The organism is Xenorhabdus ehlersii (genome assembly GCF_003610465.1).
In the GTDB taxonomy this organism is placed as follows: domain Bacteria; phylum Pseudomonadota; class Gammaproteobacteria; order Enterobacterales; family Enterobacteriaceae; genus Xenorhabdus; species Xenorhabdus ehlersii.
Genome location: NZ_RAQI01000004.1, coordinates 173015 through 288357, shown reverse-complemented (window position 1 = coordinate 288357; position 115343 = coordinate 173015). Strand labels below are relative to the sequence as shown.

General features: G+C 44.3%; 94 protein-coding genes, 1 tRNA gene, 11 pseudogenes, 1 CRISPR repeat array and 1 riboswitch (2 of these 108 running past the window's edge). Of the genes and pseudogenes, 41 read left to right on the top strand and 65 right to left on the bottom strand.

Annotation, left to right across the window (positions count from 1 at the left end):
• From parE to nudF, 4 genes are all read right to left on the bottom strand, one after another.
• A protein-coding gene (parE, locus tag BDE27_RS14260; RefSeq protein ID WP_099133015.1) for a DNA topoisomerase IV subunit B crosses the window boundary here: on the bottom strand, positions 1-58 show its start. Its footprint begins 1838 nt before the window's first position; only the first 58 of its 1896 coding nucleotides appear in the window; its start codon is at positions 56-58; its stop codon lies off the left edge, out of view.
• A gap of 73 nt (positions 59-131) precedes the next feature.
• Positions 132-740 (bottom strand): esterase YqiA, encoded by a 609-nt coding sequence (yqiA, locus tag BDE27_RS14255; protein WP_099133014.1) that lies wholly within the window; start codon positions 738-740, stop codon positions 132-134.
• Positions 740-1582: a 3',5'-cyclic-AMP phosphodiesterase gene (gene cpdA, locus BDE27_RS14250; RefSeq protein ID WP_099133013.1), complete on the bottom strand. Its 843-nt coding sequence runs from the start codon at positions 1580-1582 to the stop codon at positions 740-742. Before cpdA ends, yqiA begins: the two co-directional genes overlap by 1 nt.
• Before the next feature lie 97 nt (positions 1583-1679).
• A complete protein-coding gene (gene nudF / locus BDE27_RS14245) occupies positions 1680-2321 on the bottom strand; it encodes an ADP-ribose diphosphatase (protein WP_099133012.1) in 642 nt (213 codons plus the stop codon).
• A gap of 218 nt (positions 2322-2539) precedes the next feature.
• On the opposite strand from nudF, the gene tolC reads away from it, so the two are divergent.
• From tolC to BDE27_RS14230, 3 genes are all read left to right on the top strand, one after another.
• On the top strand, positions 2540-3904 hold the full coding sequence (tolC, locus tag BDE27_RS14240; RefSeq protein WP_099133011.1) for an outer membrane channel protein TolC: 1365 nt from the start codon (positions 2540-2542) through the stop codon (positions 3902-3904).
• A gap of 187 nt (positions 3905-4091) precedes the next feature.
• On the top strand, positions 4092-4763 hold the full coding sequence (locus BDE27_RS14235) for a DUF1190 family protein (RefSeq protein ID WP_187651199.1): 672 nt from the start codon (positions 4092-4094) through the stop codon (positions 4761-4763).
• Between the two features lie 6 nt (positions 4764-4769).
• Complete coding sequence (locus BDE27_RS14230) at positions 4770-5930, top strand: glutathionylspermidine synthase family protein (protein WP_099133009.1); 1161 nt, start codon at positions 4770-4772, stop codon at positions 5928-5930.
• A 5-nt stretch (positions 5931-5935) separates the two neighbouring features.
• Here the strand turns inward: BDE27_RS14230 and ygiD are convergent, their stop codons facing one another.
• Together ygiD and ribB are read right to left on the bottom strand one after the other, a co-directional pair.
• Entirely contained in the window at positions 5936-6712 is a 777-nt protein-coding gene (gene ygiD / locus BDE27_RS14225; protein ID WP_099133008.1) for a 4,5-DOPA-extradiol-dioxygenase, read from the bottom strand.
• A gap of 315 nt (positions 6713-7027) precedes the next feature.
• Positions 7028-7681, bottom strand: a complete 654-nt coding sequence (ribB, locus tag BDE27_RS14220) for a 3,4-dihydroxy-2-butanone-4-phosphate synthase (protein WP_099133007.1) — start codon at positions 7679-7681, stop codon at positions 7028-7030.
• 118 nt (positions 7682-7799) lie between these two features.
• Positions 7800-7986, bottom strand: a riboswitch (FMN riboswitch).
• Between the two features lie 169 nt (positions 7987-8155).
• On the opposite strand from ribB, the gene ubiK reads away from it, so the two are divergent.
• Positions 8156-8422, top strand: a complete 267-nt coding sequence (ubiK, locus tag BDE27_RS14215; protein ID WP_099133006.1) for a ubiquinone biosynthesis accessory factor UbiK — start codon at positions 8156-8158, stop codon at positions 8420-8422.
• Positions 8423-8518: 96 nt separating this feature from the next.
• Here ubiK and hldE read toward each other — a convergent pair whose 3' ends face one another.
• The 3 genes from hldE to BDE27_RS14200 all read right to left on the bottom strand — a co-directional run bounded on the left by hldE (position 8519) and on the right by BDE27_RS14200 (position 13895).
• On the bottom strand, positions 8519-9943 hold the full coding sequence (hldE, locus tag BDE27_RS14210; protein ID WP_099133005.1) for a bifunctional D-glycero-beta-D-manno-heptose-7-phosphate kinase/D-glycero-beta-D-manno-heptose 1-phosphate adenylyltransferase HldE: 1425 nt from the start codon (positions 9941-9943) through the stop codon (positions 8519-8521).
• A gap of 89 nt (positions 9944-10032) precedes the next feature.
• The gene (gene glnE, locus BDE27_RS14205) at positions 10033-12879 is read right to left on the bottom strand and encodes a bifunctional [glutamate--ammonia ligase]-adenylyl-L-tyrosine phosphorylase/[glutamate--ammonia-ligase] adenylyltransferase (RefSeq protein ID WP_099133004.1); all 2847 of its coding nucleotides are present in this window, start codon (positions 12877-12879) and stop codon (positions 10033-10035) included.
• A gap of 44 nt (positions 12880-12923) precedes the next feature.
• Positions 12924-13895 carry a CYTH domain-containing protein gene (locus tag BDE27_RS14200; RefSeq protein WP_099133003.1) on the bottom strand — a complete coding sequence of 324 codons (972 nt, stop codon included), beginning with the start codon at positions 13893-13895 and terminating at the stop codon, positions 12924-12926.
• A gap of 304 nt (positions 13896-14199) precedes the next feature.
• On the opposite strand from BDE27_RS14200, the gene BDE27_RS14195 reads away from it, so the two are divergent.
• Positions 14200-14820, top strand: coding sequence for a TIGR04211 family SH3 domain-containing protein (locus tag BDE27_RS14195; protein ID WP_099133002.1), 621 nt, complete (start codon positions 14200-14202; stop codon positions 14818-14820).
• Between the two features lie 15 nt (positions 14821-14835).
• The gene (locus BDE27_RS14190; protein ID WP_099133001.1) at positions 14836-15993 is read left to right on the top strand and encodes a multifunctional CCA addition/repair protein; all 1158 of its coding nucleotides are present in this window, start codon (positions 14836-14838) and stop codon (positions 15991-15993) included.
• Positions 15994-16049: 56 nt separating this feature from the next.
• Here BDE27_RS14190 and folB read toward each other — a convergent pair whose 3' ends face one another.
• On the bottom strand, positions 16050-16403 hold the full coding sequence (folB, locus tag BDE27_RS14185) for a bifunctional dihydroneopterin aldolase/7,8-dihydroneopterin epimerase (protein WP_099133054.1): 354 nt from the start codon (positions 16401-16403) through the stop codon (positions 16050-16052).
• A gap of 109 nt (positions 16404-16512) precedes the next feature.
• On the opposite strand from folB, the gene plsY reads away from it, so the two are divergent.
• The 3 genes from plsY (at position 16513) to BDE27_RS14170 (ending at position 17773) form a co-directional block, all read left to right on the top strand.
• A complete protein-coding gene (gene plsY / locus BDE27_RS14180; RefSeq protein WP_099133000.1) occupies positions 16513-17172 on the top strand; it encodes a glycerol-3-phosphate 1-O-acyltransferase PlsY in 660 nt (219 codons plus the stop codon).
• 14 nt (positions 17173-17186) lie between these two features.
• Positions 17187-17438 (top strand): hypothetical protein, encoded by a 252-nt coding sequence (locus tag BDE27_RS14175; RefSeq protein WP_099132999.1) that lies wholly within the window; start codon positions 17187-17189, stop codon positions 17436-17438.
• A gap of 98 nt (positions 17439-17536) precedes the next feature.
• Positions 17537-17773: a hypothetical protein gene (locus BDE27_RS14170; RefSeq protein WP_370588202.1), complete on the top strand. Its 237-nt coding sequence runs from the start codon at positions 17537-17539 to the stop codon at positions 17771-17773.
• Positions 17774-17867: 94 nt separating this feature from the next.
• Here the strand turns inward: BDE27_RS14170 and BDE27_RS14165 are convergent, their stop codons facing one another.
• The 14 genes from BDE27_RS14165 to BDE27_RS14100 form a co-directional block, all read right to left on the bottom strand.
• Positions 17868-19595, bottom strand: coding sequence for an ABC-F family ATP-binding cassette domain-containing protein (locus tag BDE27_RS14165; protein WP_099132998.1), 1728 nt, complete (start codon positions 19593-19595; stop codon positions 17868-17870).
• A 257-nt stretch (positions 19596-19852) separates the two neighbouring features.
• The gene (locus BDE27_RS14160) at positions 19853-20758 is read right to left on the bottom strand and encodes a SphA family protein (RefSeq protein ID WP_187651162.1); all 906 of its coding nucleotides are present in this window, start codon (positions 20756-20758) and stop codon (positions 19853-19855) included.
• Between the two features lie 59 nt (positions 20759-20817).
• Positions 20818-22419 (bottom strand): phytoene desaturase family protein, encoded by a 1602-nt coding sequence (locus BDE27_RS14155; protein ID WP_099132997.1) that lies wholly within the window; start codon positions 22417-22419, stop codon positions 20818-20820.
• Complete coding sequence (locus BDE27_RS14150) at positions 22416-23216, bottom strand: cyclase family protein (RefSeq protein ID WP_099132996.1); 801 nt, start codon at positions 23214-23216, stop codon at positions 22416-22418. The genes BDE27_RS14155 and BDE27_RS14150 overlap by 4 nt, the downstream gene beginning before the upstream one ends.
• Before the next feature lie 40 nt (positions 23217-23256).
• Positions 23257-23805: a flavin reductase family protein gene (locus BDE27_RS14145; protein ID WP_244208799.1), complete on the bottom strand. Its 549-nt coding sequence runs from the start codon at positions 23803-23805 to the stop codon at positions 23257-23259.
• A 13-nt stretch (positions 23806-23818) separates the two neighbouring features.
• A complete protein-coding gene (locus BDE27_RS14140; protein WP_099132995.1) occupies positions 23819-25063 on the bottom strand; it encodes a styrene monooxygenase/indole monooxygenase family protein in 1245 nt (414 codons plus the stop codon).
• 38 nt (positions 25064-25101) lie between these two features.
• Positions 25102-25890, bottom strand: coding sequence for an SDR family oxidoreductase (locus tag BDE27_RS14135; protein ID WP_099132994.1), 789 nt, complete (start codon positions 25888-25890; stop codon positions 25102-25104).
• Positions 25891-26166: 276 nt separating this feature from the next.
• Positions 26167-26790 carry a bifunctional 4-hydroxy-2-oxoglutarate aldolase/2-dehydro-3-deoxy-phosphogluconate aldolase gene (locus tag BDE27_RS14130; RefSeq protein ID WP_099132993.1) on the bottom strand — a complete coding sequence of 208 codons (624 nt, stop codon included), beginning with the start codon at positions 26788-26790 and terminating at the stop codon, positions 26167-26169.
• A complete protein-coding gene (locus BDE27_RS14125) occupies positions 26756-27760 on the bottom strand; it encodes a sugar kinase (protein ID WP_167450611.1) in 1005 nt (334 codons plus the stop codon). The genes BDE27_RS14130 and BDE27_RS14125 overlap by 35 nt, the downstream gene beginning before the upstream one ends.
• A gap of 9 nt (positions 27761-27769) precedes the next feature.
• Complete coding sequence (gene uxaC / locus BDE27_RS14120; RefSeq protein WP_099132991.1) at positions 27770-29209, bottom strand: glucuronate isomerase; 1440 nt, start codon at positions 29207-29209, stop codon at positions 27770-27772.
• A 16-nt stretch (positions 29210-29225) separates the two neighbouring features.
• Positions 29226-30689, bottom strand: coding sequence for a fructuronate reductase (locus BDE27_RS14115; RefSeq protein ID WP_099132990.1), 1464 nt, complete (start codon positions 30687-30689; stop codon positions 29226-29228).
• Between the two features lie 68 nt (positions 30690-30757).
• Positions 30758-31942, bottom strand: a complete 1185-nt coding sequence (gene uxuA / locus BDE27_RS14110; protein ID WP_099132989.1) for a mannonate dehydratase — start codon at positions 31940-31942, stop codon at positions 30758-30760.
• Between the two features lie 15 nt (positions 31943-31957).
• Positions 31958-33256, bottom strand: a complete 1299-nt coding sequence (locus tag BDE27_RS14105) for a TRAP transporter large permease (RefSeq protein ID WP_099132988.1) — start codon at positions 33254-33256, stop codon at positions 31958-31960.
• A 17-nt stretch (positions 33257-33273) separates the two neighbouring features.
• Positions 33274-33780, bottom strand: coding sequence for a TRAP transporter small permease (locus BDE27_RS14100; RefSeq protein ID WP_099132987.1), 507 nt, complete (start codon positions 33778-33780; stop codon positions 33274-33276).
• A 261-nt stretch (positions 33781-34041) separates the two neighbouring features.
• On the opposite strand from BDE27_RS14100, the gene BDE27_RS14095 reads away from it, so the two are divergent.
• The 3 genes and pseudogenes from BDE27_RS14095 to BDE27_RS14085 all read left to right on the top strand — a co-directional run bounded on the left by BDE27_RS14095 (position 34042) and on the right by BDE27_RS14085 (position 36747).
• The gene (locus BDE27_RS14095; RefSeq protein ID WP_099132986.1) at positions 34042-35034 is read left to right on the top strand and encodes a TRAP transporter substrate-binding protein; all 993 of its coding nucleotides are present in this window, start codon (positions 34042-34044) and stop codon (positions 35032-35034) included.
• A 120-nt stretch (positions 35035-35154) separates the two neighbouring features.
• Positions 35155-35904 (top strand): FCD domain-containing protein, encoded by a 750-nt coding sequence (locus BDE27_RS14090; protein WP_099132985.1) that lies wholly within the window; start codon positions 35155-35157, stop codon positions 35902-35904.
• A 341-nt stretch (positions 35905-36245) separates the two neighbouring features.
• Positions 36246-36747, top strand: a pseudogene (locus tag BDE27_RS14085) (IS1 family transposase).
• A gap of 388 nt (positions 36748-37135) precedes the next feature.
• Here BDE27_RS14085 and BDE27_RS14080 read toward each other — a convergent pair.
• Positions 37136-37699, bottom strand: coding sequence for a YopT-type cysteine protease domain-containing protein (locus BDE27_RS14080; protein WP_099132984.1), 564 nt, complete (start codon positions 37697-37699; stop codon positions 37136-37138).
• A 532-nt stretch (positions 37700-38231) separates the two neighbouring features.
• On the bottom strand, positions 38232-38585 hold the full coding sequence (locus tag BDE27_RS14075; RefSeq protein WP_244208798.1) for an antiterminator Q family protein: 354 nt from the start codon (positions 38583-38585) through the stop codon (positions 38232-38234).
• Positions 38586-38588: 3 nt separating this feature from the next.
• Between BDE27_RS14075 and BDE27_RS14070 the strand changes: the two genes are divergently transcribed.
• Genes BDE27_RS14070 through BDE27_RS20520 form a run of 3 tightly spaced genes read left to right on the top strand, consistent with a single transcriptional unit; the run spans position 38589 to position 39383 of the window.
• Positions 38589-39008: a transposase gene (locus BDE27_RS14070; protein WP_244208797.1), complete on the top strand. Its 420-nt coding sequence runs from the start codon at positions 38589-38591 to the stop codon at positions 39006-39008.
• On the top strand, positions 39002-39148 hold the full coding sequence (locus BDE27_RS20525; protein WP_370588270.1) for a hypothetical protein: 147 nt from the start codon (positions 39002-39004) through the stop codon (positions 39146-39148). The genes BDE27_RS14070 and BDE27_RS20525 overlap by 7 nt, the downstream gene beginning before the upstream one ends.
• 28 nt (positions 39149-39176) lie before the next feature.
• A complete protein-coding gene (locus BDE27_RS20520) occupies positions 39177-39383 on the top strand; it encodes a hypothetical protein (protein ID WP_370588269.1) in 207 nt (68 codons plus the stop codon).
• Positions 39384-39477: 94 nt separating this feature from the next.
• Here BDE27_RS20520 and BDE27_RS14060 read toward each other — a convergent pair whose 3' ends face one another.
• The 4 genes and pseudogenes from BDE27_RS14060 to BDE27_RS14045 form a co-directional block, all read right to left on the bottom strand.
• The gene (locus BDE27_RS14060) at positions 39478-40005 is read right to left on the bottom strand and encodes a GTPase (RefSeq protein WP_099132982.1); all 528 of its coding nucleotides are present in this window, start codon (positions 40003-40005) and stop codon (positions 39478-39480) included.
• A 264-nt stretch (positions 40006-40269) separates the two neighbouring features.
• On the bottom strand, positions 40270-41220 hold the full coding sequence (locus tag BDE27_RS14055; protein ID WP_099132981.1) for a nucleotidyl transferase AbiEii/AbiGii toxin family protein: 951 nt from the start codon (positions 41218-41220) through the stop codon (positions 40270-40272).
• Entirely contained in the window at positions 41213-41608 is a 396-nt protein-coding gene (locus BDE27_RS14050; RefSeq protein WP_042527235.1) for a DUF6088 family protein, read from the bottom strand. Before BDE27_RS14050 ends, BDE27_RS14055 begins: the two co-directional genes overlap by 8 nt.
• Positions 41609-41682: 74 nt before the next feature.
• Positions 41683-41862, bottom strand: a pseudogene (locus BDE27_RS14045) (DUF4942 domain-containing protein); the annotation flags it as partial.
• Positions 41863-41927: 65 nt separating this feature from the next.
• Here BDE27_RS14045 and BDE27_RS14040 point away from each other — a divergent pair.
• Positions 41928-43081: pseudogene (locus BDE27_RS14040) on the top strand (IS3 family transposase).
• A gap of 12 nt (positions 43082-43093) precedes the next feature.
• Here BDE27_RS14040 and BDE27_RS20515 read toward each other — a convergent pair.
• Together BDE27_RS20515 and BDE27_RS14030 are read right to left on the bottom strand one after the other, a co-directional pair.
• Positions 43094-43222: pseudogene (locus BDE27_RS20515) on the bottom strand (IS3 family transposase); the annotation flags it as partial.
• 563 nt (positions 43223-43785) lie between these two features.
• A complete protein-coding gene (locus tag BDE27_RS14030; RefSeq protein WP_038215449.1) occupies positions 43786-44055 on the bottom strand; it encodes a helix-turn-helix domain-containing protein in 270 nt (89 codons plus the stop codon).
• Between the two features lie 1151 nt (positions 44056-45206).
• On the opposite strand from BDE27_RS14030, the gene BDE27_RS14020 reads away from it, so the two are divergent.
• The 3 genes from BDE27_RS14020 to BDE27_RS14010 all read left to right on the top strand — a co-directional run bounded on the left by BDE27_RS14020 (position 45207) and on the right by BDE27_RS14010 (position 50190).
• Positions 45207-46211 carry an IS110 family RNA-guided transposase gene (locus BDE27_RS14020; RefSeq protein ID WP_099134140.1) on the top strand — a complete coding sequence of 335 codons (1005 nt, stop codon included), beginning with the start codon at positions 45207-45209 and terminating at the stop codon, positions 46209-46211.
• Between the two features lie 708 nt (positions 46212-46919).
• A complete protein-coding gene (locus BDE27_RS14015) occupies positions 46920-48002 on the top strand; it encodes an AAA family ATPase (protein WP_092516991.1) in 1083 nt (360 codons plus the stop codon).
• Positions 47995-50190: a S8 family peptidase gene (locus tag BDE27_RS14010; RefSeq protein WP_099133872.1), complete on the top strand. Its 2196-nt coding sequence runs from the start codon at positions 47995-47997 to the stop codon at positions 50188-50190. Before BDE27_RS14015 ends, BDE27_RS14010 begins: the two co-directional genes overlap by 8 nt.
• Before the next feature lie 574 nt (positions 50191-50764).
• On the opposite strand, the gene BDE27_RS14005 is transcribed toward BDE27_RS14010, so the two are convergent.
• The 3 genes from BDE27_RS14005 to BDE27_RS13995 form a co-directional block, all read right to left on the bottom strand.
• Entirely contained in the window at positions 50765-53206 is a 2442-nt protein-coding gene (locus BDE27_RS14005) for a toprim domain-containing protein (RefSeq protein ID WP_099133873.1), read from the bottom strand.
• A gap of 138 nt (positions 53207-53344) precedes the next feature.
• On the bottom strand, positions 53345-54616 hold the full coding sequence (locus BDE27_RS14000; protein WP_099133874.1) for a tyrosine-type recombinase/integrase: 1272 nt from the start codon (positions 54614-54616) through the stop codon (positions 53345-53347).
• Positions 54617-54780: 164 nt separating this feature from the next.
• Positions 54781-54865 (bottom strand) — tRNA-Leu (locus tag BDE27_RS13995).
• Between the two features lie 397 nt (positions 54866-55262).
• On the opposite strand from BDE27_RS13995, the gene ampH reads away from it, so the two are divergent.
• Positions 55263-56468, top strand: coding sequence for a D-alanyl-D-alanine-carboxypeptidase/endopeptidase AmpH (gene ampH / locus BDE27_RS13990; RefSeq protein ID WP_099133875.1), 1206 nt, complete (start codon positions 55263-55265; stop codon positions 56466-56468).
• A 71-nt stretch (positions 56469-56539) separates the two neighbouring features.
• On the opposite strand, the gene lptG is transcribed toward ampH, so the two are convergent.
• Together lptG and lptF are read right to left on the bottom strand one after the other, a co-directional pair.
• Positions 56540-57616, bottom strand: a complete 1077-nt coding sequence (gene lptG / locus BDE27_RS13985) for an LPS export ABC transporter permease LptG (protein WP_099133876.1) — start codon at positions 57614-57616, stop codon at positions 56540-56542.
• On the bottom strand, positions 57616-58713 hold the full coding sequence (gene lptF / locus BDE27_RS13980) for an LPS export ABC transporter permease LptF (protein ID WP_099133877.1): 1098 nt from the start codon (positions 58711-58713) through the stop codon (positions 57616-57618). The genes lptG and lptF overlap by 1 nt, the downstream gene beginning before the upstream one ends.
• A 280-nt stretch (positions 58714-58993) precedes the next feature.
• On the opposite strand from lptF, the gene pepA reads away from it, so the two are divergent.
• The 5 genes and pseudogenes from pepA (at position 58994) to BDE27_RS13955 (ending at position 64875) form a co-directional block, all read left to right on the top strand.
• Complete coding sequence (pepA, locus tag BDE27_RS13975; RefSeq protein ID WP_099133878.1) at positions 58994-60502, top strand: leucyl aminopeptidase; 1509 nt, start codon at positions 58994-58996, stop codon at positions 60500-60502.
• Between the two features lie 81 nt (positions 60503-60583).
• Entirely contained in the window at positions 60584-61060 is a 477-nt protein-coding gene (locus BDE27_RS13970; RefSeq protein WP_099133879.1) for a DNA polymerase III subunit chi, read from the top strand.
• Positions 61061-61073: 13 nt separating this feature from the next.
• A complete protein-coding gene (locus tag BDE27_RS13965) occupies positions 61074-63971 on the top strand; it encodes a valine--tRNA ligase (RefSeq protein WP_099133880.1) in 2898 nt (965 codons plus the stop codon).
• Between the two features lie 273 nt (positions 63972-64244).
• A pseudogene (locus BDE27_RS13960) lies at positions 64245-64404 on the top strand (type II toxin-antitoxin system HicA family toxin).
• Between the two features lie 63 nt (positions 64405-64467).
• Positions 64468-64875, top strand: coding sequence for a type II toxin-antitoxin system HicB family antitoxin (locus BDE27_RS13955; RefSeq protein ID WP_099133881.1), 408 nt, complete (start codon positions 64468-64470; stop codon positions 64873-64875).
• A 93-nt stretch (positions 64876-64968) separates the two neighbouring features.
• On the opposite strand, the gene BDE27_RS13950 is transcribed toward BDE27_RS13955, so the two are convergent.
• Together BDE27_RS13950 and BDE27_RS13945 are read right to left on the bottom strand one after the other, a co-directional pair.
• Positions 64969-65295 carry an AzlD domain-containing protein gene (locus BDE27_RS13950; RefSeq protein ID WP_255430593.1) on the bottom strand — a complete coding sequence of 109 codons (327 nt, stop codon included), beginning with the start codon at positions 65293-65295 and terminating at the stop codon, positions 64969-64971.
• A complete protein-coding gene (locus BDE27_RS13945) occupies positions 65295-65975 on the bottom strand; it encodes an AzlC family ABC transporter permease (protein ID WP_167450610.1) in 681 nt (226 codons plus the stop codon). Before BDE27_RS13945 ends, BDE27_RS13950 begins: the two co-directional genes overlap by 1 nt.
• A 238-nt stretch (positions 65976-66213) precedes the next feature.
• Between BDE27_RS13945 and BDE27_RS13940 the strand changes: the two genes are divergently transcribed.
• The 5 genes from BDE27_RS13940 (at position 66214) to BDE27_RS13920 (ending at position 70983) form a co-directional block, all read left to right on the top strand.
• Positions 66214-66987 carry an amino acid ABC transporter substrate-binding protein gene (locus tag BDE27_RS13940; protein ID WP_099133884.1) on the top strand — a complete coding sequence of 258 codons (774 nt, stop codon included), beginning with the start codon at positions 66214-66216 and terminating at the stop codon, positions 66985-66987.
• 156 nt (positions 66988-67143) lie between these two features.
• Positions 67144-67851, top strand: a complete 708-nt coding sequence (locus BDE27_RS13935) for an amino acid ABC transporter permease (RefSeq protein ID WP_099133885.1) — start codon at positions 67144-67146, stop codon at positions 67849-67851.
• Positions 67829-68593 carry an amino acid ABC transporter ATP-binding protein gene (locus BDE27_RS13930; protein ID WP_099133886.1) on the top strand — a complete coding sequence of 255 codons (765 nt, stop codon included), beginning with the start codon at positions 67829-67831 and terminating at the stop codon, positions 68591-68593. The genes BDE27_RS13935 and BDE27_RS13930 overlap by 23 nt, the downstream gene beginning before the upstream one ends.
• Positions 68594-68649: 56 nt before the next feature.
• The gene (locus tag BDE27_RS13925) at positions 68650-69423 is read left to right on the top strand and encodes an amino acid ABC transporter substrate-binding protein (protein WP_099133887.1); all 774 of its coding nucleotides are present in this window, start codon (positions 68650-68652) and stop codon (positions 69421-69423) included.
• 573 nt (positions 69424-69996) lie between these two features.
• A complete protein-coding gene (locus BDE27_RS13920; RefSeq protein ID WP_099133888.1) occupies positions 69997-70983 on the top strand; it encodes a methyltransferase in 987 nt (328 codons plus the stop codon).
• Positions 70984-71150: 167 nt separating this feature from the next.
• Here the strand turns inward: BDE27_RS13920 and BDE27_RS13915 are convergent.
• Positions 71151-71541, bottom strand: a pseudogene (locus BDE27_RS13915) (DUF4440 domain-containing protein).
• Positions 71541-72923: an MFS transporter gene (locus BDE27_RS13910; protein WP_099133890.1), complete on the bottom strand. Its 1383-nt coding sequence runs from the start codon at positions 72921-72923 to the stop codon at positions 71541-71543. The pseudogene BDE27_RS13915 and the gene BDE27_RS13910 overlap by 1 nt, the downstream one beginning before the upstream one ends.
• A 108-nt stretch (positions 72924-73031) precedes the next feature.
• Between BDE27_RS13910 and BDE27_RS13905 the strand changes: the two genes are divergently transcribed.
• Positions 73032-73937: a LysR family transcriptional regulator gene (locus tag BDE27_RS13905; RefSeq protein WP_099133891.1), complete on the top strand. Its 906-nt coding sequence runs from the start codon at positions 73032-73034 to the stop codon at positions 73935-73937.
• Here BDE27_RS13905 and BDE27_RS20030 read toward each other — a convergent pair.
• Both BDE27_RS20030 and BDE27_RS13895 read right to left on the bottom strand, forming a co-directional pair.
• Positions 73930-74049 (bottom strand): annotated as a pseudogene (locus BDE27_RS20030) (ISAs1 family transposase); the annotation flags it as partial. The gene BDE27_RS13905 and the pseudogene BDE27_RS20030 overlap by 8 nt on opposite strands.
• A 34-nt stretch (positions 74050-74083) precedes the next feature.
• Positions 74084-74578 carry a PrpF domain-containing protein gene (locus tag BDE27_RS13895; protein WP_099133892.1) on the bottom strand — a complete coding sequence of 165 codons (495 nt, stop codon included), beginning with the start codon at positions 74576-74578 and terminating at the stop codon, positions 74084-74086.
• On the opposite strand from BDE27_RS13895, the gene BDE27_RS13890 reads away from it, so the two are divergent.
• Positions 74567-75604, top strand: a complete 1038-nt coding sequence (locus BDE27_RS13890; RefSeq protein WP_120211325.1) for an IS630 family transposase — start codon at positions 74567-74569, stop codon at positions 75602-75604. The two genes, BDE27_RS13895 and BDE27_RS13890, sit on opposite strands and share 12 nt — an antisense overlap.
• On the opposite strand, the gene BDE27_RS13885 is transcribed toward BDE27_RS13890, so the two are convergent.
• The 3 genes from BDE27_RS13885 to BDE27_RS20510 all read right to left on the bottom strand — a co-directional run bounded on the left by BDE27_RS13885 (position 75549) and on the right by BDE27_RS20510 (position 77378).
• Entirely contained in the window at positions 75549-76265 is a 717-nt protein-coding gene (locus BDE27_RS13885) for a PrpF domain-containing protein (protein WP_422645825.1), read from the bottom strand. The genes BDE27_RS13890 and BDE27_RS13885 overlap by 56 nt on opposite strands.
• Complete coding sequence (locus tag BDE27_RS20025) at positions 76234-76395, bottom strand: 2-methylaconitate cis-trans isomerase PrpF family protein (RefSeq protein ID WP_244208794.1); 162 nt, start codon at positions 76393-76395, stop codon at positions 76234-76236. The genes BDE27_RS13885 and BDE27_RS20025 overlap by 32 nt, the downstream gene beginning before the upstream one ends.
• Positions 76396-77297: 902 nt before the next feature.
• Complete coding sequence (locus BDE27_RS20510; RefSeq protein WP_222941555.1) at positions 77298-77378, bottom strand: inverse autotransporter beta domain-containing protein; 81 nt, start codon at positions 77376-77378, stop codon at positions 77298-77300.
• A gap of 479 nt (positions 77379-77857) precedes the next feature.
• On the opposite strand from BDE27_RS20510, the gene BDE27_RS13870 reads away from it, so the two are divergent.
• Complete coding sequence (locus tag BDE27_RS13870) at positions 77858-78808, top strand: Rpn family recombination-promoting nuclease/putative transposase (RefSeq protein WP_099132570.1); 951 nt, start codon at positions 77858-77860, stop codon at positions 78806-78808.
• A gap of 47 nt (positions 78809-78855) precedes the next feature.
• The gene (locus BDE27_RS13865; protein WP_099132571.1) at positions 78856-79359 is read left to right on the top strand and encodes a GNAT family N-acetyltransferase; all 504 of its coding nucleotides are present in this window, start codon (positions 78856-78858) and stop codon (positions 79357-79359) included.
• A gap of 82 nt (positions 79360-79441) precedes the next feature.
• On the opposite strand, the gene rraB is transcribed toward BDE27_RS13865, so the two are convergent.
• Positions 79442-79864: a ribonuclease E inhibitor RraB gene (gene rraB / locus BDE27_RS13860; protein WP_099132572.1), complete on the bottom strand. Its 423-nt coding sequence runs from the start codon at positions 79862-79864 to the stop codon at positions 79442-79444.
• 232 nt (positions 79865-80096) lie between these two features.
• Between rraB and argF the strand changes: the two genes are divergently transcribed.
• From argF to BDE27_RS13840, 3 genes and pseudogenes are all read left to right on the top strand, one after another.
• Complete coding sequence (gene argF, locus BDE27_RS13855) at positions 80097-81110, top strand: ornithine carbamoyltransferase (protein WP_099132573.1); 1014 nt, start codon at positions 80097-80099, stop codon at positions 81108-81110.
• 475 nt (positions 81111-81585) lie between these two features.
• Positions 81586-82358 (top strand): annotated as a pseudogene (locus BDE27_RS20620) (Thoeris anti-defense Tad2 family protein).
• A 471-nt stretch (positions 82359-82829) separates the two neighbouring features.
• Positions 82830-84110 (top strand): bifunctional O-acetylhomoserine aminocarboxypropyltransferase/cysteine synthase, encoded by a 1281-nt coding sequence (locus BDE27_RS13840; RefSeq protein ID WP_099132576.1) that lies wholly within the window; start codon positions 82830-82832, stop codon positions 84108-84110.
• 85 nt (positions 84111-84195) lie between these two features.
• Here BDE27_RS13840 and BDE27_RS13835 read toward each other — a convergent pair.
• Positions 84196-84424 (bottom strand): annotated as a pseudogene (locus BDE27_RS13835) (helix-turn-helix domain-containing protein); the annotation flags it as partial.
• Positions 84425-84643: 219 nt separating this feature from the next.
• On the opposite strand from BDE27_RS13835, the gene BDE27_RS13830 reads away from it, so the two are divergent.
• Positions 84644-84916 (top strand): AbrB/MazE/SpoVT family DNA-binding domain-containing protein, encoded by a 273-nt coding sequence (locus BDE27_RS13830; protein ID WP_099132577.1) that lies wholly within the window; start codon positions 84644-84646, stop codon positions 84914-84916.
• On the top strand, positions 84916-85290 hold the full coding sequence (locus BDE27_RS13825; RefSeq protein WP_099132578.1) for a type II toxin-antitoxin system PemK/MazF family toxin: 375 nt from the start codon (positions 84916-84918) through the stop codon (positions 85288-85290). The genes BDE27_RS13830 and BDE27_RS13825 overlap by 1 nt, the downstream gene beginning before the upstream one ends.
• Positions 85291-85437: 147 nt before the next feature.
• Here the strand turns inward: BDE27_RS13825 and BDE27_RS13820 are convergent, their stop codons facing one another.
• From BDE27_RS13820 to BDE27_RS13790, 7 genes are all read right to left on the bottom strand, one after another.
• The gene (locus BDE27_RS13820) at positions 85438-88410 is read right to left on the bottom strand and encodes an inverse autotransporter beta domain-containing protein (protein WP_169922793.1); all 2973 of its coding nucleotides are present in this window, start codon (positions 88408-88410) and stop codon (positions 85438-85440) included.
• Between the two features lie 484 nt (positions 88411-88894).
• A complete protein-coding gene (locus BDE27_RS20020; protein WP_099132580.1) occupies positions 88895-89371 on the bottom strand; it encodes an RtcB family protein in 477 nt (158 codons plus the stop codon).
• A complete protein-coding gene (gene vapB, locus BDE27_RS13810; RefSeq protein WP_099132581.1) occupies positions 89371-89553 on the bottom strand; it encodes a type II toxin-antitoxin system VapB family antitoxin in 183 nt (60 codons plus the stop codon). Before vapB ends, BDE27_RS20020 begins: the two co-directional genes overlap by 1 nt.
• An 84-nt stretch (positions 89554-89637) precedes the next feature.
• Positions 89638-90909 (bottom strand): F390 synthetase-related protein, encoded by a 1272-nt coding sequence (locus BDE27_RS13805; RefSeq protein WP_099132582.1) that lies wholly within the window; start codon positions 90907-90909, stop codon positions 89638-89640.
• Entirely contained in the window at positions 90906-91712 is an 807-nt protein-coding gene (locus BDE27_RS13800; protein ID WP_099132583.1) for an MBL fold metallo-hydrolase, read from the bottom strand. The genes BDE27_RS13805 and BDE27_RS13800 overlap by 4 nt, the downstream gene beginning before the upstream one ends.
• Positions 91705-92724, bottom strand: a complete 1020-nt coding sequence (locus BDE27_RS13795) for an NAD-dependent epimerase/dehydratase family protein (protein WP_099132584.1) — start codon at positions 92722-92724, stop codon at positions 91705-91707. The genes BDE27_RS13800 and BDE27_RS13795 overlap by 8 nt, the downstream gene beginning before the upstream one ends.
• Positions 92721-93719 (bottom strand): 3-oxoacyl-[acyl-carrier-protein] synthase III C-terminal domain-containing protein, encoded by a 999-nt coding sequence (locus BDE27_RS13790; protein ID WP_099132585.1) that lies wholly within the window; start codon positions 93717-93719, stop codon positions 92721-92723. Before BDE27_RS13790 ends, BDE27_RS13795 begins: the two co-directional genes overlap by 4 nt.
• Before the next feature lie 831 nt (positions 93720-94550).
• Here BDE27_RS13790 and BDE27_RS13785 point away from each other — a divergent pair.
• Positions 94551-95423 (top strand): phosphorothioated DNA-binding restriction endonuclease, encoded by an 873-nt coding sequence (locus BDE27_RS13785; RefSeq protein WP_099132586.1) that lies wholly within the window; start codon positions 94551-94553, stop codon positions 95421-95423.
• Positions 95424-95482: 59 nt separating this feature from the next.
• Here the strand turns inward: BDE27_RS13785 and potD are convergent, their stop codons facing one another.
• The 10 genes and pseudogenes from potD to cas3 form a co-directional block, all read right to left on the bottom strand.
• Positions 95483-96535 (bottom strand): spermidine/putrescine ABC transporter substrate-binding protein PotD, encoded by a 1053-nt coding sequence (potD, locus tag BDE27_RS13780; protein WP_099132587.1) that lies wholly within the window; start codon positions 96533-96535, stop codon positions 95483-95485.
• A gap of 203 nt (positions 96536-96738) precedes the next feature.
• Positions 96739-97518, bottom strand: coding sequence for a spermidine/putrescine ABC transporter permease PotC (gene potC / locus BDE27_RS13770; protein ID WP_099132589.1), 780 nt, complete (start codon positions 97516-97518; stop codon positions 96739-96741).
• The gene (gene potB / locus BDE27_RS13765) at positions 97515-98375 is read right to left on the bottom strand and encodes a spermidine/putrescine ABC transporter permease PotB (RefSeq protein WP_099132590.1); all 861 of its coding nucleotides are present in this window, start codon (positions 98373-98375) and stop codon (positions 97515-97517) included. The genes potC and potB overlap by 4 nt, the downstream gene beginning before the upstream one ends.
• On the bottom strand, positions 98359-99474 hold the full coding sequence (potA, locus tag BDE27_RS13760; RefSeq protein WP_099132591.1) for a spermidine/putrescine ABC transporter ATP-binding protein PotA: 1116 nt from the start codon (positions 99472-99474) through the stop codon (positions 98359-98361). The genes potB and potA overlap by 17 nt, the downstream gene beginning before the upstream one ends.
• A gap of 598 nt (positions 99475-100072) precedes the next feature.
• A CRISPR array of direct repeats spans positions 100073-106885; the repeat unit is 29 nt; unit sequence CGGTTTATCCCCGTACTCACGGGGAACAG.
• A gap of 190 nt (positions 106886-107075) precedes the next feature.
• Positions 107076-107675, bottom strand: coding sequence for a type I-E CRISPR-associated protein Cas6/Cse3/CasE (gene cas6e, locus BDE27_RS13750; protein ID WP_099132593.1), 600 nt, complete (start codon positions 107673-107675; stop codon positions 107076-107078).
• Positions 107666-108334, bottom strand: coding sequence for a type I-E CRISPR-associated protein Cas5/CasD (gene cas5e / locus BDE27_RS13745; RefSeq protein WP_099132594.1), 669 nt, complete (start codon positions 108332-108334; stop codon positions 107666-107668). The genes cas6e and cas5e overlap by 10 nt, the downstream gene beginning before the upstream one ends.
• 2 nt (positions 108335-108336) lie before the next feature.
• Positions 108337-109428 carry a type I-E CRISPR-associated protein Cas7/Cse4/CasC gene (gene cas7e, locus BDE27_RS13740; RefSeq protein ID WP_099132595.1) on the bottom strand — a complete coding sequence of 364 codons (1092 nt, stop codon included), beginning with the start codon at positions 109426-109428 and terminating at the stop codon, positions 108337-108339.
• A 12-nt stretch (positions 109429-109440) separates the two neighbouring features.
• On the bottom strand, positions 109441-109938 hold the full coding sequence (casB, locus tag BDE27_RS13735) for a type I-E CRISPR-associated protein Cse2/CasB (protein WP_099132596.1): 498 nt from the start codon (positions 109936-109938) through the stop codon (positions 109441-109443).
• A gap of 2 nt (positions 109939-109940) precedes the next feature.
• A complete protein-coding gene (gene casA / locus BDE27_RS13730; protein WP_099132597.1) occupies positions 109941-111455 on the bottom strand; it encodes a type I-E CRISPR-associated protein Cse1/CasA in 1515 nt (504 codons plus the stop codon).
• 391 nt (positions 111456-111846) lie between these two features.
• Positions 111847-114526: pseudogene (gene cas3, locus BDE27_RS20505) on the bottom strand (CRISPR-associated helicase/endonuclease Cas3).
• Positions 114527-114786: 260 nt separating this feature from the next.
• Here cas3 and BDE27_RS13720 point away from each other — a divergent pair.
• Positions 114787-115343: pseudogene (locus tag BDE27_RS13720) on the top strand (IS1 family transposase) (it continues 138 nt past the right edge of the window).

Below are 115343 nucleotides of genomic sequence, written 5' to 3'. Positions count from 1 at the left end.
CTGGCTCCAGGCCACTGAGGACTTCAATGGCCTCTGCGTTGTAACTAGATTGAGTCATGTTGTAATTCTGTCGGTTGCTTCGTTATTAGAGGGCCAATCAGTATTGATATACTGTTGATAATACCAGTCGCTTACCTATTTTTGGCAATTTTTTTACTATTGCCACTGGTCAGCCCCAAGAAGTCAATGATTTGAGGGAAATAATATTCGAAGCCAATAAAAGCATGATTCCCACCGGATTCAACTGTCTGTCGGCACTGCATCAGGTAAGCAACGGCTTGACGGTAATCGAGCACCTCATCCCCTGTTTGCTGCAATAACCAAATAAGATCAGGTGATTCCAGCGGGTCAATATGCATCACTTTGAGATCATGTATATGGCTTGGTTCGAGAGTATAGCGCTCTTCGGTATAGGGATTCACGTTTTCCCCAAGATAATTCTGAAGCAAGTCGAAAGGACGTACCGCAGGATTGACAACCACGGCGGGCAAACCAAAGCACTGGGAAAGCCAGATAGCCAGATAACCGCCCAGGGAAGAACCTACCAGCCCGATATTTTCACCGGCGTGTTCCATTACCAGTTCTTCCAGTAAGATGGCCGCATCTTCAGGATAAGGGGGTAATTGCGGCACCAGCATGTCAATTTCAGGGTGCTGCTGGTGTAACCACGTTTTCAGCACATTCGCTTTTGCGGATTGAGGGGAACTATTGAAACCATGTAAGTAGAGTAACGTCGACATTAATACCCATCCGAATCTAAATCCGGGCAAAACTCGTTATTCTTAAGCCTGTGAACCTGTGTCTGCAATTTCGCTTCTTTATTATTGCCAGCCACAGACAGTTCGAGATAACGCCATCCCGGAGCCACTGTATCAAGCATAAAATTAGTACAATGTGGCTTAAATTGCACACAGGTTGATGGGGTTGCCATAACACGAATACCGTTCCACATTTCATCCACTTCTTGATGGATGTGCCCACACAGTATGGCTTTCACCTGGGTTTTGCCTTTCAAACATTCTGATAATTCGGGGGCATTACGCAAACTGTGCTGATCCAGCCATGTGCATCCAGATGGAATCGGGTGATGGTGAAGCATAATAATCGCATGGCGATCACTGTGTCCATCCAGGCATTTTTTCATCCACTCAAGCTGATAATCCGTCAATTCACCATGAGGAACACCTTGCACCTGACTGTCCAGCATAATCAACTGCCAATGCTGTCCAATAACGATCTGCTTGGAAGGTGAAATGCCTGCTGCTGCCAACGTGTCAACCATCGCGGGTTGATAATCATGATTACCGGGTAACCAAACACAAGGTACAGGTAAACGAGCAATACCCTCAGCAAAATGCTGGTAAGCATTGATGGTCTGATCCTGTACCAAATCACCTGTCGCAACGATCAAATCAATATCGAGATTTTGCTGCAAAATCATATTCAATACCGCATGATAACTGCGATAGGTATTAACTCCCAGCAATGAATCTCCCTTATTAGCAAAAAGGTGCGTGTCGGTAATTTGCAGTATTCTGGCTGTGGCGCCTTCTGCCACAGGTACTTCAAGCAGGCTTTCCAAAAGGTTTCCTTTTCCTGTCGATCATAAGGATTATTTTAACGTGTCTTTATGCAAAAGATCTGCTGGCTGGGGCACACTTCCCATTTCCCAACGTAAATTAGGAATGATTACCCAACCACTTTTTCCTAAGTTTTTCATGGTGCAATGCCAGCCACTGTATTGCAATAACTGAAGCCGCATTATCGATAATGCCTTCTTCTACCCATTGATAAGCCTGTTCACGACTCACAACCAGAACACGGATATCTTCATGCTCACCTTCCAGACCATGAACCCCTGATGCAGTGGCGGCATCAACTTCACCGACAAAGATATACATACGTTCTGTCGTACCGCCAGGGCTGGAAAGATAACTTAACGCAGGCTGACAGCGCTTAACCTCAATCCCTGCCTCTTCCACGGCTTCGCGACGGACGACCTGTTCTGCGTCTTCTCCCTCTTCGATCATGCCGGCAACCACTTCCAACAGCCACGGCGTATGACTGGTTTCAATCGCCGGAATACGGATTTGTTCAATCAAAACAACTTGATCGCACACCGGATCATAAGGCAACAAAATGCCGGCATGACCTCGCTCAAAAACTTCACGTTTAATGGTTTCACTCCAACCACCGCGAAATAAGCGATGCTTGAATTGATATTCAGTCATTTTAAAAAAACCACGATAAAGCGTTTTTTGAGAAATAACTTCGACGTCTTGTTTAGTAAAAGTATATGGCGATGCAAGGTTTTTACTCATAAAATCTCCTGATTAGTTTTTAAAATTTCCTATTATTAAAAGGTATTTTTTCATATTGATCTAAATAAATTCATTTTGATGATACAAACAAGCAGAAAAATGAGGCAATATGGCACAAACAGCCACCCTACCCTGCTGGCATTCTCTGCTAGAATCTGTGGTATTCGTTTTTATGCAGAGGCAACTTAAGCAAAATAGCTGCACAACAAGGAACGCAAATGAAAAAATTGCTCTCTCTTTTTATTGCTATGAATCTGGTAGGTTTTAGTACTTCAAGCCATGCTGCGGATTTACTCCAGATTTATCAGCAGGCAAAAGAAACAAACCCGGAATTGCTTAAGGCACAAGCTGACCGCAATTCAGTGGTTGAAAAGATTAATCAAGCTCGTAGTACTTTATTGCCTCAATTGGGGCTGAGTGCAGAAGTTAATTATGGTAAGGGCTTTCGCGACTCCAGAAATTCAGAATCTCATGGCACAGATGCGGGTCTGCAACTGACGCAAACCATCTTTGATATGGCGAAATGGAATCGTCTGAGTCAAGCAGAGAAAGATGCAGGTATTGAAGACATCAAATTTCAAGCCGCTCAACAGCAATTAATTCTCAATACTGCGCAAGCCTATTTTGATGTTCTGAATAAAATTGATACATTAACCTTTACCGAAGCTCAAAAAGCCTCACTGTACCGTCAACTGGATCAAACCACTCAGCGTTTTAATGTCGGTTTAGTTGCCATTACCGACGTGCAGAATGCGCGCGCCCAATATGACTCAATTCTGGCAACCGAAGTTTCTGATCGCAACAATCTGGAAAACGCGCTGGAAAAACTACGTATGATTACAGGCGCTTACTACCCACAGTTGGCTGCACTGAATATTGATCAGTTCAAAACCAAACAACCAGAATTGGCTGATAAAGTGCTGAAAGAAGCAGAAACCCGTAACCTGAACCTGCTGTCAGCCCGCTTAATGCAAGATTTAAGACGCGAGCAAATCAAAGAAATGCAGACAGGTTATATGCCAACGGTTAATTTAAGCGCAGGTACAAGTATTTCTAACAACCATATACGCGGAAATAAACGAGCAGATGAGTATAGAGGCGGTAATAGCGTTAAGCTGTCTTTGAACTTACCGCTATTCAGTGGCGGAGCTACCTATTCTCAAGTAGAACAAGCAAAATATAATTTTGTCAGCGCCAGCCAAGATTTGGAAAACACTTATCGTAAAGTGACACAAGAAGTGCATTCCTCCACCAATAACATTGCTGCCGCAATCAGTAGTGTTGAAGCCAATAAACAGGCAGTACTCTCTGCGCAAAGTTCATTGGATTCAATGGAGGCCGGTTATCAGGTAGGAACCCGTACTATTGTTGATGTTCTGGATTCGACAACTAAACTTTACCGAGCCAAACAGGATCTGTCTAAAGCACGTTACGACTACTTGCTTTCCCTGTTACAGAATAAACAGGCGCGCGGCGTTTTGAATGAAAATGATTTGCTAGAGTTGAATAAGATGTTAGGCGCGCAAATCTCAACCTCTGCCAGCAGTATCATTAAAGAGATGAAAACGCCGTCAGTTCGCTGAATTAATGCACTATCGTTCTCAATTGAAAAACGTTATATTAAAAACGCTATACTAATAAAGAAAGCGGCCCGCGATTGCGTGAGCTGCTTTTTAACACATCCCTGAGAGCCACACCCATTGAACACAATAAAATGGGTTATAGCTCTTAATCTTATCAGATACCCTCAAGATGGATGCCCCTATGACAATGAAACGGACAAAAGAGATAAACCGCGATTCTTTCCGTAAAACGTGGCGAAGCTATCGCCTGACACCTGTAGCGCTTGCTGTCAGTGCTGTTTTTATGCTTGCTGCCTGTGAACAAAACGATGAAACGGTATCACTCTATACCAATGCCGATGAGTGCTCCCAGGCGAATCCTTCTCAAAGCGAACAATGCAAAACCGCCTATAACAACGCCCTGAAAGAAGCGGAAAAAACCGCACCGAAATATGCGACTCGCGAAGAGTGTGTGGCTGAATTTGGAGAACAACAATGCACGCAAGCCCCTGCTCAGGCGGGAGTCGGTCAGGCTCAGGCACAAAGCAGTAGCAGCAGTTTCTGGATGCCTTTGATGGCAGGTTATATGATGGGACGCTTAATGGGCGGTAGCTCTGCACCATCACAACCGCTGTTCACATCACAATCGGCTTCCAGCCCAGCCAATGGCAAATTTGTTGATGCAACAGGTAAAAGCTATGGCCCTGCTACCGCAGGTGGTCGCAGCATGACCGTGCCAAAGACGGCGATGGCACCAAAACCAGCAACCACAACTACGATTACCCGTGGTGGGTTCGGTGAATCTGTGGCGAAACAATCTGCCATGCAGCGTTCGTCTGCCAGCTCAAGTTCCAGTTCTTCCCGTTCTATGGGTGGTTAATCAAAGATGAAACGCATTGGTATTACCGAGCGCCCCGATTGGCGCGAAAAAGCAGCAGAGTTTGGTTTTAATTTTCACACGATGTATGGTCAGCCTTACTGGAGTGAAGACGCTTATTACCAGTTCACGTTGAACCAAATTGAAGAAATTGAAGATGCAACGGCAGAACTGCACCAAATGTGTTTGCAGGTCGTGGAAAAAGTGGTCGATAGTGAAGAACTGCTGACCAAATTCCAGATCCCAAAACACTGTTGGGAATTTATCCGTTCTTCATGGGTAACCAGTCAACCTTCGCTCTATTCCCGTCTGGATTTAGCCTATGATGGCAAAAATCCCCCTAAGTTGCTGGAAAACAATGCCGATACCCCAACGTCACTGTATGAATCGGCTTTCTTTCAGTGGATCTGGCTGGAAGACCAGATTAATGCCGGCAACCTGCCGTCAAATGCTGATCAGTTTAACAGCCTACAAGAAAAGCTGATTGAGCGTTTTGCACAGTTACGTGAAAAACATGGGTTTAGCCTGCTGCACATGGCCTGCTGTCAGGATACTGAAGAAGATCGTGGCACCATCCAATATTTGCAGGATTGTGCTGCGGAAGCCGATATTCCCACAGAGTTCCTGTTTATTGAGGATATCGGGCTGGGTGAGAAAGGGCAGTTTACTGACTTGCAGGATCAAGTGATCAGCAACCTGTTTAAGCTGTATCCGTGGGAATTTATGTTGCGTGAGATGTTTTCCACCAAGCTGGCTGATGCTGGTGTCCGTTGGCTGGAGCCAGCATGGAAAAGCATTATCTCCAACAAAGCACTGCTGCCAATGCTGTGGAAAATGTTCCCAAATCATCCTAACCTACTGCCTGCCTATTTTGCGGATGAACGCCCTTCAGACATGAACAGCTATGTCATTAAGCCACTGTTCTCCCGCGAAGGGGCTAATATTCGCATCATTGAAAACGGCCGGGAAATCGCCAGTGCGGATGGCCCTTATGGAGAAGAGGGCATGATCATCCAACAGTTCCACGCATTACCGAAATTTGATGGTAACTATGCCCTGGTCGGTAGCTGGTTAGTGGATGATCAATCTGCGGGTATCTGTATCCGTGAAGACCGAGAGTTAATCACCCAAGATCTGTCACGCTTCTACCCGCATATTATTTTGGATTGACTCAATCAGCCAATCTGAATCGATAACATACTTAAAGAGCCGTCTTCAATCCCTTCAACTGGCGTTGAAATTGGCTCTTTTTTATTCCATGTCCCCATCACATACAACAATGGCAGGAAGTGTTCTGGTGTTGGGTTAGACAATTGACCATCTTCCCTGTCCAAAGCATTAAACAGAGGATGAGGCTCTTCCATGCTGGTTAAACTTTCACGCACAAACTGCTCAAAAGAGAGTGCCCAGGGAAAAGGTTCTGCTCCCAATTTTTCGGCCGGCAGGTTATGCACAATATTTCCACTGCCCATGATTAAGACGCCTTCATCTCGCAGTAACGCTAATTTTTTACCTATTTCATAATGAAAAGACGCAGGTTGATTACGATCCATGCTCAGTTGGACAACCGGAATATCGGCATCAGGATACATTTTTGCCAATATTCCCCAAGATCCATGATCCAATCCCCATTTTTCAAAATCAGTCTCGACTTCAATCGGTTCAAGGATATCCTGTACCAATACAGCTAGTTCAGGAAAACCTTTAGCTGGATACTGTTTTTCATGCAATTCTCTGGGAAAGTTACCAAAATCGTGGATAGTTCTGGGCCGTGTCATCGTTGTCACGGCTGTACCATTCGTGTACCAGTGCGCAGAAATCACCAGAATCGCCCTTGGCCTGGGTAATTTCTTCCCCAGTTCAAACCAAGCACGTGAGTAACAGTTATCTTCAATGGCATTCATTGGGCTGCCATGACCAATGAACAAAGCAGGCATTCTCAGGAGACTCATTTTCGCCCCTTATACAACAAATTAAACATTCGAATAATGAATTCGGATTATGATAAAAAAATTATGACAGGATTAAGACATTCCTTCCTTGAATATCGTCAATCAAAAATGATGGCGTGTCTTAGAAATACTGAAAGGCTACAGGGTGTGGACTGTAGCCTTTCAACGTACATGCGTATGGCTCCCCGTCTTTCAAGCTACCATACAACTGCATGGCAACCCAAAATCTGTTGAGTATAACCGATATTTCCTGCCCTAATCTGTTCTCTATTCAAATTAAAAAAACAGTATTATTTAGGGACCTTTTAAAACCCGTTAGCTGGCTGCCTTTGCCATTTTTAAACGGTAATCTACCAAATCCTCAATAGTGACTATCGGCATATTATGCTGCTTTGCGAATTCAATGACTTCAGGGGCTCGAGCCATTGATCCATCGTCATTCGTCAATTCACATAACACTCCTGCTGGTTTGAACCCCGCCATTCTGACCAAATCAATAGTCGCTTCGGTATGACCACGACGGGTTAAAACCCCTCCCGGTTGCGCGCGCAGAGGAAAAACGTGTCCAGGTCGGCTCAGATCACTGGGTTGTGCGTCATCTGCAATAGCGGCCTGGATTGTGGTGATGCGATCTGCCGCAGATACACCTGTTGTCACGCCTTGTGCAGCTTCAATTGAGACGGTGAAAGCGGTTTGATATTGGCTTGAGTTATTTTCCACCATCATGGGCAGTTTTAACTGCTGACGGCGCTCTTCGGTCAAGCACAGGCAAACAATTCCACTACCGTGGCGGATAGTTAATGCCATTTGCTCTACCGTCATTGTTTCAGCGGCGAAAATCATGTCACCTTCATTTTCACGATTTTCATCATCCAATACCATCACGCCCTGACCCGCACGCAAAGCAGCAAGCGCACGTTCAACACGTTCAAATGGCGTCCCATATGAGGAAAGTAGCGTCTGATTCATGGTAAAGAAACCTCTTTAAATGTATGGATTACCAGAATCAGGGCAATTTTGAGGAGTTCGTGCTGCACGAAAATATGGCAACAGAAACAACAGACGAGCGCAAACACTCGATTGATGCTGTTATTCTCTCCCATCCGGACTATCACCGTCGGCTCCAGAATCACACTGGATCTGCTGACCTCTGTTTTATCCCCAAAACAACAAAGGGATAATGACAAACAGAGCGCTCGCGGGCTGCATAAAATGATTATTCGACATTTTACGTTACCGCCGGTAGGGACTTTCACCCTGCCCTGAGATAAACGATTTCACTATAGCGCTAATAATCGGCAGGAGCAATCAACAAAATCAAATATGAAACCTGGCTCTCAATCATTTATGCTTTCGTCATGGGGTATTAAAATACTGCCAAGACCATTACGCTATAAAACATGCACTATAAAATACACTTACATTATATAAAGGATAATTATTATGCTTGATCCAAAGAAAATTGAACAAATAGCCCGCCAACTCCATAACGCCATGCCAAAAGGTGTTAAAGAATTTGGCGATGATGTGGAAAAAAAATTGCGTACTGTTCTGCAATCCCAGTTGAGCAAGTTGGATCTTGTTAACCGCGAAGAATTTGATGTACAGACACAAGTCTTGTTGCGCACCCGTGAAAAACTGGCGGCAATGGAACAACGCTTGAATGAATTGGAAGCTCGCCTTGAAGAAGCAGACAAGAAAACTCAGTAGGCGAAATAATGTGGTAAGAGAGAATGCCATGAAGACAATTGCGTGAGGTGATATGCCGCTATGCGCCAAAAAGCATAACGGCACATGATGCCAAACTTACTGGCTCTTAATGGTTTTAATGATATTGGTTGTGGAAATACCATCTTCGAAGTTTAATACCTTAACCTCGCCACCCGCAGCCCAAACCTCTTCACTACCGGCAATCTCTTCAGGCTTGTAATCCCCACCTTTGACCAAAATATCCGGCAGGATATCCGCGATTAAGCGCTGCGGTGTATCTTCCTCAAATGCCACAACCCAGTCCACAGATTCCAACGCTGATAACACTGTCATACGTTGTTCCAGCGGATTCACCGGACGGGTTTCCCCTTTCAAACGCTTGGTGGATGCATCACTATTGACGGCAACGATCAAACGATCCCCCAATTTACGGGCGTTGGATAGGTAAGAAACGTGCCCCGCATGGAGGATATCAAAACAACCATTCGTCATGACAATCCGTTCACCACGCTGACGCGCCAGTGCAACAGCTTCTGTCAGTTTGGCTTCACTCATTACGCCAAATCCGGTTTCTGCACGTCCACGCACTGCATTTTCCAGCTCAACCGGTGACACAGTGGACGTACCTAGTTTGCCAACCACCACACCCGCTGCCACATTGGCAAGGTAACAGGCTTCGTTTAACGGCTTGCCAGCGGCTAATGCCGTTGCCAAGACACCTATCACCGTATCTCCTGCACCCGTGACATCAAAAACTTCCTGTGCCTGAGTCGGCAAATGCAGGGGGGGCTGCCCAACCCGCAATAAACTCATGCCTCGTTCAGAACGAGTGATCAACAGCGCTTGCAGCGCCAAATCCTGTACCAGCTTCGTGCCTTTCTGCACTAAATCATCATCATCCTGGCAGTGTCCTACAACCGCTTCAAACTCTGACATATTTGGCGTTAGCAATGTTGCGCCACGATAGCGGCTAAAATCGCTGCCTTTTGGATCGATCAGTACAGGAACATTGGCTTCATTAGCGAGCTTAATCATCGCCTGAATCTGGCTTAGCGCTCCTTTAGCGTAATCCGACAGTACTAACGCGCCAATATGGGGCAAGGATTGCTGAATTTTTTCCAACAGCGGTTGGGCATCGATATTCTGGAAGCCCTCTTCAAAATCCAGACGCAACAATTGCTGATTACGCGATAAAACACGCAGTTTCGTGATAGTTGGATGAGTTGGGACAGAAACAAAATCACAACGGACTTTCACACTACTGAGTTTCTCACTCAATGCCCGCGCTGCATCATCAATGCCCGTTAAACCTACCAAACGTGAATTCGCCCCCAAAGAAGCAATATTCATGGCTACGTTAGCCGCACCTCCAGGGCGCTCTTCTATGGTTTCTACCTTAACCACCGGAACGGGTGCTTCCGGTGAAATGCGGCTAGTTGGGCCGTACCAGTAGCGATCTAACATAACATCGCCAACAACCAAAACACCTGCGCGGTGAAAATCAGGGAGTGTTACTTTCATCCCATGCTCCAAATATCAAAATAAACTGTTGCGGATATTACCATAACCAGACTTAGTGCCAGTCAACTCGATCAGGAAAAGCAACGGCATCAGCAGCGATACTCTAACCATTTTTGCCAGCTATCACGTACCAATGCTTGCTGCTGGCTGAAATATCCAGCAGAAACTCGGCTGGATAACGCCTGCAACGCTAAATGATGCAATTCATCACGCATAGTAATGTAAGCCTGCGTCAGCGCCATCGCCTCCTGCTCGTCCATAATATTATGCTGCGCCATTAATTCGAAAATTCGCACATTATCAGACCAGCGAGTCAGCCTGATATTTTCTGGTGCATAACGCAGCACCTGATACTGAGCAATAAATTCAATATCCGTGATCCCCCCCGGATCAGCTTTGATATCAAATTGATCTTGCTGCTGACTGCCCAAGTGCCGATACATTTTTTCTCGCATCTCACGCACCTGTTGACGCAAAAGATCAGGATCACGGGGAAGGCATAATGTTTCACGGCGAATGCGTTCAAAATCACGCCGCATTTTCTCATCACCGAAAACCATGCGTGCACGAACCAACGCCTGATGTTCCCAGGTCCACGCTTCATTTTTTTGGTAATCATCAAAGGCTTCAAGGGTACTGACCAACATGCCCGATTCACCGGATGGACGCAAACGGGCATCAACGTCATACAATACCCCCGACACAGTTCGGGTACTGAACAAATGTAGGATGCGTTGAGTAAGGCGCAAATAAAATTGGCGAGCCTCAATGGAACGGGCACCGTCTGTCATCACTCCCATTGGGCAATCCAACAAGAACACCAGATCCAAATCAGAGCCATAACCGAGTTCCCAGCCACCTAATTTGCCATAACCAATAATGGCAAAGCCCAACCCCTGCCGCTGGGATAAATGAGCGGGGGCGCCATAGCGTTTTACCATTTGGTTCCACGCCAGCCGTACAACAGCCTCAATAATGGCTTCCGCCAGATAAGTCAGATGATCACTTACCTTCATCACAGGCAAGACGCCCGCAATATCTTCTGCTGCGATCCGCAATAGTTGTGCCTGCTTAAATTGACGTAAAGCCTCCAGCAATTGCTCTTCATCATCCTCAGGGAGCCGCAATAAATATTGATAAAGCTCATCACGATAAGCTTCCATCGGCAACGGTTGATACAGTGATTTGGGATCGAGTAGCTCATCCAGCAACAACGGATGACGGGCAAGCTGGCTGGCGATCATCGGAGAAGCAGCACAGAGCCGGATAACATGAACCATGACCAGTTCTGATTCCAGCATCAGTTCCAGATAAGTCGTGCGACTGACAATACTGAGCAACAGGGAAATAATCCGCTCTAAAACGATATTGGCATCTTGCCTGACTGCAATTTCTGCTAACAGACGTGGCATCAACTGGTCAAGCACATCCCTTCCCCGTGGGCCAATGGTGCGCTTACTGACGTCCCGACGGAAAAGCGCCATTACATCAAGCATCTTCTGGGCTTTTTCTCTATCAAGATGAGGAATCAACGCGCTAAGTTCATCTACATGCAAGGCTTCCTGCCATAAGCTCTTAAACGAGATATGGCTAGCCTCCTCATTCTGCTCTTCTACTTCATCGCCGATCAACTGTTGGAAAATACTTCGCACCGCACTCATTTTACGTTCGGTTTCTGCCATTAATTCATCCCAATTGGCAAAATTCATGCCCCAAGCAAGACGGGCACGATCTAATTCATTATCCGGTAAAGTTTGCGTTTGTTGGTCATGAATAGATTGCAACAGGTTTTCAAGCCGCCGTAAAAACAGGTAACTTTCTTCAAGCTGCTTTAATTTTTCCGTTGGCAATAAAGCTAAGTCATTGATAGCCTTTAATGTTGGCAATAATGAGCGGGATTGCAGGCTCGGCTCCCTTCCCCCACGAATAAGCTGAAAGACCTGGGTGATAAACTCAATTTCACGGATCCCACCTGCGCCTAATTTAATATTCTCTTTTAATCCCCGACGACGGACTTCCCGCTCAATCATACCCTTCATATTGCGCAAGGATTGAATTGCACTGAAATCAATATAACGGCGAAAAACAAACGGGCGCAACATCTGGCGCAGTTCCTGACAATAAACCTGATCATCATTGCCCAAAATGCGTGCTTTCACCAAAGCATAACGTTCCCAGTCACGCCCTTGTTCCTGATAATAATCTTCCAATGCCGGAAAGCTGAATACCAAAGGCCCACTGTCACCAAATGGACGTAATCTCATATCAACACGATAAACAAATCCGTCTACGGTTTTTTGATCCAACACCTTAATTAATTTCTGGCCTAATCGAGTAAAGAACTGAGAATTATCTATTTCTCGACGCCCACCTTGCGTTACACCATTTTCTGGATAAGCGAAAATGAGGTCAATGTCAGAAGAGAAATTAAGCTCTCCGCCCCCCAATTTTCCCATTCCCAAAATCAGCAGCGGCTGTGCCACTCCATCGCTATTAGTAGGTGTTCCCCAATCCTGACAACAACGCAGATAAAGCCAATCACGGGCAGCGATAATCAAAGTTTCAGCCAACATGCTTAATTGCTGTAATGTCTGTTCTGTCGTACTGCTTTGCAATGCCTGCGACCATGCAATCCTGACCAAAATCCGATGGCGGAAAAAACGTAAACACCGCATCAAACCATTTTCATCATTTACCACCAGCAGCGCTTGTCCCAGCCAATGGGAATAACGTTGCCACTCTTCCGGTTGGGGGGGATTTTGGCGAATATCCTCTAGCCATGCAGGATGTGATAACACGTTTTCTGCCACAAACTCACTCAATGACAGCACCGCCTGTTCAGCCGATGAAAAGGGCGTTATTGTTCCCTCTAATGGTGAAAAATTCGCAATGATATGCTGTAATTGTCGGGCTAAAGGTGATGAAAGTGGCCGCATAACTGGTTTTTCCTTATGACTGTTTTTTTAATAACAAAAGGGGATTATCGGGGCTGAGCCAGCAACCACTGCATTAATGCCAGCTTACATTGCAACCAAGAAGTGCTATAACACAGTGTTTCAGAATACAATGTTCCAGCCTCCGCATTGTTCATGGATAAAGCAGCCTTTAACTCCAGCAATAAATCCAGAATCGGTAAACGTTCAGTTTGTCTTTTTGTCAGTTCTATCATCCATTGCAAAACCTGCGCCAATCCCGTTTTCCCTTCTGGCAACCCCGCCAGCCATCCTTCTTCTTGCTCCTGCCATTGCGCCAAAATTTCAGGCAGAAGCACAGACAATGGCTGCTGCCATTCCAACTCTTTCGGTAATTTTGGTGATGTTTTATGAGACAAACCATGAACAAGCGCATATCCTCGTGCAGCCTTGCTTTTATTTGCTAAACGCAGGCCGTTCTGTGATGCCAGTTTGTTTGCTAATGACAGAATATCGATGATATTTCCATTTTTTAGTTCCAGCTCAAATTCACAAATAGGTGACGTTTGATCTCCTGAATCTTTATTGCCAGAAAAAATAGTTCCCTGATCCAATACCACTTCAATTTCACTTTCTCCATAAGTCACAAGCCATTTTTCACGGTTAAAGTCGGTACTGAATAATTCAGCCAATTGTGCCTGTAGATAAGCGAGATCGGTATTTTCAGGCCAGATATAGTCGGGAAACAACGTCAGGTCTAATTTAGGTTGGTACAAAGGGATATTGAATTCAGGACGTTGGTGTAACCCACCTATCACTTTACCTGCGGTTTTGATGGTCATCTCATAGTGCCCGTCAAACCCACGGATACGTAGCCCCATATCCCAACGCCGCAATTGATTATCAGGCGTCTCAAAATAAATATTAGTCAGGTGTTGTGGTGAAGTGTAATCATGAGGAAACTGAAATAATTGCTGGCGAACTGCCGGTATCGCATCAGGCTTTACGGACAGTTTCAATTCTATTTCTACAGAACTCATATTTTTTATTCCTCAATGGATATTACAGAATTTTTTTCTTAATCCTGTTCACACTTTCTTTCACAGATGAAAAACTTTTCACAGAAGAGAAAAATAAACCACAATAGGGTGTTATCTCAACAAACATCACTTTCACTTCGCCAAAAAAAACCTCAAAAGGCTTGTATTCGGCCAGTTGATATCGCATTCATTCTGGTTTACTGATTGCACACACAAACTTAACTCTTTACTATCCTTTGAGTAGTTTAAATTACGATTAGTCCATACTTGATTGATCCATACACAGAGAACAGTTGAGCACAGAATGCAAAAACTACATCAATTATTTATCTTGTTATTGAGTTTCACTCTTCCATTATCCGTACACGCTGAAGAAAAACGCTATGTCTCCGATGAGTTATCAGCTTACATTCATAGCGGCCCAAGCACTAAAAACCGTATCATTGGCTCATTGAATGCCGGCGAAGAAGTCATATTAGTCAGCCCTAAATCAGATAATGGTTTCCTGCAAATTCAGGACCGCAAAGGGCGTACAAGCTGGATACTCGCAAGTGAACTCAGCGCCATTCCAAGCCTGCGTGAACGCCTTCCTGCAATGGAACAAGAGATCAAAACACTGACTGGGAATCTGGCCACTATTGACGATAAGTGGAATAAGCGTACCGCTGAATTGCAGAACAAAGTGGCAAACAGCGATAAGATCATCAGTGATCTGAAAAAAGAGAATGCCCAGCTCCAGAGTAAATTAACTGTGGCTGAGAAAAAGGTAGAAGTTGCCAATTTGCAGTTGGATGATAAACAAAGAGAGATCATCTTGCAGTGGTTTACCTATGGCGGTGGGGTTGCGGGAATTGGCCTGATTCTGGGGCTTATATTGCCACACATTATCCCTCGCCGAAAAAAGAAAGATCGTTGGATGAGCTGATTTAAGGAAACAAGAGTGAAAGTCTATTTGGTTGGTGGCGCCGTTCGCGATCAATTATTGGGTTTGCCCGTCACCGAACGGGACTGGGTTGTCGTTGGCAGCAACCCAGAGGAACTACTGTCTCAGGGATATCAACAAGTTGGGAAAGATTTTCCTGTTTTCCTGCACCCTAAGACCCATGAAGAGTATGCGTTGGCTCGCACTGAAAGAAAATCCGGGCAGGGATATACCGGTTTTACCTGTTATGCTGCCCCCGATGTGACGCTGGAAGAAGATCTGCTGCGCCGTGATTTAACGATTAACGCTATTGCACAAACTCGTGAAGGCGCATTAATCGATCCCTATCATGGCGCCAATGATCTCAAAAATCGTATCTTGCGCCATGTTTCCTCTGCGTTCGCAGAAGATCCATTACGTGTGCTGCGTTTAGCGCGTTTTGCGGCTCGTTTTGCCCATTTAGGCTTTTCAATTGCACCAGAGACGCAAGCGCTCATTACAGAAATGGTCGCAAATGGTGAATTATCCTCATTGACCCCTGAACGCGTTTGGCGGGAAACTGAAAAGGCGCTCACTTCACAATCACCACAAGTCTACTTTCAGATTCTGCGTGCTTGCGGAGCATTGGCTGTACTCTTGCCTGAAATAGATAACCTGTTTGGCGTTCCTCTGCTTGAACATGATACCGGGCTTCATTCATTGCGCGTGTTGCAAATATCCACCCAATTGAGCGAAGAGACAGACATTCGTTTCGCCTCACTATGTAGCCATATCGCAATAATGCCACTGAAACAAATGTGCGAACGACTGCGCATTCCCAACTCGGCACGCGACCTAGCCACGATTGTGACGCAATATCACAATTGGGTACATACTGTAGAACAATTACCGCCAGAAACCTTGCTGAGCTTGTTTAATGCCGTGGATGCCTGGCGCAAACCACAACGCATTGAACAACTGATTACCTGTAGCGAAGCAGACAACCGTGGATACCCAGGAGCAGAAACTTCACCCTACCCACAAGCTGATTATTTACGTGAAATGTTTGCGATTGCCAGCCAAGTCAGCGTCCAGGAAGTGATTGCCCGTGGATTTCAAGGAGCCGAGATTCGCACAGAATTGGAACGTCAACGACACATTGCCATCGCCGACTGGAAACAACAATCGATTGATTAAATTCACCCATCAATTTAGCGCCCCAAACCATTAATTAAATTGGGACGCTTTTTCAATTAGCCCGCACTTCGCTCAATCACTACACCTACACTTTTTGCATGTGCAACCGCACCTGGTTTACCGACCTTAACCTTGACCCAAGGAGAGTAAAATTGGTTTAGCAAAATACCTGCCACTTCTTCTGCGACCCGTTCGACCAAAGCAAAACGTTGGCCTGCCATATGATTAATAATCGCCTCACTCACCTTGGCATAATCCAGACAGTGCTCAACATTATCACTGGAAGAGGCTAGTTTGTTGTCCCATCCCATTTCGATATCGAACACTAATTTCTGTTTAATTGTTTGTTCCCAGTCATAAACACCAATAGTGGTAATTACGGTTAATTCTTCAATAAATACGATATCCATCACGACCTTTTCCCCATTTTTCGGTTCGCCAGATACCACTTCCGACGAAATGTGCGTATTATCCATTGTTAGACTTAAGAAAACGACCCTTATTCATTGGAGATATCTTATGAGTGCAATCGCGCTTGGCATGATCATCTTCGCGTACTTATGTGGCTCTATATCCAGCGCGATATTGATCTGCCGCCTGGCAGGGCTTCCCGATCCCCGTCAGCATGGTTCCGGCAATCCTGGAGCAACAAATGTACTGCGCATCGGTGGTAAATGGGCTGCATTGGCAGTGCTGGTTTGTGATGTCCTAAAAGGGCTAATACCCGTTTGGCTGGCATACAAACTCAACGTTTCCCCATTTTATTTAGGCATTACCGCCATTGCTGCCTGTCTGGGGCATATTTATCCCATCTTTTTCCATTTCAAGGGAGGGAAAGGCGTTGCAACCGCTTTCGGTGCCATTGCTGCCATAGGTTGGGATCTGATGGGATTGATCGCGGGGACATGGATGCTAACAGTGTTGCTAAGCGGCTATTCCTCATTGGGTGCCATCGTCAGTGCATTAATTGCACCTTTCTACGTCTGGTGGTTCAAACCTGAATTCACTTTTCCTGTTGCCATGCTGTCATGTCTGGTACTTGTGCGTCATCACGATAATATTCAACGCCTGTGGCGAGGGCAGGAAAGCCGCATCTGGCAGAAATTGAAAAAGAAACAGGAAATGACCGATAAAGAGAAAACTCAAGCAATTAAAGAGCAAGAGCAGCAAGAGGACTGACGTGGAGAAAGCCTATGAAAGCACTTGTTTATCATGGCGTCGGCAAAATACGCGGGGAAGGAAAAGTACAATCCCAATTCATTTGCAATAGTCCACTTTACCAGAGCCTATACGTAGCTTTGTGTAATTATGGGCGAAAAACAGTTACAGGCTTTTTTCTGGCAGGTGTTTTTTCAGCTCTCCGTGTCACCGGGTTAATGCTTAGCCCTGTGACACGAAGAAGACAAGCACAGCGCGTCAGTATTTTCCTAAACAAATCAAAATAATTGCTACCTCATTGAGCAAGAAACTCTTTCTAGCTGGCAATTAGTTTGCACCATAGACTTTACCCGAACCTCAGCCAATCAAAGAAAAACCCCGAACAGTGAAACCTATTGCTGAACGCATCGCAACAATGCTCGCTACAGCTATTACGGGCGAATCTCAATATCTGGTGAAAAAGGGGTTGCAATGCCCCAATCAGCGGTTATTGAAAGATGGCTCTTTATTGCGGGTGGTTCAGACGCTGGACGGCACAATTACAGGCGCACAGGCCATCAAACCAAACGGTGAAAAACGCCTTGTTGCTGGTACTCAAAAAAGGGAAGTTTTATCCCCATAATCATTTCATTCCATACTATTGTATAAATAGATGGCCTTGCCTGAGCAGAAGACGTGAAGCGCCCCACATTAAGAGCGCAGTCAATCATATGAATTCATCCTAGTATTTCATAAAGCTTCTTAATTTCCTTTCTCCAGCTCTCCTGATTTTTGGGCTTCTGGTGCTTCGGTTTTCTTGCCAAATCCTGCGCCAGATTTTGCTCCAATACCACAATACGTTGCAGGATCTCTTCCTCATCTGCTAATGCTTCCGCCCCTTCAAGCGCGCTTTCCTGATCTTTAACCACTTCTTTTTGATAAGGGATCACTTTTTCATTAAGAAACTGATAATACCCATCACTGGATGTGACCTCTTCCAGTTTGCCATTGTTAATCAGCCAAAAACGGTTAGCGACGTTATCAATAAATGCCCTATCATGCGAAGTGATTAATATCGTCATCTCGTTATTAATTAATTCATTCTCCAATTCCATTTTGCCAAAAATATCCAGGTGGTTTGTTGGCTCATCGAGGATCAGGAAATTGTGCTTATTTAATTTCAAAATCAAAAACATTAATCGGGAACGTTCGCCACCACTTAATCGCCCCACCAATTGGTTAAAATCTGCATACTTAAAACCTGTCGCAATCAGTTGCTGTTTACAGGTGATATCATCGATATTCGGTGTGTTATTTCTGACTGCATCGAAGATCGATTCATTCAGCGGAATTTTTTCCAATTCCTGATCGAGATAACCCAGATTACACTGCGGAGAGAAGGTATTTGTGGCCTTGTTATAGTCCTCAACCAACGTATGAATCAGAGTGGATTTCCCCACGCCATTATCACCTAATAAGGCGATTCTATCTCCGGGGCGGATATACAAGCCATTAATTGAAAATAAAGGATTAAATTGCCCATCCTGGTGATAGCCAATCCATCTTTCCCCAATTTGCAGCATATTTTTCGATTTTATCGAGTCGGCATCCAACGATAATCGATAAGTTTCCCCTTCGGTTATTTTGGTTTTACTCTTTTCGAGTTTTTCTGCCCGTTTTTCCATCGACTTGGCTTTTCTGGCAAATTTTTCGTTATCGTGGATTTTTCCCCATAATGCCAAACGGTTGGCACTCTCCTGTATGCGCTGAATGTTCTTTTCTTCCGCTTTCAAACGTAATGCATCCGCTTTATCTTTTTCTTGTAAGGCAATAAATGCCTGGCTAAATGGCAAAGAAAATGCCGTCAATTGTCGGTCACGCAAGAAAATCGTCTGGTTGGTGACGTTATCCAGAAAATTTCGGTCGTGGGAAACGATAATAAACGCGCTCTTTAGGCTGTTATTAAAAAAGTCCTCGAAAAATTTCAGGGTATTGGCATCCAAATGGTTACTGGGTTCGTCAAATAAAATAATATCGGGCTCTACAATCGCACTCATGGCAAACATCAATTTTGTTTTTTGCCCACCACTGAGATCAGCAACTTTTGTCGTAAAATCAGCATCCTGAAAACCAAAATCATAAAGCATGGATACCGCTTTGTAGTCACCATATTCATCTATTTGTTTTACTTTCTGGGAAATAGATTCAAACAAAGTCATCTCAAGCAATGCGTCGTCAATAAACTGAGATACCATCTCCAATTTCAAACCATTAACATATTCGATGACCCCATCATCCGGTTTTTCAATGCCTGCCAGTAGCTTAAGTAAATGGGTTTTTCCCGTACCGTTATAACCAACCAAAGCAATTTTATCGTTTTCTTTAATAGTTATAGAGAGATGACTAAATAATGGTTTTGAATTAATACTAAAGTTAACTTTATTACAATGAATCAGCGTTGACATTTTTATGCCCCCATCGTAAGACCTTTATTAATCTCAGAATGTTGATTATTTCCAGTCAAAACTTATATATTCAAAGAAAAGTCAGGTCAAGTTTTCATCATAATAAATGAAGGGATAACTGCGACGTTTTTTATATTTTAATGTGATTATTTATTAAGGTAACTAATTTATAAAAATAAACGCTACTCATATTATTGAGCCGCGTTTATTTTTATTTGTAACCACGTTACTTGCTCTCTCTATCAATAGATACATCCTTAAAATGGAATAGCCGTTTTTAAGAAAATTTGGGCACCCGATGGGCGATTACTGACGACAAAGTCTTTCTGCCACTTCAAAGTAACCAACCAGCCTTTATCATTGGCATAGCGAATAGAAGGACCAAAACCCACCGCCCTTGCTTTACCCTGTGCGGAATTTGGCCCACTATCATGAGTGGCCTGCTGAAAAGCGTAGCCGCCAACGCCCACAACCAACCCGTTGCCAAATCCCCAACCCAGTGCATAATCTGCATGAAGTGCCTGGCCGGAAGTTGTTTTGGTGTCCTTGTTGCGGAAGTTGACATCATACATCACTTTTAAATCTGCATTGATGCCGCTAACAGGGAAATAGCTGATCGCCCAAACAGGCTGGGCTGTCCAATAGTTTTTCCCCAGGCTGGAAAGATCGTTGCGGTCATAGTGGCCTGTCGGCGCGTTAATATTCAAGCCAATAACATAAGCCAAATCTGGGGCGGGATGGTAACCCAAGGCGGGGCCAAAGGTGATATCCCCTATCCCTTTGCTGTTGTCATATTTGCCAGCGGCATCAGCGGTGACATCCAATAATGGCACGATAGCATGATAAGCCAGTTGGCCGCCAAAGACCTGCTTCTCGGTCACCCAAACCAATCGAGGGGCAAGGACATTCACGTTGACTTTAAAACCAGGAACAAGGATCAAATCGCCGTGATTGCCCCTAAGCTTGGTATAGTGAATATTGCCACCATAAAACAGGGCATGAATGCCTGTGAGCGGTAAAGCACCGGACAAGTAATTATCCAGACCATCAGGATAGGCGCCAACACCACCTTCTGTTGCCATAGCGGAATGACTTACCATAGCTAAAAAACCTGGCAGTGATAAAACTGCTGCATAAAAGAGCCGTCTGAATTTTGACGTCATATAATCCTCCTCTCTGTAAGAGATGAATTGATAAAAAATGAAATGATTGGCTACTTTAATCAGCGTCGCGCAAGTCGGCGGGCGACAAGATAGCCGGAAGTCCCACTTAATCCGGGGCCTGGATGGGTTGAAGCCCCAATGTGAAACACGTTACTGACAGGTGTTTGATGCGCCTTGGCACCTTGCGCAGGGGCAAACGGACGTAGCCAGAAAAATTGATCAGGTGAACAAATGCCTGAATAGGGATCGCCTCCTGACAAATTACAGTTCAATGCCTGTAAGTCCGCCGGAGAATAGGCTTTGCGGCCAACAATAGAGGATGAAAAACCCGGCATCACCGTTTCCAGACGAGCCTGTACACGATCCGCAACCGCTGTGCGAATAGCCTCATTCCATTTGCCATCTGCCGGAATAGGAATTTCTCCCGCTGCATCGCCTTTTAGCTGCGTCGGCAACTCCTGCATTTGAATCCACAAAACCCAACCGTCCTTTGGAGCACGGGAAGGATCAAGAACTGTTGGCTGCCCTATCGCAAGTGTCGGATGACTTGGCAGATAACCATTGTTGGCCTGCGTCACGGACAAACAGACTTGTTCCATACTCTCCGTTAAATGGACAAGTGGTACATGGCTCAATTCAGGCTCACACCACGGTGGTGGAGCGTTCAAGGCAAAATGAACCTGCATTCCCCCGCGCCCATAACGATAGTTCCGCGCCCGTTGCAGGAGGGTATCGGAAACCTTATCCAGCAAGTGACCATAAAGCTGTTGGGGGGTTACATTACAGACCACTGCCTCACTGGCATGATAAACCTGTCCCGCAACCATAACACCAGAAGCACGGCGCTTTTTCCCCTGCCCTTGGGTGATGATCCGGTCAACGTTAGCATGAGTGATAAGCTGACCGCCATATTGCTTAATGATCCCTGTTAGCGCTTCTACAATGCGCAGACTGCCACCTTTTACCACCGGCATCCCGCCGGCAACCACGGCAGCAAAGGTGAGCTTACCTATCAGAGCGGAGCTGGCATCATCCGGCCCCAAACCCGTATGCAATACCCACGGCGCCAGCAGAGCGCGGCTGAAATCAGACTGTAATTCACGTTCCGCCCAGCGCCGGAAAGTTTCCAGCGAACTGCCAACAAACTCACTCAATCCATCAATACCGCGTTTGTGCCATTCAGAAAACAGCAATTTGAGTATCCCGAGACCATAGGGATTTTGCCCTAATAAGCCAAAGATCAGCGCGGCATCATCATGAAAAATTTGCTGTGCCATGCGCTGCAATGTCTCTCCATCACCTGCCGCGATTTCATCAAGCCGCAAAGCTGAGGCCAGAATATCCCGCTTTAAGGCAATTCCCTTGCCATTGGGTTGGATCAATCCCGTTGAATAATCGCTTTGCAAAAATTCCAAACCTGCCTTTTCCAATGCAGGCTTGAGTTCTTGATAAGCTGGACTACCCAAAAACAGCGGATACCAGCAAGAGAGCACATCATGGGTATAACCGGAAAAAAGTTCTTCCGTGCGAATACAGCCGCCAGGTACTGCATTGCGTTCCAGTACCAAGACTGATTTACCCCATTTTGCCAACAAAGCGGCACATACCAATGAATTGATGCCACTGCCGACAATGATCACTTGTGGTCTGGGAGCTGTCATGGTATCGCTCCAGAAAAAGATTCAATCAATGCCAGAACACGCAGCGGGCTTCCCGAACCGCCGCCAATCTTGAGGGGAGCCGCAATAATGACAGCACCAGTGGGGGGCAACAAATCGAGGTTTTTCAGGCACTGCAAACCATATTTATTCGCCCCGTGCATCAACGTATGGCAGGGATACGTCACTGGCCAGCCATAAGATTGCCCCGCATCCGTATTAATGGTTTCTACCCCGAACCCGCGAATATCCCGCTCATGAATCAACCACTCTACCGCTTCCTGGCTTGGTCCTGGCGTGTGAGCACCATCATCATGCATATTGAGAAAACGTGCCGGATCGTCCGCCCGTTTCGACCAATCTGTCCTGAACAACAACCATGCTCCGGCAGGAATATGCCCATGCTGTTCCTCCCAGGATTGTAAAAACTCAACCGTCAATATCCAGTCTGGATCTTGTGCCACCTGCTGGCTGGCATCCACCACCACCGCAGGCGCGACAAAATTATCCAAAGGAATGGTATCGACACTGTTATCGGGGTGATCTTTACCGCTTACCCAATGTATCGGCGCATCAAAATGCGTTCCGGTATGCTCACCACAACTAAAATTGTTCCAGTACCAGCCCGGACCATGCTCGTCATAGTGAGAAATGCGTTCCATGTTGAATGCCCAAACTTGTCCAAATTGTTCAGGCAACTGCAAGGTCGGAAAATCCGGCGTCAATGTCTGCGTAAGGTCGATGATTTTCACACTGCCTTGATTTAACGCCGTGACAAACGCATTTAACAGACTATTCATTAATCATGTTCTCCTGAATGTTTTCCAACAGAATCATTTTTTATATTCCGTGAACATCATGCAGACCGGTAAACATGCCGCCATGAAAAACCAATGGCTTACCTTCGATACTGGCAATTCGTTTGACCTGACCAATCACCAGTAAGTGATCGCCAAGATGCGTTTGCTGGTGATTGGCACACACCAGAGTCGCTATCGCTCCGCCAATCGAAGGGATACCTTCGGGCGTTTCCTGCACCAGAATACCCTGAAATTTATTTTCTACCCGTGAACTCGCAAAACGCAGGGCCAGTTCCTGATGGTCATAACTCAGGATGCTGATGGTGAAATATTCGCAATCACGGAACACAGACAGATTAGGTGAATGATTAACCAAACTCCAGAGCACCAAAGGCGGCTCCAGTGAAAGTGAAGCAAATGAGTTGATGGTCAACCCCACATTACGCCCCTCAGCAGTGCGCGTCGCAACAATGGCAACCCCTGTCGGATATTTGCCTAAAAGCGTGCGCAAATCTCTCGTTTCAAATTCGGTCGCACCCCATCCACTATCAAACAGCGGCATTTGGTTATTCAGGGTATTTATGCTCATGTTATTCCCCCGTTTATGCCCGAATTTCTTCAATGAGCTGTGAATGGATGTATTCTTCACAGGCATGGGCATCTTCCCACCACGGGAACAGTACCGGAGGATGGTTGAACGCATTGGCAATTGTGCTGCCGAGTGTCGGCAGACGCTGGGCTGCTGCTAATAATTCCAGAACGTGTGGCTTTGGTGGGACAAGAAGACTGTTTGTCCATTCCACAACGTAACGACCATATTTCCAGAATTGTTCAAACGTATCGTTCATCCATTCAGCCGTAAACGGTTGGTCACCACGGGCAAGAATGGCTTCGTAATAGACTTTGCAGGCTTTTGTTGCATTATTTGAACCTTGTCCAGTCAGCGGATCATTCGTAACTACCGCATCCCCCAGGCCAAAAACCTGGCGACCAGAAGGCAACGTCAGCACGGGCTTACGCACCACTGGTGCAAAACGTCCCGCCAGAATGCCATTTTCATCGGTCAGCTCTACATGCTCACAACGTTCAGACTCCCACGGCAGGAAAGTTTTGAGGATCTGCTTGCTATAGGCCAGATGTTCCTTCGGTGTTCTGACCTCTTGCCAGCCATCCATTGCGCCACCCGGAATACCTTCAAAAACCATAATGTCGCAGGGACCATTTAGTGTCAGGGCAGGAAAAACGAAATATTCCCCTGCACCCGGGATCAGGTTAAAAGAAACACGGGAATATTCAGGCGTTGGCAGCATACCATTCACATAAGTCAATGCCAGTGCGCGCCGCGGTGTATCATATGGTGAGCGTGAAGCATCGCGTTCCAGCAATTTTACAATTTCCCCTTTTCCTCCCGCCAGAATGACCAATTCATGGCTGGCAGCCAGGCGTTCCAGTTCAGCAACCCCCACATCGCTAATTTCCAGATTACCGCCACGAGAAGCAAATAGTTCCAGCCAAAATGGCATCTTAATACGTTGATCGACAGCTTGCGCATATTTATCGAGCCGTGCACTCCATTCAATGGCTTTGTCATTGGGAATTTCGGGATGTGGCACGGTGAAACCGATTCCTTCAACGGGCGGGCATTGCGTTTCCCACTGATTCAATCCCAAATCACGTTCAAATTGTAAAGAAGCATCGAACATGCACTGGCTTGACAGAACCCGACCATTGCGAACATCATCAGGCGTGCGGTTGGTGACTACAGTGACTTGATAGCCCTTGTCTAGCAGACCAAGGGCCAGAGGCAGTCCAGCCTGGCCACCTCCGACGATAGCGATACGACGCATAGTATTTTCCTCTTTTGTTTTGGCTGCCGGAACTGAACCTATTCCGCCAACCGTGGAATAGCGGGTTTCGCCTGTTCTGGTCCCATTGCTGAATAACCACCATCAACGGCATAATCTGCACCAGTTACAAAACTCGCCAAATCTGATAAGAGAAATGCCACGACCTGCGCAATTTCTTCGGGATCACCAACACGGCCAAGCAGATGGTAATCTGCGGCAACGTTATCGGCTTTCTGTCGCTTCCCCTGAGTCAGCTCATCCATAACCCGTGACCAAGTCCACCCTGGTGAAACAGAATTAACGCGGATGTGGTCAGCCGCATAATCCATTGCCATACTGCGGGTAATTTGCAGCAACGCGGCTTTTGAGGCGGGATATAACCAGCGGCCTGTCTGGGCAATTGAGGAAGAAATGCTGGTGAAGTTAACAATGGCACCGCCTCCCGCTGCAATGAGATAAGGCCGGACAAATTGGGCTGCTCGAACAGCACTGATCACATTAATATTCAAGGCGGTCAGCCATGTTTCACGGCCAGCATCGGCACCATTATCCAGATAAGTGGCTGCAAGGTTGATGAGATAATCCAGACGGTGATAATGAGCAACAACATCATGTATTGCCTGAGAAAGTTGTTTGTCGTCAGTAATATCGACATGCCAGAAACGGATGAATTCCGGTTGCAGGCTGGCCGCTTTCTTCCCGCCTGCCTGATCAATATCAAAAATCGCGACCTTAACCCCATATTCACTCAATATCCTGGCAACGGTTGCCCCAATTTTGGTAGCTCCACCGGTGACAATAGCGACTTTATTATTTAAGCCCTGCATAAAGATTCCCCTTTTGTCATATGCCCACCAGAGTGATTAATCATGAAGGGGTATCATTACGTGAAATAGGGAGACGCAAGTAGCCGCTATATGCAGAAAAGATCCATTCAGTGCAGATTTGGCCTCTTACCCGCCCAAAAATGCAGGTAAGAAAACACAAAACAGGGATAAAGATGAGAGGTTACTCTGCTGGGGCATTCAACGCAGCAAGTGGATATTCGCTATATAGATAAACCATAGGTGGTGCCATTATGGCATACAAAACCTCATATCCCATCACAGCAACTCCACCGCCTCCCTCACCAATTGACCCACCTTCTTCCATTCCTTATCTCGGATCAACTGTGGGCTGACCATCCATGATCCACCACATGCCACAATTTGTGGGATAGTAAGATAATTGCGAATATTCTCAACACTGATCCCACCGGTTGGCATGACCTTTAACTGTGGGTATGGAGCGAGTAGCGCGTTAATCATCGCAATTCCACCCGAGGGTTCAGCCGGGAAGAATTTAACAAAATCGATGCCTAATTCCAGCGCCTGTTCAATTGTGCTGGCATTATTCACGCCGGGAATGATAGGGATACCAATTTGCTGGCACGCCTGTACGGTGTTTGGGTTAAGCCCTGGTGAGACGACAAACTCTGCCCCCGCTATTTTTGCCTGACGAACATGTTCACGATGAAGCACAGTTCCTGCACCGATCAGCATATCTGGCCGCTCAACCTTCAGCAGACTAATCGCTTCGGCGGCACTCTCGGTACGAAACGTGATTTCAGCCACCGGCAAGCCGTTGTCTGCTAATGCATGACCAAGAGGAATGATATCTCTGGTCTCTTCAATGGCTATTACAGGCACGATTTTAATCTGACGCAGACGTATCATTATCTCTTGCATTTTCATTCTCTCCAATTTCGTTCGAATTAAAAAAACGGGCGATAACCCCTTGTGTCGCGGCTTGCGGAACAATCGCACCTTTATGCTGGATCACAACCCCTGCGAGCTGATGCCCCATTAATGCTGAATCATGAACAGATTTCCCATTTAACAGCCCCGCGATAAAACCCGCATTAAAAGCATCGCCCGCCGAAGTGGTATCAACGACAGGTGTAACAGGTTGAGTTTTAATATGCAGTGTGTCGTTGCAACCGCTTAAGTCACGATAAAAACAGCCCCGTTCACCCGCTTTGATAATGGCTTGTTTAACCCCCATTCTTTTCAGACGATGAAAACTTTCCTCAGTTGAAGTATCGCCCCAGAGATTTGCTTCATCATCGTCAGTGACTAACGCAATATCAGTGATGGCATACATTTGCTGATAACACGCACGGGTTTGGGCTTCGTTTTCCCATAAGGCCGGACGATAATTACTGTCAAAGAAAATCACTTTCCCTTCATAAGATAACTGTTTTAAATCAATGAGCAGCCGTTGGCGATCATCTTCGGGCGAAACCGCCAGGCTGATCCCGCTGAGATAGAGCACATCCATGCTCTGCAATTGCTGGCGCACTATGGGGTAATCAGGATGGCGCAAGAGATAACGTGCCGCCGAGTCATTGCGCCAGTAAAGAAACGTGCGTTCACCTTTTTCATCAAGTTGGATCAGGTATAAACCGGACTGATGCGCATTATCACGCAATACTAACGCAGTATTAATGCCCTCTTGCTGCCAGCGTGAGATTATACCTTCGCTCAAGGCGTCCGTTCCCATCGCCGTGACAAAATGGACATCAAATATATCGCCCCCAGCGCGAGCCAGATAAACCGCGCTATTCAGCACATCACCGCCATAGCTTTGTGTCATGGCACCAAATGGGATGCCATTTAGCTCAATCATACATTCGCCAATCAGGGCTATTTTCCGCATCTGCATCCTTTAATCCTTCATGGCCTGAAAATAACGTTCAGCATTATTGAAGCAGATATCCTGAACTATTTGCCCCAGCATTTTTTCATCATGGGGAATTTCACCATTTTCGACCCCGTTCCCCAGCATATTACAGAGAATGCGCCGAAAATATTCATGGCGGGTATAGGATAAGAAACTGCGTGAATCTGTCAGCATACCGACAAACTGGCTTAATAAGCCTAATTGGGAGAGTTGCTCTAATTGACGCTGCATACCGTCTTTTTGATCGTTAAACCACCAGCCCGATCCAAATTGAATTTTGCCCCCGATGTTTTTACTACCTTGCACAAGGCTTCCGCCCTGAAAGTTGCCAGTCATAGTTGCGATCACTTCGTTATCACGGGGATTTAAGCAATAGAGAATGGTCTTCGGTAATTCATCAATTTTATCCATCTCATCCAGCAAACGAGATAATGGGTAAGCGATAGGATTATCTCCAATGGAATCAAAGCCGCTGTCTGGCCCTAACCGTTTAAACATACGCGTGTTGTTATTGCGTAAGGCACCAATATGCATCTGCATGACCCAGCCGCGTTTTGCATACTGCTTACCTAACCAAACCAGCACCGCTGTTGTGAATTGTGCGATTTCTAATTCACTGAGTGATTGCCCTTGTCTGCGCTTTTGCAAAATGATATCTAACACTTTTTCGTCAGGTATTGGCGCATAACGCAAATGTTCAATTCCATGATCCGATGCCACACAACCGTGATCCTGAAAGTGTTCAAGGCGACGCGCTAATGCCAGCAATAAATCAGCAAAACACCCGATGGTGACATCTGCGACTTCTCCTAATCGTTCGAGATAGTCACAAAAACCCAGTAATTCAATTTTGAAGACTTTGTCTGGACGCCAGCTCGGTAAGACTTTGATGGTGAAATCTTTATCTTTGGCAATCTGTTGATGATATTCGAGAGAATCAATGGGATCATCCGTTGTTCCTGCCATTCGTACCTGCATTTGCTGCATAATGCCACGGGCAGAAAATTCACTTTGAGAGAGTTTTTCATTCGCCTCATACCAGATGGCTTCTGCGGTGTCAGGCCCCAATAATTTTCCGCTAATGCCAAAGGGGCGTCGCAATTCCAGATGTGTCCAATGATAAAGTGGATTGCCGATCGTCAGGGGAACCGTTTTCGCCCATGCGAGGTATTTTTCGTAATCACTGCTTTCAGTACCAGTAATCAGTGCCTCTTCAATCCCTGCCGCACGCATCGCCCGCCACTTATAATGATCCCCCTCCAACCAGATTTGACCAAGATTGTGGAAACGGCGATTTTGCGCGATCTCTTTTGGATTGAGATGACAGTGATAATCATAGATAGGCATCAACGCCGCGTAATCATGATAAAGGCGGCGGGCAACATCATTATTTAACAGGAAATCTTCACACATAAAGGTTTTCATTACATTTCCTCTATGGTCAAAGGGCGGCAACCGCTTGGCGGCTGCCAACGTTCAGTAGGTTCTGGTAGGTTTTGGTGACGTTATCGACAAAGTCACGGTTTTTGACTAACTTTTTACCGAAAATCGATTCAATTGCCAGTAACGCTTCCACCACATCAACAGAATGACCATATTTGGCAAAAATCGCCGCAAAGGTCTCTTTTAATGGATCACGCACATCAATAGATTGGCCTTGTTCATCCACGCCACTGATATAGCGCATCCAACCCGCCACACCGAGCGCTAAATGGCGATAATCATTTCCCTGCATAAGGTGCCATTCAATGGAATCAAGCATGCGCTGTGGCAATTTCTGGCTGCCATCCATCGCAATTTGCCACGTCTGATGTTTTAACGCTGGGTTAGTGAACCGTTCGATCAATTTATCCGCATAGGCCATTAAATCGATATCTTCTGGCATCGACAGGGTTGGAGCTTGTTCATTCACCATCAGTGCGTACACTGCCCGACGATAATCGGCATTAGTCATCGTATCGGAGATATGGGCATAGCCACCCAAATAACCCAGGTAAGCCAGAAAGGAATGAGCGCCATTTAACATGCGCAATTTCATCATTTCAAATGGCACCACATCGTCCACAAATTGTGCACCGGCCAGATCCCAATCTGGATGCCCATTGACAAAGTTATCTTCAATCACCCATTGACGGAAAGGTTCGCAGGCAATGGCACAGGGATCTTCAACACCCAGCCGTTGGGCAATTTCAGTTAACGTTTCTGGTGTAGCTGCCGGCACAATACGATCCACCATCGTGCAGGGAAACGTCACCTGATTTTCTATCCATTGTGCCAATTTTTCGTCCTGCAAACGCGCCAGACCCAATACGGCCTCACGGGCAACATGTCCATTTTCCCGCACGTTATCGCACGACAAAATTGTCACCGCAGGGAGGCTTCGTTCAAAACGCAATTTTAATGCCGCAGTGATATAGCCGATGGCTGATCTTGGCACTGCGGGATTAGCAATATCTTTAATAATCAATTCATTATTTGGATCTAAACGCCCGGTCGCGGCATCAGTACAATAGCCTTTTTCAGTGATTGTCAAAGAGATGATAGCGATATCAGGATCGGCCATCTTTTCGATAATCGCCTGAACACCGTCAATTAATGGATGCATCCCCTCTTTCATCGAGCCAATAATTTTTAATCTGATTTCTTCCTGCCCTTTTTCTGCGACGGTATAGCGCATGGATTGTTTTTTCAGATTTTCAATCAGTGAAGCATCATTTAGCATCAGGTTAACTTCACAGAATCCCCAATCACTGTCTGTCTGTTCTAATACATAATGTGTATAAAGCGCCTGATGCGCCCGATGAAACGCACCACAGCCTAAATGCACAATACGGGAAGTCAAACGTTCGGTTGTCCAGCGTGGACATGGAACAGAGGTTATCGCATTGACAAGATTTTTTTCCATAATCGACTCACAAATAAGCGGTAATGAGTGACATTCATTCACTACCCTGTAGGGTTCAAGGTCAGAAATTATTTTTGGAAAAATGCACGATGAATACCCAACTCAAGGCCACGAATTTCAGCCAGTCCTTTCAGGCGACCAATTGCCGAATAGCCGGGATTCGTTTTCTTTTTCAAATCATCAAGTATTTGATGACCATGATCAGGCCGCATTGGAATCAGGTGATTTTCACCCGCTGCCAATCGGCGATGTTCTTCTTCGGCAACCGCTTTGATCACTTCATACATATCCACATCACCGGCAAGATGCGCCGCTTCGTGGAACGTGGATGGGTTCTCCTCACGCACGGTTGAACGCAAGTGGAGAAAATAGATACGGGGACCAAATGCTTTGATCATCTGCACCAAATCATTATCCGCCCGCACACCGTAAGATCCGGTGCACATCGTATAACCATTGGCATTACTGTCTACCGTTTCGGCTATCCAATGCATATCCTCTATCGTAGAAACAATGCGTGGCAAGCCTAAGATCTCACGAGGTGGATCATCAGGATGAACAGCCATTTTGATACCAAGTTCTTCCGCAACCGGAATGATCTTTTGCAGGAAATAAGCAAAGTGCTCACGCAATTTGGCCTTATCAATGCCTGTATAACGTTTTAGGTGTTGGCGAAATTGTTCTAAGGTATAGCCTTCCTCTGCACCAGGAAGACCAGCAATGATCGTGTTTGTTAGTTTTTGTTTTTCTTCTTCTGTCATTGAAACAAAACGTGATTGTGCTTGCACAATTTCATCATCGGAATACGCTTTTTCTGCCCCACAGCGTTGCAAAATGTGGATATCAAAAACAGCAAATTCGATTTGATCAAAACGCAGCGCTTTTGAGCCATCAGGTAATTCATATTCGAGATCAGTACGAGTCCAATCCAGAACAGGCATGAAGTTGTAGCATATTGTTTTAATCCCGCAGGCAGCGAGGTTACGCAAGGTTTGTTGATAGTTTTCGATCCATTGATCATACTCCCCAGTATGCGTTTTGATATCTTCATGAATGGGAACACTCTCTACGACTGTCCACTCAAGTTGATTAGCTTCAATCAGTGCCTTACGTTGCTCTATCTCTTCGATAGTCCAGATTCCACCGTTAGGAATATGGTGCAGCGCCGTCACCACCCCTGTTGCTCCAGCCTGACGGATATCCGCTAATGAAACCGGATCTCCAGGCCCATACCAACGCCAAGTTTGTCTCATAATTCCCCCCTATAACTAATTCAAAACTAATTCAGGTAACCATAAACTCAATTGCGGCAGGTATGTCACCAGCGCTAGCGCCGAGATCAGCGCAACATACATCGGCAACAGTGGCTTCAATACCTTATCAATACTCACATCCCCCACAGAGCAACCCACAAATAAAGCGCTGCCGACGGGAGGGGTACAAATCCCAATGGCCAAATTAAATGTCATGATGATGCCAAAATGCACAGGGTCGATACCCATGCTCATCGCAACGGGTAAGAAAATCGGCGTGAAGATCAAAATAGCCGGTGTCATATCCATAAAGATCCCCACAATCAGCAGAATGATATTAATGACTAGCAGAATGGTCAGCGGATTATCAGAAACCGTCATCAACGCATCCGCAATCAGATACGGCAGATCAGCATTGGCCATCGCCCAGGACATACCCATTGATACGCCAATCAGCAGCAAAACAATCGATGTGGTCACCGCAGAATCAAGAATAATTTGGGGCAGTTGTTTGAAACTCACTTCACGATAAACAATCACTGCGAGAATAAAACTGTAGAGAACGGCAATGGCTGATGCTTCTGTCGCTGTGAAGATCCCCGCAATAATCCCGCCCATGATCACTACAATCAGCATTAATGACGGTATTGCTTTCCACGCTGTAGCAAAAAATTCGCTCCATGTTGGCCGAGGTGCAACAGGATAACGTTTCCTCTTGGCAATAATGGCAGACACAATCATGAGTGAAATTCCCATCATAATGCCAGGGATATAACCCGCTAAGAACAAGGCAGCAATAGAAGTCCCTCCTGAGACTAACGAGTACACAATCAAGGTATTGCTGGGTGGGATCAGCAAACCTGAAGGGCAAGAAGCGATGTTCACGGCAGCAGATAACTCAGGGTCGTACCCTTCTTTTCGCTGCATCGGCGCCATTGTCCCCCCGACGGCAGCCGCGGACGCCACTGCCGAGCCTGAAATTGCCCCAAACAGCATGTTCGCCATAATATTGACGTGCATTAATGATCCCGGCAAACGACCGCCAATCATTTTAGCCAGATTGATCAAACGCGCTGCTATCCCGCCCTGGTTCATAATATTTCCGGCCAGGATAAAAAACGGGATCGCCAATAAAGAGAAATTATCAACACCCGCAGCCATACGTTGTGCAACAACCGTGATTGCAGATTCCAGCGGCAATGTCATCGTAATAGCGACTAACGAAGATAAGCCGATTGCAAAAGAAACGGGAACACTCAATGCCAATAATATTGCAAATGTGCCAAAGAGTGCGGCAATGGTAGACCAATCCATACTCTAACCTCCACAATTTAATAATTTTCAGGCACAACGGGTGGTTGACCAGAAAAATGCTGAACAATCGAGATCACATCAACGAGCGCATAGAAAATCATCAATAATCCGCTAATCGGCAAACATAAATAGATGTATCCCATCTTCCAGCCTAATACCGGTGTGATTTGACCATTTTCCAATGTCGATGAAACAAGCAGGCTGCCACCATAAAGCAGCACAATGGAAGAAAATAAAATAATTGTTGCCTGAATAATCAGGCCGATAATACTTTTCTTGACTCCGGTTAATTTCATCATCAGCAGATCGATAGCAAGATGACGATGCTGTCCGGTGGTATAGGCAGCGCCAATCATTGCGACCCACATAAACAGATAACGTGCTAACTCATCGGTCTCCGTGCTCGGTGCATCTAAGACATAACGTGAAATGACCTGCCACGACACACATAAAACCAGAAAGGCCAGCAGGCAGATGGTAAAAAATGCCAAACTTTTATTGGTCATCGCTACAAGGTTTTTCATTTATCCGATTCCTGTCATTTTGGTTTACCAATTAAAATCCACACAGGAATTAGAATCTATACTGATCGTACTAAAAACGTTGAAATAACTCCCTGAAAAAGGGTGAGATAGATCACAAACACAAAAGGTCAACCAATTATGCTGTTTTTTGCGATTCAGATCGACCAATCGGATTTTACCCTTTGCCCAATCAGTGAGATCTGATTATGGTTTGTCCACAGAAAATCATAAAAACCTACATTCACCTCTGGAGAACCAAACATGCAGAACAACAAACGACAGGTTTTAGGTATAGCAGGCATAGCGGCGGGCGTAATGTTTATGCTGGGAACATCCCAGGCTTTCGCCGTAACAACCCTGAAACTCAGCCATAACCAGAACCGAGACCATGCTGTCCATAAAGCCATGACCGAGTTCGCTAACGAAGTGAAAGAAAAAACCAACGGGGAAGTCCGTATCCGTATCTATTCTGATTCTCAATTGGGCAACCAACGTGAATCTATCGAATTGATGCAAAACGGTGCTCTGGATATTGCTAAATCCAATGCGGCAGAATTAGAAGCCTTCTCTCCGGCGTATTCCATTTTTAACCTGCCCTATTTATTCCGCGATAAAGCGCACTATCAACAAGTCATTAATAGCGATATTGGTAAAGAAATCCTCGATTCAAGCCAAAACATGGGGTTTATTGGTCTCACTTACTATGATGCGGGTGCACGCAGTTTTTATGCGAAAAAACCGATTAGAACGCCTGAAGACCTAAAAGGTTTGAAAATTCGCGTACAACCCAGCCCAACGGCAATTGCGATGGTGAAAGGGCTGGAAGGAAGCCCAACGCCGTTAGCTTACGGTGAACTCTATACCGCATTGCAACAGGGGGTTGTAGATGCAGCGGAGAACAACATTACTTCTTTTACGCTAAGCCGCCATAGCGAGGTGACAAAGTTCTTTTCCCTGGATGAACATACGATGATCCCTGATGTGCTGTTAATATCGAACAAATCGTTGAATAAATTAACCACTGAACAACAAGATATTGTGAAAAAAGCGGCACTAAACTCCTCAAAATATATGATTCAACTGTGGGAAAAATCAGAAAAGGAAGAGCGTGCTAAAGCAGAAAAACAAGGGGTTAAATTTATTGTCGTGGATAAAACCCTCTTTCAAAACGCGGTTAAACCCATGTATGCCGATATTGCAAAAACCCAACCGGAGTTATTCGAAATGGTAAATCGAGTGCGTAAAGTAGAATAATTTTCTCTCAAAACCACCTATTGTAACAAGAATAGGTGGTTATATTTCTGGCATTGATGTCTTAGAATAACATCATTTTTAGTCGTTTCATTTAAGTATATTACCTTACGGCGGCATTAAATGATGAACTTTGCAGACTCCAGGCGTCCCTATCACGAAGTAGCCCAATCATTACGTCAGATGATTATAGAGATGGATTATTCTCCTGGTGATCGTCTCCCGACAGAACGAGAAATTGCAGAAAAATTCAGCGTTTCGCGTACTCTTATTCGTGAAGCGTTAATTGTACTGGAGTTGGAAAACCTCATTGAAGTACGCAAAAGCTCAGGTATTTATCTCATCCGCCTGCCGCACTCTTGTTCAAGCGATACAACCCTTAATGCCGCAGGGCCTTTTGAGTTATTACAAGCGCGCCAATTATTGGAAAGTAATATCGCTGAGTTTGCAGCACTCCAGGTGACTCCGGTCGATATTGCCAATATGCGCAACGCATTGGAAAAAGAGAAAAAAGATCTAATTTCGGGAGAAAGTGAATCCGGTGACAGGGAGTTTCATTTAGCCATCGCGCAGGCAACGCATAACAGTATGTTAGTTGAATTGCTTAAACAATCCTGGGCATGGCGTGAGAATAACCCTATGTGGATCAAGTTACATAGCCGAATTACCAATACCGACTATCGTAAAGCGTGGTTGAATGATCATCAGGCAATTTTGGCAGCGATGATCAAAAAAGATCCCGCAGCAGCGAAACAAACGATGTGGCAACATTTAGAAAATGTGAAACAGAGTTTACTTGAATTATCAGATGTGGATGATCCTAATTTCGATGGGTATTTGTTTGAGTCGTATCCGGTTGGTATTGGGAAGTGAGTTTTTGACGCTGAGCTGGCTGAAAATCTCAAGACCTCGGGAGATTTAAGCCAGTTCTTCCTCTTTATCAAAAAACTGACTGTTGAAACAGCTCTTAAGGCTGAACTGGCAACCTCTCAGTCGAATAAGTTGTCAGTGATTATCTATTTGCTGCATCTTTTCTTCCCATGTTCACCTTGAAAAGGTTTTCACACCGCTTATTCCATATACCCATATTTTTTAGAATTTGTCTTGCGTCTTCTCTTTCTTGGATTGTTGGTAAAGATATTTTATTTCCATGTATAGGTCATGACATCAATTTATTGACTCATGTATAGTCTGTCTATTTGGAGAACATTCAGATGGCAAAGACTGATGTGACCTGCCCATCTTGTGGTGCAGTTAAAGGGATCCACCGTAATGGGCGTTCTCGCTCTGGTCATCAACGTTATCTTTGCCAGTCCTGCCGTCATTCTTGGCAACGGGAATTCACTTATGCCGCTTGTCGTCCCGGGAAACCCAAATCGATAACAGAAGCCATTGCTCCCGGCACTGAAGTAGACGGAAAGTGATCGCCCACGTTTTTGGCCCAAGAACAAAGAAGACATTTGTGCGTCTGATGGCGCTACTGGCTCCCTTCAACATTGTGATCTACATGACCGATGGCTGGAGAAGCTATGAAAAAACACTGGCGGGGAACTGCATGTGGTCAGTAAGCGTGATACACAACGCATAGAGAGACATAATCTGAATCTTCGTCAACATTTAGCAAGACTGGCTCGCAAAACGTTGTCTTTTTCAAAATCCATCGAAATACATGACAGGGTCATAGGGTATTATTTAAACATTCATCACTATCAATAAATTGGTATCATGACCTAGAGGCGATTAACGTACAATGTTTCACTACACCGAATATTTCTTCAAATGGAGGTGATGAGGCAGGCGGTAAGGCGTACCGCTTTTCTCTCCGTCGAGATAGCCCCATCGAATAACATTGTGCTATAGCTGGTGGTTTTTGTCCAAATTCTGATAGTGCTGGGATGGAACAATTAAGCCTAATCAAATGGTTATGGGTAGGCTGGCTATATGACTTTTTGATTATTATTGACTTACACCAATGGTGGAAGTTGAACGACCTGAGGTATTGCCGAGGAATGTCTAACTAACTGAATTGGCTTAATTCCGTTTAGTAGACGGAATCACGTTGCTGGTGGGGTTACGAGCAAGGTATAACTATATAGCTTGGCGTCTATGCACGATCATGGCTTCTAGATTGATACAATTGGAACACTAAAATGGAATTACATGGCCTCACCATCGTCCCTATTCCCCAACGATTAGGCCAATAGCTTTCTTGAAACCATGTTATAAAATTTTGACGCGTCGGGAAATGGACGCAACCAAAATTGGGGTCGAAACAATCAACTCCCTGGGCAGTTACAGCTAGGCCAATAGCATGATTTTCATACGCTAAAGCTTCATAACCTTCATGGATAGTAGCTAAATTTTTTACAAAATTGTCTCCCTCATAACGGCTGGCATGCATAGTAAATAATCCGTTTTCACGCAGAAATTTCAGGTGATCTATGCTTTGAGCTTTAAGGTTTTCAACTATTTTTATATAGCTAGGTAGTCTTATATTTCCTGGGAATAAGTGGGACTTTCCTAATTTGTGCATCTTTACCCAAGCCATTACCAAACTACTACAGGCCCCATTTTGCATAGTCGAAGAGAACTTAAGGGGAAAATTCAGAGTTTGATTGAAGCGAAATATCCAATTTCCTCCAAATCTATCAGCATCTAATAACGACATCTTTAAATATTCCCCATGCACTATGAGCTTAGTTTGCGTCAAAAAGGTTAAGGGTAAAAATATGTTAAAAACAGAGTATACGGGTTTTACCTAATGTAAAGGGTTTTAAAAGGAGTTTTAGTAAAGATTCTGAACAGGCTCTATATTACAGTGAATTAGGTCGATTCCGGTAAAACGCCGGAATTAAATCTAACCCATTGATATTCTCAGAAACCTGCAATGCAGGAAGCTGGGCGATGTGCTTTTCTGCATATCGGTTCAAACTCGGCGTTTCGCAGTATTTGGACTTTATCAATTGGTTATAGAGACTGTGTCTAGCCCTATAAAGAGCTTTACATTGCCCGTAATGCCTGAGTTTTACCCCTATGAGCTGGTGGAAGTGATCGGATTAATCAAAGGCGGAATTCCGCCTTAGCTAACTGGCCTAATTTGTCCAGTTAACGTTATTTGCGAGTCAGTAATACTGACGTACAACCGCCACATTTGGCAGTAGCCGTTCGCGCGGGTATACGGGCAATGGGTAGGCTTTCTACTATTGGACGCTCAATGCTGAACTGGACAAATTCGCCCTGTTACCGTGGAAGCCATAGATTAGGTCAAGTTCTAATGGTTCGTCCAAAACCTCCAGACACCTAAGAATAAAACTTTCAGCCACCAGCATTTGCTTTCTGACTTCGCTTTCACTGAGCTTGAACTTGCGGCCAATCGCACGTTTAGACATGCCGCTAACGTAGTGGTGCTCGATAAAATCACACTCCTGAGCCATACCAACATTGCGCAGCTTAACAACACAGCCATCTATGATCATGCCGTCCTCGTCACTGCACGATAGCGTGTTATTACCGGTATAAGTCACAGCATTTTGGATGAAAGTGGTTTTGCTCAATCGATGCCACGTAAACATGGATATTCGGAAAAAGGGTTACGCTGTTTTGGTATGCATGATTGGCACGCAAAAGGCCGTATCAACGTCATTGGTGCCATTCTCGAAAATACCTTCGTCACCTTAAGCTTATTTACCGAGAATATTAATGCCGATGTTTTTTATGCGTGGATGACGCAAGATTTGCTGCCAAAGCTTCCACACGGCGCCGTGATAGTGATGGATAATGCGCCTTTCCATAAACGGAATGACACGATACAAGCGATAGCAGACAGCAGATGTCAACTGGAATGGCTTCCCGCTTATAGTCCGGATTTGAATCCTATAGAACACAAATGGGGCGGAGCAAAAGCGATAAGGAGGCAAAAAAGATGTTCAGTTGATGCGTTGTTTACGGAGTATATTGAGTATGTCATGTTATGTTGATTTTGCTATATTATCCCGACAGTCTGGATACAGAATTGAATTTCGAAAAACTGATGGAAAAAGAGTACAAAGTCATTGTACGGAAAGGACATCCCAAAGCGAATGCCACTTCTTTGAAGGAATTAACCACCAATCTTTAGTGTTACATGTGAAACATTGATGTCTTGCATGAGCTTAGTTGCCGAAAGTGATTTTTTAACGATTGTGGCGACAGATGTGGTTAATGAGGCTCTATTTGATCAGCAATTTGTCGCTTTAAACCTTAGAGAACAATTGCCGTTTGCGACTTTTGGACTTATTCAACGCAGGGATACAAAATTAACTCCCGCAGGAGAACATTTAGCGAGGCTTTTTCGGATGTATTGTCGTGATTAATTTTTTATTGCATCTGCTACATCAGCAAATAATTCTGTTAGTTTATCCATTTAATATACTTTTCCCACATGATGAAAATAATTTATATAAGTAACTACCGAATAAGTTCCCACTTATCAAATTGTTCCTTAATTTCTTTAATGGATGTCAATTTGATCTTGGGTGTGGTTAATTGTTCAAACAAGGCTGCATAACGTTTTCTGCTCTTTGGTGTGACAGCAGCAATATGATGGATCATTTTCCATTTGATACTATCCCTATTACCTTCCAGACCACCATAGCGATTGCGTTGGAATAGTGTCCTATTTACATAACGGAACAGGCTTGAGGGTGTTGAGACATCCAATAAAATCACCCCGGTTGCTCTGGATAACCGTTGTGGTAAACATTTTCTATAATTCCCATCTATCACCCAACTCTCTTCTTCTATTGCCATATCATGCAATGAGATGAATTCATCTACAGAACGTTCCTGCCAGTCAGTATTGGGTAAATGAAAAAGCTGATCCAGATGAATGACCTTCAAGTTACATTTCTTTGAGATAGCATTAGCAAGTGTAGATTTACCGCTATTTGAAGGCCCTATAATGCAAATTCTACTGCCTAAATCTGAAAGTTTCATTACATCCCCCCAGTAGTAATAGCACCAATTTTTGTTATCGAGATGAGAGCACACGCCCACTTACATTAATGAAGCTATGGTATGAGTAAACTCATAATGATATTGATGACCAGAATTCTTAGAGAAGCTTTGCAATACGTGAATTTCAGACATAAAAAAGACGCTTATTTTTATTTAGCGTCTTAATTTATATGGTGAAGGCCGGACTCGAATCGGGGCAAGAGTTACCTGGGAAGATGCTCACCATCGAGCATATCTCTGGCGCTATGCATCAATCACATCCAATGCAGTTTTGCGAAAACAGGCATAGGCATCTTCCCATGAAACGTGGCTTTCACCGAATACCATTGGTGTGACGAACTGCAGATACCGTTCCTTATAAACAGGGTTGCTCAGGAGTTCTTCCAGTCCCATTTTTAGTTCTTCGACAGGCGACTCGCAGAATTCTGGATACTGAGCACCGTAACGTTCAATATCCTGTTCAATGCATTCCTGCACGAATTGCTTTAAAACAGGAACATCAGTACCTTTTTCTCTAACAATACAAAAATTATCGTAGATATGACGTACCAGTGATTCATCCACTACACGTTCCACATCACGCATACTTGCAGCCGTTCTGCGCATCATCGAGATCAGTTTTTCAGCCTGCGTGCTGCCGATAGTTGCGCAAGGGAAAGCCCTCACGGCTTCGCCCTTCTTTGTTAGATCCATTACTAATGAGCTAATAGCACGGTTTTCCGCAGCCTCAAGCAAATCCGTTTCCATTAGTTCCAGTTTGATAAATGGCCTTAAGCAGGGAATTTGTGCATATTCCTGCGGATAGCGCACTGGAATTTCATTATAGCGATATTCATCACGAGTAACCTTTGGGTACTCTTCATCCATGCGAAACGTACCTGAGGCTGCAATCGTTTCGATAATGGTCTGAATAATACCCTTACGAATGTTTTTACGCTGCCCTCTGGAATATTGCTGGGAAAAACCGGCGACAGGGACAAGCTTAATGTCCATATCTTCCGACATCCTGTTCAAAGATATACCCGCTTTTGACAATGCTGTTCCACCGGCAAAAACCAGCTGATGCGTATCAAAGTCCAGAGGCTGGAGCAATCGCAATAACTCAACGATGTAATAATCTTTTTCTACAATTGCAACAGATTCAATGCCAAGTGCATCGGCAATGTCCGGGAATAGCTTTGTTAAATCATCCATTTAATTTGCTATTCCCTACTGACAATGTTCTCTTAAAACGTGGTGAGGTTTTGATTTCCAGTGACGCAGGGATCTGGGTGGATTTACCGCTATTATAGGCGCTTGTTGCTCCTACCAGGCGGTAATCAACTTTCAGACGTTCCAACGCCTCAATCACTACCGCAGCAGAACCTCCGGGAGCAGCAGGCATTAGCTTACCGGTAATCGCATTTTGCCGCGCTTTGGTATAGACGCCATAGCCTACTTTCAGCAGTTGCCCTTCCTTCACCAGTTCACGCAGTGCTCTGCCAATTTGATCGTAACCAGCAAGATCTTTGAAATCGTCACGAGTGAAAACATAACGCTTTGAGCGTTTCAGCCGTGACTGAATACGGGCTTTTGTGGTCATGTTATCCTCCTTTGGTCGTTTCTTCATCATAGCAAACATACGACACTTTTAACAGCAAACATACGACACCTAACTTACCCCGCAGCCAGCATTCCCGGATAGTGTCTAGCGATGATGTCATTCATCCGCTCAATCAACTCCAGACGCTTAAAGGTTATGTGCGCAGTGCCCTTCTGAAAGTAACGGATACTGAAGAAATCATCTTCGTAAGCATCCTTCGAAGGGTTGTCCCGAATGTGATCCATCAGCCGAGTGTTGTGCTTTAATAAATTCGGACACTTTGGTAAAGGAATAGAATGACTTTAATTAAGGTGTCTTTATGAAACGAAAATCACCCCAAAAATTTACCGATAACTTTAAAAGAGAAGCGGTCAATCTGGTTGTTGAACAGAGCTATACAGTCCCACAGGCAGCTGAAACCTTAGGTATTCCAACAAAACTCCTGTATACGTGGCGGAAACATTATGTTGAGCAATCTAAACCCAGTGCTTTAACCCCCGATGAGCGACAGGAGTTGTTGCAGCTTCGTAAAGAAAATAAACAGCTGAAAATGGAGAAGGAGATCTTAAAGAAGGCGAGCGCCTTCTTTGCGAGAGAACTGCTGTAAGATGTTAGTTCATAAAAGAACATGCAGAGCAATTTCCCATTTGCCAATTATGTCGCGTGATGAAAGTCAGTCGTTCCACGTTTTATGCCTGGCAGGCAAAACCCGTTCGGTTACTTTCTGATGAGCAACAAGCATTACACCGAAAAGCGACGGCGCTTTTTAAAGAAAGCCGGGAAAATTTAGGCTATCGGATGTTGGCGAAAAAATTACGCAAAGAAGGCTTTACCATCAGTGACTATCGAACCCGAAAGCTCATGAATCAGCTCGGATTATCCGTCAGACAGCGGCAGCGCTACCGGGCTCCGCGCAAAGGTAAAGCGATATCAACAGCCTGTAATCTACTTAACCGGAACTTTAATCCGTTGGCACCGAATGAAGTTTGGGCAGGAGATATCACCTATTTGAAGACGCCCGAAGGTTGGTTATATCTGGCTATTGTGATGGATTTGTACTCACGTCGGATAGTGGGATGGCAGATCTCAACGGAAATAGATACGACCTTGATCAGCCAGGCCTTAATGAAAGCGTATCACTTACGTCAGCCGTCACAAGGCTGTGTTTTTCATAGTGATAGAGGGAGCCAATATACAAGCCAGCAAGACCGGGATTTGCTCAGCAGTGATGACATGAGAGCAAGCCAGGGGGATGTCGGGGCGTGTTGGGATAACGCTGTTGTCGAACGTTTCTTTGGCAGTTTGAAACATGATTGGCTCTTCAAAACCCATCATGAAAACCAGGCAGAGATGAAAAAAGATGTATTGGATTATCTGCATTATTACAATTTAACACGATTGCACACGGCCAATAATGATTTAACACCCGTGGAATATGAAATGGCCTTCGTAAAAGTGTCCGATTTTTCTTGAGCAGAACACACTGCTGATCCCCCCTGTGGTGGCACTCCAGCAGATAGCCTCCCGATCACAGCAGTCCAGACTGAACACCACGAGTACCACTTCCCGGTTCCAGCAGCGGATTTCAAAGCCGTCAGAGCACCACCGGGTAGGGTGAACCAGCAAAACCATACCTTCGCCGTCAGTCAGCTTATAGGCTTTTGCTTCAGGCTTAGCCGAACGAACTTTCACATCACTCAAAGCCATGATGAGTATCCTTTCAAGGGTTCTGTGTGGGTACAAACATTATCGAACCGCGATATACCCGCAGTTGTACCCGCATCAGTAAGTTGATGTAGATTGAATCAGGTTGACTTAGGTTGAGTGAAAAAGCGAGGAAAGCCTTGCGGATACTGGATTTCAGGCACAAAAAAAGACGTCCGTTGACGTCTATTGATGTTCCGATGGTGCGAAGGCCGGACTCGCAAACTAATATAATTAATTGAAATTAAATAAATTATTAAAAATAAATTTTCGAAATGCCCCATTTTATGCCCCATATTTATTTTACTCCTTTTACTTGTTCATGTATTTGATTTTAATATATTTTTATGAATACATTGGTATAAGAGTGAAGTTAAAAAAGCCATGAGGTTTAAATTGATCTGTCATCTCACTCTCAGGGCTTTGTATAAAAATTTATCATTTTCACAAAGTTGATCACAAGTTGAAACGGGTTATTCCTGTGGTTTGTCTCGAACCTTACGTTCAATCAATCGACCCTGCTTATCAAAATAACGGCTAGGCCAGATTTCTGAGGGGTGAATACCGAGATAGTTAGCGATTATCCACTCACCTTTAGGCCATTGCCTACTGAGTGCGTTTGCTAATGTTGATGAGCTGAGTCCTGCTTCACGAGAAATAGCCGCTAAGGTTGTACCACGTTTACGTAATGCTGCGATGATATCGGCCTGATGCCAGTCATTTTGAACATTGTTGTTATTCATTCCTGTTACCCCTTCCATTAATTAATATTGATGGTGGTGATTCAAGGCAGGGTTAGCAGACTGGGTTCACACCAGCGAGGCCGAAGCCTCCCCTACCTGAATCACCATTGAAAGGGTGAACGCAGGCGCACTGGCAGAAACATCCTACCAGTGTCAGTGAACACAAGGCTGCTAAACCTTGACCATTGGATTGAGCCAATGGCTGGAATACTTTAACTGATTGTATTATTGGACTCAATAACCGAACGACTAAGTTTAACGGTTATAAACACGTTCGACATAACGCCCAGCGTTTCGAATATGGTCAATTCTTTAATCAACCAGCTCTACTATATCTAACAACATGCAATCTCTGGCGCGCGATCATTCCGGCAAAACAGAAAATACCTGTCTTGCCCTTGATCGATATCTGTGCGCCAGAGTGAACGCAAGTTGAGGTATTGCGGGGTATCGGTTGAGTACACAGTACTGCCGCCTGTATTAACAGGTCATCCCCACCGGCTAAAAGCCAGCCTCGATATCGTCAAGTTCTCCTTTTGGTACTTTTTCAATCTATAAAATGTAGTGTCAGATTCACTGTGTGGTTAAGCAGGCATTAGCCTGTCAGGGTTGTGATGTTCTTTGGCTACAGCGTCACTTTCAGCGGTAAACCTGCAAAAAGTGACGCCTTGAGTTCCGTAAACAGTCAGTAAAAGCTGTGCGAGCATTGGAATGCTCGCGGGGCACAGCAAAACGCCGCAAGGTTAAATGTCAAATGGTAGTAATGAGTTAAATGTTTAGGTGTAAAAAATTTATCTGATGAATAATTCAAACAGAGATAGTAGGAAGTATGAATCGGATGTACGAAATCCATCCTGTTATTTATTGAAGATAAAGGAAAATATGCTTTGTGTTGATATGAAAGATAAGTGCATGATCTAATGTTCACTACACTTGATTAGCAATATAAAAACACCTTTTGGGTGTATTTTTCGTTTAAGAAACCTTCATCGCCAGACGGTGGTTTAAGTGTCTGACAATATCTGCTTCCAAAGGTGTGCAGATGTACCACAATTCTTGCTCTCCCTTTCAGGCTACAGGAGTTAATGAGATGGTCTTCCCCACCTTGTGAACCATACTCTTTATAGAGTATTTTTTCTGGAGAGTCCATCATGCAAAACGTCACCCTTATTGGTATCGATCTCGGCAAGCATTCTTTCCATATCCATTGTCAGGACAAATTCGGCAAGACTATGCTGCGTAAAAAATTTACCCGCCCAAAATTAATGGAATTTTTAGCTGGGTGTACATCGACTACCGTCGTGATGGAAGCTTGTGCGGGTGCACATTTTCTGGCTCGTCGGATCGCTGATTTAGGCCATGATGCGAAGCTGATATCTCCGCAGTTTGTTCGTCCTTTTGTCAAAAGTAACAAAAATGATTTCGTTGATGCAGAGGCGATATGTGAAGCGGCATCACGCCCCTCAATGCGTTTTGTCCAGCCGAGAACGGAGACGCAACAGGCGATGAGAGCACTGCATCGTGTCAGAGAATCACTCATCAAAGATAAGGTAAAGACCACTAACCAAATGCACGCCTTTTTGCTGGAGTTTGGTATCAGTCTGCCAAAAGGCGAGGCGGTCATTAAACGGTTATCTCTGGTTCTGGCAGAACACGACGTGCCCGATTATCTGAGCCGTTTACTGATGAAATTACATGCCCACTACCTTTATCTTGTCGAGCAAATAACCACGTTGGAATTAGAATTAAAACAGTCCATCAAAGCGGACGATGCGACTCAACGCATGATGACAATACCGGGGGTAGGACCCATTACCGCCAGCCTACTTTCATCCCAGCTTGGTGACGGAAAACAATTTTCATGCAGCCGGGATTTTGCGGCTTCGATGGGGCTTGTTCCCCGACAATACAGTACAGGGGGAAAACCGACTCTGCTGGGTATCAGCAAACGCGGCAACAAAAATTTGCGCCGATTGCTGGTTCAATGCGCCCGGGCGTTTATGATGCGGCTTGAGCATCAGCATGGGAGACTTGCCGAGTGGGTTCAGGCACAACTGAGCAAGAAACATTCGAATGTGGTTGCCTGTGCATTGGCTAATAAGCTGGCAAGAATAGCCTGGGCAATCACTACTCGACAAAATGAGTATCAGGCCTAATAGAGGCTGGCTGATTCAATAACTTGATGATTAAACAGTGAAATACACGTTACCTATCTGGTTTTGCGAAGACTGATTATTGATGACATGAACGGCCAATCGGCCTGATGAATAACCTAAGAAACAAAATGGCTCATTGAAGCCGGGGAGTTTTTAAGGTTCATCAGGCGCAGAACTCATCGTGGCGCGGGTATCCATACTCATAGAGACGCCGGATAGATTTAAGCAAGCCAACCATACATCAAAATGAGTGTTGCAAAAACGGGGAAGACCATAGATTTTGTTGCCATTACAGCTATATGGCCATCTATGATGGCGAGTAAACCAATTCAGACTAGACGTTTTTTTCAGTTATGGCAACAAGAAACGGGTAGTTTGAACAATAAAAACTATATCTATTCTTCACACCAAACCATGCGATAAATAAAGAGTCATCCCCCTAATATTGGGAACTATTAGTACTTTCTTAACTGATTCGCAAAAAACACCGCATTTAGTAGGCAAAGATCGGTAAGGGTGATGAAGCATACAACATTTTGATGCTAGCTGTTCAAACTAAAATCAAAAATACTAGCAAACTCAAAGGTGGTACAAAAATATTTAAATCTGGGCTAATAATGCATGGATTTATGTTTTTTTTAACTAATTACATCGTTATTGGTGTATCATTACCAAAAAATTGGTTTAATTTTATCATGAGGTGGTAGAGTGATTAACTTAACTAATGATATATTCATTGACGTCGTCAGTGATGCTCTGTCTGGCAAGCGAGACAGTCTTGTCATGCGACTACGCATGGTGACAAAAAAGCTCAAAAAAGAGTCACCAGAATTAGCAACAAAATTAGAAAGCCTACTTATGCAAACTAGTGGAGCATATGCTGTAGAAAGAGCTCAACCGATTACCCCTAGAGCAACCCCCGTAGATGCAGATACAAGGCAAAAATTGTTAGTTGAAACATATCCTGTAATTCTAGATGTTGAACCTGTTTGGCCAACAAGCACATCGTTAGCTCTAAATCGTTTTGTAATCGAATGGGAAATGAAAGAGCTCTTGCACAAAGAGGGCCTACATCCGTCCCGCTCCCTTTTAATGGGCGGGCCTCCTGGAGTAGGTAAAACTTTGGCTGCAAAATGGTTAGCCAGCAAACTAAATATGCCCTTATTGACTCTTGATCTTGCTAGTGTGATGAGCAGCTATCTTGGTAAGACAGGAAATAACATAAGATCCGTACTTAACTACGCCTCATCTTTTCCATGTATATTACTACTTGACGAGTTCGATGCCATTGCCAAAAAAAGAGATGACGCTACAGATGTCGGTGAACTTAAAAGACTTGTTACCGTTCTTTTACAATCTATCGATGAATGGCCCAACACATCTATTCTCATAGCAGCAACTAATCATTCTGAACTTTTGGATACTGCTGCATGGAGAAGATTTGATAGAGTTATAAACTTTGAATATCCTACTAATGATTTAATTCAACGTTATCTTATATCGAAAGAAATTGCAGAAAGTTTAGCGCACTATATTTCATCAAGATTAGGTGAAATATCTTATGCTGTGATTGAAAAATCCATCAATCAAGCGAAGCGGAATTCTATTATAGAGCAGATACCTTTAAGCTCAGCTCTAATTGATGAATTACTGAACAATACAGCATTGGAAAATGTCATAAAAACGATGCTTGATGAGGGTGTTTCCCAAAGAAAAATATCGTCAGACTTAGGAATACCAAGATCGCAAATTAGAAAAATCATTAAAATAGAGGATGAAGGTAATGAATGATAAGAATATGCTTTTGGGTTACGGAGAAACACTGACGGGTAATGTAAAAATAAAAAAAGGTGGTGGAGGGAAAAATAAACCCTATAGCTATAATGAAAATAAGCTAGTAATAATGAATGACTTAGCATCACTAATCAGTGAAATTGAAAACGTACCAGCCTCCGCACTACCAGATGGTAAAGCAGTAGCAAAATTCGTGCTTCATCCAGCTTTTCTAGCTAAAAGTTATTTTCCGGTAGGATTATTTAACAAATTCTCTCTTACAAGTGTAGGTAGTAAATCTGTCAGAATTAAGCCTCGTAAAGACATAAAGAAAAAAGGTAGAAAAGATGAGTATACAACGGCTTGTATCTACGTTTCAGGGAAAACTGAAAATTTTCAATCGTTTTTGCGTGCATTAAACGATGATACTTTAAATAAAAGCCAAAAAGATGATTTCATCACACTTGAAAGTGTTTCAATGTTTAACCCCTCCGATAAAATTAAGTCTTTAAAAGGTGATGATGAAAGAAGTATTGAAGTAGCCTTACATACCCCAGATGAAAATTCAGCTATAGTTGACTCTTTTATTATATTTGCTTTACAACAAGGTGCCTCCGTTGATAAAGAAAGATGCATAAAAGTCAAAGGATTGACCTTTATGCCTATTAAAGCCAATAAAAAAACGGCTTATGAAATAGCAAAATTTTCTTTTTTAAGGACGCTTAGAGATCTTCCAGAGTTAAGAGTTAGTGAGCCAGTAATTAGACGTTCTGTGAATTCCCCTTCTAGTTTTAAATTACCATCAGAAGGAGCAATCAATCCAAATTTAAAGGTAGCAATATTTGACGGAGGAATAAGTATTGATGATTTTAGTCAGTGGGTAACTGAGTACACCTTTAACAAAGATGGAAAAACAAGTGCCCAACTTCTCTCACATGGACAAGATGTGACCTCTACGCTTCTCTTTGGCGTTATGGATTCAGGTGCTGTAAAACTAAATGTTCCTTACTGTAATATTGATCATTACAGAGTCTTAGATTCGAACATAAATAATGCCGACATTGACCTTTTTGATGTGCTAATCAGAATAAAGAGTGTGCTTGGCACACAACACTACGATTATATTAATTTAAGCTTGGGGCCGAGGCTACCTGTTGATGATGATGATGTTCATGTCTGGACTTCAACACTTGAGGAAGCCCTCTCAGCAGGGAATACTTTATGCACAGTTGCTGTTGGAAATGATGGCCATTTGCCAGCAGGTCTTAATAGGATTCAACCACCTGCCGATTTGGTCAATGGTTTATCTGTAGGTGCAGCAACATCTCTTTCAGAAAACTGGGAAAGGTGCCATTATAGCTGTATTGGCCCCGGTAGAAGTCCTGGATTCGTGAAACCAGATGGTCTTGCTTTTGGCGGAAATTCAGAAGAACCTTTCAAGGTATTCAGCCCCATGAATAATGGATTGGCAAGTACCGCAGGCACTAGCTTTGCTGCTCCACTAGCATTAAGACAAGCAATCGCTTTAAGTTCATCTTTACAATATAATATTACACCTCTAACTGCTAAAGCTCTTTTAATTCATCATGCTGAAAACAGCACTCATGAACGTTCAGAAGTTGGCTGGGGTAGATTTCCGCATAATATTTCAGATGTTATTTATTGTGACGATAATGAAGTAAAAGTCATTTATCAAGGTGTGCTCAAACCTTCTCAACATATGCGAGCATTCATTCCTTATCCAGATGAACCAACTACAGGTTGTGTCAATCTTCGAGCAACATTTTGCTTTTCTAGCCCAGTGGACGCAGAACACCCATTAAATTACACTCGAAGTGGTTTAGAAATTACTATGAGGAAGGGGATATCTGATACGACAAAAGGCTTAACATTCCCGCTTTTTAACTTAAAAAATATATATGCAGACGAAAATGAACAAAGAAATGACGGTCATAAGTGGGAAACAACATTAAGAAGTGAGCACACATTCAAACAAGATGAACTTACTACACCATGCTTTGATATTATTTATCATGGTCGCGACTGTGGGATGCCAATCGATGTTTCTGAACTTGACGACTTACCTTATGTTTTAATTGTTACTTTATCTGCTGGGGAAATGCCAGATTTATATAATAATATACGACAAAAATATCAGACATTACAGCCTATACAGGTACAGCAGCAAGTCATTCTACATGCTTAATAAAAGATATATGGATAACTCTTTGGTTATCCATATATTCAGTAGAAATAAAAGCAATAACTATGATCAGTATTCCATCAATGAGTGAAATTAGGTTTATTATAATAATTTCATCGATATATTTTTATTAAAAATCACCATGCTCGCCATAAAAGAAAATACAAAAAATTAAAACCACACTGACGCGCTACGCTTGTCTTCTCCGAGTTACCGGGCTAATACATTAACCCGCTAACTCAGAGATCCGAAAAAAATATCTGCCAGAGAAAAAATTTTTGTCTACCCCCTTATTAAAGAATTAGTAATAAAACTGTTCACACTATTCACCTTTAAATATTTTTATTTAAATTCATACTATTAAGTGGTGATGACTTGAAATCAAACTCATCACCACTCTTCACCCAACCGTTCACCTTGAACCGGAAAATAAGGTGAACAGTGATGAATAGTTGTGAACAGTTTTAGAATAACTATTCACCCTGTAATATTTTGATATATATGGTTTAAATTATAGTGTGAATAGTGGTGAACACTTTTTTATATTCCTTTGAAAAATGATTGTACTCAGAAGAAATTATTCTTCTGGCAGGCTATCCCTTGTCAGTTTCGGCATCCATTCGATAGCAGTATCAATATCTAGGCTCAGGTTGCTACGAATACCTTGTTTGCTTTTCTTGCGCAGGTAATGCTGACCGTACTCCGCCAGTGCGCCCGGCATATCCATGCCAAAACGAGTTACAGAAACAGGTTTATTCAGGTTATTGCCTTTCATATAAGCAAGGTAGGAGTGATAAAGGTATTTACGGGGATTGAACGGCACAATCTCCGCATTGCCGATTAACAATCCATCAGATTCATGAGAAGCAATGAGATAACCGCAGAAATCAACCATTGAATCTGTACCACGTTTAATATCCAGAGCTTCTGCTGATTTCTGTTGCTCTGCTAGTAAACGCCTTGCAGCTTGTGGGTCAACAAATCGATGCAACAGATGCCGGATAATCACGGGCAATTCTGTTGCAATCTTCTCCCGTAGAAGTGGATCACGTTCGTTTTCTGGCACGACTTCGGAAAAGTTGAAAATCACTCGACGCCGTGACACACCACCACTGCGATCACTGAAACTCATGGCGTTATTGTTCACTGCCAGTACCACCGCTGGAATACGAATTGAATAGGGTTGTTTGTGCTTCGGATCGATAGCGACTTCATCGCCTCCAGTAATTGCCTTGATGCCGGAACCATCGCCCACATAGCGAGTTTGATCTGGCAGGATAATCAACGAATAGCCGACAATCAGCGCCCGTTCCCGTGGGTTTTCCAGTGCCGCCATACTTGCAGAAACAGTATTGCTTGGGCCTGCCAACATTGAACAGATTTCAGCAAAGATGCTTTTACCACTGCCTCCGGCACCGGTGACTTCCAGAAAAAGCTGCCAGTCATAACGGTTCGCCAACACCATAAACAGCGCTGCCAGCACTCTGTCTGCTTTATTTTCACAGTTGGCAGTTGCTTGATTGAGCCAGCGCCAGAACTGTGGCGCGTGATTTTGCAGGGTTTCCCCCGAAACAGGGGAATTGAATTCAACGTCATTGGCAAGCAGCAACCAGTCATTTTTACTATGTGGTCGGAACTGGCAGGTTTTCAGATTAAACACGCCGTTACTGAATCCGATTAAGTGGTGTTCTGGCGGCTGCATCATGGGAAGCTGCAATTTCAGAGCATCCACCGCAGAACTAATACCATGCGGTGAGTACGGTAGCTTCTCTTCCATAAAAGCGGCGACCATTTCCCGCCTTAAATCGCGATCACTGACCGGACGCCAGACAACGCCATCATAGTGATGAACGCTTTCCGAAGCACCATCCAGTGCCAAATCACTGTTATACCGCGCCAGTAACACTTCTCCGCGCTGGCTGGCTCCCATCTGGCATAATGTCAGTTTTGAAGATTCGGTATTATTATTAAGCTTAACGGCTGCTTTTTTCTTTATTGATGTTGGTTGATAAAGCCCCTGAGCAAAGGCTTGCCGTGCTATTTCCACTCCGTGTTGCTGGCGATAATCGTCCCAGTCGGCTTTGTACTCAGTTGGTGGTAACGTTACCCATCCATTGATTATTTTAGCGGTTTTTTCTGCCGCAATTTTGCCAACATTCTTTTTCGGCTTACCGTTCTTATCTAACTCATCGGAAAGATGCCAGTCGTTATCTGCGGCAATAATGATTCTCGTATCAGGCCAGTGTTCCCAGACTGATTGAGCGACAGAAAGCAAATTACCTGCATCTATTGCAGCCAAAACTGTACCTTGATGTAACTGACTAACGGTCAATGCCGTAGCGTAACCTTCGGCAATGATTATTGTGCCTGGATGTTCTCCCAACTCTGATAATGCAATAAAAGCACTTTTCTTTTGGCTACCAGACAGTAATTTCTTCGTTCCATCCGGTTTGATGATCTGCGCCCCTGTTACTTTTTTATCTAATGTTCTCAGCGGCAATAACAACGAAGCATCTTCCAGCAATCGCTGATTAGAGCAATTCAGTCCTTTTGAAGTCAGATAGGGAGATTGTCCTGTGACAGTTAGCGCCATTAGTGCCGCTACTTTTTCGGCAATCAGCTGTGTTGTTTGAATGATTTCTTTGGCTGGCTTGAGTTCAGGCAAAGGTAGCGATAGTGCATCAGCAATAATCTTTGCAGCTTCAAGAATTGAGATCCGGTTGGTTTTCGCTACTAAATCCAGCCCATCGCCATAGTTTGGGGCGTCACACTGGCGGCAATGCCAATTGCCATTATGGTGATCATCAATAAAGTGAAAACGGTCAGTACCGCCGCAAATAGGACAGGTCCCATGTTTGCCTTTTGCGGGAATATCAATACCACAGGCGGGTAGCAGATTTTCCCAATGATACATAGCGGATTTTTTCACGGATTGGATTAGGTCGAGCGGTTTTTGTCCGTCTGTTTTATCTGAATATGTAAATTTAGGATGAGTTTGGGTATGCTGTATATCAGCCATCATCGTTACCTCGTATAACGGTTATTGGTTAGACGCCTCGATAGTGTTTGCTGCACTTCGGGGCGTTATTTTTTATGTCATGCTTTTATGTATTACGTAACTGGTTATCCTATATATAAAATTTTGTTGGTTGCGCTACTATTTTTTCCTGCCACGAAGCGGTTTGGCAAAATCATAAGGAGTTACAAATTTCTCCTTGTTAGCATCCAGATAATCCGCCCACCATTGCATCATCAGCCGCCGTTCATCCAAATGTTTGGATGTGTGAATATACGCCGCCCGGACATTATTTCTTTCAATATGGCTTAGCTGGCGCTCGATAGCGTCATCACTCCACAGGCCAGATTCTCCCATTGCACCGCGTGCCATTGTGCGGAATCCATGCCCGCAAACTTCTGTTTTGGTGTCATAGCCCATTGTACGTAACGCATTATTGGCGGTGTTTTCACTCATCACTTTCTTTGGATCGTGATCGCCGGGAAACATTACCTCACTCTCTCCGCTCAGGCTGTGCAAGGTTTCGATAAGCGAAATCGCCTGACGGCTCAACGGTACAATGTGCTCAGTTTTCATTTTCATACCACGTTGAGAATGCTTAACGCCATCAATGGGTTTTCGTGTTGCTGGTATATGCCAGACAGCCCTTTCAAGATCGATTTCTTCCCAACGGGCGAATCTCATTTCACTGGAACGAACAAATGTTAATAAAGTCAGTTCTACTGCAATTTTGGTCAGCAAGCGCCCGCGATAACAGGAAAGACGAGCCAAAAATTCAGGCAGGCGTTCATGAGGCAATGCAGGGTGATGTTTGGGTTTTACTATGGTGAGAGTGCCCGCCATATCATTGGCAGGGCTATATTCAATAATATCATTTTGGACTGCATAACGCATGATAGCGGTTATACGCTGTTGTAATCTCTGCGCTATGTCGTGCTTACCATCAGCATCAACGGCTTGGATCGGTGCTAACAGTTGGCTGGTTCGCAAAGTGCGAATATCGAGAGTACCAATATAGGGGAAAATATATTGTTCGAAACCTCGCATAATTCGGTCTCGATGGTCTTCGCTCCACCGTTTATTGCTGGCGTGCCATTCACTGGCGATCCGTTCAAAGGTATATGCACCCTTTGATTCGGCTTGTGCGTCTTTCTTCTCTGCTTTGGGATCAATCCCTTGGGCAAGCAATTTTTTCGCTTCGTCCCGTTTAACGCGGGCATCGGCTAATGAAACGGTAGGATAGACACCAAAAGCCAGCCGATCTTCTTTTTTATCGGCTGGGCGATGATACTTCATGCGCCAGTATTTAGAACCGCGCGGTGTGATTTCGAGATATAAGCCAGCGCCATCCGCTAATTTATAGGATTTCTCTTTAGGTTTCGCAGTCTCGATTTGTCGGGCGTTTAGTTTCATTTTTGGGGCACATTTAAAATCGAAGTGTAGGTGCCCCAGATTATGCCCCTTGCTGCATGTTGATTGCAACAGACTGGAGTAGACGTCAAAATAACGAAATATCTTGATTTAGCGGGGTTTTTAGGGAGTTTGTAGACTTGGGTAGACGTTAGAAAACTAACGAATGGTGCCGAAGGCCGGACTCGAACCGGCACACCCGAAGGCGGTTGATTTTGAATCAACTGCGTCTACCGATTTCGCCACTTCGGCACTGAAATGATTCGGAGAACGGGGGTCATTATACCTGTCAGAAGCGCATTCGCAACACTTATCCTTTCGATTTTGTTCAAGTGCTGAAAAAAGAGTCGCCTATTCTATTTTTTCACCAAATCTTTACCCGTAACGCTTAAAACCCAACCGACTTTGCCATCACACCCCGCAAATTCCTCTTCACACAATTCCCTCCAATCAATAGACAACCCATAAACTCCTTATATAATTCAAAACAATAAACTGCTATGAGGGAAATTATCATGACTATTATCAGTTGGATTTTTACAGGTATCCTGTTGGGTATCGTTATTGGTGCCATTATGGCGATATTTAAGAAAAACAAATAACAGCTTTATTCCCCCACTTGAATGCTCCCTGATTGGTTAATCCAAAAATGAAAAAACGGCTATATAAACTGTGTGCAGTTTCCGTCATGACATGGGCGATTTCAGCTTGTGCAGATTCTGGTCATTCACACCAGAAAAAATTTCAGCAATCCAATGCGCAACCTGCAAAATGGGAAGTGTTCGAGAGTAATGACAATATCAAGAAAATGGCTACGGCATTGGTCGATCAGTATTCCCAATCCATCTTCGAAGAGAGCAATCCTTTGGGAATGGCGATGGTGGTCATCGATAATAATCAAGTCATACATCGCAGTTTTGGAGAAACTTATCCGGGGAGCGGCGTTCGGCCACGCCAGGATTCTTTAATTCGTATTGCTTCTATTACCAAATTGATGACCAGCGAAATCATGGTTAAGCTGGCACAGAAGAAACACCTCAAAATTACCGATCCGTTGCAGAAATACACTTATTACGGTGTCCATGTGCCGAATTATGGTGCAAATCAACCAATCCGACTATACCATCTGGCGAGTCATACCAGCGGGTTGCCTCGGGAACAGCCTGGTGGAAAATGGGGACGCCCTGTGTTTATTTGGCCGACTCAATCGAACCGCTGGACTTGGCTGAAAACTGCAGGAATAGATGCCCCGCCTGGTACGACAGCTTCGTATTCCAATCTGGCCTATGATTTATTGGCTGATGCCCTTTCTAAAGCAACAAGAAAACCCTATTCCCGTCTGCTGCAAGAGGAGATTACCCGTCCTTATCGCATGAAAGATACGACACTGACGCCCACCCCATCCCAATGCGCCCGCTTGATGGTAGGGGTTAAATCCAGCCCTTGCGTAAACACCATTGCCGCCGCGGGTAGTGGCGGGATTTATTCCACTCCCACAGATATGCAGCGCTGGATGCAGCAATTTTTATCTTCCCATAATCAGTTAAGGAAGCAGACTGCCAGCCGTGAACAAGGTATCTACTTTAAGCGTGCCGATCTGAAATCAATCAAAGGGATGGATGTTGCGGGCCTGGTGGATGGTATTGGGCTTGGCTGGGTATATATGGATGCCAAAGGTATTTACCAGAAAACGGGCGGCGGCGGTGGGTTTAATACCTATATGGCAATGATCCCTGAAAGCAATATCGGTGTATTTGTGGTAATGACCCGCAAGGAGCAAAGTAAATTTAGTCGTGTGACGAGTGGAGTTAATAAATTAATTGCCGCATTGGCGAGCAATCATAATCAAATTTAGTTTTTTACAAACAAATCGCCTCCACTATTGAAGGTGGAGGCGACGGATAAGTTTGCTGAGATATCAGGTTATTATTTTCTATATAAAAGTAAGTAAACACTCACAACGAAAAATAACAGACTCGGCAACAGTGCTCCTAATATCGGTGGCATACTATAAACCAGACTGAGCGGGCCGAATATCTCATTCAAGACATAGAACACAAAGCCCATGCTGATACCCACCACAACCCTGAATCCCATCGGCACGCTACGCAGTGGCCCGAAGATAAAGGAGAGTGCCATCAGCATCATCACCGCAACCGATAAAGGTGCGAAGATTTTCTTCCACATATTAAGCTGGTAACGTCCTGCATCCTGTTGGCCCTGTTGCAGGTAGGTAATATATTGATGCAGGCCGCGTATGGAAAGCGCTTCAGGATCGAGGGAAACGACGCCTAACTTTTCTGGTGTCAGCCGGCTTTTCCAGTCCGCAGAAATACGTTGTGACCCAGTGATCCGCCCATCTTGGGTTAAATCGGATTCTTCAACCTGAGATAACTTCCATTGATGGTTATCTTTGTCATACACCGCTGAAGCCGCATACCTTATGGATAACAGTTTTTGGTTGTCATCAACATGATAGATGTTAACGCCGTTCAAGGTGTTATCCTTCCCGACACTCTGGATATAGACAAAATCATAGCCATCTTTCGCCCAAAGCCCTTTAGTGGTGGACATCAATGAGCCACCATACATTTTTTGCGAGCGATAATTACGGGCTAATTGCTCTCCTTGCGGGGCAACCCATTCGCCAATGACCATCGTCAGCAAGACCAGCGGGATCGCGGTTTTCATGACTGATCCCGCCACTTGCAGGCGGGTAAAGCCAGAGGCCTGCATAACCACCAGCTCACTACGTGTTGCCAGTGCTCCCAAGCCCAATAAAGCCCCAAGCAGAGCAGCCATTGGGAAGAAAATCTGAATATCTTTGGGAATGCTCAGCAAGGTATAAATGCCGGCGGAAAGTGCGGTATATTCCCCCTGTCCGACTTTGCGAAGCTGATCGACAAACTTAATAATGCCGGAAAGCGATACCAGCATAAATAAAGTCATCAAGATGGTTTGCAGGATGGTCCGGCCGATATATCTATCCAATACCCCAAACATTATGACGCTCCTTGAGTCTTAAAGCGTGAACGCAGTTTGCGCATGGATACGGTATCCCACAGATTAAGCGCCACAGCCAAAGCAAAATACGCACTATTGATCAACCACATCCATAACAGGGGATCAAGTTTGCCTTTACTGCCATTGGAGTGCAGGGAGCTTTGCAACAGGAAGAAAATCAGGTAGAGCAACATGGCTGGCAGCATACTGAGTATCCGCCCCTGACGCGGGTTCACGACACTTAACGGCACGACCATCAACGCCATGATCAACACCGAAGCAACCAACGTCAGGCGCCAGTGAAATTCTGCACGGGAGTCGTTATCGGTGTCACGCCAAAGCTGTTCAATCGATTTTTGCTCAACTTTGTTATCGATATCTGCTTTTTGGTGCCCAATCACGGCCTGATAATTAGTGAACTCAGTAATGCGGAAGTCACGCAACAGTGCCGTACCTTCATAGCGCATTCCTTGATGGAGTACCGCCACCTGATTACCATTCGGGCGTTCTTCCATATGCCCACCATCTGCAATGACCACAGAAGGGCGCTGGTCATTCGCCGGACGGAGCTGAGCCAGGAAGACATTTTCAAAAGAATTGCCCTTCACGTTACCGATATACAGCACCATGTTGCCATCACGGGAAGGCTTAAACCGCCCTTCCATGATCGCCGCAAGGCTTGGATTGGCTTTTGCATCCGCCAGGACTTGCGCTTTATATTTGGCAGACCACGGCGTGATCCAGATAACGTTAGCTGCCGCCAACGCTGATGTGAATAGAGCCAGAATAAGGGCTGATTTCACCAATACATTTTTGCCCAACCCGCAGGCATGCATGACGGTGATTTCACTTTCGGTATAGAGTTTACTAAAGGTCATTAATACCCCAAGAAATAAACTCAGGGGCAAAATAAGCTGCGCCATCTCTGGCACACCTAAACCTAACAAGGATAAAACCAAATTTGCAGGAATATTTCCTTCCACCGCCGCACCCAATACGTCAACTAATTTCTGGCTGAAAAAGATCAGCGATAAGATGAACAGTATTGCGATTTGGCTTTTCAGGGTTTCCCGTACTAGATATCTAATGATGATCACGCTTATTACGCCTGTGAAAACTTGTCTTTTTGCAGGAAAGTCGCTAACTTCGTCGTATATCTACCATTTATATGAATCAGTTTGGCTTCCCCATCGCTAAAATGATACCAAAGCATTCCATATATTGGTTCCCAATTAGAACATAGTTATCGTTATCTAAGTACCAAAAAATAATATGCTTAGCTTAACATAACCGTTAATTTTCTTTGGGATGAATGAATGCGGAACGCGGTATTTTAGCGATTGTATCCGTCTTTGTCTTTAAGATTCAGGAGAACTCATGGAGTTTAGTGTAAAGAGCGGTAGCCCGGAAAAACAGCGCAGTGCCTGTATTATTGTCGGCGTATTTGAACCCCGCCGTCTTTCCCCTATCGCAGAGCAACTTGACAAAATAAGTAATGGCTATATCAGTGCCTTATTACGCCGTGGTGAACTTGAAGGCAAGGTAGGTCAAACCTTGTTGCTACATCATGTTCCGAATGTACTGTCTGAGCGTATTTTGCTGGTTGGATGTGGAAAAGAGCGCGAACTGGATGAACGCCAGTATAAGCAAATTATCCAGAAAACGATCAATACTCTCAACGAAACCGGCTCAATGGAAGCAGTTTGTTTCTTGACAGAACTGCATGTGAAGGCACGTAATAATTACTGGAAAGTACGTCAAGCGGTCGAAACAGCCAAAGAGTCACTGTATGTTTTTGATCAACTCAAGAGCAGCAAAAATGAACTGCGTCGCCCACTGCGCAAAATAGTGTTCAATGTACCGACCCGCCGCGAATTGACCAGCGGTGAACGCGCTATTCAGCACGGTCTTGCCATTGCATCGGGTATCAAGGCGGCGAAAGATCTCGCCAATATGCCACCCAATATCTGTAATGCTGCGTATTTGGCATCACAGGCGCGCCAGCTTGCTGATAACGTGGCTAATCTGACCACCAAAGTCATTGGTGAAGAGCAGATGAAAGAGCTGGGTATGAATTCTTATCTGGCGGTTGGTCAGGGTTCGCAGAATGAATCCCTGATGGCAGTCATGGAGTATAAAGGCAGCACAGACACCAATGCGAAACCGATCGTATTGGTGGGCAAAGGGCTGACGTTTGATTCCGGCGGTATCTCGATCAAACCCTCCGAAGGCATGGATGAGATGAAATATGATATGTGCGGCGCCGCTTCTGTCTATGGCGCCATGCGCGTTGTTGCTGAACTGCAATTGCCAATCAATGTCATCGGTGTCCTGGCAGGTTGTGAAAATATGCCTGGCGGACGCGCCTATCGTCCTGGAGACATTCTGACTACCATGTCCGGCCAGACCGTTGAAGTGACAAACACCGATGCGGAAGGTCGTCTGGTACTGTGTGATGCGCTGACTTATGTTGAGCGTTTTGAGCCGGAATCGGTCATTGATGTCGCAACCTTGACCGGCGCCTGTGTCGTCGCTCTGGGTGGCCATTATACTGGCCTGATGTCTAACCATAATCCACTGGCACATGAACTACTGAATGCTTCAGAGCAAGCAGGCGATCGTGCATGGCGTCTACCGTTGGCTGATGAATATACCGAGCAGTTAGAATCCAATTTTGCGGATATGGTAAACGCGTGCGGACGCTCTGGTGGTGCAATTACCGCAGGTGCTTTCTTGTCCCGCTTTGTCAGCAAATACCACTGGGCACATCTGGATATCGCGGGTACAGCATGGCGTTCAGGTAAAGCGAAAGGAGCAACAGGTCGTCCGGTTGCACTCTTATCACAATTCCTGTTAAATCGTTCAGGTTTGAATTCTGATGATTAATGCTCCTGCCGCTTAATGGAATTAAGGGTATTGCAACTGCAATACCCTTACTGTTTCCAGTAATCTTGCAACCAAGAAACTATGAAAAACGCCACCTTCTATTTATTAGAAAAGCTGTCACCGGAAAAGCGGTTATCGGAACAATCATCGTCAGATGATCTACAGCCACATGAATGGCTGGCATGTCAGCTTGCTGCTGATCAATGGCGTGCAGGAAAGCGGATCCTGATTGCTTGTGAAAGCCAACAACAGGCCGAAAAATTGGATGAAGCATTATGGCAACGAGAGCCGAGCCAATTTGTACCGCACAATCTTGCCGGCGAAGGTCCCCGCTATGGCACCCCCGTGGAGTTGTGCTGGCCGCAAAAAAGAGGCAATGCTCCCCGCGATGTGTTGGTGACACTGCTTCCTCATTTTGCAGACTTTGCCACAGCTTTCCATGAAGTGATAGACTTCGTTCCTATTGATGAAAATCTGAAACAGTTAGCGCGCGAACGATATAAATCTTATCGTAGCGTCGGCTTTAATTTGACCATGGCAACCCCGCCAACCTATTGAATATCAAGACACAATGGAAAAGACACCCGCTAATCAAACGCAATCTGAGCCATCTCTCGATAAAACATACAACCCGACAGAGATAGAGCAACCCCTTTACAACCACTGGGAACAGAGTGGTTACTTCAAGCCGAATGGCGATACCAGCCGTGAAAGTTTCTGCATCGTCATTCCGCCACCAAACGTCACTGGTAGCCTGCATATGGGACATGCATTCCAGCAGACTATTATGGATACCATGGTGCGTTACCAACGTATGCAGGGTAAAAATACCCTGTGGCAAGCAGGGACTGACCACGCGGGTATCGCGACTCAAATGGTTGTTGAACGCAAAATCGCGGCAGAAGAAGGCAAAACCCGCCATGATTATGGTCGTGAAGCTTTTATCGACAAAATTTGGCAATGGAAAGCAGAATCGGGTGGCAATATCACCAACCAGATACGCCGTCTGGGTAACTCCGTAGATTGGGAGCGTGAGCGCTTCACGATGGATGAAGGTTTGTCCAAAGCGGTTAAAGAAGCCTTTGTTCGTCTGTATCAAGAAGATTTGATTTACCGTGGCAAGCGCCTGGTTAACTGGGATCCGAAATTGCGCACTGCGATTTCTGATCTGGAAGTCGAAAACCGTGAAGTGAAAGGTTCCATGTGGCACCTACGCTACCCGCTGGCTGACGGCGCTAAGACTGCGGAAGGCAAAGACTACCTGATTGTTGCCACAACTCGCCCAGAAACCATGCTGGGGGATACCGGTGTTGCCGTGAACCCGGAAGATCCACGTTATAAGGATCTGATTGGCAAAGAAATCCTCTTACCACTGGTGAACCGCCGCATTCCTATTGTTGGCGATGAACACGCAGATATGGAAAAAGGCACTGGCTGCGTGAAAATCACCCCAGCCCACGATTTCAATGACTATGAAGTCGGTAAGCGCCACAACCTGCCAATGATCAACATCCTGACTTTCGACGGCAATATTTGCGAAGCCGCAGAAGTCTTCGATAGCAACGGCGAAGCTTCCGCTATCTACTCGACTGACATTCCTGTTGAATACCGTGGCATGGAGCGTTTCGCTGCCCGTAAAGCGATTGTGGCCGAATTCGAAAAACAGGGCCTGCTGGTTGAAATCAAACCTCATGACCTGACAGTTCCTTACGGCGACCGTGGTGGCGTAATTATCGAGCCAATGCTGACCGACCAATGGTATGTTCGTACCGCACCACTGGCGAAAGTGGCGATTGAAGCAGTTGAGAACGGTGATATCCAGTTCGTACCAAAACAATACGAAAACATGTACTACTCCTGGATGCGTGATATTCAGGATTGGTGTATTTCCCGTCAGTTGTGGTGGGGCCACCGTATTCCGGCGTGGTATGACGCACAAGGCAATGTTTATGTTGGCCGCGATGAAGAAGAAGTTCGCCGCGAGAACAATTTAGGTGCAGATATCATCCTGACTCAAGATGAAGACGTCCTGGATACCTGGTTCTCCTCTGGACTATGGACATTCTCCACCCTTGGCTGGCCTGAGCAAACTGAAGCGCTGAAAACCTTCCATCCAACTGATGTGCTGGTCAGCGGCTTCGATATTATTTTCTTCTGGATTGCCCGCATGATCATGCTGACCATGCACTTCATCAAAGATGAAAACGGCAAGCCACAAGTGCCATTCAAGACAGTCTATATGACTGGCTTGATTCGCGATGAAGAAGGCCAGAAGATGTCAAAATCCAAAGGGAACGTTATCGACCCTCTGGATATGATCGACGGTATCTCTCTGGAAAACCTGCTGGAAAAACGTACCGGCAATATGATGCAGCCACAAATGGCAGAGAAAATCCGCAAGCGTACCGAAAAACAGTTCCCGGAAGGCATAGAAGCCCACGGTACTGACGCCCTGCGTTTCACTCTGGCAGCACTGGCTTCTACCGGTCGTGATATCAACTGGGACATGAAGCGCCTGCAAGGCTATCGTAACTTCTGTAATAAACTGTGGAATGCCAGCCGTTTCGTGCTGATGAACACTGAGGGACAGGATTGCGGCCAGAACGGTGGTGAAATGTCGCTATCACTGGCAGATCGCTGGATTCTGGCAGAGTTCAACCAGACCGTTAAAGACTATCGTGAAGCACTGGATACTTATCGTTTCGATATCGCCGCTAACATTCTATACGAATTCACATGGAACCAATTCTGTGACTGGTATCTGGAACTATCCAAACCGGCAATCAACAAAGGTACAGAAGCTGAAGTCCGTGCAGCTCGCCATACCCTGATTGAAGTTTTGGAAGGTTTGCTGCGTCTGGCACACCCAATCATTCCATTTATCACTGAAACCATCTGGCAACGAGTAAAAGTCGTCAAAGGCATCGAGGCAGATACCATCATGCTGCAATCTTTCCCTGAATTCGATCAGGAGAAAGTCGATGAATTGGCGCTGAACGATCTGGAGTGGATCAAGGAAACGATCATTGCAGTACGTAACATTCGTGCAGAAATGAACATCGCGCCAAGCAAACCGCTGGAAGTTCTGCTGCGTGATGCAAATGATGATGCACAACGCCGTGTCGCTGAAAACCTCAATTTCCTTCAGGCAATGGGCCGTCTTTCTTCTGTTACCGTATTAGCGGCAGGAGAAGAAGCACCTGTTTCTGTCACCAAACTAATCAATGGGGCTGAAGTGCTGATCCCAATGGCCGGTTTGATTAATAAAGATGCAGAACTGGCGCGTCTGGATAAAGAAATCGAGAAGCTGGATAAAGAGATTAGTGGTATTGAAGTCAAACTGACTAACGAAGGTTTTGTCAGCCGTGCACCGGAAGCCGTAGTTACCAAGGAGCGCGAACGCCTGGCAACCAACAAGGCCGCAAAAGAGAAATTACTGGCGCAGAAAGAGACTATCGCTGCACTGTAATTTTTCTTAGTTGAAATTTATTCATATAAGCCACTGTAATTTAGTTTGCAGTGGCTTTTTTTGTGCAATCTATTCTGCATTAACAGTATGCCGCCATGAATGCCCCTCCCCTATTTCGTCAGTGAAGTTGGGGAATATGTGTCATATTTATGACTCTCTTTATGGGTATAACACCCATAAATATATTGATCACTGGAAGCTTTATAGGCATTATACCCACCAATTAGCAAAATGGAGGGTTGATGAGTAGTACAAAAGTTAATCAAACGCCTGATGGTTAACGGGTGGACAAAGGCACGGCAAGACGGAAGCCATATCACGTTAACCAAACCGGGGATCGCAAAGATAATCACCGTACCGCATCCCCGAAAGGATGTGTCAAAAGGCGTTATCCCGGCAGGCACAGAACATTTCAGGATTGAAATTGTTGTAACAAAAAGGAACGGTATAACCGCTCCTTCTCTGTACTACTTATCATAAATGACGAGGTAATATTATGATTTATCCGCTTTTTATCTTTAAAACAGAAGATGGTTTCGACGGTTACTTTCCCGATGTTGACGGCTGTTTTTTCGCTGGCAATACCTTGGAAGAAACTATCCGTGATGCTGAAAGGGCTTTCGGACAGCATATGGAGGTTTTGACTGAACAAGGCGGGTATGTCCCTGCACCCAAAAATCCATCGGATTACATCGGTGATGACCGCTTATCTGAAGATGGCGGGGTTATTGCGCTCATTGAGTTAGATCCAGCGAAATACGAATCAAAGGCGGTGAAATTCAACTTGACCATGCCCGGCAATTTATTAACTGCGATAGATCGCTACATTGAGAAAAATGGTCACTATAAAAACCGTTCTTCTTTTCTCGCTGAATTAGCAAGAAAGGAAATTGCTCATCCTTAACCTACAGGGCAGGAAACTGCCCTGACTTCCAACTTAGCCAATCACAGACTAATACTTTTGTTTCAGCCCATCTGAATTTATAGGCCAACTCCTTTACCACAACCATTGCATCAACATAAAAAATAGCAGGGAAAGCACCAAACTCTTTAATATTGAGTTCGTATATTTACTAATAAAATAAGCCAACATCACCGTAATCAATGCGAACACATATTTAATATTAAACTGTTCAATTAATTCACTTAAGGATAAATTATTTAATGAAATATTAACGATAATCGTCCCCAGAATAAAACAGATGGCATAATCCAGGGAAGTAATTAGCAATCCCTTTCCCTTAAACCAGCGATTATTATTCATTAAAAAAGGGGCTATCCTTAATATGAAACTTATTAATCCCATCAATACGATCAACAGCATCATGAGCTTCTATCCTTTCTGATTTTCCGTTCAATGAACGCAATCACTATTCCGCATAAAATAGGGACTGCGAGATCCATTAATTTCATATCCACTTCATTCAATAACGGGGCGCAAACCCCTCCCATCACTGTCGCCAAGACAGACATATCCTTGCCCGAACGCTTGGCAGTCAGGGAAGCAAAATGGATGGGAACCAACATCACGAGGAACAGTGAAAGGGAACCATAATCCAGATATTCTGCCGAAATATACCCCAGTAAAGTGGCACAAAATGTAATCACAAAACAAGGTACTGCAACGCCTAGATAAAAATGAAATTGGGACTTTCCATCCGTGATATTTTCCGCAGAGAGATGTGAATGCGTCACTGTATAAGTGCTGGCGCTAAATCCCAGCATCGACAGCAAAATATTTCGCTTAGGGATGCTATGAAAATATTGTGACATCACTATTGCCATCAAGAAAAAGCGGAAGTTGATCAACAATGCCAGAATGATAACAGAAAGTATCGCCCCATCAGTCAGATAACCCACCGCAGCGACTTGTAACGGTGCAGCATATATCAACAATGATCCGACTAATGTTTCCATTAATGGAATGCCGTGACTTTGATAAAGAGCACCAATCGAAGTAAAAATAAGGAAAAAGGAGATACAAACCGGCAAAGAATCAACCATGCCTTTCCTAAAGAATGAATTCAACACTGGGCACCTATATTTAACGTTATATTTAGGGTAGCTGAGAAATCGATACATTTTATGATAAATATAATTAAACGATAATCAATATAAATCTTATTGATTAGCAATGACATCAGGATATGATATAACTTTATTTTATATATAAATCTTATGATATTACCTCTATAGTAAAAATAATTTAAAAACAATAATTCCCCTCGGAGAAATAGATAACATGAAATCCATACTAAATATATTATTAGCGGGCATTATTCAATTGGGTTTCACCCACTTCGTTTATGCACAATCTACTCTTGATAACATTCATTCCACGGGAATATTCAGGATTGGAACTGAAGGTGCCTATGCCCCATTCAGTTATCATGACGCCTCTGGAAACCTGACCGGATTTGATGTGGAAATCGGTCGTGAAATTGCTCAGCGCATGAAAGTGAAGCCTGAATTTATTGAAGGCAAATGGGATGGTTTGATTGGTGGGCTTGATGCCGGACGTTTCGATGCCGTGATGAACCAAATCGCCATTACACCGGAACGTGAGAAAAAATACAGCTTCTCTTTACCTTACGTTATTTCAGAAGCCGTACTGATTACCCGAAAAGATAACAACGATATTAAGACATTTAGCGATTTAAAAGGAAAAAAATCGGCACATACCCTGACCAATAACTTTGCCCAGATCGCCAGGCATTATGGCGCCGACATTATCGGCACTAATGGTTTTAATCAGGAAGTAGATCTGGTAAGTACAGGTCGTGCTGATGCCACCATCAACGATAAACTTTCTTACCTCGATTACAAAAAACATCGCCCGGATGCTCCGGTAAAAATTGTTGCCGCAGATACCCGGGCAGCACAAACTGCCGTGTTATTGCGTAAAAACGACACTGAATTAAAAACCGCAGTAGATAAAGCGATTACTGAGATAAAAACGGATGGTACTTATCAACGTATCTGGGATAAATATTTCGCTGAAAGGACAGACCAATAATTAAAACAAGAGCCTGATGGAATGGGCTCTTAACGTACATTTCAGGTTCTAAGCTATAACTTTATTGTATATAACGTTCACCTTTTCTTGCCATATCATCATTAAAACAACCCCATAAAAAATAAACATATTTTTAATATCTATCAGGAAGGTTCTATGACCCCATCATGGCTCAATTTAGCGTTGGATTCTCTATGGCCGATGATTTATGCCGGCCTGACATTCACTATTCCCCTCACGCTGATTACATTCGTACTTGGGATCTCATTGGGATTTATCGTTGCTTTAATCAGGCTATATGGTCCTAAACCCCTGATTGCTGTCGTTCGGTTTTATGTCTGGTTGATTCGCGGTACACCTCTGTTGGTACAGCTATTCTTGATCTTCTACGCCCTGCCCAGCGCAGGCATTACTTTGGAAGCATTCACTTCCGCCATTATCGGCTTTACCCTGAATGTCGGGGCTTATACCTCAGAAGTGATCCGTGCTGCGCTGATTTCTGTTCCCAAGGGGCAATGGGAAGCCTCTCATTCTATCGGCATGAGTTGGTGGCAATCACTGCGCCGGATCATTCTGCCTCAGGCGGCACGGGTTTCCATTCCTCCTTTGTCTAATACCTTTATTTCGCTGGTAAAAGATACCTCTCTGGCTTCCGTTATTACTGTGCCAGAAATGTTTCTGGCGGCACAGCGCATCGCCGCCGTCACTTATCAACCGTTAATCCTGTATACCGAGGCCGCCATTCTCTACCTGCTCTTAAGTTCAGTATTGTCAGCACTGCAAGTCCGGTTGGAAAAGAAATTCACCCAGCAAAATAGCAATAATAATAAGGAAGCCAAAGATGATTCAGCTTACCAACATTGAAAAAAGTTTCGACGGACAGAAGGTGCTGAAAAATATTAACCTGACCATTAAAGAAGGCAGCCTGACGGCACTTATTGGCCCTTCCGGTAGTGGAAAGAGCACCCTGCTGCGTTGTATTAATCTGTTGGAGATCCCACAGGCTGGCAAGCTGGAAATTGGTAAAGAGCAGATCACCTTTACCGGTAAGGAACGATTGCCACATCGGGAAATCCAACGTTTTAGCCTGCAAACTGGCATGGTATTCCAGAACTTCCAGCTTTTCCCTCATCTGACGGTGATTGAAAACATTATGGAAGGGCTGATTTGGGTACAAAAATGGTCCCGCGAACGCGCCAGAGAACGGGCGCTGGCGTTGCTGGAAAAAGTTGGATTATCCCACAAAGCGGATGTTTGGCCAGCCACATTGTCAGGCGGTCAGCAACAACGTGTGGCAATCGCCAGAGCGATGGCTCCGTCCCCCAAAGTGCTGCTGTGCGATGAACCAACATCGGCACTTGATCCTGAATTATCTAAAGAAGTCGTCTCGGTTTTGAAACAGTTGGCAGGAGAAGGCACTACCATGTTAATGGCAACGCATGATCTGCGTCTGGCTGCCAATCTTGCTCATAATGTCGTATTTCTGGAATCTGGCGAGATTATTGAATCGGGGGCGGCAAAAACCCTCTTTACCCGCCCTGCTAAGGTGCGTACTGTCGAGTTTATCTCAACCCTGACAGAAACCTTACCGGACTGGGAAATATAGCAAGCAGTCACGGTACATTATTTATCCAGAGAAACACCGTTACTTGGAGAAAAGCAATGAAAAAAATTTTGAGTCTGTTACTGGCGAGTGCGACTGCCCTTGCTATTTCTGCCCCTGGCTATGCCGGCGAAGATTTTGATGCTATCAAAGCCTCTGGCGTCTTTAAGGTTGGCACGGAAGGCACTTATCCTCCTTTTACCTACCACGATGCCAGCAATAAATTAGTCGGCTTTGACGTGGATATCGCCCGGGAAATAGCCCAGCGTTTGAATGTCAAACCTGAATTTATGGAAGTTAAATGGGATGGCTTGATTGCCGGGTTGGATGCTAAACGTTTTGACGCTATTATCAACCAAGTCGGCGTCACCCCCGAACGGGCAGCGAAATACAGTTTTTCCATTCCTTACACGACTTCTCAGGTTGTGTTGATCACCCGTAATGATAACAGTGATATTAAAACCTTCGCAGATATTAAAGGTAAACGCTCAGCTCAATCACTGACCAGCAATTACGGGCAATTGGCAACGTCTTACGGCGCGAGTTTGGTTAGTACAGACGGTTTCAACCAGGCCATTGATCTGGTCGCTACCGGACGCGCTGATGCCACACTCAATGATCGCCTATCATTCCTTGACTTCAAAAAACAGCGCCCTAATGCACCAGTAAAAATTGTCGCCCAACAAACCGATGCGAGTAAATCAGCCGTTTTGCTACGTAAAGGGGATGCTGAGTTACTGGAAGCAGTGAATAAGGCTCTGCAAGAGATAAAGGATGACGGTACATATGCCCGTATCTCTGAGAAATATTTTGGCGTGGATATTTCTAAATAAATCTTTCTTTGCCTGAGAATATGGCGTTGTTTTTATCCAGAAAACCCCGTTCTTTAGACGCTGTCACAAAAGGACGGGGAGAATGACACTACATTCTGACGTAATTTCCTTCCACTCCCAAACATTCGTCGTAATTTACTGTATTAGTCGTGTTACACCTAACCTACTTCTCAATTTCATAAATGACTTGATGATTATATAAAGAGGGTCAGTGTGTGGGAAATAACAACAACAAAATTATTTGACCAGTGGTTTAATGAATAATCTGATAAACTACAGGAAGATATTTTGGCTGCTATGCATGTACTGGAAATTAAAGGGTCAATGCCAAGACGACCACTAGCTGATACTTTGAATGGCTCACAGTATCCAAATATGAAAGAACTGCGGATACAACATCTTGAAATCATTATTAAAAAATAACACCCCCCTTCGCAAATCAACATCATTTATTAATGTTAATTAATATACTTAAATAAACTAAAGTATTTAACCAAACGCTATAAAATTTTATGATGCAATTTATTTCACTGAAAACAAAATAACCTACAAATGAGTTAAGGAAAATAAATAATGCTATCAGACATGACCACTGCTTATCGTAAATCTAACGCACTGTTTGCTTTTGTAGAAAGCAAGGCACCACTATATTTAAGCACCCAAGATGGAAAGACTCTGGAGCAACTTGCTCAACTATGCCATGTTTCCCAGGATAGATTCCATCGGCTATTGAATTATATGCAATCCCTTAATGTATTAACAAAAAAAGATAATAAATTTTACCTTACTGAGCAATGTTCATCACTAAGTGATCCAAACAGCCTTGAAACATTACATGTAAAATTCGAATTAAGTCCAATCAGCTGGAACGCCTGGTCACAATACAGTGCGTCCTTAAGTGAAATAAATAGCAAGTCGGCTTTTGAACTTAATCATCAAGAGAAATTTTTTGATTATTTAAGTCATGAACATAATAAAATCCTTAAAACTACTTTTGATAATTTAATGACAAAAATTACCGATGCAATGAATAAACATATTATTGAGCATATTCCTCTAAATGGTATTTCTTCAATCATGGATATAGGAGGAGGCCAAGGCTCTTTAGCCCAAAATATAAAAATGCACTACCCACATATCCAATTTCACGTTATGGATCAGTATAATTTTACTAAGCGAGAATCAGAAGGAATCACTTTTATCAATGGCGATTTCTTTTCCTCTATTCCATCAGGATATGATGCTTATTGCATAAAAAATGTTTTGCATAATTGGCCAGATAATCAAGCCATTGATATTCTCAAGAATTGCCATAAAGCAATGGGTGAAGATTCCGTTTTATATGTTATCGACATGCTTAAAGATCAAAATGATGCAGAGGCAGAATCATTTGATTTACATATGGATATCCTTTTATCAGGTAAAGAACGGTATCAATCAGAATTTGAATCTATAGCAAAACAGGCTGGACTCTCTATCACAAATACATACAACCTGAATTTCTCCCTGACGGGAGGCAGCCAATATATTATTGAAATGAAAAAAATAAAGTCTCAATAACCTGAATTCTGGGTAAATTAGGTAAGCTTATTGCTTACTATCTTAAATGGAAGAAACCGTCACTGAATATTTCCCATTCGGAAGAAGATTTCTTAGTGACGGGCTTAAATAGAACTCAGATACCGTCTCAGTAATTAGACTGTAACCTGATTCCCATAATTATCCATTTAATCTGGATTGTTTGGCTGTAATGTTTCGTGCAAATGAAGCCAGACAGGTGTATCTGCATGAAGATGAAAGACAGCGGTTGACCAGCGAATTGTAGTCTCTTTGTCGGGTTCAGTCTGCTGTTCACGATATAAAATTATAGCCCCATTCTCCCACTCTTCCAAAACACACAGCGAATCCACGACAATATGTAATCCCGGGCGGCTTGCACGTTTAGCAACAAAAAAAACGGCTCAGAGACTCATGATCAAGCATCGTGCCTGTTATCGTGATCATTGAATAATCCTGACTGAAACGGTCAAGGAGTGTCTGCACGTCTCCTTCACCTTTACCAAGCCAGTTCTCAATGGCAACATGAGCCTCCAACACTTCATTAATATAATGGTTCATTATCTATTCTCTTCTGATGATAAAAGATTAAGTTTTATGTTCCGGTTATTAATACTCAAGCTGAGCAGGAGTGGAATAAGGGCACCGGCTGCTGCTGTATAAAATGTCCACATATAAGCCTGTCGCAGTGCGAGATGGCTAATAAACAGATTGAGTAGCAGGCTCAACAGCGCTACACCAAAGCAGAAACTGAGCTGACGGTTTATGTTCCACAATGCACTTGCTTCAGGCATGGCTGTGGCTGATACCTCAAGGAAAGCACTACTCTGGGCGGTACTGCTACACAAACTCCCCCCCATCCCCATCAGTGCAAAAGCCGTCACTAGCAGGTAGTTTTGCCCGTCGTGAGTCACCACCGAAAATAACAAAATGCCTATCGCCTGTAACAGACAACCGGTCATGATGAGTGGTCGTGGTCCCAAGCAGTTAAATGTTTTGCCTGTAACAGTGATCGCTAGAAACGAAGCCAGTGACCAGGGAATCATTAATGCTCCTGTCTCAGCAGCGGACATACCGAGAAATGTCTGCAGATAAACGACGCCAACCAGACTTACCCCCATAAACAGGCCTGGCACGAACTGATAAACCAGCATTGAGAAGCGCATTAATGGGTCAGAAAGGAGATGAAAGCTGAAAAGTGGTGCAGAATGCCGACTACTGCGAATAATGAAAAAGGCCAGCAGAATGATACCTGATAAGAAAAGAATCGTGCCTTTTGCAATGCTTCCCGCCTCACTCATTTTTGTCATTCCGAGTAAAATGAGAAATAGGCCAACACATCCGATTACAAGACCAGAGAAATCGAGAGCTTTATTTTTTTCAGACGTGATCCCGTCATGTAACCATATAAAAGCCAGTATCAGTGTCAGCAGGGTTAGCGGCAGACTGGCAAAGAACACCCAGCGCCAGTTGAGCGTTTGGACCAGCACGCCACCCAAGGCAGGAGATAGTGCAGGGGCTAGTAGCGCTACCAACATAATTGCAGATGAAAGTTTAGCTCGCTCATGTTTTGCATAAAGCGGCCATGTCAACGCCTGACCGACTGGTATCAACAGTCCACCGCCAATGCCCTGCACAACTCGACAAAAAACCAGTTCCTCAAGTGAATGTGCAAATCCAGATGCCGCTGTTCCCAGTGCAAATAAGGCTAACGACAGTAAGAACACCCGCCGGGCACCTGCACGCTGTGTCAACCACGCACTGAGAGGGATAATAAGCGTAAGCCCACATATGTAGCCATGACTGATCCATGCTAACTCTGCCACGGAAACATGCATTTCCTTACCTATAGTAGGATAAGCAACATTGGAGATAAACATATTTACTAAGTCGAGGAAAAAGCCAAGAAGGTAAACGATCGCAACTTTACTACGATAATTCATACTCTCTTCCCTGTTAAAAATGAATAATATAATTCCGGTAATGGGAGGGATAAAGAGCTGGCGCAGTGATACACTGTCAAAAAATATTTGACAGTAAATGGGAGATTTATGCTCAATTTACAGCGTGTAGCAATGTTTGTAGCCGTAGTAGAGACGGGAAGTTTCACATCAGCAGCTACCACGCTCAGACAAACGAAGGCAGTAGTTAGTTTTAATATCCGGCAACTGGAGGAGGAGCTTGGGGTATCGTTGTTGCTACGCACAACCCGACGTCTAGCACTGACGCAAGCGGGGGAAGTTTTTTACCGGCGTAGTGTTCATCTTCTAAAAGAAACAGAAGATATTGTGAACGATGTGCAATTCAGTCATAGCGGATTTAGTGGTGAGTTACGAATAACCAGTACACCGGAATATGGCTCTATAATGATCATCCCCGCTTTAGTGGCATTCGGGCAGGCACACCCGAAGCTGAGTATTCGCCACGTTTCGTCTTCCTATCATGCCGATCTTATTTCAGAGCACTTCGACGTTGCCATTCGTCTTGGCAAATTGGCTGATTCCAGTTATCACGCAGCGTTAATAGACAACTTTTCAATAATCCCAGTGGCCGCGCCGAAATGGATTAAAAATCACCCGATAGATTCGCTTAATACATTAGGTAAGGCAGAATGGGTTATTCATACTCGCCTCCAGTCCCCTCTGCGCTGGCAAGTAACAGGTCCTGAACAGCAGAAGCTCGATTTTTCTATCACTGGACCTGTCAGGTTCTCAACTGACAGTGCTTCTGCGCTGATGAGTTTCATACTGGAAGGCTGCGGTGTTGCGCTGCTACCGGAGTGGCTCGTCCGGTCCGCTCTAGCAAGCGGGGAACTGCAACATTTGCTGCCCGATTACCATTTCCCTTTGCAGGGCGTGTATGCGGTTTATCCTAATACCCGCCACATCTCCGCTAAGGTACGTGCTCTGATTGATTTTCTTCAGAGACGCTCAAGGGACTGGGCTACTAAAAACTGACATCTAATTGCCAGTACAGTTTATTTTCAATATGCCAATGGCTGCGTATGGCACACGCGATAAATTCGGCCAGGGCATCACGGTGGCTGGTAATATAATAGCGCCTTTCATAACGCGCTCTTTCACCTGACCAAAACAGAGTTGATTCACCACCGCCCACGCGCTGACCAAATGGGTAGCCGGGGATCCGATGAGATGTCCAAAGGTATTGCTTGCGACAAGATTAATTCATCACTGGGATTATAAATAAAAAATTCACCTTTCATCAGAATTTGAGCATTTCGCGGCGCGCTTGCATACTTTATATGCTCACCATCATGAGTGATGCTAAACTCAGATATTCCAGACAAATGTTCAATCCGTACAATAGCGTTGCCATTCACCCTATCAGAATAATAGATATGACTGGCAACAGTTCCAGAAAAACAGCAAGCAGCGGCTAAACAACAACCACCGGATACTGCAATAGATAAATGAACATTTTTGGGTGTGAGATACCTGATATTAATATCCCCTTCGGATAAAGGAGGGGCAACGATGGCGACTTTGGGTTGGGTGATAGATTCGCTTATACCAATCGCCATTGAAGATGCTTGATTTCTTATCCAAATCAGATCATGCATGCAACCATGAAAATTCATCTGACACCAGAACAAAAACACGCCCTTGAATTGATGCATGATACTACTCGCGACAGTCGAGTCTGTGATCGCATTAAGGCGGTGCTTTTGGCCTCAGAAGGTTGGACTGCTCAGATGATTGCACAGGCCTTGCGTATTCATGAAAGTACGGTCAGCCGTCACCTGAAAGATTTTATCGCGCAGGAAAAGCTCACCCCAGAAAATGGCGGCTCTGAAAGCCATCTCTCTGCCGAACAAACCGCCGACCTGATTGATTATTTGACCGCCAATTTGATGCATACCACAACCCAAATTGTGGCCTATGTCCAAGCCCGTTGGCAGGTTTCTTTCAGCGTGGGCGGAATGACAAAATGGCTTCACCGCCAAGGTTTCAGCTATAAAAAACCCAAGGGTGTTCCTCATAAATTCGATGCGCACAAACAGCAACAATTTATTGATGACTACAAGGCGCTGAAAGAGGAAGCGGGGCAGAATGAACCGATCCTATTTATTGATGCGGTGCATCCTTCACAGTCCACAAAGCTCAGCTATGGCTGGATGAAAGCAGGAAAAAATCAGGTAAAAGGGATCGAAACCACCGGCAGTCGTACCCGTCTCAATATTCTGGGCGCCCTGAATTTACAACGGATTGAAGACACCGTGATCCGTGAATATCCGCGCATCAATGCCGAAAATATCGCCTATTTCTTCGGTGCGCTCCGAGAAACTTACCCGCTTTCGCAAAAAATCCACATCATTTTGGATGGAGCGGGTTACCATCGAGCCGAGTTGGTGAAAGATATTGCGTATGTCCTGAATATTGAATTGCATTACCTCCCGCCTTACAGCCCAAACCTCAATCCGATAGAGCGATTGTGGAAGTATATGAATGAGCAAGTGCGTAACAATATCTATTTTCCGGATGCGAAGACCTTCCGTGAAACTCTTCGTCACTTTTTTCATGTCACTTTGCCAGAAAAAGCGAAAGAGCTCACGACTCGACTGACTGATAATTTTCAGATTTTAAAACCTGCATCTTCAAGTTAGATTGGTATAAATCCTTTTCATTCATCACTGCTCCATTTTTCTTACGAATTTCCATTTTAATCCCCATCTCTATCCTGATTTCCATGATTTTCTCTTGTAAAACTTTATTATTCTTAATTTCATTGGGATTTTCGTAACCTGTAATCCCTAAACTTTCTGCGTTGATAATAATCATTGGTACAGCAACATCGATACCAGTGACTGGAATACCATTAACTTTGTCAATCAAGTTCCCTGTCGGAAAAAGAGCTTTTGTTTTTGAACATGCGGGATCTTCAAATGACACATTAACTTCTGGGAAATCACCAATAACGCCAGGCATATGTGCCAGTTGGTATTTAGGTGCTACATTCGTCATCGTACACACAATATTTTTATTGGTGTTTGTATTAAAAATACTTAATTTTCCATCAGGCATTAACCATTTTTCTTCCGAAAGATCTCTTATCACCAAAGGTATTGATGAGGTCATATTTCCGCAATTAACCTCCCACGATACGGTGCTACTTTCTTTTTCAAGTTGTGCAAAAGTACTTATCACCTGTTTAGATTGATAATCGATATCAATGATAAAGGCTTTATTGCTAGTGGTTATTCCTCTACCTAACCCCTGTAGTTGTTTATTATTTTCATTTCTTCCTTCCAGGGGCACTCCCATTATATGCCTGAGAATCTCTTCCTTGAGTTCTTTTTTTTTCTGGCAAATATTTTTGTAGTAAAACGATACCTGTTGAAGTTCCGCCTCGCACATAATAGAGAGGAATGCGAATTGGAAAAGATAATTTTTTCATATTATTACCACGATTAAATTGCAAAAGTTATTTTTCCAATGACGGTTATAAATATCAGATATGTAATTTTTCCTTATGTAAGTTTTAATATCAAAAATAAAAACCATAACATAAGAAAATAATTAATCATCATACTTCCTAGATATAAATCCACATAATCACAAGACAGGAAAAATGTATTGCACATATATTCAATAAAACATAAACAAAGACTATATTTTTTAGTAATGAATAGTTAAACACCAATATAACTATCTAATCATACTGTCTTTTATTTATTTTTCAGAAAAAACTGAAGCAGTTATTAGGAGATTACTGACTGTACCCACTAATACCCTCACCGCAACCACATTTCATTGAGGATAAAAGCCTATCATAGACAGAATGAGGTTACTGTGCGATAGCGATTTTAGGTGTTCTGCTATAATTGGACATAAAGACCCCCAACGCTGGTTGCCCAACTCTATTGGAGGCCACTTCATGGAGCACGACTCTTGGATTCAAGGTGTAAATTTGGGTGGTTTATTTCCAGTTGAGGCAAAAACGAAGAGTTTTACCTACATGTTGTTTCATCATGACACCTAAGTTTAATCAACATGCCAGTCAGATAGCTACCTCTACAATTACGTTAGCAGAATTGATTTTTAGAGCAGAAAAAAAGTGCAAATACTATAAAAAATCTCGCTACTATTTCAGATTTCGTTTCCAGACTGACTGCCTTTCATTATGGAGATATTCTAACAACACTTGAAAAACAAGGAAAAAAATAGGTGATAATGATCTTCATATTGCAGGACACGCCAGAAACAAGGGGTTGATTATTGTGACTAATAATACCAGAGAATTTAATAGAGTGGATGGATTAAGAATCGAGGGGTGGATAAAAGAATAAGTGCAATAATTTACTCCGTCAAGTCGTAGTCATAAAAGGTATTCAGGCCATGCATCCAGTCCTGATAAAAATAGTGTCCACCGAATCCCAAGTTTTTTATGAGTATCCGAATTCAGAAGTCTTTTACTTGATTTATTAACTCGCACACCAATTTTATCTTTATTCTTTGCTTTTCTCTTATATCTTTCAGTTATGAGCCCCCCTCTGCAAAGGCATTCGTTATCGTATAAGGTACCAATAATGTGTAAAGAAAAAAGAATAAAAATATGATTCTGCCTGGATATGATAACATATTCACACACCTCATATTAAATAATTAGGATCTACTCCTATTTATGATCCTAGTTGTGTATTTTCCTTTTACGTTATTAAAAATAGTTATCACTTAATGACTATTTTTAATAATACAATTAATTAATGAGTTGATTATTTTGATTGAACTTTTATTAAGATCAGGTTAAACGTAAACGAGGTTTATTTATATAGTATAAGATATAGGGGTATATTATATGTTCCATCAAAGTAAAGCGTTTATAATCAATCGAACTCAAAAGTTAACGGGCGAATATAATGAATAAAAAGACCACATCCACACCCCATGATGCGGCTTTCAAAGAATTCATGACTCAGATTGAAAACGCTAAAGATTTTTTTGACATTCATCTGCCGGAAAAAATCAAGCAATTGTGTGATCTTAGCACATTAGCGTTAACCAACTCGTCATTCATCGACCGACAGTTGCGTTCGAAAATGTCGGATGTCCTCTATTCGGTGAAAACACAACGGGGGGATGGCTATATCTATGTCCTGGTTGAACATCAGTCTACCCCAGATAAAATGATGGCGTGGCGAATGATGCACTATTCGTTTATGGCGATGAATCAGCATCTGCAACAGGGAAACAAGGCACTGCCGCTGGTTGTACCCGTTTTGTTTTACCACGGAAATCGCAGCCCTTATCCTTTCCAGCAGACTTGGACGCAATGCTTTTCATTGCCCGAATTGGCGGAAGAGATATACTTTAATCCGTTTCCGTTAGTCGATGTGACTGTGATTGATGATAACGAACTGGTGAATCATCGCAAAATCGCTGTGATGGAACTGGCGATGAAGCATAAAAATTTGCGGGAGGAGTTTAAGGCAGTGACCACGTTGTTGGCGCAGGTCCTTAAGCACAATTATAATAGTGATAACGATGTGGTTACTATCCTTAATTACCTGTTTAACACGATGGATTCACCGTATTTTGTACAGGTGCTCCAACTACTGATTGAACAGGCAGATAGTCATCAGGAGGCGATTATGAGTATTGCTGAACGATTACAGGAAAAAGGTCGGAAAGAAGGTCTTCAACAGGGTATTCAGCAAGGCATGCAACAGGGTATTCAGCGAGGTGAAGAAAAAGGTCAACGTGAGGCACGACTAAAAATAGCACGTAGTTTGTTAAAAAATGGTGCTAGTATCGAACTGATTATGGAAAGTACCGGTCTGAGCCGTGAAGAACTGCTTTCCCTGCAATAACTCCTCACTCACCTTTACCCTCTTTTTAAAAATATGCAGAGAAAATAATGACAACAAAAACAACACACAATTACGTTATTCGTCCCATCACCCAACAAGACAATGCAGGCATTGCCGCTGTGATCCGTGAGGTCTCTGCTGAGCATGGCTTAACCGCAGACAAAGGCTTTGCCGTCGCTGATCCAATTCTGGATACCCTGTACGAAGTTTACAACCAGCCACACAGCGCTTATTGGGTTGTTGAAATGGATGGCGAAGTCGTTGGCGGTGGCGGTGTTGCTCCTCTGGCTGGTGGTGATGGCGGTACTTGCGAATTACAGAAAATGTACCTTTCATCGGTACTGCGGGGAAAAGGTATTGCCCGGCAAATCGTGAAGCACTCTCTCGAATTTGGCACAGAACAAGGCTTTAAACGCTGCTATCTGGAAACGACAGAGAATCTGAAAGCCGCCATTGCCTTGTATGAAAAGCTGGGCTTCAGCTATCTTGATGAGCCTCTTGGCAATACAGGCCACAGCGACTGTGAAGTCAGGATGCTCAAAGCATTATGATGCTATGATAGCTTTCAATTAAAGATAGTCAGCCCCACGGTTTAAGTGGGGCAATTTGGTTTGACGCAATCTTCAAAAGATCTTAATGGAGTCTGGGTTCATCGTCCTCAGGGGGAAAGAGATCACCGTCATCTTCATCATCAGGCGCATTAGGGTCTTCAAAGTACGTTCCCCAACCGTCGTAATTTACACCGATCTTTCCAGCCAGATCCATGAGCTGTTCAACCTGTACGTCGATCAATTCAGCTTCCAGACGACTTTCGCTGATCACATCACAACACATCAAAACAACACCATCTTCTGTTTCCAGTTCTTCTGCATCCGTTACTTCATAGCCTAATTTAAAAGCTTCAAGGGCTGCCTTTTCCAGTTGGTCGAAGTCTTCTGCCGAAAAATGGTGCTCAATAATATAGAGTGCATCAGGATCACTGCCATCTTCCAATAATTCTTCGATGATCAAGCGAGTTTCTTCACACTGTTCTTCTAAAGCATGTGGGTCTGCCATGCCAATCCCCTCTGTCAGTTGGCTGTCTTGTTTTGCATTCTCCCATCTTTTATGTACAAAGGATATATCTATCCAATTTTGTTCAAAAAGAAATGCATAACATAAGCGGCTGATCTATAACCTGTCTTGATACCTTCACTCCTATAAACTCTGCACACAGGGCTTGTAATTGAATTTTTTATCGATATATAGTGAATATAAATTCAATATTGCCTAATGGAGACAATGCATAATGAACCCATTTTTCAAGCGTTCTTTCCTAAGATTACTTGACATTACTCCCACAGAAATTGATACCCTTTTAACTTTGTCTCATGCATTAAAAGCGAATAAAAAATCAGGTTCTGAATCTCTCTTACTCACAGGGAAAAATATTGCCCTGATTTTCGAAAAAGACTCCACTCGTACACGCTGCGCATTTGAAGTCGCAGCTCATGATCAAGGTGCCAATGTTACTTATTTAGGCTCAAGCGGCAGTCAGATCGGGCACAAAGAATCCATCAAAGATACTGCGCAGGTACTTGGGCGTTTGTATGATGGTATTCAATACCGTGGATATAGTCAGAAAATTGTCGAAACGCTTGCGCAATACTCAGGAGTTCCGGTTTGGAATGGCCTGACTGATGAATTCCATCCAACCCAACTTTTGGCTGATTTAATGACGATGCAGGAACACAGCCAAAAACCACTATCTGAGATCAAATTCGCCTATTTGGGCGATGCCCGCAATAACATGGGCAATACCCTACTGGAAGCGGCTGCACTGACGGGTATAGATCTCCGTTTGGTTGCTCCAACAACATGCTGGCCAGACAAAAATTTGGTTGCGGAATGCCAAAAACAGGCAGAGAAAACTGGCGGTCAGATCACTCTGACAGAAGATATTACGCAAGGTGTAAAAGGGGTCGATTTTCTGTATACCGATGTTTGGGTATCAATGGGAGAACCGAAATCGGTCTGGCAAGAACGTATTGCATTACTGAAATCCTACCAGGTCAATATGGAGGTTGTGAAACTCACAGGGAATCCAGAAGTTAAATTCCTGCATTGCCTGCCGGCTTTCCATGATGAAGAAACAACACTTGGTAAGCAACTGGCAGAGGAATTCAATTTATATGGTGGCCTGGAAGTCACAAATGAAGTATTTGAATCAAAACACAGCATTGTGTTTGATCAGGCTGAAAACCGAATGCATACCATTAAGGCTGTCATGGTAGCAACATTGGTGGAAAACCTCGTGTTGTAATAGTTGATTTATATTTTGCGTCCGCTCATATTGGCAAAAATCAAAATGCTAATATACCCAGCTTATTTAAAGGACGCACCATATAGATCTATATTTTCAATTTAAAGAAGATAACTAAATAAAAATAGTGAATTAACTCACTATTTTTATTTGCATCAACTAATGACACTAACAAAAATAATTTCAAGCATGTTTTTTGATTTTGATACTATTTAAATTGGATTGATAATCAATAATCAGAAAGATTTTGGAAAGAAACAATATTTTAGCAGTAAACTTCAAATTTACCCCCCAACTCATCTCCGCCACAGCAGATAGGCAGATTTTATAAAAAAACACTTATTTTACTCCCATATTAATTACTTTTATATCTCACATTATTGAAATAAAAAATTTACCTAAGTAATATGTGCTGGCGGATTAGCAGTAGAATGAAATTACCTTGAATTTTAATGAATAATTAAGTGAGGGATTTATGTCTGAACTCAGTAAACCAGAAAATATGAATGCCAGCCTTAAATATCCATTCAATCTTGCCCAAAATAAGTTTGAAGGTTTTGGTGGTGAAGTCACTGTACCAATCGGTTCTTTCGCATGGGCGCTAAGCCATGTATATGTAAAAAAACAACTGTTATGTCGTACTGGTTGGCATGTTCCTAAAGAACATATACGCCTTGCTCATCAGTCGGTAGCGAATAGTGAAGGTGATGGGTCTGCTTATATTGAAAAGAGTGATAAAGATAGTTATTGGCTTCCCTGGGACCCACCCAAGAAGATTTAATAGCTTGTGATTGGAAAATACTGCTATTACCAGCACCATATTGGATGTCTTTTGATCTTAAAATAGGACTACCGCATGATCGTTATGATAATATCGGTACTCTATCTAACTTCCAGAATAAGACAACTATTAAGGAAATCGTAGGATTTGTTTGCGGCCTCATGACGCCTGGTCTAGGCTCATTTAATTTGATGCTTATCGTATCCTGTGATGAAGATCACTGCCAAAAAACAGTAGAATTACTTAGCAAAGAGTTTTATGTAACAGTCGATAATAGAACCTATAAACTTAATGTTTCCGATATATTATTACCTCTTAAAGTAAACGGAACTACAATCACTGTAGTTTATGATAATAATAGTCATGGTAAAGAATACTCTGCTAGTGAAGCTATAAACGTATGCTCCATACTGAAGGATAACATAGGTAAAACCAAGCATTTCCGCTTTGGCTGGTACGATAAATAATCTCCACCCTAACTTTAAGGCTACTCTCCGGTAGCCTTTTATATCCACCACCGCAATTATCCCCTATTGTGGCAGCAAATATATTAAAAACGCTAACCGACACCAATATTAAACCCATCAATGGCATGATCTTTTCCGCTATATTTTGCGGATACTCCTTCATAACCCGCATAAAGGCTGAGGTTTTGAATAAGCAAAACCCAACAAAGCATATACATTCACACTCTCATCAATGCGGTATGCTGAGCCAATCATCAATAATTACCTTTTATATTTATTAAATGTTTTAACCATTTAAAGTATAAATAGTTCTTGTAAGGCAATCGGATAAAATGCAACAAATGGGAGTAATATTGAATTATTGATTCAGAATCATTTTTTGATATCAACAAAGTCAAAACAAACGCGTTACTATTTTTAATTGTCAGTCTCAAACGTCAGTACCACTTCACTTAACTAAAGGAAATGGCAATGAAATTAGAAACTTTATCCATCCATGCAGGTTATTCACCCGATCCAACAACCAAAGCCGTTGCTGTCCCAATTTACCAGACAACTTCCTACGCTTTTGATGATTCCCAACATGGTGCTGATCTGTTTGATTTAAAAGTGGAAGGTAATATTTACTCCCGCATCATGAATCCAACCAATGATGTATTGGAAAAACGTGTCGCCGCTTTGGAAGGTGGTATCGGTGCACTTGCGGTCGCTTCGGGCATGGCGGCAATCACCTACGCCATACAAACCATCGCCACGGTCGGGGATAATATTGTCTCTGTCGCAAAATTATATGGCGGAACTTATAACCTGATGGCACACAGTTTCCCAAATATGGGGATTGAAACCCGTTTTGTTGATCATGATAATCTCGCTGTCGTTGACACCCTGATCGATAAAAGAACCAAAGCCGTCTATTGCGAATCCATCACTAACCCAAGTGGGAATATCATTGATATCCAGGCGCTGGCAGATATTGCCCATCGGCACGGCATTCCTCTTATTGTCGATAATACCGTCGCAACGCCCTATTTATGCCGCCCATTTGAACATGGCGCCGATATTATCATCCATTCTCTGACCAAATATATTGGCGGACATGGCACCTCAATTGGAGGGATGATTGTCGATTCAGGCAAATTCCCCTGGATGGCGCATCAGGATCGTTTTGCCATTTTAGGCACACCAGATCCTTCGTATCACGGCATAACCTATACCGAACATTTTGGTGCCGCTGCCTTTATCGCTCGCTGTCGTGTTGGGCCACTGCGTAGCACAGGCGCGGCCTTGTCTCCATTCAATGCCTTTTTGATGTTACAGGGACTGGAAACATTGGCGTTACGGATGGAGCGCCATACTGAAAACGCCCTGAAGATCGCACAATATCTGGAAAAACATCCTCAGGTATCCTGGGTGAACTATGCGGGATTGCCTACACATCCTGAACATGATTTGGCTATCCGTTATATGGGGGGCAAACCAGCGTCTATTCTGTCTTTCGGCATCAAAGGCGGAGAAGAAGCAGGTATACGCTTTATCGATGCTCTGCAATTGATTGTTCGTTTGGTTAATATTGGTGATGCTAAATCTCTGGCTTGTCATCCCGCCTCAACAACCCATCGTCAGCTAAATGATGAAGAAATGGTAAAAGCAGGCGTTTCACGTGATTTAATTCGCTTATCCATCGGTATCGAACATAGCGATGATATTATTGCCGACCTGGCACAAGCGCTGGAAGCAGCAAAGACGCTGTAAAATCGTTGTTAAAAGCGATAATCCCAGAATATTGCAAATGTAATAAAAACAAACACAGGCTCTAATTTTGAGCCTGTGTTTTAGATTAAATTACAAAGCCGTAGTGTGTGCCGTCGGGTAACTCTACGTCGATACGTAACTTGCCACCGGATGCTTCCACGTAGCGTTTGAGAGAAGATAACTTCAAGTCGCGGCCAGGGTTTCTCCATATCGGAGACAGTCGGCTGCTTGATGCCGAGAGCCACAGCGATGTCACCTTGAGTCAGATTCATGCGTTCGCGAAGTTCTGCCAGATGAATGTTAAGCAACATCTCCGGTCTTGTTACCAGCACAAAGAAGAATCCTTTTACGCTTAGGATCGAATCAATTAATCAAAATAAAGGATGATTGGCAACAGAGACAAAGGAAATATCTTTCTGTGGGTATGATAGGGAGCTAGCCTTGCCACGATACCGAAACAAAAGTGTGACTTTGTGAAACTTATGATACAATCAATGTGTGAGATAAAGTTACATATTTATTGGAGGGTCATCATGGCAATAACGCGTTTACGTCAACAGGGAGGAGCTGTCGTTGTCACCATCCCTAGTGAAGTTGCAACAGTAATGGGATGGTCTGTCGGCATGACATTGGATATAAAACCATCAGGTGACACAATAAGCATCAAACCAGCGGGTAGAATTGCCAGAGGCCGAAAGTCTCTTTCTGAGCTGCTGCAAGGCATTGATGAAACAGAGGTGCAAACTTTCAACGAAACCACCGCCGACGAACTGAATTCTCACCCTGTTGGTCATGAGGTGATTTAATGGTGCGTAAAAGGAATGTCCCAGGCAAGGGTGAAATCTGGCACACTAACGGTGATCCCGTTAGCGGAAGAGAGTTTAGAGGAACACATTACTATTTGGTTATCTCTGAATTTGCACTGAATCAAAAGCTAGGTACTGCACTTTGCGTTCCAATTACCAGCGGAGGAGGGTTAGCACGCTCTGAAGCGGTCACGGTATATCTTGATGGCTCAAGTACCGATACCGGAAAAATTACCGGTGTTGTGCTTTGTTACCAAATTCGTTCACTTGATTTGAATGAAAGAAAAGCGACCTATTCAGCACAAGCTGAACCCAGCGTTGTTGATGAAATATTATCCAAAGTCATAGATATTTTAGATCCTCAATTACATTGATTTTGACATCCTCTGAAAGCCGAAGTTTTACGGCGCACTGGATAAAAAAACAAACCTCACTATTTTAAATGGGTTTGTCAGCGAGCTGAAACAAACACAGGCTCTAATTTTGAGCCTGTGTTTTTACTATTTATTCCTATTGGTTTGTTAGTGTGTAATCAAGCAAGTTATCAATTTATTAACGCTTGATTTGTCAACTATTTCATGTTTCACAACATCAAACCCAACAAAGTAGTTATGCTTGCTAACTTCTGGATTTATGTTGTTAGACACCAGTATAGCGGGATTATTTGGATCAGTTCCATTTCCGTATACCCCTGTCTGACCTATAAGGCCCCAATCCATTATATTGGGAAACTCTTCAAGTAGAGTTGTGCCATATTTCTCATTATGGACACGAGAACTTGATAATGGCCACAAATCCGTCACTGTCACTGATGCATAGTTATATGCTTGATTATTCTTACCAGCAAATATCTCACATGCATGATCTGTTTGTGAATTCATTTTATGATTCTGTGGATCAAATGTGCGAAAATAACGCAGAGGCTTCACTGTATAAGTGTAGGTAGCTATTGCCCCTGTCTGCTTGTTAGTAGCAGTCGCCTTGAGCTTTGTAGGCGCCAGTGAAAAGTGCAGACCATCAAGCACAAAATCGAACACATTATCAGAACCCATACTCTGTTCGGCTACTTGCCCTGAAACTACGGTATATTTGCCTTCTTCAATGTTAGGATCAATAAGAGGAGTATTTGGATCACGTCGTAACTCTGCGTTTAATGCATCGAAGACATTATAAGGTCCATTCTCATCACTCTTGTAGAAGTGATTGACAGATGGATTATTCCCATTGTAAATATACAACCCAACAGGCTGCTCTACCGGTATAAATTTCACGGTAGTGTTAGCAATCGATTCCTGTTTTCCCTCTTTTTTCACAAGTTCCAGCTTGACATTGACATTGTCAACACCGACAGAGCTGGTCAACGTTGTCGTCAAGTATCCCTGATCATCCGTGGTTAGCTGTTTATTGCCGAACACCAGCTTACCTTCCTCTACCAGTTTATTGTGGTCAAACTTGTCATTAACCATGCTCCAAATCACCTTATCGTGATCAAAGGTCAGATTTGGTATAGCTAAATCAGTAGCAGCATCCTTAATTTTTGCTTTATAGAGATAAGCCTCTTTTCCGTCACCATTGAGATCCTTATTCGGTGTCACTTCAATGTCGCCAATCTTAATATCACCGACGAAAGCCACGGGTTTTTCAGTGTATGTCGTCGTTTTACCACCATCAATTGAGGCACCGACTTTAATATCTTTTACAGGTTTGGTACTGGTTAAGGTAGCAAACAATTTCCCTTCGGTATTTGTGGTGTTTTGCACTGATGACCACTTCATACCATCCGGTAATGTCTCAGGATACCATTTGACATCCACCTTCTGATTTTTCAGGGCAATACCATTCTTATCTTTTACAACGGCCGTAAAGGTATAGCCATTATCTCCAGCGAGAAGTGGCCCAGATACGAACGGAGTAACGGATTGAATCTTAAAGTCAGAAATCAGGCCACTAAAGCCAATATCACCAACATGAGTTTTTGGCATTCCAGGTATTTCCAGGAAAACTTTCACATCTTTCAGCGGCTGGGAGGTTATTACCGTTGCCTGCAACTGCCCCTGAGAATTGGTTCTGCTGGGGTTTTCCCAATTCAGACTAACATCTTTACTTTGTGGCTCAATCGACCAGGTGACATTATCAATCACGCCATTGCGGATAATATCTTTATCAGCAGCACCATGAGCGATAGTCGCCAGTAAATTATAACCCCCCTGAGCACCCGTATTAGAGGTTGTTAATTGTTCAGCCTTAAATTGTCTGACAACAAAAGGCTGTACTGTCACATTCAAAATAGCGGGCTTACTTACCTTACCGTTATTTCCTTCCGCAAAGATATTTACCGTATGCGTATTCTGTCCATCAGGAATATATTTAGGCAATACAAGCGTAACTAGCTCATTACCGCCACCAATAGTGGCAATACTGCCGCCATTTTGGGTAAATGCATTATCTGCCTGAAATATGATTTTTTTGACGCTTGATTTTATGTTAGCCGTTATAGGTAATGGTGTTGGCCATGTTTGCTGGCTATAACCAAAGATAGTGTTTTGCGACATCGTCAATTCCAGTTCATCTGGCTTCTTCCGATGATCAAGCACAATATGGTTATTTCTTTCCACTAAGTCATAACGGCTACCTGCCAGTGTACGCATGGAAGCAACACTACCAGGCGAGAACTGCGCGTCCCAAGGTACACCAAAGCGGTAGTTCAGGTTGGCCTGGAACAGAGTTTCACTGTGTCCGCTGCCCCCATATTTGTAATCTACCCCCATTGTCACCAACGGGATCGGTGTATAATTCAGGCCAACTCTGCCCAGGCTGGGGTTTTTCTGTTTGCTGTCACGATTGAACAAAGCAACGTTATCACCAAAGTATTGTTCAAAGCCTAACTTACCCCCCAGGTTCGGGTAAGCGGGTAAATAAAATTCACCTTGAAGATCAAAACCGTTGGCAGGACGTTCTTCCCAATCATGATCTTTCAATGACTGGCGCCATTCAGTCAGACGCAAGTATGAATTGGCAGAAAGTTTGACATAATCTGTCCAGGCTTCTGCCCCTACACCGAGGCGCTGGTTTTTACCGGTGACATCATGGTCAAAGAAAGTATTCAGCCCATACATCCAATGAGGCGTAAAATAGCGTCCCCCCAAACCGACATTCACAGTATGACGGCTGTCTTTATGGCGATAACCAAATTGGGAGAAAACCAACCAATCGGCTTTATTGTCATAAAGCGGAAGCAACATATCCAGGGAGCCATTATCCAATTTACCTTTTCTATCAAGGGCAAAATTAATTCTGGCTGTACCAAACTGTGATAACCATTTCTGTGTCTCGCTGGATATCGTCCCATTGAGCTTTCCTAACGCATAGGATTTAGCTTGTTCGGTAAGTTGAGAAGGTGAAGATGACAATACCCGACTCACCGTCTGAATATTTTGCGCAATTAAACCTGCTGTTCCATCGCCCCTATTATCTAACTGATTTTCATTTGCCACTGTCTGTGTTTGCTGTTCAGTGTTTTTTTCACCTATAGCCAATGTATTCGTGGCTATAAATGGTAAAAGCAAAGAACCTATATATAGAGAAAACCTAATGAACTTATTACTAATATATGAACTCATATATAGTACCTCATGGAATATTTGATGTCCCAACACTGAATAAGAATAAAAAATTAATCTTTTTGTGCACTTAAGATACATTAGGTGACTTATTACTAATCTGCTTAATGAAAATTTTTTATTAGCTGATAAAAGATAGTTATCACTTTCTGTTTCGAATATCAGGTTATTACATGAGGGAGAAATTAGAATAATAAGTTAGTCTTGGTATTCAATGAAATATGAAATTTTAATGTTGTGTTTTTTATATTTTATTTTTCAAAAAAATTCTTTAGTAAGAAATATCAAGTTACTGTTTTATAGACTGCAACTTGAAAAATAATGGTTGTAGACTTAATTCGATATTAGGCTTTAAATGTTATCCACGACCTAAATAGGAATAATCTCCCATTGAACCGGGGATCAATGCCAATTCCCCTGCCCGCGCTGGTGTTACACCTTTACGCAGACCTACCTCATACGCGGCATACCTATCCAAAATGGTATCGACAATTTGCAGTTCAACAAAGTGATTGCCTGAACCCACAGTGCCTAAACTCGCTGGACGGATAGCCTGACAAACCTTGGCATCACTACCAGGAGTACGGATTTGCCCTGTATGCACAGCCGCATCAAAGCCATAAGTCATAACTTCTAAACGTGCAGCGAATCCCTCAATAATATCCAGATTCTTTTTAGGATTCGCTGATCTTTCAGAACGATAAATTAATTCCATCAATGTTACAGAACTGATGCAAAGCTGACCATAATGCTGATAAAAAGCTTCTCTGACTTTCTGCGGCTTATTCTTGATAGTATAAATACAACTATTGGTATCAAGCATATACTTAATCATCAAAACTCCTCCCTGAGCTGCTCACTTGGCTGCTGTCTGTCAGCCATAAAATCAGAAGTGACATTTTCGCCATCAAACCAACTATCCCATCCCTCTCCCGCCGGAGTTATGATACGAACTCGACCAATAGCAATAATATCAACATGTTTTACATCTTCCGGGAAAGCAACGGCTTTGGGCAAATAAACTCAAATGTCACATGCAAATTTCCTGATACAGTAAAATAAAAACGCGCAATCAACCATCTCCAGTGCGATTGCGCAGTTTCACTTCCTAATTATCCGGCGGCGCTTATTAAACAGATCCGGTAATATCGCCTGCGATACGCATTGCCATTCAATTTTATCAATATCAACTCCCTGTTTGGCAAAGTAATCTGATAGCGCCGACTGGCACTGTTGGAGAACTTCAACAACACAATCCCCTTCCAATTTCAGCAACCACTCAGTTTGGGTTAGCCGGTAATCACTTGTTAGCGGCAAGGTATTGGCAATGATCCGCGAACAAGGATCAGCGAAAATATTTACTGTTCCCCCTGCCAGAGCAGGTAAAATTAGCTGATCATCATTGCGCCCTTCTATGCGCTCTATCGCCAATGCAGGATTGCCACAATCACACGGGGCTTTCTTTACCACCAAAATATCATCAAGCTTGTAACGCACAATGGGCTGGGTTTCCCGCGTAAAATCGGTAATGATCGGGTTAAAACGCGATTCATCGATCCATTTTGGCTCAATATGCAGAAACTCTTCATTAAGATGCAGCGTCCCATGCGAGCAGGTACATGCCAGGAACCCTTCCGTGGCCTGATAAATTTCTCCCACTTCCCTGAATACGGTTTTCAATAGTTGTCGATCTTGCGGCTCCAGCACTTCTGCCACCGAGATCACTTTAACCGGCGGCAATGATGCTTCGCCTTGTTGGATCTTCAATGCCAACGCACGCAATACTTGAGCTGGCGCTACGACAATCGTTGGTTGATACTCTACTAACGCTTGTACTTGCTGATTAAAGTCAGCGAACAAGTCAAAAAAACGGAAGGATATCCAACGGTTCTGGACACTATCGTAAAGATTGTTCCCCGCCCGTAAGAACAGTGCAACTCGCTCACCATGAAATAAGCCATTTGGCAGCATCTTGGCAAGCAGGGTTCCTGCCCAAATGCTCCGCTCTTTCGGGCTGGCAACAAAAATACCTCGCTGCCCTGATGTCCCCGATGACATGCCAACGCTGAATTTGCCGACTGTCGGTTTGAAGTCCCGTGACTGTTCGCTCAGCCGCGCACAGGCCAACAACTCATCGCGTTTGAGACCCGCCGTATTCATCTGGTCGAAATTTTCCATCATGATGGCTTTATTCATAAGCGGATATTCCACCAACGATAAATCACCGAATGAGGAGAAATAAGGGCTTTTCGTCAGAACCCTATGCCTGAATCGCGCCAATTCTCGCCATTGATGTTGTTCAAGCTGCTGTCGGTTGGCAAATTTCCACCGTTTTCTGGCCCGCCAATAGTACCAAAGCGTCTTAAATATCATTCTAAATCTCCCTCATGGCATAGCTGGATAGGGATCTGCTTTTGATCAATTTGATGCAGCTTATTCAGTGTCTCGTAATAGGCACGGCTGTTATCCATAATAAGATTCGCCAATTTTGCAGGCCCACGCAGTTCACGGTAATTGGTCGGAGACCAGGCGGCATCTCCTGCCAACAACACCCAACCCTGTTCAGTCAATACACAAAGGCCAAGGTGCCCTGCCGCATGGCCAGGCAGCGGAACAATAAGTATCTGTTTCTGGCTTTCTGGCACGGCATAACCTTCCCCCAATACCGCTAATTCCTCTGGCAACGGGCTGGTTTCAAACCCTTCATAAAAACTGACTCTGGATTCGAAATCTTCCGGGACTAACCCCCGCACAAATGCTTTTTGTAGCGCAGCAATACCGCGTAAGTTACGGGTTTGCCGCCAACCTTCCCCCGAACAGATAAATTGGGTCTGCGGAAAATCTCGTAATCCGGCAATATGATCACCATGAAAGTGAGAAATGATGAGGCCATCAATATCACGTGCCTGAATCCCTTCCTCTTTTAGTTGCATCACCAATGCGTCTTTGGTGTCAAAGTAGACCGGTGTAACCATGCGATATAATCGAATAATTCCATTGCGGGTATGATCGTAAAAATGGCTGGCGTATCCGGTATCAAGCAGCCAACGCTTATCATTACACTCCAACAACCACGCACGAGCCGGAAATTTGCATACGCGAAGACTGGCACCTTTCAGTGCCATGCAACCGGAATGAGTGCAATATCCCACTTCAAAAACACGTATCTTAACCATGTGCACCCGTTTGCTGATCTATCTGTTTTAGCCAGTTGGCCGTTAAATGAATACCTTCTTCGATGGTATAAATCGGCGAATAACCCAGCTCTTCTTGCGCTTTTGAGTTATCCAGTGTCATAGAGAAATAAGCCGCACCAATACCATAACGCGTCAGCAACGGCTCTTTTCGGGTGAGCATGGCAACGCCTTCCAATATTGCCGCAACACCATACAGAAGTGGGTAAGGCAATGATTTGATCCGGTAATCAAACTGCATCTCGTTAAATAACTGCCCTAAGATCTTCGCCAATGGCTGTGGCTGTTGATTGGTAATGTTATATATCGCCCCACTTTGCAACCCTTCGTGATGAGTCGCCAACGACATGGCATGGACAACATTCATTACGTAAGTGAGATCCAGAGCATTCCTTCCCCCCGCAGGCAAAGCCATAACGCCTTTGCTGGCTTTAACCTGGGCCAGCAAACGCGGCAACAATACCCTGTCATGCGGGCCAAATAATCCACGAGGGCGCAGGATAATGTAAGTTGTGTCAGGATAGCGGGGGATCAGTTGGCGTATGCTCTCTTCCGCCAGAAACTTGGTTCGGGCGTAATCATTGGCAAAACGCTGGCTGCGCTGATTTTCGGTAACATGCTGTTGGTGTGAAAAATTAAAATATACAGCTGGAGTAGAAATATGGACAAATCGCCGAATACCACATACTCCTGCTGCCTGTGCCAATGTATGTGTCGCAGCCACATTGATACGTTCAAACTCATCAGGATCGCCCCAGGGAGAGGATTTGGCAGCACAATGCCAGACTGCATCACACTCTGACATCAGTTCGATGGCTTCACCCTCCGTTAGCGTCGCCAGTTCAGCGAGACGAAACTCCACACCCAATTGAGTCAATAACTCACCCGCCTGCGGGTCACGTCCGGTTGCCACCACCGTCTCTTCATGGGATAACAGGTAATCAACGGCATTACGACCTAACCCACCCGTGGCTCCGGTTACAAGAATTTTCATGGTCTTAGAATCATCTCACTTAATGAAAGCCCAGCCGCTGTACCAAGTAACATCACATAATCACGACCATAATAGCGATCTGTCATAATGGCTTCATGCAGCGCGCTTGGAATGGATGCCGCGACCTGATTACCACGATAACGATAGATATTCACAAATCTCTCATCCTTGATATTCAAGCGTTTGAGAATATGTTTCAATCCCAAATGACTTGCCTGATGAGGTATCACGGTATCGATATCGGACATTGCAAGATTGGCATCATCCAATACACGCGCTGTAAATTCTTCAATCAATGAGGCAGTCAGTTTAAACAGTGGCTTACCCTGCATCTGGAACAGAAAATCGCTATCTTCCATGCCTGCACGCAGATTCTTGCGGGTTCCGCCGGCCCGAATCTCACATAATTCGAGACCTTCTGGATAGGTTTCATGTTTGTAGGTAACAATCCCGCTTTTCCCATTCCCTCTTTCAACGATCACACAAGCCGCCCCATCACCAAAAATCAGTGATGATTCTTGATGTGACCAGTCAATGCCACGGGAAGCCATCTCTGAGGAGACAATGGCAATTCGCCGATACTGTCGGGTTGCTAACAATCCACTCGCAACATCCAGGGCAGAAATAAAACTGACACAACTTGAATTAATATCAAAACAGGCAGTTCCGGCTTTTAAACGGCTCGCTTTTAAAATATGTGCTGCGGAATAAGGTAAGGCTTGAATCGGGATAGCAGAAGCTGAAATCAGCAGATCAATTGAATCTGGCGAGATTTGATGTGTTTCTAACGTATTATGCAATGCATTTGTGGCTAATTTAGCTGGGGGGACGTCATAATCCGAATGATAACGATACTCTATTCCAGAATGTTTTTCGACAAACCCCTTCGGTTTATTGAACTTTAAATCTAAATCGGATGAATACACTTTGTTTTCTGGTAAGGCAATACCAGACGCAATGATCTTTAATGGGATCAATTCATTTATATTTTTCATTTTTTTATAACTTCCAAGTGTTAATTTTTTGTTTAAATTTGCTGCCAGAATATGAAGTGAATTCTGAGTAGGGTGAGAATAAATGAATATTTATCAGATAGCCGATTAAACAGGAAGTATATATTTATGATACATCATATTATTAATTTGAAATATTCAATGCAGTTATATGAAAAATAAAAAATTTTCTCAGTTCATCATTTCAATATCATAAAATTTTTTTAATGCAGAAAACATATTATGAAATTTAATCATGGCGTTTGTTGTCTATATGTAAAATAAAGGTCAATATTAATTTACAAATAAACTAACTTGATTTAATTAATGGGAAATAATCATTTCCAGATTTTGTTTCATTGATTAATTAAATAAATATAGTCACCCTAAAATTCTGAACAAGCATTAGTCCAATGTTTTTATTATTTTTTAAATAAAAGTAAAACATTAAATTTACAACATATATATCTTTTAAAAGTAAAAATACTGAGTTTATTCTTCTGAGTAAGAAGTATTTATTCAGAAGAATAATTCTGCTAATTGAAGTAAATAAATTATATAAATCTCAGATCACTTGTTGGTCAAAACAAGCCGTTGAAGAAGGTTATATTAAAAAGCTTAATCTCCCAGTCTGATATCAATCAATGGAACGATAAATAATCCCCATATCAACTCTAACTAAAAGATATATAGCAATATGTTTTTACTGTCTACACACCATTTTCAGCGGATCTTCATATAACCCACCCCAAATTTCTTCCAAACCAACATCTTGCCTCTCACCACTTTTGCGAGCATGATCGCAATACCGTTACCATTAATCAAACAACTTACATGCCTGCAATCAAAGAACTCCAAGTCGCAATTTCAAACCTTTCTGTATGGCGCAAAGGTGATCAACGTGCGCCACATAAGCCGTTATTGCTACTGTATGTACTCTCGCAATATCAGAAAGGTCATGAACGACTGTTTGATTATGGGGAGGAGATCCACCAGCCACTACTGGAGCTACTCAATAACTTTGGCCCAAGACGCAAAACCCACTATCCCTCTTTACCCTTCTGGCGCTTACGTGGCGACGGGTTTTGGGAATTGCAAAATACCGAACTCTGTACGCCACAAAAAGGTAGCAAGGAGCCGCCAAAACGTGAACTCATTGAATTTGGCGTCAAAGGAGGTTTCGACCCACAAAGCTACCAGTTATTACGCAAAAAACCCGCTACCATCAATAAATTGGCACAACAAATCCTGAGTGAACATTTCCCTGACAGCATACAAGAGCTGCTCGCCAACCAATTGGATTTCTCTTTAAACGATATCCGCAAAATGCGTGATCCCCATTTTCGCCAGCAGATACTGCGCGCCTATAACTACCAATGCGCAATATGTGGTTACAATCTGCGACATGACAGTACCCCCGTTGGCCTGGAAGCCGCACATATCAAATGGAAACAATACGGCGGCCCCTGTACGGTAAACAACGGGCTTGCCCTTTGCTCTCTGCACCATTCTGCATTCGATATGGGATCAATCAGTATTGACGATAATATGAAGTTACTGGTTTCAGAAAGTGTCAATGGTGGCACGATAGTGAAGCAACTTTTCTGGAATTTTGCAAAACAGCCAATATTGCGTCCCCAGAATAAAGACTATTATCCATTGGAAAGTTTCATCGCCTGGCATCGCAACCAAGTCTTTAAAGAATAGCTTTCAAGCATATTAAAAAGGGGAGCCAAAGCTCCCTCGTAATTCAAACTGATTTTAGGTCATTGACCTGCTTTCAATTTTTGGAAGTACTCTTCGTACAGAATATTGGCATTGCCAACATCACTCTGCCATTCGCCTTTTTTGATCACGGCAGCATCTGGATACAAAGACTTATCTTCTGTCATGGATTTCGGTAGTAATTTTTTCGCTTCCAGGTTCGGAGTCGGGTAGCCAATTTTCTTAGCAACCTGCGCCGCAATTTCTGGACGTAACAAGAAATTGATCAATTTCATCGCGCCATCGACATTTTTAGCATTCGCAGGAATAGCCAAACTGTCCATCCAGAAAATCCCACCCTCTTTCGGCCAAATAATCTCAACCGGTGTACCAGCCTGACGCGCAACATAAGCAGAGCCGTTCCACATCATACCGATATCCGCTTCGCCTTCCATAAATGGATTGGCAGGATTGTCAGAGTTAAATGCCAGTACATTTGGCATCAGTTTTCTCAGTTCCTGATAAGCAGCCTCAATCTCTTTCGGATCAGAGGTATTGCCGGAATATCCCAATTTCAGCAACGCCATCTGGAAGACTTCACGCGCATCGTCAGTCAGTACTAAACTGTTTTTGTATTCTGGTTTCCAAAGATCAGCCCACGAAGAGAGAGATTTGGGATCAATATTATCGCCGTTGACGCCAATCGCCGTTGCGCCCCAAATATAAGGGATAGAGTAATCGTTATTCGGGTCAAAAGACTTATGGAGCAGGTTAGGATCAAGGTTATGGAAGTTGCTCAATTTACTGGTATCGATTTTTTGCAACATCCCTTCTTTACTCATCTTTGAGACAAAGTAAGTGGATGGAACCACTAAATCATAAGCGCCGTCTTTATAGGTTTTCAGCTTGGTGTACATGCTCTCATTGGATTCATAGGTGGAATAAATCACCCTAATTCCAGTCTCTTTGGTGAACTGGTTGAGCAAACCAGGCGGAACGTATTCAGTCCAGTTGTAGAAATACAGCGTTTTGCCATCATCAGCGGCAGCGGCATTCACCGAACCAATGCTTAATGCCATCATCCCAGCGGCTAACAGACAGAACCACTTTTTCATGTTGTTTTTCATGTCGTGTTTCCCCTCGCAGTTGGTGCGTTAGTATTATATATAGGTTCGGCGTGAACCTATCCCCGAAAAGGGGGCTATTATAAAAGTGACATTTAATGGGGTAAAGCGACTTATTTCTTGCTGAATCGGTGTATATGAAAGAAATTCTGAAATAAAAGCGTGGCCAACCCACAACCACGCTGAAAAGAAGATTAAGACTTCCCTATGCGATCACGCATCACAAATTGGCTAATCAGCACCAAAACCAACGACATAAGTAACAAAATCGTTGCTAATGCGTTCACTTCCGGCGAAATTCCCACTTTTACCATGGAATAGATCTTAAGTGGCAAAATCTCGTAGCTTGGCCCTGTCACGAATGAGGAAACAACCACATCATCCATCGATAAGGTAAAGCTCAGTAACCAACCTGCCATAACCGCCGGCATCGCCAGCGGCAGAATGATTTTTCGCAGGATAGTCAATTCGCCCGCGCCCAAATCACGTGCCGCTTCCAGCATTTTGACATCGAAATCTTTCAGACGGGAGTAAACCGTTATCACCACAAACGGCAAGCAGAAGGTGATATGCGAAAACAGCAATGACCAGAATCCCAGTGAAACGCCGAGCAGCATAAACAGTACCAGCAGTGAAATCGCCATCACGATATCCGGCGACATCATCACGACAAACAGCATACCACCAACAAACTTTTTGCCACGGAATGAGTAACGATACAAGGCGACCGCAGTCAGGGAACCAATCAAAGTGGCAAACGTGGCGGAAGTTACCGCCATCGTCAGGGAATGGCCTGCCGCTTGAAGCAGGCTGTCATTGGCGAACAGCAAACTATACCATTCAGTGGTAAAACCCTGCCAGCGAATGCCGAAACGTGATTGGTTAAACGAGCTTACCAACAGGATAATAATCGGGATATACAGGTAAGCATAAACGATGGTCATGAAGCCACCGCGCAACAGGCGTCCGATCATTCCAGTTCCACCTTCTTGTTCAGCAGCTTGGCCGCACGATAATAAACCAATAACATCAATCCCATTACCAACGTCAAACAGATGCTGGTCGCCGCGCCAAACGGCCAGTCACGGATATTGAGGAATTGGCTCTTAATCACGTTCCCGATCAGCAGATTCTTCGCCCCGCCCATCAAGTCAGCCACGTAGAATAGCCCCATCGCTGGCAGCAATACCAGCAAACAACCGGCGATAATGCCCGGCATGGTCAATGGCACAATGATGCGGATAAAGGTCTGCAATTTCCCCGCCCCTAAATCGCGTGCCGCTTCCAGACAGGATTTATCCAGCTTCTCAATGCTGGAATAGAGTGGCATCACCATAAACGGCAGCAAGATGTAAACCAGACCCAACACAACCGCTTCGGGGGTATACATGATGCGAAAGGGTTTATCGATAAGCCCCATCCACATCAGAAAATCATTCAAATACCCGCGGGTGCTGAGGAACATCTTTAAACCATAAATACGGATTAACGAGTTCGTCCAGAACGGCACGATCAACAGGAATAGCATCAGGGGACGCAGTTTCTCCGGCATACGGGCCAGAAAAAAAGCGAACGGATAGCCAATCACCAGACAGCACAACGTCGCTATAATTGCCATATTCAGTGAATGCAGCAGCACCTCGGCATACAGCGGATCGAACAAGCGGCTATAGTTATCCAGCGAGAATACCATCTGCACTAAATTGGCATCATCACGGGTCAGGAAGCTGGTTCCGATGATCATCAGGTTCGGCAAAAAGACGAACAGCATCAGCCAGGATACGATACCCGTAATGACGATATTCTGGAATAGTTTACGCGTCTTCTTCATCGACCAGCACAACCTCCCAGCTTTCTACCCAAGTAACGGCAATCTTCTGGTTCAGGGAATGGTCAACATCAGGATCATCTTCGTTGAAGAATTCGCTCACCATGACCATCTTGCCATTTTCCATTTCGACCACGGAATCCAGCGTCATCCCTTTGTAGTTACGCTCACGAACATAACCAATCAGTCCCGATACCTGCTCACCGTTGTTGATCTCTTCCACGCGCAGGTCTTCCGGGCGCAGCAATACTTTCAACGTTTGCCCAACTGTCACTGGCAGCGAAGTGAAAATATCACACTCGTGGCCTTCAACATTGGCGCGTATCCGTTGATCATCAATACGATGCAGTACTTCAGCATCAAAGATATTGATTTCGCCGATAAAGCGGGCAACAAACAGGTTTTTCGGCTCTTCGTAAATCTCACGCGGAGAGCCATCCTGTTCAATACGTCCGTTACGCATAACCACGATACGGTCTGACATGACCAGTGCCTCTTCCTGATCGTGGGTCACGAAGATAAAGGTAATGCCGAGCTTACGCTGGAGCGCCTTTAGCTCATTTTGCATCTGCTTGCGCAACTTGTAATCTAGCGCGGATAGTGATTCATCCAGCAGCAAGACTTTCGGTTTATTGACAACCGCACGGGCAATCGCCACACGTTGCTGTTGACCGCCGGAAAGCTGGACAGGTTTACGCTGGGCAAACTCTTCAAGCTGAACCATGCGCAGTGCTTCCTCAACACGCGGAGCAATCTCTATTTCCGGTGTTTTCTGCATCCGAAGTCCAAAAGCGACATTTTCAAATACGGTCATGTGGGGGAACAGGGCATAACTTTGGAAAACCGTATTAACGTGACGGTGCTCGGCGGGAATATCAGTAATATCCTGCCCTTCCAGTAAAATTTTGCCGCTGTTTGCATCTTCCAGCCCGGCAATCAGGCGGAGTACTGTGGTTTTGCCACAACCGGATGGCCCAAGAATGGTCAGGAACTCGCCATCATTGATTGTCAGATCGAGCTGTGAAATAACTTGTTTACCGTCGAAGCCCTTACTCAAGGCTTTCAATTCAACGAGTGGTGTCAGAGAGGTGTTCTCAGTCATTTATGCTATCATCTATCCCTTGGAATAATGCAGATAGAACCGCCACGGGAAAAGACTGTGTTAGCTAGCAGGAGGCATCATTTCTCCGCTAAAGCTCAAAGCCAGTGGCGCCGGTTGAAAATACGAAGCGCGCATCATAAACGCAGTAAGCCCAAATTGAAAGCTGAAACAATGACAATATGTCATTTTTTATTACTATTTTATGAATGATAACAACGTGCCCTATTTTGCTCCGGATTTTACCGGATGGAAATAGTTTACTATAGGACGATTTCAACCATTTTTTATCTGTCTTATTTTCAATAGGATATAACATGTCCCTCCCATCATGCTGGAAACTCGCTATTCCCTTATACCTCAACGACTCAACGATATTTTTATAGCGATACAGATTATCAATAAGTTGCAAAGATTAAATAGAAAAGATGTTTGATATATCACCATAAGCTCCTATCACACTGAAAAGCCCTCCATGACTTGAGTTCTCCACAGGCTATAAACACCTCTATCTGCAACAAAGTGATATGATAAACACTATATTTATTTCCGTATGTATGGGGAGCAGTAAAATGAGAGAAGGGAACCTCTCTCGCTATTGCGGTTTATCCCCGTACTCACGGGGAACAGTAGATTGTCTATCCTGCATTGATGTTACTACACGGTTTATCCCCGTACTCACGGGGAACAGGGCGTTCAATGAACTCTGAGATTATTGCAGCGCGGTTTATCCCCGTACTCACGGGGAACAGTAAATAAACTCCATGCCCGTTTGATTAAATTGCGGTTTATCCCCGTACTCACGGGGAACAGGACGAAGACCGACATCCACGTCAATAGAGACCTCGGTTTATCCCCGTACTCACGGGGAACAGGATAGCATTTTCTGCTTACCCTCAAAACGATAAGGTTTATCCCCGTACTCACGGGGAACAGCAGCAAAGCTAAACGAAAAGGTTGTTTACGGGCGGTTTATCCCCGTACTCACGGGGAACAGGGTGATATTCCGCTTCCTCGACAGGACAGACTCGGTTTATCCCCGTACTCACGGGGAACAGTTTATTTGCAATGTTATTTATTCCTACTATTGCGGTTTATCCCCGTACTCACGGGGAACAGATAGCGATGCGCAAAAAAATCCAGGATGCCATCGGTTTATCCCCGTACTCACGGGGAACAGAGCACCTGTTGACGTTTGAACACTGGATAACCCGGTTTATCCCCGTACTCACGGGGAACAGATATAGCCAAGCTTTGCGAAGCAGTAGAAAAACGGTTTATCCCCATACTCACGGGGAACAGTGATGCTCAATCAGCCAATTAGTGTCAATGTCCGGTTTATCCCCGTACTCACGGGGAACAGGCAGAGCAGGCCAGACAGCTTGCCGCGCCCCGGCGGTTTATCCCCGTACTCACGGGGAACAGATATATTGCACATTATAACGTTCGGTCAGTTCCGGTTTATCCCCGTACTCACGGGGAACAGTTCTATGATTATCGGACTGTAGATATTTGTCTCGGTTTATCCCCGTACTCACGGGGAACAGTTCTATGATTATCGGACTGTAGATATTTGTCTCGGTTTATCCCCGTACTCACGGGGAACAGATTAGTTAAGGCTGACATGATAAATGTGCGAGCGGTTTATCCCCGTACTCACGGGGAACAGATCTTTATTTTCGGTTGGTGATTTTTTATCAACGGTTTATCCCCGTACTCACGGGGAACAGGCATTGGATTTCATTAAAGAAGTTCAAAAAGATCGGTTTATCCCCGTACTCACGGGGAACAGAATATCATATGTTTCATAGTCACCATCGCTATCGGTTTATCCCCGTACTCACGGGGAACAGACTGTTCATGACATCCGCCGGACAGGGTCAACCGGTTTATCCCCGTACTCACGGGGAACAGACGTCAAGCAGAAAAGCGGAGGCGGGGATTCGCGGTTTATCCCCGTACTCACGGGGAACAGGTACTACATCCATTTTAGAAAAATACTGATCGCGGTTTATCCCCGTACTCACGGGGAACAGTTTCACAATCTGTATTGATGGGTATTTTATTTCGGTTTATCCCCGTACTCACGGGGAACAGTCTATTTCCAGCCCCGGCTCGCCATCGATCTGCGGTTTATCCCCGTACTCACGGGGAACAGTCCTACGTATGATGAATTGCAATTACAGCTAGCGGTTTATCCCCGTACTCACGGGGAACAGGGATAGATTGCCAACGGTAGCCATCGGGAAGAGCGGTTTATCCCCGTACTCACGGGGAACAGATAATTTTACATTTTTAGAAAATAGTTATTGACGGTTTATCCCCGTACTCACGGGGAACAGGTTCCGTTGGCATCGTGCGCAACTACGAGCAGGCGGTTTATCCCCGTACTCACGGGGAACAGGATATTGGCATCAGTAAATCACAATTGCAAAACGGTTTATCCCCGTACTCACGGGGAACAGTCAGGGCGAAAATCTGTATATGAAAAATTATGCGGTTTATCCCCGTACTCACGGGGAACAGGAAATTCTGCCTGAAATGGCGAGGGTTACTGTCGGTTTATCCCCGTACTCACGGGGAACAGCAGCAGCCACTTCCTGCGGCTAACTCTATGCTCGGTTTATCCCCGTACTCACGGGGAACAGGGTATTAGTATTGTCGATGAAACTCCATATTTCCGGTTTATCCCCGTACTCACGGGGAACAGTTTTTGTGGATCATTGATTGCACCGGGTAGCGCGGTTTATCCCCGTACTCACGGGGAACAGGAATATTAAAAAGTCCCGGATTTACGGGTTATTGGTTTATCCCCGTACTCACGGGGAACAGGAATATTAAAAAGTCCCGGATTTACGGGTTATTGGTTTATCCCCGTACTCACGGGGAACAGTTCTTTGCACCATCAGCAGCGATTTTTGCAGCCGGTTTATCCCCGTACTCACGGGGAACAGCGAATAAAACCAGAACCATTAGTTTCTATAACCGGTTTATCCCCGTACTCACGGGGAACAGTTTCTCACTCATCGTAGTCTCTCCGTCGCTGTCGGTTTATCCCCGTACTCACGGGGAACAGACGCGGCTATAAAGCTGTTTATACTCACCGCGCGGTTTATCCCCGTACTCACGGGGAACAGTTTATGGCGAGCTGGCGAAACTGGCGCGCGGGCGGTTTATCCCCGTACTCACGGGGAACAGTATTTCTCACCCAAGAGCGCCATGTTTAGTGACGGTTTATCCCCGTACTCACGGGGAACAGCCTAAAGCCCTATAATTTTTTATTGCAGTTGTCGGTTTATCCCCGTACTCACGGGGAACAGAATGGATTCGAAGAATGGCAATAATTCGCTTTCGGTTTATCCCCGTACTCACGGGGAACAGGCCAATCCCGATAACCGCCGCAGCGGTTTCACCGGTTTATCCCCGTACTCACGGGGAACAGTCATCAAAATCATAGCCCACAAGCATTATGACCGGTTTATCCCCGTACTCACGGGGAACAGTGTTGATATTTGCCACTCCGTTCTCAAGTGCGCGGTTTATCCCCGTACTCACGGGGAACAGTTCCAAAAGACCGTCGCCCCACGAGGCAAAGTCGGTTTATCCCCGTACTCACGGGGAACAGAACCCCTTGAGCCAGTGACTGCTCAACGTTGGCGGTTTATCCCCGTACTCACGGGGAACAGGGCGAGGGAAAAGAGTCCAGTTTCCGTACCACCGGTTTATCCCCGTACTCACGGGGAACAGGCTTTGATTTGGGCAACGCCCGTTTTTCCCTGCTGGTTTATCCCCGTACTCACGGGGAACAGGTGAGCGTAGTAACTCAGCAAAATACCGTAGGCGGTTTATCCCCGTACTCACGGGGAACAGCAAGGAGTTAAGTTAAAGGAGAGAATTGCCCCCGGTTTATCCCCGTACTCACGGGGAACAGGCGGTGTCGTTTTGGGTGTCCACCACGGAACCCCGGTTTATCCCCGTACTCACGGGGAACAGGCGCCGCACATGATTTCGGCTATCTCATCTTCCGGTTTATCCCCGTACTCACGGGGAACAGGGATGCTTTCTTGCTGGGTGGCGTTGATAGCAACGGTTTATCCCCGTACTCACGGGGAACAGATCATAATCACTAAGCCGCCTTTCGTAGCTATCGGTTTATCCCCGTACTCACGGGGAACAGCCAATATTTATATTCGTGATACAGCCAATTTACGGTTTATCCCCGTACTCACGGGGAACAGATATTCCAAGAAATGAGCAGGTTTATTGTAGACGGTTTATCCCCGTACTCACGGGGAACAGTACTGTTAGGTACATTTAACGGCATTCATTACCGGTTTATCCCCGTACTCACGGGGAACAGTGCCTCTTTCTAATTTTCAGTTACCGAAATGCCGGTTTATCCCCGTACTCACGGGGAACAGGATATGCCCATCAGCGAGGGCCTGCTGGAACCCGGTTTATCCCCGTACTCACGGGGAACAGGCATCGCCGACCGTGACTAAATCCCAGAGTGACGGTTTATCCCCGTACTCACGGGGAACAGCGGTATCCTGACCTGACATTCTCGGCCTCGCGCGGTTTATCCCCGTACTCACGGGGAACAGATTGGTGTACCATTAACTGATTTTTTTGTTTGCGGTTTATCCCCGTACTCACGGGGAACAGGCCGGACTTGACGGCATCAATGGCCTCCTGTCGCGGTTTATCCCCGTACTCACGGGGAACAGTATTTCGCTTTGGATTAAATAAGCAGTTCCATCGGTTTATCCCCGTACTCACGGGGAACAGAGCTGATTTTGTAGAGCAGGCTATCTTAAAAGCGGTTTATCCCCGTACTCACGGGGAACAGTGTTTTTCTCTATGAGATTTTTAACAGCAAACCGGTTTATCCCCGTACTCACGGGGAACAGCAAATCGCAACTATCTGAAAAATTTACAGACACGGTTTATCCCCGTACTCACGGGGAACAGGCCACTATGCGATGCGCACCACCGACGCCCCGCGGTTTATCCCCGTACTCACGGGGAACAGGGTTCTATTGGGATCTGTCCCATTGTTGTTGGCGGTTTATCCCCGTACTCACGGGGAACAGTCATCCCACAACTGATGTAATAAGACTGCATTCGGTTTATCCCCGTACTCACGGGGAACAGGTTTTCCAACTGCGCTGCTCGCATTTCTTGCGCGGTTTATCCCCGTACTCACGGGGAACAGGCAATTCTGTTCAAGCGTTGTTCTTCTTTTTGCGGTTTATCCCCGTACTCACGGGGAACAGTAAGCATTGGCGATAACCGTCGTCTCCCCCATCGGTTTATCCCCGTACTCACGGGGAACAGCATTAATTTTTAAGTTTATAGCACTTTCAACCTCGGTTTATCCCCGTACTCACGGGGAACAGACGTCGGCATTATCTTTTGATATGACGTAATACGGTTTATCCCCGTACTCACGGGGAACAGCCAGTATATTTCGGGACGTAGTGGCGATGGATCGGTTTATCCCCGTACTCACGGGGAACAGTAAAACAAAATACTGATGCGTTTATTGCCACCCGGTTTATCCCCGTACTCACGGGGAACAGCTCATAGCCCAAGAATGTGTGTTTCATCATTTCGGTTTATCCCCGTACTCACGGGGAACAGTTCGCCTGAGAGAGTGAGGGTGATTTTTATTACGGTTTATCCCCGTACTCACGGGGAACAGCGACTCTCTAACCTAGACTGGAAGTTCTTTTTCGGTTTATCCCCGTACTCACGGGGAACAGATCGCGATACAGCATGATGATACTGTCCGCATCGGTTTATCCCCGTACTCACGGGGAACAGTTCATTAAGTTTGATGACAAGACGTGGAAAGGCGGTTTATCCCCGTACTCACGGGGAACAGGAAACCATGAGTCAGAACCTGGCGGTAAGGGGCGGTTTATCCCCGTACTCACGGGGAACAGGATGCGTTCTTGTTGGGTGGTGTTAATAGCAACGGTTTATCCCCGTACTCACGGGGAACAGTGCGTCAGGATGTCAGAATTACGCTAACTGTACGGTTTATCCCCGTACTCACGGGGAACAGTGACGCACCAAACAAAATTTTAATTCGCATAACGGTTTATCCCCGTACTCACGGGGAACAGGCGTTGCACGCATCGCTAATATTCATAACGTTCCGGTTTATCCCCGTACTCACGGGGAACAGCGATAGCAATATTGATTGCGTCCTGATTACACCGGTTTATCCCCGTACTCACGGGGAACAGATCAACAGAGACAATTTTCACTGTACAACGGCCGGTTTATCCCCGTACTCACGGGGAACAGTGTCACACCCGTAACGCCATGGACTCGACCGTCGGTTTATCCCCGTACTCACGGGGAACAGCTGTATCCAATTTGGATGTCTGACGCAGTGTTCGGTTTATCCCCGTACTCACGGGGAACAGGATGATGTTATTGATAAATACAAAGGGGCTGACGGTTTATCCCCGTACTCACGGGGAACAGTATATCGTTAGCACAAATAATGATTAAAATCTCGGTTTATCCCCGTACTCACGGGGAACAGCTATCAGTGTCCAATTGCCCTGTATTTAAATGCGGTTTATCCCCGTACTCACGGGGAACAGCCGCCACGGCAGGCCCGTGGTACAGACACCGGCGGTTTATCCCCGTACTCACGGGGAACAGACTGGAACCCAATACCAATACATTTTCGCCTACGGTTTATCCCCGTACTCACGGGGAACAGTTCTATGTATGCGATACAGGCAGCCCGTGAATCGGTTTATCCCCGTACTCACGGGGAACAGAGCGAAACCACACAGAGCAAAAGAGATAATAGCGGTTTATCCCCGTACTCACGGGGAACAGTTCCGCCAAATTTCAATACTCGCATTAACGTTCGGTTTATCCCCGTACTCACGGGGAACAGCGGTTCAAGGTATGAACGATAAACATCGACTCTGGTTTATCCCCGTACTCACGGGGAACAGAAATTGTTTGTTGAAGGTAATGGTATACATCTCGGTTTATCCCCGTACTCACGGGGAACAGGTTGGTTTTCCATTGTTTCCTCTGCATTCAGCCGGTTTATCCCCGTACTCACGGGGAACAGCAGCCCAGTCCAACGCCCTACCTGTCAGTTCCCGGTTTATCCCCGTACTCACGGGGAACAGGCAGGTCGATAATACAACGAACTTACTCAGGATGGTTTATCCCCGTACTCACGGGGAACAGGCGGCTATTGATATCCAGCTCCCATCCATTGAACGGTTTATCCCCGTACTCACGGGGAACAGACACAATATTTTATGGATTTAACTGTTAATTTCGGTTTATCCCCGTACTCACGGGGAACAGCGTTTTTTCTATCAGGTTTATTTTCTGGCAGGCGGTTTATCCCCGTACTCACGGGGAACAGACTAATTATATCTATTTGTTTTTAAAGAGCTTATTTGATATAAATAATTCCACCACGTTTTTTACTTAAAAAACGCATTTTATTAAATATAAAAATATTTGTTTTTCAAAATGTTAAAAAAGACAAAACTTAAACCATCCCGATCTACCGAAATTCCCTATACGAAAAATTTGTGCTACGAGGATCATCTCTAACTCAAACCCAAAGAGAGTAAACCACAACCCATAGCTTTAGCCGGACCAATTCCTTGACTTAAAAGAGTAATAAAGGATTCATTTTCCTGTACGATGATTTGCCCTTCAAAACATATTGGCTGAATTTTTCCCCTAATATCATCTTTGTAAAAATAGATTGGGGACTCCGGTGTTACCCAAGCCGTCGATAACAGCGCCGCTCCTGCTAATTTGCGCGATAACCACTGCAACTGTTCCTCCTCATGAATGAGCGGTACTCGGCAACCTTTGATCTTACCGTTGCGATCACGGCGCTGTTCTCCGTCTTTAATAGTCTTAATCGGATTAGCCCGTAACTTAAAACGTAGCTTGGCACCATTCGGAATAGACCACTGAATAGGTTTACTCACGATAACCTGAGCCGCTTGCGCTGACGAAGGTGCCTGCACTGATTGCAATAAAGCTTCCGCACCACGACCAAAGTGTTGAGCCTCAATCCGAAAGAGAAAATCACGTGCATCATTAGGACGATGAGGAAAAAGTTGCCACAAAGCCCGATGCAATTGATAGGGATCTTTTGCCCATCGCCAGTCAATCCAGACTTTGCTTAAGAACATGGCAAATCTCCCTGAATAACAAACCAATCATGTGTCGAAAACTGACGTGGTAAGGCAATAATAGGCTCATCACGAACATGTAAAGGAGGGGCTTTGGGATTGATAGCCTCTTCGCTATAAATAGTTCCTCCGCCACCGAATTGATTTAATGCCAATCGGGGATTATCTGCCTCACACTGTCCCAAATAGAGTGGATGACTCAATGGGCAACTGCGTCTTCCCAAATAGGGAGTAAACCACGGCTTCTGAACTGAAGTGACTAAATTCACTAGTTTGTAATGACTGTTGGGTAAACACCAAACAGCTACGGTAAAATGGGCATCACAGAGGTATTCACGCCAAGTTTGGATGGTGTCATGGCTTTTCAAACCAACGTAATCGACTCTAGCATCCTTAATGGTGTGATAATCCGTAATTTTGCTCAACTCCACAAACTTATCACCCAATTTATGATCATCACAACGCACCGCGAAACGCACACTGTCGGACAAGGCCTGAAGTAACTCTTTGTCATTTCGGCGTATCCCAAGACACGCCCCAAGCAATCCCAGTAAGCCACTGCGAGTGGGAAAATTAGCGGTAGGACGCATACCTTCAAACGTGGGCTGCCCCCAAAACTGCATGGGGCCGGAAAGGCGTAATATGAGATAAGAAGCCATATTTAACCCTCACCGTTACTACGGATCCAGTTCTTCAGTTCTTCCAATCCTGATTTGGACAAAACACCTTCCGGAAGCGTTGTATTCAACAAAGAGAATTGCGCAGCCGATCCAGTTAGTCCATACACTTGGGCAACACGGTTCCAGTAATTTGTGAACGCTTCAATAGAAGGTTTGAGATAGCCATCCTGTTTTGCTTTGACAGGTGTTTCAAAAGCGTTGGCCATAGACACTGGTACATCAGAAAAGTTGACGATTACCAAATCCGCTGGATTAAACGCCGCGAATGTACGTTGTTTCGCATTCGGTGTTTCCGTCGCCAACATATGCGCCAGATGTGCGGCAATATCTAGCACCTTACTGCGTTCAATCCCCCCCAGATTCTCCTGTAATTGCGCAAGATTCAGGCTGGCATAGCGGTAGAAAACACCAGCAGAGAATTCCTGAGTTCCCAAATGAGCAGAGCCCAGATCTTTTAAATCATCAACGGCAGAAAACCAGTCAATATCCGATTCCACAGCATGTGTAGTGATAGCATGTGCGATGGACATAGCACCATCTACTTTACCCAGCTGACTCATCAGGCCGCTAGTCGCCATACGGCCACTTAACGCCACGTCAACGCCATTTTGTAAATTAGCACGCATAGCCGCAATATGCGGTTTCAGTTGCTTTGCCAATTTTTTGGCATCAAGTTTTTCAGCATCTGCTTGAGCAACCTGTTCACAGAACCAGGCGACTTCTTCTGTTACCCAGGGAAATACCGCATCCCCAATTATTTCCTTCGCATCATCAATGTCTTTTCCTATCAATAGAGCTAGTGAACGATCAATCAGCGCTGTTTCAAAGCGTGCTCCCAAACGTTCATGTAAAACATTTCTAAGTTCAGCCAGTTGAATAGTACGAATACTCGACTCCCCCAGATGTCGCATGTAGTAGTTGCTTTTACGCATTGCTCGTTTAAGACTTTGGCTGGAAATACGCACCCGACGCTTGCCACCAAAGATAGCGTCTTTTTGCATATCCATATCATCACGGTTCAGGCAAGCCGGGCTATGGGAGATTAGTACGTGGAAGTTAATAAAATTGTTCATTATGTTACATCCTTATGCGGTTTTCTTTTTAGGAGGAAGAGCAAGTATGAAATCTTCTAAGATCTGACGGCGAACATGTTGATTCCACCGTATTAATTGCTTGGCCAACGCTGGCCAGTAAAGCTTAGGTTCAGCATGGATGAGCAAACGACGCAACTGCACCATATCGTTAGGCCAATCCGCACGCAACACTTGGTACAGCCGGCGTTCACTGATACGCTCACTATCTGCCAGCGCCTTACCCAGACTAATACCTTTGGGATTTTCTTCATCCGGTTCAGTATGTTCAATAACTTCTTTCCCTGCACTCAGACAAAACACCATACGGAGCAATGGCCATTGTTTCTCTGCCTCCTTCCAGCCGAAAGGTTGTACTAGCCGGTAAAAAGCAGGAATATCCCTTAGTTTTTCAGGTTCAGTCACACGCCTAAGTTGGGCACAAGCACCGTTATCCAGTTCCTTCCAAGCTTTGTAGAGAGCAAGTAGATCAAAATCGGAATCAAACGACATTTTTATTCTCCTTGAGGCTGACTCAAAGCAGTGAGTTGTTTGTGTAGGCTACGGCGGGCAATAGCTAATGCCTTGACCAGCTTGGGGTGATGGCGATAAGGTGCGGTCATTTGTTTAAAAAGATTAATACACAAATTATTTAGACTTTTCTTCAATTGCTCTAAGTACTCATCTGCCTGTGTAAAATCGATAGATGCCAACAAATTAGGGATAAGCAAGTCACTCTGTCGGTAATATTCTCGCTCTCCCTTTTCATGCACCGGTATTCCAGCCCCTTTGATATCATTCTCTTTGATACCTTCCGCAAAGATGTAAAGTGCCTTACGCAAAGCTGTCTTATATCCTAGGCCAATTCCGACAACTTCGTTAATCACTTCAGGATGGGTTTGCCATCCCTGATTAACAACCATCACATCATGTCGTCGCTCCAAAATTGACGCCTGATTATTACGATAACCACCCACAATCAATTGCATCTGAGCCTTGGAAAACACGCTTCTGCTTTGATCCACCACAGCAGCAGGGCGATGTCCTTCTTTTTTATCCGCTTCACGGCTGACCAGTAAACGGCTGATTTGTGTCCATGAAGGTGCAGAGGTTGTGAAGGCCAGGAATTTCTCTTCCACCACTCCTTGTTTTACCTGTAATACACGCGGAGAGTGGGGATGTGGCCATATGCCCTCCACCGAGAAATTAAACTTTTCTTTCAGGAAGCCCGTATAGCGTTGTGTGGCTTGTTGTCCGCAACCGCTGCACTGACCAACTCCCACTGGGGGGCATAATTCAATATGGTTGGGTTGCCAGAACAACCCTCTTAGTAAACCGATATGTGTCGCAGGAATGGTTGCACCTGCCTGAATCGGTTCTTGCCATACTGGCAATTGTTTAGCCTGCAAGTCTTTGCTAAACAATTGTTGCAAATAAGGTTGTGTTAGCACATTCAACCAGATCGTCGTGCGTAGATCAGCATAACGGCTATTTATTGCCTGTAATAGAGTGGTAACGGGAGCGCCTCCACGTAAACCACTTTTAAATCCTCCACCAAAACTAGGCGCATTATTAGCCTTGTTAAACAAGGCAATAACGGTACAGCCACCACACAATGCATCCCCTTGCCCCGGCTCATTAATGAAGGTGCAGTTGGTGGCGCCAGTCAATCCAGCTAACAACTTATCCATACTCGTCACGTCATTAGCTGACACACCTTTGAACTGCATAAATGGCATATCGGGGTGATCAAGCTGAAAAGTATCACTCCAGGCAGAAATTCCCTGAACGAAGTCGTCAAATGTCAGCGGCTGTTTTATACGCAGGCGCAAAGTCTGATCATCTTGCGGTGTCCAAATCACCTGAGTGAGACAAACCAGCAACTGGAGAGCAGATAGCTCCATATCATCTCTGGGCAAACATAAAATCCATTGTTCGTCCGAACACAATAATGTTTGCAGAGAAATTGTGGTGGGTATTCCCCCTGCCATCGGGCGGACAGGAATCCAATTATGAACCAGTAAATCCATCAACTTTTCCTCCCTTAACCAAAAATTTTTGCTATTTCAACAGCAACGCCAATGCCACCACCGAAAGGGATGCAATTACAATTCCCATCGGAGTGACGGAATTGATGGCGTTGATTAATAACCTGATATTTTTTACAAATTCTCTCATTCCTACACCCCTCACAAAAGTTAGAGGATTAAAGATACAGGTAAATAATATGAATAGCAAAAAAATTCAAGTTATTATGTATGTGATATATTTACTTTTTGGACAATCAAATTTATTGCCTGTTACAATCCGCAAGGTATACTGTCTTAGCGTTCCCTGCACTTGCCAGGGATAAACCGTTATTTTGTATATGGATAACATTTCAAGTTCCCAAACCCTTTTGGGATTTATCAGAGGGGATGGTTATAATACCAATACCATTCCCTGTTCATGGCTGTAACGCAATCTGCCATCCTTACTACTCCAATCCCAATCGGTAATATCGTTGTTCCCTTCCAGCCAAACTCTGTTCCATTTATCCTGAACTAAACCCAATTTTTGTTTCCATCCCAAAGGGACATTAACCTGGTTACGGGTTAATACCTCCTGCCGCTGAAATTCCCCTCGTTGTTCATAAATACTGCCATCTAACAACTGCCTTCCTACTTCTGTCACAACAAAAGGCACCAAAGGAATACTCATGGCACCATCACGAGTGACAGCTCTCTCATTACCTTCAACGTCCCGAAATCCAACTATTTCAGCCCAATCCACCATTCGCTGTGCTTTCATACGCTGAGTGAAATTATTCTCTTCAAAGACTTTCATACCTTCAGTCACCCATTGAGGCTCAGGTTCTGAAATATCTTCCCGATAAATAGGCTCAAGCCACTTGCGGTAGGCATCAGGAAAAGAAAGTGGTTTGCCCTGCAAAGCTTCAATCCATTTTTGGGTACGCCACATAACTCGAGTATGACTATAGATTTTGCCAAACCGTCCATATCCTGTGGTAATGGGGAAAAGAACGACAGCCTTAGGGTGTGCAAAATCTTCAGGACGTATCGTACACCAGTGACGATGTAATCTACCCAGACGCTGGAACAAAAGATCTACCGGACAGTGTTGGGTGATAATCCAGTCAAAATCGACATCAAGGGATTGCTCAACGACTTGGGTAGCGACCAAAATACGCCCATCACAACGGTTTCCTCCTTTACCAAAGCAACTCAGTACAGCACTCTCTTTTACCTGACGATCCACCAGGCTAAAACGGGCATGAAACAACATAACATCAACCCTGCCCGCCGCTAGCTCTTTTAGTTGCCGCCAAGCCTGTTGAGCCACATCGACTAAATTACAGATCAGACATACTTGAGCCCCCTTACGCGCAGCATCAACCATACGTTCCAATAAGGAATTATCAGGCACCGCATCTTCTGTGTAATAAGGCTCAAGATGGAGAGAGAATGTGGTAGGATATTGCTCAGGTTGATCTTGCAAGTCAAAAAACTGCGTCTCACCATTTCCAACCCAGCTAACCAGAGGATAAGGCGTATCTTCCACTGCCACAGCTTGCTCACTGTTAGCGTTATCAGGTAAGGGAACATAACTGTTTAATAACTGTTGTTTCTGTTTTTGCGGTAAGGTGGCCGACAGTAAGATTGCAGAGCTTCCGGCACGCAATTGATTATGTAAAACCGCATCCAGCAAACCGTACATATATTGATCATAAGCATGTATCTCATCGATTATCAGCACACTGCGGCCAACACCAAAGCCACGGATAAAACGATGACGGATCGGCAATACAGAGACCAGCACCTGATCGATAGTACAAACCCCGATTTGTCCTAAAAAAACCCGTTTCCGCCCCTGCGATAGCCATTCGCAACACTGGCTCCAAGCCTCTTCCTCTTGAAGATTAATCCCGCGCTGTTTGATCGCCTGAAAAGTTGTATTAAAACGCGCATTACCATGAGCAAGAATCAGGTTCGGAGCCGTGAAGAGTTTTTTCCGCTAACTTGTCCATACGATCCAGCATCGCGTTAGCCGTAGCCTGAGTCGGCAATGCAAAGATAATGCTATCAGCCAGATTGTGCTCCAATAATTTCCAGGCATAAGCCAGTGCAGCTTCCGTTTTACCAGAACCTGTCGGCGCTTCGATCAGTGTCAATCCTGAAACTACAGAAAGTTTATCAACTAGAGTCTGTACTTGCCGAGGTTGATAACCGGTATCAAGTAATGCCTGCACTGAAGCGTCCTGTTTCACCTGACCTATTAAGCCACTACGCGTCACCACACGCATAGCATCTTCTTGGTAACGCTGTTCGAAATAAGCTCGCAACTCCGCCACATCAGAGACAGCAGCAGCGCGGTAGTTAAAAGTATCTCCGGTTGACCAAGAGCCTAGCCAGTCCGCTATCGAACAAAACCCAGCCATCAAAACGGAACAATCAGGTGGAGTATCTTGTAACGAAAGACCCACTGGCGATAAAAACAACTCCGCAGCAATATCCAACCAGGCTAGCCGGGCTTGTTTATCACGAGCTGCATGGTGACGTAATAAAAATGGCAGCGGATAATCAACACAATGGATGACATCCTTTTTCTGCCTGATAACGCCATGATGGCCACATACTGCTTCTATCCAGGAGAACCAATTCTGATAAAGGTGTACTGTATCAGTAAATTCAAAGTCATCATCGTCTTCAGATGATTCTGGCTGATAGTCATTAATAAACCAATAAAGCCCTGTGGCGCCATGATCGTAACTTTGACATTCTTTGATTGAAGGTAATCGGGGTTGTTTATCTTCTGGGTTTAAAGATAACCATGTTTGTGGGGATTTATATTGAAAGCGGATATCAAATTTACCCAGATCATGTAAGGCGACAAAAAAGAGTACCCATGCCCTCACCTCACGTTCATTCCTATTTTGATGGATGCAAAACAGATGTCTTAATCCCGGACTATGATCCCACCAGTACGCAGCAACACTGACCACATCCAGAGAGTGGAAAGATAACAGATGATATTCATCTCCCTCTAAAGCTTTTAGTTTTCGCGCTTTTCCCCAATATCGTTGTATTACAGTAATATTCATTCTATTCAAATGTGATTGGATTATTGTTAAAAGAATAAATTATTATCTTTAATACTACGCTAATTAAATTAAAAATGCTGAACTGTAATTATCTCAAAATTTGCTCTATCTCATAAAAATCGATTCCAAAACATTCAATATACGTTGATACACTCAACGTATCAGAGATACATAATCCTCAGTAAAAGGTCATGATACCAATTTATTGGTATCATGACCTTTTCTTCATCTATAATGCCCCTTTTTGCGAGATAACATACATGGCTACAGTGGAAGTAAAATGTCGATTTTGTCACCAAACCAAGGACGTTAAAAAACACGGTATTGGCAAAGGTGGTCACCAACGTTATCGTTGTTTATCCTGTCATCGTACTTTCCAGCTCGATTATGCTTATCGAGCCTGTCAAGCCGGAATAAAAAAACAAGTCGTTGATCTTGCTATGAACAATGCCGGTATCCGTGATACTGCCAGAGCCCTGCATATTAGCATTAATGCTGTCGTGCGCGTTTTAAAAAACGCCAGCCACGATGTGTAACGACCTTACCAATGGGTGAAGTTGAAATTGAGTTTATCTGTGAAGTTGACGAAATGTGGTCATTCGTCGGGAATAAAAAGTGCCAACGTTGGTTATGGTATGCTTGGGAGCCTCGCCTAAAACGTATCATTGCACAGGCTTTTGGTAGACGAAACAAGAAAACGCTGAAAAAGTTATTGAAAAAACTGTCTAAATTCAAGATAGCCTTTTGGTGTACTGATAATTACCGTGCCGATAATTTACTGCCTTCAGCCAACCATCTGGTTGGAAAATATTTTACT

Excerpts from the sequence above, each read along its gene's own strand:
- yqiA (WP_099133014.1), bottom strand. The coding sequence starts at position 740 with ATGTCGACGTTACTCTACTTACATGGTTTCAATAGTTCCCCTCAATCC.
- nudF (WP_099133012.1), bottom strand. The coding sequence starts at position 2,321 with ATGAGTAAAAACCTTGCATCGCCATATACTTTTACTAAACAAGACGTC.
- tolC (WP_099133011.1), top strand. The coding sequence starts at position 2,540 with ATGAAAAAATTGCTCTCTCTTTTTATTGCTATGAATCTGGTAGGTTTT.
- BDE27_RS14235 (WP_187651199.1), top strand. The coding sequence starts at position 4,092 with ATGAAACGGACAAAAGAGATAAACCGCGATTCTTTCCGTAAAACGTGG.
- BDE27_RS14230 (WP_099133009.1), top strand. The coding sequence starts at position 4,770 with ATGAAACGCATTGGTATTACCGAGCGCCCCGATTGGCGCGAAAAAGCA.
- ygiD (WP_099133008.1), bottom strand. The coding sequence starts at position 6,712 with ATGAGTCTCCTGAGAATGCCTGCTTTGTTCATTGGTCATGGCAGCCCA.
- ribB (WP_099133007.1), bottom strand. The coding sequence starts at position 7,681 with ATGAATCAGACGCTACTTTCCTCATATGGGACGCCATTTGAACGTGTT.
- ubiK (WP_099133006.1), top strand. The coding sequence starts at position 8,156 with ATGCTTGATCCAAAGAAAATTGAACAAATAGCCCGCCAACTCCATAAC.
- hldE (WP_099133005.1), bottom strand. The coding sequence starts at position 9,943 with ATGAAAGTAACACTCCCTGATTTTCACCGCGCAGGTGTTTTGGTTGTT.
- glnE (WP_099133004.1), bottom strand. The coding sequence starts at position 12,879 with ATGCGGCCACTTTCATCACCTTTAGCCCGACAATTACAGCATATCATT.
- BDE27_RS14200 (WP_099133003.1), bottom strand. The coding sequence starts at position 13,895 with ATGAGTTCTGTAGAAATAGAATTGAAACTGTCCGTAAAGCCTGATGCG.
- BDE27_RS14195 (WP_099133002.1), top strand. The coding sequence starts at position 14,200 with ATGCAAAAACTACATCAATTATTTATCTTGTTATTGAGTTTCACTCTT.
- folB (WP_099133054.1), bottom strand. The coding sequence starts at position 16,403 with ATGGATATCGTATTTATTGAAGAATTAACCGTAATTACCACTATTGGT.
- plsY (WP_099133000.1), top strand. The coding sequence starts at position 16,513 with ATGAGTGCAATCGCGCTTGGCATGATCATCTTCGCGTACTTATGTGGC.
- BDE27_RS14175 (WP_099132999.1), top strand. The coding sequence starts at position 17,187 with ATGAAAGCACTTGTTTATCATGGCGTCGGCAAAATACGCGGGGAAGGA.
- BDE27_RS14165 (WP_099132998.1), bottom strand. The coding sequence starts at position 19,595 with ATGTCAACGCTGATTCATTGTAATAAAGTTAACTTTAGTATTAATTCA.
- BDE27_RS14160 (WP_187651162.1), bottom strand. The coding sequence starts at position 20,758 with ATGACGTCAAAATTCAGACGGCTCTTTTATGCAGCAGTTTTATCACTG.
- BDE27_RS14155 (WP_099132997.1), bottom strand. The coding sequence starts at position 22,419 with ATGACAGCTCCCAGACCACAAGTGATCATTGTCGGCAGTGGCATCAAT.
- BDE27_RS14150 (WP_099132996.1), bottom strand. The coding sequence starts at position 23,216 with ATGAATAGTCTGTTAAATGCGTTTGTCACGGCGTTAAATCAAGGCAGT.
- BDE27_RS14145 (WP_244208799.1), bottom strand. The coding sequence starts at position 23,805 with ATGAGCATAAATACCCTGAATAACCAAATGCCGCTGTTTGATAGTGGA.
- BDE27_RS14140 (WP_099132995.1), bottom strand. The coding sequence starts at position 25,063 with ATGCGTCGTATCGCTATCGTCGGAGGTGGCCAGGCTGGACTGCCTCTG.
- BDE27_RS14135 (WP_099132994.1), bottom strand. The coding sequence starts at position 25,890 with ATGCAGGGCTTAAATAATAAAGTCGCTATTGTCACCGGTGGAGCTACC.
- BDE27_RS14130 (WP_099132993.1), bottom strand. The coding sequence starts at position 26,790 with ATGCAAGAGATAATGATACGTCTGCGTCAGATTAAAATCGTGCCTGTA.
- BDE27_RS14125 (WP_167450611.1), bottom strand. The coding sequence starts at position 27,760 with ATGCGGAAAATAGCCCTGATTGGCGAATGTATGATTGAGCTAAATGGC.
- uxaC (WP_099132991.1), bottom strand. The coding sequence starts at position 29,209 with ATGAAAACCTTTATGTGTGAAGATTTCCTGTTAAATAATGATGTTGCC.
- BDE27_RS14115 (WP_099132990.1), bottom strand. The coding sequence starts at position 30,689 with ATGGAAAAAAATCTTGTCAATGCGATAACCTCTGTTCCATGTCCACGC.
- uxuA (WP_099132989.1), bottom strand. The coding sequence starts at position 31,942 with ATGAGACAAACTTGGCGTTGGTATGGGCCTGGAGATCCGGTTTCATTA.
- BDE27_RS14105 (WP_099132988.1), bottom strand. The coding sequence starts at position 33,256 with ATGGATTGGTCTACCATTGCCGCACTCTTTGGCACATTTGCAATATTA.
- BDE27_RS14100 (WP_099132987.1), bottom strand. The coding sequence starts at position 33,780 with ATGAAAAACCTTGTAGCGATGACCAATAAAAGTTTGGCATTTTTTACC.
- BDE27_RS14095 (WP_099132986.1), top strand. The coding sequence starts at position 34,042 with ATGCAGAACAACAAACGACAGGTTTTAGGTATAGCAGGCATAGCGGCG.
- BDE27_RS14090 (WP_099132985.1), top strand. The coding sequence starts at position 35,155 with ATGATGAACTTTGCAGACTCCAGGCGTCCCTATCACGAAGTAGCCCAA.
- BDE27_RS14080 (WP_099132984.1), bottom strand. The coding sequence starts at position 37,699 with ATGTCGTTATTAGATGCTGATAGATTTGGAGGAAATTGGATATTTCGC.
- BDE27_RS14070 (WP_244208797.1), top strand. The coding sequence starts at position 38,589 with ATGCCACGTAAACATGGATATTCGGAAAAAGGGTTACGCTGTTTTGGT.
- BDE27_RS20525 (WP_370588270.1), top strand. The coding sequence starts at position 39,002 with ATGTTGATTTTGCTATATTATCCCGACAGTCTGGATACAGAATTGAAT.
- BDE27_RS20520 (WP_370588269.1), top strand. The coding sequence starts at position 39,177 with ATGAGCTTAGTTGCCGAAAGTGATTTTTTAACGATTGTGGCGACAGAT.
- BDE27_RS14060 (WP_099132982.1), bottom strand. The coding sequence starts at position 40,005 with ATGAAACTTTCAGATTTAGGCAGTAGAATTTGCATTATAGGGCCTTCA.
- BDE27_RS14055 (WP_099132981.1), bottom strand. The coding sequence starts at position 41,220 with ATGGATGATTTAACAAAGCTATTCCCGGACATTGCCGATGCACTTGGC.
- BDE27_RS14050 (WP_042527235.1), bottom strand. The coding sequence starts at position 41,608 with ATGACCACAAAAGCCCGTATTCAGTCACGGCTGAAACGCTCAAAGCGT.
- BDE27_RS14030 (WP_038215449.1), bottom strand. The coding sequence starts at position 44,055 with ATGAATAACAACAATGTTCAAAATGACTGGCATCAGGCCGATATCATC.
- BDE27_RS14020 (WP_099134140.1), top strand. The coding sequence starts at position 45,207 with ATGCAAAACGTCACCCTTATTGGTATCGATCTCGGCAAGCATTCTTTC.
- BDE27_RS14010 (WP_099133872.1), top strand. The coding sequence starts at position 47,995 with ATGAATGATAAGAATATGCTTTTGGGTTACGGAGAAACACTGACGGGT.
- BDE27_RS14005 (WP_099133873.1), bottom strand. The coding sequence starts at position 53,206 with ATGGCTGATATACAGCATACCCAAACTCATCCTAAATTTACATATTCA.
- BDE27_RS14000 (WP_099133874.1), bottom strand. The coding sequence starts at position 54,616 with ATGAAACTAAACGCCCGACAAATCGAGACTGCGAAACCTAAAGAGAAA.
- ampH (WP_099133875.1), top strand. The coding sequence starts at position 55,263 with ATGAAAAAACGGCTATATAAACTGTGTGCAGTTTCCGTCATGACATGG.
- lptG (WP_099133876.1), bottom strand. The coding sequence starts at position 57,616 with ATGTTTGGGGTATTGGATAGATATATCGGCCGGACCATCCTGCAAACC.
- pepA (WP_099133878.1), top strand. The coding sequence starts at position 58,994 with ATGGAGTTTAGTGTAAAGAGCGGTAGCCCGGAAAAACAGCGCAGTGCC.
- BDE27_RS13970 (WP_099133879.1), top strand. The coding sequence starts at position 60,584 with ATGAAAAACGCCACCTTCTATTTATTAGAAAAGCTGTCACCGGAAAAG.
- BDE27_RS13965 (WP_099133880.1), top strand. The coding sequence starts at position 61,074 with ATGGAAAAGACACCCGCTAATCAAACGCAATCTGAGCCATCTCTCGAT.
- BDE27_RS13955 (WP_099133881.1), top strand. The coding sequence starts at position 64,468 with ATGATTTATCCGCTTTTTATCTTTAAAACAGAAGATGGTTTCGACGGT.
- BDE27_RS13950 (WP_255430593.1), bottom strand. The coding sequence starts at position 65,295 with ATGCTGTTGATCGTATTGATGGGATTAATAAGTTTCATATTAAGGATA.
- BDE27_RS13945 (WP_167450610.1), bottom strand. The coding sequence starts at position 65,975 with ATGGTTGATTCTTTGCCGGTTTGTATCTCCTTTTTCCTTATTTTTACT.
- BDE27_RS13940 (WP_099133884.1), top strand. The coding sequence starts at position 66,214 with ATGAAATCCATACTAAATATATTATTAGCGGGCATTATTCAATTGGGT.
- BDE27_RS13935 (WP_099133885.1), top strand. The coding sequence starts at position 67,144 with ATGACCCCATCATGGCTCAATTTAGCGTTGGATTCTCTATGGCCGATG.
- BDE27_RS13930 (WP_099133886.1), top strand. The coding sequence starts at position 67,829 with ATGATTCAGCTTACCAACATTGAAAAAAGTTTCGACGGACAGAAGGTG.
- BDE27_RS13925 (WP_099133887.1), top strand. The coding sequence starts at position 68,650 with ATGAAAAAAATTTTGAGTCTGTTACTGGCGAGTGCGACTGCCCTTGCT.
- BDE27_RS13920 (WP_099133888.1), top strand. The coding sequence starts at position 69,997 with ATGCTATCAGACATGACCACTGCTTATCGTAAATCTAACGCACTGTTT.
- BDE27_RS13910 (WP_099133890.1), bottom strand. The coding sequence starts at position 72,923 with ATGAATTATCGTAGTAAAGTTGCGATCGTTTACCTTCTTGGCTTTTTC.
- BDE27_RS13905 (WP_099133891.1), top strand. The coding sequence starts at position 73,032 with ATGCTCAATTTACAGCGTGTAGCAATGTTTGTAGCCGTAGTAGAGACG.
- BDE27_RS13890 (WP_120211325.1), top strand. The coding sequence starts at position 74,567 with ATGAAAATTCATCTGACACCAGAACAAAAACACGCCCTTGAATTGATG.
- BDE27_RS13895 (WP_099133892.1), bottom strand. The coding sequence starts at position 74,578 with ATGAATTTTCATGGTTGCATGCATGATCTGATTTGGATAAGAAATCAA.
- BDE27_RS20025 (WP_244208794.1), bottom strand. The coding sequence starts at position 76,395 with ATGAAAAAATTATCTTTTCCAATTCGCATTCCTCTCTATTATGTGCGA.
- BDE27_RS13870 (WP_099132570.1), top strand. The coding sequence starts at position 77,858 with ATGAATAAAAAGACCACATCCACACCCCATGATGCGGCTTTCAAAGAA.
- BDE27_RS13865 (WP_099132571.1), top strand. The coding sequence starts at position 78,856 with ATGACAACAAAAACAACACACAATTACGTTATTCGTCCCATCACCCAA.
- rraB (WP_099132572.1), bottom strand. The coding sequence starts at position 79,864 with ATGGCAGACCCACATGCTTTAGAAGAACAGTGTGAAGAAACTCGCTTG.
- argF (WP_099132573.1), top strand. The coding sequence starts at position 80,097 with ATGAACCCATTTTTCAAGCGTTCTTTCCTAAGATTACTTGACATTACT.
- BDE27_RS13840 (WP_099132576.1), top strand. The coding sequence starts at position 82,830 with ATGAAATTAGAAACTTTATCCATCCATGCAGGTTATTCACCCGATCCA.
- BDE27_RS13830 (WP_099132577.1), top strand. The coding sequence starts at position 84,644 with ATGGCAATAACGCGTTTACGTCAACAGGGAGGAGCTGTCGTTGTCACC.
- BDE27_RS13825 (WP_099132578.1), top strand. The coding sequence starts at position 84,916 with ATGGTGCGTAAAAGGAATGTCCCAGGCAAGGGTGAAATCTGGCACACT.
- BDE27_RS20020 (WP_099132580.1), bottom strand. The coding sequence starts at position 89,371 with ATGATTAAGTATATGCTTGATACCAATAGTTGTATTTATACTATCAAG.
- BDE27_RS13805 (WP_099132582.1), bottom strand. The coding sequence starts at position 90,909 with ATGATATTTAAGACGCTTTGGTACTATTGGCGGGCCAGAAAACGGTGG.
- BDE27_RS13800 (WP_099132583.1), bottom strand. The coding sequence starts at position 91,712 with ATGGTTAAGATACGTGTTTTTGAAGTGGGATATTGCACTCATTCCGGT.
- BDE27_RS13795 (WP_099132584.1), bottom strand. The coding sequence starts at position 92,724 with ATGAAAATTCTTGTAACCGGAGCCACGGGTGGGTTAGGTCGTAATGCC.
- BDE27_RS13790 (WP_099132585.1), bottom strand. The coding sequence starts at position 93,719 with ATGAAAAATATAAATGAATTGATCCCATTAAAGATCATTGCGTCTGGT.
- BDE27_RS13785 (WP_099132586.1), top strand. The coding sequence starts at position 94,551 with ATGCCTGCAATCAAAGAACTCCAAGTCGCAATTTCAAACCTTTCTGTA.
- potD (WP_099132587.1), bottom strand. The coding sequence starts at position 96,535 with ATGAAAAAGTGGTTCTGTCTGTTAGCCGCTGGGATGATGGCATTAAGC.
- potC (WP_099132589.1), bottom strand. The coding sequence starts at position 97,518 with ATGATCGGACGCCTGTTGCGCGGTGGCTTCATGACCATCGTTTATGCT.
- potB (WP_099132590.1), bottom strand. The coding sequence starts at position 98,375 with ATGAAGAAGACGCGTAAACTATTCCAGAATATCGTCATTACGGGTATC.
- potA (WP_099132591.1), bottom strand. The coding sequence starts at position 99,474 with ATGACTGAGAACACCTCTCTGACACCACTCGTTGAATTGAAAGCCTTG.
- cas6e (WP_099132593.1), bottom strand. The coding sequence starts at position 107,675 with ATGTTCTTAAGCAAAGTCTGGATTGACTGGCGATGGGCAAAAGATCCC.
- cas5e (WP_099132594.1), bottom strand. The coding sequence starts at position 108,334 with ATGGCTTCTTATCTCATATTACGCCTTTCCGGCCCCATGCAGTTTTGG.
- cas7e (WP_099132595.1), bottom strand. The coding sequence starts at position 109,428 with ATGAACAATTTTATTAACTTCCACGTACTAATCTCCCATAGCCCGGCT.
- casB (WP_099132596.1), bottom strand. The coding sequence starts at position 109,938 with ATGTCGTTTGATTCCGATTTTGATCTACTTGCTCTCTACAAAGCTTGG.
- casA (WP_099132597.1), bottom strand. The coding sequence starts at position 111,455 with ATGGATTTACTGGTTCATAATTGGATTCCTGTCCGCCCGATGGCAGGG.